At 52.0% G+C, this 108,296-nt stretch carries 94 protein-coding genes and 1 pseudogene; 39 read left to right on the plus strand and 56 right to left on the minus strand.

The genetic code is table 11. From position 1 onward, the window contains the following. Nucleotides 1-328: 328 nt before the first annotated feature. The 4 genes from glyQ to H6F94_RS29985 all read left to right on the plus strand — a co-directional run bounded on the left by glyQ (nt 329) and on the right by H6F94_RS29985 (nt 3,395). Nucleotides 329-1,222: a glycine--tRNA ligase subunit alpha gene (gene glyQ / locus H6F94_RS29970; RefSeq protein ID WP_190805968.1), complete on the plus strand. Its 894-nt coding sequence runs from the start codon at nt 329-331 to the stop codon at nt 1,220-1,222. Between the two features lie 120 nt (nt 1,223-1,342). Further along, the gene (gene labA, locus H6F94_RS29975; RefSeq protein WP_190805969.1) at nt 1,343-1,861 is read left to right on the plus strand and encodes a low amplitude/bright protein LabA; all 519 of its coding nucleotides are present in this window, start codon (nt 1,343-1,345) and stop codon (nt 1,859-1,861) included. A gap of 5 nt (nt 1,862-1,866) precedes the next feature. After that, the gene (locus H6F94_RS29980; protein WP_190805970.1) at nt 1,867-2,814 is read left to right on the plus strand and encodes a serine hydrolase; all 948 of its coding nucleotides are present in this window, start codon (nt 1,867-1,869) and stop codon (nt 2,812-2,814) included. Beyond that, nucleotides 2,811-3,395 (plus strand): 2'-5' RNA ligase family protein, encoded by a 585-nt coding sequence (locus tag H6F94_RS29985; RefSeq protein ID WP_190805971.1) that lies wholly within the window; start codon nt 2,811-2,813, stop codon nt 3,393-3,395. Before H6F94_RS29980 ends, H6F94_RS29985 begins: the two co-directional genes overlap by 4 nt. 6 nt (nt 3,396-3,401) lie before the next feature. On the opposite strand, the gene H6F94_RS29990 is transcribed toward H6F94_RS29985, so the two are convergent. Continuing rightward, the gene (locus H6F94_RS29990) at nt 3,402-4,844 is read right to left on the minus strand and encodes a BCD family MFS transporter (protein WP_199320755.1); all 1,443 of its coding nucleotides are present in this window, start codon (nt 4,842-4,844) and stop codon (nt 3,402-3,404) included. Between the two features lie 43 nt (nt 4,845-4,887). Between H6F94_RS29990 and rsmD the strand changes: the two genes are divergently transcribed. After that, nucleotides 4,888-5,439 carry a 16S rRNA (guanine(966)-N(2))-methyltransferase RsmD gene (gene rsmD / locus H6F94_RS29995; RefSeq protein WP_190805972.1) on the plus strand — a complete coding sequence of 184 codons (552 nt, stop codon included), beginning with the start codon at nt 4,888-4,890 and terminating at the stop codon, nt 5,437-5,439. A 271-nt stretch (nt 5,440-5,710) separates the two neighbouring features. After that, nucleotides 5,711-6,085 (plus strand): hypothetical protein, encoded by a 375-nt coding sequence (locus H6F94_RS30000; RefSeq protein ID WP_190805973.1) that lies wholly within the window; start codon nt 5,711-5,713, stop codon nt 6,083-6,085. 58 nt (nt 6,086-6,143) lie between these two features. Here the strand turns inward: H6F94_RS30000 and H6F94_RS30005 are convergent, their stop codons facing one another. Continuing rightward, the gene (locus H6F94_RS30005; RefSeq protein WP_190805974.1) at nt 6,144-6,623 is read right to left on the minus strand and encodes a protein-tyrosine phosphatase family protein; all 480 of its coding nucleotides are present in this window, start codon (nt 6,621-6,623) and stop codon (nt 6,144-6,146) included. Between the two features lie 265 nt (nt 6,624-6,888). Then, nucleotides 6,889-7,653 (minus strand): hypothetical protein, encoded by a 765-nt coding sequence (locus tag H6F94_RS30010; RefSeq protein WP_190805975.1) that lies wholly within the window; start codon nt 7,651-7,653, stop codon nt 6,889-6,891. Between the two features lie 188 nt (nt 7,654-7,841). On the opposite strand from H6F94_RS30010, the gene psb27 reads away from it, so the two are divergent. After that, nucleotides 7,842-8,240, plus strand: a complete 399-nt coding sequence (gene psb27 / locus H6F94_RS30015; protein ID WP_190805976.1) for a photosystem II protein Psb27 — start codon at nt 7,842-7,844, stop codon at nt 8,238-8,240. Between the two features lie 7 nt (nt 8,241-8,247). Here psb27 and cbiB read toward each other — a convergent pair whose 3' ends face one another. Together cbiB and nblR are read right to left on the minus strand one after the other, a co-directional pair. Beyond that, complete coding sequence (gene cbiB / locus H6F94_RS30020) at nt 8,248-9,228, minus strand: adenosylcobinamide-phosphate synthase CbiB (protein WP_190805977.1); 981 nt, start codon at nt 9,226-9,228, stop codon at nt 8,248-8,250. Nucleotides 9,229-9,246: 18 nt separating this feature from the next. Further along, nucleotides 9,247-9,966, minus strand: coding sequence for a response regulator transcription factor NblR (gene nblR, locus H6F94_RS30025; protein ID WP_190805978.1), 720 nt, complete (start codon nt 9,964-9,966; stop codon nt 9,247-9,249). 166 nt (nt 9,967-10,132) lie between these two features. On the opposite strand from nblR, the gene H6F94_RS30030 reads away from it, so the two are divergent. After that, the gene (locus tag H6F94_RS30030; RefSeq protein ID WP_190805979.1) at nt 10,133-13,240 is read left to right on the plus strand and encodes a DEAD/DEAH box helicase; all 3,108 of its coding nucleotides are present in this window, start codon (nt 10,133-10,135) and stop codon (nt 13,238-13,240) included. Continuing rightward, the gene (locus tag H6F94_RS30035) at nt 13,240-14,004 is read left to right on the plus strand and encodes an SWIM zinc finger family protein (protein ID WP_190805980.1); all 765 of its coding nucleotides are present in this window, start codon (nt 13,240-13,242) and stop codon (nt 14,002-14,004) included. The genes H6F94_RS30030 and H6F94_RS30035 overlap by 1 nt, the downstream gene beginning before the upstream one ends. A gap of 31 nt (nt 14,005-14,035) precedes the next feature. Here the strand turns inward: H6F94_RS30035 and H6F94_RS30040 are convergent, their stop codons facing one another. The 5 genes from H6F94_RS30040 to H6F94_RS30060 form a co-directional block, all read right to left on the minus strand. Beyond that, nucleotides 14,036-14,800, minus strand: coding sequence for a class I SAM-dependent methyltransferase (locus H6F94_RS30040; RefSeq protein ID WP_190805981.1), 765 nt, complete (start codon nt 14,798-14,800; stop codon nt 14,036-14,038). Nucleotides 14,801-14,939: 139 nt separating this feature from the next. Further along, the gene (locus H6F94_RS30045) at nt 14,940-15,653 is read right to left on the minus strand and encodes an ABC transporter ATP-binding protein (RefSeq protein ID WP_190805982.1); all 714 of its coding nucleotides are present in this window, start codon (nt 15,651-15,653) and stop codon (nt 14,940-14,942) included. 8 nt (nt 15,654-15,661) lie between these two features. Then, the gene (mcdB, locus tag H6F94_RS30050; RefSeq protein WP_190805983.1) at nt 15,662-16,096 is read right to left on the minus strand and encodes a carboxysome distribution maintenance protein McdB; all 435 of its coding nucleotides are present in this window, start codon (nt 16,094-16,096) and stop codon (nt 15,662-15,664) included. A gap of 19 nt (nt 16,097-16,115) precedes the next feature. After that, nucleotides 16,116-16,871, minus strand: a complete 756-nt coding sequence (mcdA, locus tag H6F94_RS30055; protein ID WP_190805984.1) for a carboxysome distribution maintenance ATPase McdA — start codon at nt 16,869-16,871, stop codon at nt 16,116-16,118. A 113-nt stretch (nt 16,872-16,984) separates the two neighbouring features. Further along, nucleotides 16,985-17,146 carry a hypothetical protein gene (locus H6F94_RS30060; RefSeq protein WP_190805985.1) on the minus strand — a complete coding sequence of 54 codons (162 nt, stop codon included), beginning with the start codon at nt 17,144-17,146 and terminating at the stop codon, nt 16,985-16,987. A 533-nt stretch (nt 17,147-17,679) separates the two neighbouring features. On the opposite strand from H6F94_RS30060, the gene H6F94_RS30065 reads away from it, so the two are divergent. After that, on the plus strand, nt 17,680-19,905 hold the full coding sequence (locus tag H6F94_RS30065; protein WP_190805986.1) for a sensor histidine kinase: 2,226 nt from the start codon (nt 17,680-17,682) through the stop codon (nt 19,903-19,905). Here the strand turns inward: H6F94_RS30065 and H6F94_RS30070 are convergent. Beyond that, nucleotides 19,902-20,714 (minus strand): alpha/beta fold hydrolase, encoded by an 813-nt coding sequence (locus H6F94_RS30070; protein WP_190805987.1) that lies wholly within the window; start codon nt 20,712-20,714, stop codon nt 19,902-19,904. The genes H6F94_RS30065 and H6F94_RS30070 overlap by 4 nt on opposite strands. A 328-nt stretch (nt 20,715-21,042) precedes the next feature. Here H6F94_RS30070 and H6F94_RS30075 point away from each other — a divergent pair, with 328 nt between their 5' ends. Continuing rightward, entirely contained in the window at nt 21,043-21,588 is a 546-nt protein-coding gene (locus tag H6F94_RS30075; RefSeq protein ID WP_199320756.1) for a hypothetical protein, read from the plus strand. Here H6F94_RS30075 and H6F94_RS30080 read toward each other — a convergent pair. Further along, the gene (locus H6F94_RS30080) at nt 21,500-22,291 is read right to left on the minus strand and encodes an ABC transporter ATP-binding protein (RefSeq protein ID WP_190805988.1); all 792 of its coding nucleotides are present in this window, start codon (nt 22,289-22,291) and stop codon (nt 21,500-21,502) included. The genes H6F94_RS30075 and H6F94_RS30080 overlap by 89 nt on opposite strands. Beyond that, a complete protein-coding gene (locus H6F94_RS30085) occupies nt 22,288-23,217 on the minus strand; it encodes a branched-chain amino acid ABC transporter permease (RefSeq protein WP_190805989.1) in 930 nt (309 codons plus the stop codon). Before H6F94_RS30085 ends, H6F94_RS30080 begins: the two co-directional genes overlap by 4 nt. A gap of 167 nt (nt 23,218-23,384) precedes the next feature. On the opposite strand from H6F94_RS30085, the gene H6F94_RS30090 reads away from it, so the two are divergent. The 3 genes from H6F94_RS30090 to H6F94_RS30100 all read left to right on the plus strand — a co-directional run bounded on the left by H6F94_RS30090 (nt 23,385) and on the right by H6F94_RS30100 (nt 28,965). Beyond that, nucleotides 23,385-26,111: an AAA family ATPase gene (locus H6F94_RS30090; protein WP_190805990.1), complete on the plus strand. Its 2,727-nt coding sequence runs from the start codon at nt 23,385-23,387 to the stop codon at nt 26,109-26,111. A 234-nt stretch (nt 26,112-26,345) separates the two neighbouring features. Then, nucleotides 26,346-28,448, plus strand: coding sequence for a WD40 repeat domain-containing serine/threonine-protein kinase (locus H6F94_RS30095; protein ID WP_190805991.1), 2,103 nt, complete (start codon nt 26,346-26,348; stop codon nt 28,446-28,448). A gap of 220 nt (nt 28,449-28,668) precedes the next feature. After that, on the plus strand, nt 28,669-28,965 hold the full coding sequence (locus H6F94_RS30100; protein WP_190805992.1) for a hypothetical protein: 297 nt from the start codon (nt 28,669-28,671) through the stop codon (nt 28,963-28,965). Nucleotides 28,966-29,115: 150 nt separating this feature from the next. Here H6F94_RS30100 and H6F94_RS30105 read toward each other — a convergent pair whose 3' ends face one another. Further along, the gene (locus H6F94_RS30105) at nt 29,116-31,611 is read right to left on the minus strand and encodes an ATP-dependent Clp protease ATP-binding subunit (RefSeq protein WP_190805993.1); all 2,496 of its coding nucleotides are present in this window, start codon (nt 31,609-31,611) and stop codon (nt 29,116-29,118) included. A 168-nt stretch (nt 31,612-31,779) separates the two neighbouring features. After that, on the minus strand, nt 31,780-32,349 hold the full coding sequence (gene rimI / locus H6F94_RS30110) for a ribosomal protein S18-alanine N-acetyltransferase (RefSeq protein WP_190805994.1): 570 nt from the start codon (nt 32,347-32,349) through the stop codon (nt 31,780-31,782). 176 nt (nt 32,350-32,525) lie between these two features. Here rimI and lysA point away from each other — a divergent pair, with 176 nt between their 5' ends. The 4 genes and pseudogenes from lysA to H6F94_RS30130 all read left to right on the plus strand — a co-directional run. Further along, nucleotides 32,526-33,887, plus strand: coding sequence for a diaminopimelate decarboxylase (lysA, locus tag H6F94_RS30115; protein ID WP_190805995.1), 1,362 nt, complete (start codon nt 32,526-32,528; stop codon nt 33,885-33,887). Nucleotides 33,888-33,974: 87 nt separating this feature from the next. Beyond that, complete coding sequence (gene cdaA, locus H6F94_RS30120; RefSeq protein ID WP_190805996.1) at nt 33,975-34,907, plus strand: diadenylate cyclase CdaA; 933 nt, start codon at nt 33,975-33,977, stop codon at nt 34,905-34,907. Nucleotides 34,908-34,924: 17 nt separating this feature from the next. After that, the gene (gene uppS / locus H6F94_RS30125) at nt 34,925-35,680 is read left to right on the plus strand and encodes a polyprenyl diphosphate synthase (protein WP_313949406.1); all 756 of its coding nucleotides are present in this window, start codon (nt 34,925-34,927) and stop codon (nt 35,678-35,680) included. A 70-nt stretch (nt 35,681-35,750) separates the two neighbouring features. Continuing rightward, nucleotides 35,751-37,706: pseudogene (locus H6F94_RS30130) on the plus strand (cation:proton antiporter domain-containing protein); the annotation flags it as partial. 40 nt (nt 37,707-37,746) lie between these two features. Here H6F94_RS30130 and aroQ read toward each other — a convergent pair. The 16 genes from aroQ to H6F94_RS30205 all read right to left on the minus strand — a co-directional run bounded on the left by aroQ (nt 37,747) and on the right by H6F94_RS30205 (nt 51,778). After that, nucleotides 37,747-38,247 carry a type II 3-dehydroquinate dehydratase gene (aroQ, locus tag H6F94_RS32700; protein WP_190805998.1) on the minus strand — a complete coding sequence of 167 codons (501 nt, stop codon included), beginning with the start codon at nt 38,245-38,247 and terminating at the stop codon, nt 37,747-37,749. A 5-nt stretch (nt 38,248-38,252) separates the two neighbouring features. Further along, complete coding sequence (locus H6F94_RS33160; RefSeq protein WP_277878196.1) at nt 38,253-38,387, minus strand: hypothetical protein; 135 nt, start codon at nt 38,385-38,387, stop codon at nt 38,253-38,255. A gap of 103 nt (nt 38,388-38,490) precedes the next feature. Then, a complete protein-coding gene (locus H6F94_RS30140; RefSeq protein ID WP_190805999.1) occupies nt 38,491-39,768 on the minus strand; it encodes a competence/damage-inducible protein A in 1,278 nt (425 codons plus the stop codon). Nucleotides 39,769-39,792: 24 nt separating this feature from the next. Next, nucleotides 39,793-40,836 (minus strand): glycosyltransferase family 4 protein, encoded by a 1,044-nt coding sequence (locus H6F94_RS30145; protein WP_190806000.1) that lies wholly within the window; start codon nt 40,834-40,836, stop codon nt 39,793-39,795. Between the two features lie 46 nt (nt 40,837-40,882). Beyond that, a complete protein-coding gene (gene glyA, locus H6F94_RS30150; RefSeq protein WP_190806001.1) occupies nt 40,883-42,166 on the minus strand; it encodes a serine hydroxymethyltransferase in 1,284 nt (427 codons plus the stop codon). Nucleotides 42,167-42,311: 145 nt separating this feature from the next. Continuing rightward, nucleotides 42,312-42,824 carry a tRNA (adenosine(37)-N6)-threonylcarbamoyltransferase complex ATPase subunit type 1 TsaE gene (gene tsaE, locus H6F94_RS30155; RefSeq protein WP_190806002.1) on the minus strand — a complete coding sequence of 171 codons (513 nt, stop codon included), beginning with the start codon at nt 42,822-42,824 and terminating at the stop codon, nt 42,312-42,314. Between the two features lie 19 nt (nt 42,825-42,843). Continuing rightward, complete coding sequence (locus tag H6F94_RS30160; RefSeq protein ID WP_190806003.1) at nt 42,844-44,229, minus strand: gluconeogenesis factor YvcK family protein; 1,386 nt, start codon at nt 44,227-44,229, stop codon at nt 42,844-42,846. 32 nt (nt 44,230-44,261) lie between these two features. Next, nucleotides 44,262-44,843 carry a 5-formyltetrahydrofolate cyclo-ligase gene (locus H6F94_RS30165; protein WP_190806004.1) on the minus strand — a complete coding sequence of 194 codons (582 nt, stop codon included), beginning with the start codon at nt 44,841-44,843 and terminating at the stop codon, nt 44,262-44,264. A gap of 15 nt (nt 44,844-44,858) precedes the next feature. After that, nucleotides 44,859-45,809, minus strand: a complete 951-nt coding sequence (locus tag H6F94_RS30170) for a GDP-L-fucose synthase family protein (RefSeq protein ID WP_190806005.1) — start codon at nt 45,807-45,809, stop codon at nt 44,859-44,861. 36 nt (nt 45,810-45,845) lie between these two features. After that, complete coding sequence (gene gmd / locus H6F94_RS30175; RefSeq protein ID WP_190806006.1) at nt 45,846-46,919, minus strand: GDP-mannose 4,6-dehydratase; 1,074 nt, start codon at nt 46,917-46,919, stop codon at nt 45,846-45,848. A gap of 210 nt (nt 46,920-47,129) precedes the next feature. Further along, nucleotides 47,130-47,807: an undecaprenyl-phosphate galactose phosphotransferase family protein gene (locus H6F94_RS30180; RefSeq protein ID WP_190806007.1), complete on the minus strand. Its 678-nt coding sequence runs from the start codon at nt 47,805-47,807 to the stop codon at nt 47,130-47,132. Between the two features lie 83 nt (nt 47,808-47,890). After that, on the minus strand, nt 47,891-49,036 hold the full coding sequence (locus H6F94_RS30185; protein WP_190806008.1) for a glycosyltransferase: 1,146 nt from the start codon (nt 49,034-49,036) through the stop codon (nt 47,891-47,893). A gap of 122 nt (nt 49,037-49,158) precedes the next feature. Further along, nucleotides 49,159-49,296: a photosystem II reaction center protein K gene (locus H6F94_RS30190; protein WP_190806009.1), complete on the minus strand. Its 138-nt coding sequence runs from the start codon at nt 49,294-49,296 to the stop codon at nt 49,159-49,161. A 48-nt stretch (nt 49,297-49,344) separates the two neighbouring features. After that, on the minus strand, nt 49,345-50,451 hold the full coding sequence (gene tgt / locus H6F94_RS30195) for a tRNA guanosine(34) transglycosylase Tgt (protein WP_190806010.1): 1,107 nt from the start codon (nt 50,449-50,451) through the stop codon (nt 49,345-49,347). Between the two features lie 12 nt (nt 50,452-50,463). Further along, complete coding sequence (locus tag H6F94_RS30200) at nt 50,464-50,925, minus strand: hypothetical protein (RefSeq protein WP_190806011.1); 462 nt, start codon at nt 50,923-50,925, stop codon at nt 50,464-50,466. Between the two features lie 262 nt (nt 50,926-51,187). Beyond that, nucleotides 51,188-51,778, minus strand: a complete 591-nt coding sequence (locus H6F94_RS30205; RefSeq protein ID WP_190806012.1) for a hypothetical protein — start codon at nt 51,776-51,778, stop codon at nt 51,188-51,190. A gap of 55 nt (nt 51,779-51,833) precedes the next feature. Here H6F94_RS30205 and cobS point away from each other — a divergent pair, with 55 nt between their 5' ends. The 3 genes from cobS to glsA all read left to right on the plus strand — a co-directional run bounded on the left by cobS (nt 51,834) and on the right by glsA (nt 54,386). Beyond that, nucleotides 51,834-52,613, plus strand: coding sequence for an adenosylcobinamide-GDP ribazoletransferase (cobS, locus tag H6F94_RS30210; RefSeq protein WP_190806013.1), 780 nt, complete (start codon nt 51,834-51,836; stop codon nt 52,611-52,613). Nucleotides 52,614-52,698: 85 nt separating this feature from the next. After that, the gene (locus tag H6F94_RS30215) at nt 52,699-53,466 is read left to right on the plus strand and encodes a hypothetical protein (protein ID WP_190806014.1); all 768 of its coding nucleotides are present in this window, start codon (nt 52,699-52,701) and stop codon (nt 53,464-53,466) included. Continuing rightward, nucleotides 53,460-54,386 (plus strand): glutaminase A, encoded by a 927-nt coding sequence (gene glsA, locus H6F94_RS30220; RefSeq protein ID WP_190806052.1) that lies wholly within the window; start codon nt 53,460-53,462, stop codon nt 54,384-54,386. The genes H6F94_RS30215 and glsA overlap by 7 nt, the downstream gene beginning before the upstream one ends. 18 nt (nt 54,387-54,404) lie before the next feature. Here glsA and H6F94_RS30225 read toward each other — a convergent pair whose 3' ends face one another. The 8 genes from H6F94_RS30225 to grpE form a co-directional block, all read right to left on the minus strand. Further along, complete coding sequence (locus tag H6F94_RS30225; protein ID WP_190806015.1) at nt 54,405-55,469, minus strand: LOG family protein; 1,065 nt, start codon at nt 55,467-55,469, stop codon at nt 54,405-54,407. 145 nt (nt 55,470-55,614) lie between these two features. Then, a complete protein-coding gene (trxA, locus tag H6F94_RS30230; RefSeq protein ID WP_190806016.1) occupies nt 55,615-55,938 on the minus strand; it encodes a thioredoxin in 324 nt (107 codons plus the stop codon). 275 nt (nt 55,939-56,213) lie between these two features. After that, the gene (locus tag H6F94_RS30235; protein ID WP_190806017.1) at nt 56,214-57,377 is read right to left on the minus strand and encodes a GuaB3 family IMP dehydrogenase-related protein; all 1,164 of its coding nucleotides are present in this window, start codon (nt 57,375-57,377) and stop codon (nt 56,214-56,216) included. 98 nt (nt 57,378-57,475) lie between these two features. Further along, nucleotides 57,476-58,534, minus strand: a complete 1,059-nt coding sequence (gene rsgA, locus H6F94_RS30240) for a small ribosomal subunit biogenesis GTPase RsgA (RefSeq protein ID WP_190806018.1) — start codon at nt 58,532-58,534, stop codon at nt 57,476-57,478. Next, a complete protein-coding gene (locus H6F94_RS30245; RefSeq protein WP_190806019.1) occupies nt 58,531-58,785 on the minus strand; it encodes a sulfurtransferase TusA family protein in 255 nt (84 codons plus the stop codon). The genes rsgA and H6F94_RS30245 overlap by 4 nt, the downstream gene beginning before the upstream one ends. A 2-nt stretch (nt 58,786-58,787) precedes the next feature. After that, nucleotides 58,788-59,930, minus strand: coding sequence for a molecular chaperone DnaJ (gene dnaJ / locus H6F94_RS30250; RefSeq protein WP_190806020.1), 1,143 nt, complete (start codon nt 59,928-59,930; stop codon nt 58,788-58,790). Nucleotides 59,931-60,002: 72 nt separating this feature from the next. After that, on the minus strand, nt 60,003-61,943 hold the full coding sequence (gene dnaK, locus H6F94_RS30255) for a molecular chaperone DnaK (RefSeq protein WP_190806021.1): 1,941 nt from the start codon (nt 61,941-61,943) through the stop codon (nt 60,003-60,005). 165 nt (nt 61,944-62,108) lie between these two features. Beyond that, nucleotides 62,109-62,819: a nucleotide exchange factor GrpE gene (grpE, locus tag H6F94_RS30260; protein WP_199320758.1), complete on the minus strand. Its 711-nt coding sequence runs from the start codon at nt 62,817-62,819 to the stop codon at nt 62,109-62,111. 318 nt (nt 62,820-63,137) lie between these two features. On the opposite strand from grpE, the gene H6F94_RS30265 reads away from it, so the two are divergent. The 4 genes from H6F94_RS30265 (at nt 63,138) to H6F94_RS30280 (ending at nt 69,494) form a co-directional block, all read left to right on the plus strand. Next, nucleotides 63,138-65,150 (plus strand): GspE/PulE family protein, encoded by a 2,013-nt coding sequence (locus tag H6F94_RS30265; protein WP_190806023.1) that lies wholly within the window; start codon nt 63,138-63,140, stop codon nt 65,148-65,150. A 92-nt stretch (nt 65,151-65,242) separates the two neighbouring features. Beyond that, nucleotides 65,243-66,379, plus strand: coding sequence for a type IV pilus twitching motility protein PilT (locus H6F94_RS30270; RefSeq protein ID WP_524537858.1), 1,137 nt, complete (start codon nt 65,243-65,245; stop codon nt 66,377-66,379). A 144-nt stretch (nt 66,380-66,523) separates the two neighbouring features. Continuing rightward, nucleotides 66,524-67,753 (plus strand): type II secretion system F family protein, encoded by a 1,230-nt coding sequence (locus tag H6F94_RS30275; RefSeq protein WP_190806024.1) that lies wholly within the window; start codon nt 66,524-66,526, stop codon nt 67,751-67,753. 67 nt (nt 67,754-67,820) lie between these two features. Then, on the plus strand, nt 67,821-69,494 hold the full coding sequence (locus H6F94_RS30280; protein ID WP_190806025.1) for a DUF3685 domain-containing protein: 1,674 nt from the start codon (nt 67,821-67,823) through the stop codon (nt 69,492-69,494). Between the two features lie 26 nt (nt 69,495-69,520). Here the strand turns inward: H6F94_RS30280 and H6F94_RS30285 are convergent, their stop codons facing one another. From H6F94_RS30285 to H6F94_RS30330, 10 genes are all read right to left on the minus strand, one after another. Then, nucleotides 69,521-69,847 carry a hypothetical protein gene (locus H6F94_RS30285; RefSeq protein WP_190806026.1) on the minus strand — a complete coding sequence of 109 codons (327 nt, stop codon included), beginning with the start codon at nt 69,845-69,847 and terminating at the stop codon, nt 69,521-69,523. A 401-nt stretch (nt 69,848-70,248) separates the two neighbouring features. Continuing rightward, nucleotides 70,249-70,584 carry a DUF565 domain-containing protein gene (locus H6F94_RS33385; RefSeq protein ID WP_190806027.1) on the minus strand — a complete coding sequence of 112 codons (336 nt, stop codon included), beginning with the start codon at nt 70,582-70,584 and terminating at the stop codon, nt 70,249-70,251. A 6-nt stretch (nt 70,585-70,590) separates the two neighbouring features. Next, nucleotides 70,591-70,980 carry a RidA family protein gene (locus tag H6F94_RS30295; RefSeq protein ID WP_190806028.1) on the minus strand — a complete coding sequence of 130 codons (390 nt, stop codon included), beginning with the start codon at nt 70,978-70,980 and terminating at the stop codon, nt 70,591-70,593. A 13-nt stretch (nt 70,981-70,993) separates the two neighbouring features. After that, nucleotides 70,994-71,185 (minus strand): NAD(P)H dehydrogenase subunit NdhS, encoded by a 192-nt coding sequence (locus H6F94_RS30300; RefSeq protein ID WP_242041515.1) that lies wholly within the window; start codon nt 71,183-71,185, stop codon nt 70,994-70,996. A gap of 88 nt (nt 71,186-71,273) precedes the next feature. After that, nucleotides 71,274-72,134, minus strand: a complete 861-nt coding sequence (locus tag H6F94_RS30305) for a shikimate dehydrogenase (protein WP_190806030.1) — start codon at nt 72,132-72,134, stop codon at nt 71,274-71,276. 9 nt (nt 72,135-72,143) lie between these two features. Next, nucleotides 72,144-74,642 (minus strand): glycosyltransferase family 39 protein, encoded by a 2,499-nt coding sequence (locus H6F94_RS30310; RefSeq protein ID WP_190806031.1) that lies wholly within the window; start codon nt 74,640-74,642, stop codon nt 72,144-72,146. 105 nt (nt 74,643-74,747) lie between these two features. After that, complete coding sequence (locus H6F94_RS30315; protein WP_242041516.1) at nt 74,748-75,542, minus strand: peptidylprolyl isomerase; 795 nt, start codon at nt 75,540-75,542, stop codon at nt 74,748-74,750. Between the two features lie 262 nt (nt 75,543-75,804). After that, nucleotides 75,805-77,334 (minus strand): beta-barrel domain-containing protein, encoded by a 1,530-nt coding sequence (locus tag H6F94_RS30320; protein WP_242041517.1) that lies wholly within the window; start codon nt 77,332-77,334, stop codon nt 75,805-75,807. A 42-nt stretch (nt 77,335-77,376) separates the two neighbouring features. Further along, complete coding sequence (locus tag H6F94_RS30325) at nt 77,377-80,355, minus strand: peptidase domain-containing ABC transporter (protein WP_190806032.1); 2,979 nt, start codon at nt 80,353-80,355, stop codon at nt 77,377-77,379. Nucleotides 80,356-80,377: 22 nt separating this feature from the next. Beyond that, the gene (locus tag H6F94_RS30330) at nt 80,378-81,103 is read right to left on the minus strand and encodes a peptidylprolyl isomerase (RefSeq protein WP_190806033.1); all 726 of its coding nucleotides are present in this window, start codon (nt 81,101-81,103) and stop codon (nt 80,378-80,380) included. A gap of 262 nt (nt 81,104-81,365) precedes the next feature. On the opposite strand from H6F94_RS30330, the gene H6F94_RS30335 reads away from it, so the two are divergent. Further along, nucleotides 81,366-81,557 (plus strand): hypothetical protein, encoded by a 192-nt coding sequence (locus H6F94_RS30335; protein ID WP_190806034.1) that lies wholly within the window; start codon nt 81,366-81,368, stop codon nt 81,555-81,557. A 427-nt stretch (nt 81,558-81,984) separates the two neighbouring features. Further along, nucleotides 81,985-85,605 carry a beta strand repeat-containing protein gene (locus tag H6F94_RS33165; protein ID WP_199320760.1) on the plus strand — a complete coding sequence of 1,207 codons (3,621 nt, stop codon included), beginning with the start codon at nt 81,985-81,987 and terminating at the stop codon, nt 85,603-85,605. Nucleotides 85,606-85,713: 108 nt separating this feature from the next. Here H6F94_RS33165 and H6F94_RS32730 read toward each other — a convergent pair whose 3' ends face one another. Then, on the minus strand, nt 85,714-88,776 hold the full coding sequence (locus H6F94_RS32730) for an ExeM/NucH family extracellular endonuclease (RefSeq protein ID WP_277878197.1): 3,063 nt from the start codon (nt 88,774-88,776) through the stop codon (nt 85,714-85,716). 634 nt (nt 88,777-89,410) lie between these two features. On the opposite strand from H6F94_RS32730, the gene H6F94_RS30380 reads away from it, so the two are divergent. From H6F94_RS30380 to mltA, 3 genes are all read left to right on the plus strand, one after another. Beyond that, on the plus strand, nt 89,411-90,178 hold the full coding sequence (locus H6F94_RS30380; protein WP_190806035.1) for a hypothetical protein: 768 nt from the start codon (nt 89,411-89,413) through the stop codon (nt 90,176-90,178). Between the two features lie 74 nt (nt 90,179-90,252). Then, complete coding sequence (locus tag H6F94_RS30385) at nt 90,253-90,531, plus strand: hypothetical protein (protein ID WP_190806036.1); 279 nt, start codon at nt 90,253-90,255, stop codon at nt 90,529-90,531. A 125-nt stretch (nt 90,532-90,656) separates the two neighbouring features. Then, complete coding sequence (gene mltA / locus H6F94_RS30390) at nt 90,657-91,760, plus strand: murein transglycosylase A (RefSeq protein ID WP_242041518.1); 1,104 nt, start codon at nt 90,657-90,659, stop codon at nt 91,758-91,760. A 35-nt stretch (nt 91,761-91,795) separates the two neighbouring features. On the opposite strand, the gene H6F94_RS30395 is transcribed toward mltA, so the two are convergent. Continuing rightward, entirely contained in the window at nt 91,796-92,236 is a 441-nt protein-coding gene (locus tag H6F94_RS30395; RefSeq protein WP_190806038.1) for a MarR family winged helix-turn-helix transcriptional regulator, read from the minus strand. A gap of 118 nt (nt 92,237-92,354) precedes the next feature. Here H6F94_RS30395 and H6F94_RS30400 point away from each other — a divergent pair, with 118 nt between their 5' ends. Continuing rightward, nucleotides 92,355-92,720: a rhodanese-like domain-containing protein gene (locus tag H6F94_RS30400; RefSeq protein WP_190806039.1), complete on the plus strand. Its 366-nt coding sequence runs from the start codon at nt 92,355-92,357 to the stop codon at nt 92,718-92,720. A gap of 104 nt (nt 92,721-92,824) precedes the next feature. After that, on the plus strand, nt 92,825-93,139 hold the full coding sequence (locus H6F94_RS30405) for a 2-phosphosulfolactate phosphatase (RefSeq protein WP_190806040.1): 315 nt from the start codon (nt 92,825-92,827) through the stop codon (nt 93,137-93,139). An 8-nt stretch (nt 93,140-93,147) separates the two neighbouring features. On the opposite strand, the gene hppD is transcribed toward H6F94_RS30405, so the two are convergent. The 4 genes from hppD to H6F94_RS30425 form a co-directional block, all read right to left on the minus strand. After that, nucleotides 93,148-94,287 carry a 4-hydroxyphenylpyruvate dioxygenase gene (gene hppD, locus H6F94_RS30410; RefSeq protein WP_199320761.1) on the minus strand — a complete coding sequence of 380 codons (1,140 nt, stop codon included), beginning with the start codon at nt 94,285-94,287 and terminating at the stop codon, nt 93,148-93,150. Nucleotides 94,288-94,416: 129 nt separating this feature from the next. Continuing rightward, the gene (locus H6F94_RS30415) at nt 94,417-94,806 is read right to left on the minus strand and encodes a hypothetical protein (protein WP_190806041.1); all 390 of its coding nucleotides are present in this window, start codon (nt 94,804-94,806) and stop codon (nt 94,417-94,419) included. 629 nt (nt 94,807-95,435) lie between these two features. After that, nucleotides 95,436-97,526 (minus strand): DUF8459 domain-containing protein, encoded by a 2,091-nt coding sequence (locus tag H6F94_RS30420; protein WP_190806042.1) that lies wholly within the window; start codon nt 97,524-97,526, stop codon nt 95,436-95,438. Further along, nucleotides 97,519-98,118 (minus strand): FHA domain-containing protein, encoded by a 600-nt coding sequence (locus H6F94_RS30425; protein ID WP_190806043.1) that lies wholly within the window; start codon nt 98,116-98,118, stop codon nt 97,519-97,521. The genes H6F94_RS30420 and H6F94_RS30425 overlap by 8 nt, the downstream gene beginning before the upstream one ends. Before the next feature lie 695 nt (nt 98,119-98,813). Here H6F94_RS30425 and H6F94_RS30430 point away from each other — a divergent pair. Then, the gene (locus H6F94_RS30430) at nt 98,814-99,347 is read left to right on the plus strand and encodes an FHA domain-containing protein (RefSeq protein ID WP_190806044.1); all 534 of its coding nucleotides are present in this window, start codon (nt 98,814-98,816) and stop codon (nt 99,345-99,347) included. A 354-nt stretch (nt 99,348-99,701) separates the two neighbouring features. Here the strand turns inward: H6F94_RS30430 and H6F94_RS30435 are convergent, their stop codons facing one another. Next, on the minus strand, nt 99,702-100,322 hold the full coding sequence (locus H6F94_RS30435; RefSeq protein WP_190806045.1) for a GGDEF domain-containing protein: 621 nt from the start codon (nt 100,320-100,322) through the stop codon (nt 99,702-99,704). 357 nt (nt 100,323-100,679) lie between these two features. On the opposite strand from H6F94_RS30435, the gene H6F94_RS30440 reads away from it, so the two are divergent. The 6 genes from H6F94_RS30440 to H6F94_RS30465 all read left to right on the plus strand — a co-directional run. Beyond that, the gene (locus H6F94_RS30440) at nt 100,680-102,545 is read left to right on the plus strand and encodes a DUF5942 domain-containing protein (RefSeq protein ID WP_190806046.1); all 1,866 of its coding nucleotides are present in this window, start codon (nt 100,680-100,682) and stop codon (nt 102,543-102,545) included. Between the two features lie 77 nt (nt 102,546-102,622). Beyond that, entirely contained in the window at nt 102,623-102,844 is a 222-nt protein-coding gene (locus H6F94_RS30445; RefSeq protein ID WP_190806047.1) for a hypothetical protein, read from the plus strand. 48 nt (nt 102,845-102,892) lie between these two features. Further along, nucleotides 102,893-104,104: a DNA double-strand break repair nuclease NurA gene (locus tag H6F94_RS30450; protein WP_190806048.1), complete on the plus strand. Its 1,212-nt coding sequence runs from the start codon at nt 102,893-102,895 to the stop codon at nt 104,102-104,104. Between the two features lie 48 nt (nt 104,105-104,152). Beyond that, entirely contained in the window at nt 104,153-104,395 is a 243-nt protein-coding gene (locus H6F94_RS30455; protein WP_190806049.1) for a hypothetical protein, read from the plus strand. A 561-nt stretch (nt 104,396-104,956) separates the two neighbouring features. Next, complete coding sequence (locus tag H6F94_RS30460) at nt 104,957-106,000, plus strand: WD40 repeat domain-containing protein (RefSeq protein WP_199320762.1); 1,044 nt, start codon at nt 104,957-104,959, stop codon at nt 105,998-106,000. A gap of 276 nt (nt 106,001-106,276) precedes the next feature. After that, nucleotides 106,277-108,296 (plus strand): TIR domain-containing protein (locus H6F94_RS30465; protein WP_190806050.1); only part of this gene is annotated, 2,020 nt, incomplete at its 3' end.

The following is a 108,296-nucleotide window of genomic DNA, read 5'->3' on the forward strand; positions in this document are numbered from 1 at the left end:
GGCTTCTGTTGCACCAGAAGTGCCTCAGAAACCAGTTCGGCCTTGAAGACCCTTAGGTCCTCTCCGCCTCACTTTTCTTTTCCTTGACGAGGTTCTTGTGTGCTCGTTGGCTTCTAAACTATTCTATTATCCAGGTCCGGAGCGGTTAGTTCGGGAGGTGGGGGTCGCTTGCGCTTGCCTTTCCCGACCGCTTGACCAATATAGCTACCTCCACTCCCTTAAGTCAACCCCCAAAACACGAGATTTTCTAAACTGGCTGAAACGCTTGTCAGTAAAGGCTCTGAGGCTCATGGTAGGGTGGTTTTTGATGAGCGAATGGGGAGGAGTCATGAATTTTCAAGCGATTATCAGCACGCTGCATAGGTTCTGGGCTGAGCAGGGATGTTTGATTGCGCAGCCCTATGACACAGAGAAGGGGGCTGGGACGATGAACCCTCATACATTTCTACGAGCGATTGGACCAGAACCCTGGAGTGTTGCTTACGTAGAGCCCTCACGCAGACCAACGGACGGGCGTTACGGTGAGAATCCAAACCGGTATCAGCACTACTACCAGTACCAGGTTCTGATTAAGCCATCGCCCAACAATATTCAGGAGGTCTACTTAGAGTCTCTGCGGGGCTTAGGGATTAAGCCGGAAGATCACGACATTCGATTTGTTGAGGATAACTGGGAGGCTCCGACTTTAGGAGCCTGGGGGGTGGGCTGGGAAGTCTGGCTAGACGGAATGGAGATCACCCAGTTCACTTATTTTCAACAATGCGGCGGAATTGATTGTCGGCCCGTACCGATCGAAATCACCTACGGCTTAGAGCGGTTGGCGATGTATTTGCAGGGGGTTAATGACATCAAGGACATCCAGTGGACCGAAGGAGTGACCTACGGAGATGTGCATTTACAGGGTGAGGTCGAAGAATCAACCTACAACTTTAAGACGTCAAATCCTGACATGTTGCTAACGTTGTTTGGTCTATACGAGCAAGAGGCCAGCGCACAGATTGAGGCAAAGTTAGTGCTGCCAGCGTTTAACTATGTATTGAAGTGCTCTCACACTTTTAATCTGTTGGATGCACGCGGCGTGATTTCAGTAACGGAGAGAGCCCGTTACATTGGGCGAATCCGGAACTTGGCTCGACGGGTAGCACAACTTTACCTAGCGCAACGACAGGAAATGGGCTTTCCACTTGGCAACGCGAGCCTGCTCCAGAATGCAGTAGCCTGAGCGCACGGGCGCGGGAAATTGACGAAAATTGCTAAGATTCGGTATCTCTGCAAGTAAGCCATAGGTCAAGCCATACTCATAGGATTTAGCCTCATTGATTAGGATTAGGACTTAGTTTCTATGCATTATCTGCCTAGCCGTCTGTCAATTTTTGTAGACGGCAATAATATGTTCTATGCACAGCAAAAAAATGGTTGGTTTTTTGACCCTCGACGGGTACTAGAGCACTTTACTGCACGACCAGGGGTTTCCTTAGTCAATGCCTTTTGGTACACAGGCCTGAAGGACCCACAAGATCAGCGAGGCTTTAGAGACGCTCTGATTAGTCTGGGCTATACAGTACGCACTAAATTGTTGAAGGAATATTACGACGATAACTCAGGGCGCTACTCGCAAAAGGCAAATTTAGATATTGAAATTGTTGTAGATATGTTTAACACAGTCGATCAGTACGATCAAGTGGTGCTGTTTAGTGGAGATGGTGATTTTGAACGGGCAGTAGAGTTACTTCGGGGTCGAAAAACACATATTACTGTGGTTTCGACGGAGGGAATGATTGCCCGGGAGCTGCGTAATGCAACAGATCGATACATTGATCTGAATGATATTCGCAAACATATTGAAAAGGCTGACTACTGACTCCCATGCCCTTTTTCTCATTAGATGAACGGTTAACCGCTTTGGGCAATCGAGTTCTGGAGCAGACTTGGGAAACCTTTTCGCACCGCGGCTTAGCTCGTAATCAATTGGCTCTGACTTGGTTGGTTTACGATACACCTGTCTTTGTTAATACTGGAGGGGCGCTCTCAGCTGAGGAGTTTTGGAAGCAGTCTGTGCGCGGCTTCAGCTACCGAGGTGTGGAGCGTCTCTACCCGGCTAGTGTGGTGAAATTGTTTTACCTCGTCGCGGTGCATGAGTGGTTGCAATCTCAGATGATCGCAACCTCGCCTGAGTTAGATCGGGCTGTGCGTGACATGATCGTTGATTCCAGTAACGATGCGACAGGTCTGGTCGTGGATTCACTAACCGGGACGACCAGTGGACCAGAACTACCGGCTGGTCCTTTTGAAACTTGGCAATCGCAGCGCAACATTGTGAACCGCTACTACCAATCTTTAGGCTGGGTAGAGTTGGAAAGCATCAACGTCAATCAGAAAACTTGGTGCGATGGACCCTATGGGCGTGAGCGCGCCTTTTTGGGGGAAATGCTGGAAAACCGCAACATGTTGACCACTGATGCAACAGCCCGTTTGTTACACAGTATTGTTGGGGGTGTGACAGTGAGCGCAGCTCGTTCTCAGGAGATGATGGGCTTATTGCGGCGCAGTCTAGACCCCACAGAACTGGCTGCTCATCCGGAGAACCAAGTTACTGGTTTTTTAGGAGCGGGGCTACCAGCAACAGCTCGGCTCTGGTCCAAAGCAGGCTTCACCAGCACGGTCCGCCATGACGCCGCTTACATTGAACTTCCTGACCGGGCACCTTACCTGTTGGTAGTTTTTGCAGAAGGCCGCCATCAAAGCCAAAATGAGGAATTGCTGCCCTTGATCTCGGAGCTGGTCGCTGAGGCAATGAAGGAAGCTGTAGCGTGACGGCTGAGAAATCAGGCTTATTCTTTATTGCCTTGGTGCCGCCGCAGGAGATTCAAGCACAGGTCGAGACAGTTCGCGATCTTTTTGTGGAACGCTACGGAAGCGCTCACGCTAAAAAGTCGCCTCCCCACATTACGCTGAAAGCACCGTTTCATTGGCCTAAAGACCTGCCTGAGCCTCGGCCAGAAGCAGAGCTGCATCAGTTTTTGAGACAGTTTAGCCAAGACCAAGCTCCCTTTGCAGTGGCGCTGGATGGCTTCAGTAGCTTTCCGCCACGGGTGATCTATCTACGAGTAGAAAACAGTACGGCCTTGAACCAGATTCAAAAGACTGTGGTTCAAGGCCTAAAGTCTAGCTTCGGTCTGGCTGCGGGAGGGCATGAGAACCGATTTGTACCCCATATGACTGTGGCTTTTAAGGATTTGACACCCCGTAACTATCACTTAGCTTGGGCTGAGTTTGCCTCTCAGCCTTTACGCCTAGACTTCATGGCGACAGACCTAGTGTTGCTAGCCCACAACGGACAGCGGTGGCAAGTGGAGGAGCGTTATCCGTTTTTGCAAACCACTTCTAGGCACTAATACCGCTCAGTCGAGTTCCCCAGCCAGAATTTGCGAAACCGCCCCTTTCATATCGGTTCGGAACTCGGTGATATTCACGCGGCTCAACAACCAAACCGCCAAAATCATGCCGATGGCCTGGACGGTAAAAACGAGGCCGTAGGCCATTACAGGTGACGTGAACAGTTGGCGACCCAAGTCTAGGATTGCACCACCCGTTACTGTGGCTAAAGCTCGCGCCATTGCTTGAGCCAGTCCCCAAGCGCCAATAAACGTACCCGCTGTTTCTGCAGCGGTGAGATCTAACATCAGGCTGACAGCACCAGTAGTAGTGACTCCCGAAGCCAAGCCGAATACAAAGAGAACAGCTTGTAGCAGCTTTTGATTGGCCGTGAAGCCAGATAGAAGTAATAGGCCAAAGCAAGCTGCAACTAATAAGCAGCCTAGCCGTGCCGTATTTTGCTTACCCAAGCGAGGGGCTAGCAGAAAGCCGGTTGCGCTTAAGCCGATGAGAGTTCCCATCCCCCAGAAAGCGTTAAGCTTGGTTGTCTCGGCAATCGCCATCGCGAATACTTCGCCACCATAGGGCTCCAAAACAGCATCCTGCATAAACAGGCTGATGGTCATTACCAATAGAAAGGTAAAAAAGATTCCAGTTTGACGGCTAGCGGTTAATACTTTTAAGGCTTTGCCTAAAGTAATGCCGTCTTCTCGGTCAACCAAGCTGGAACGGGAAGTGTAACGCGAATAGCGCCTCTCAATGCCAACCGTTGCAAGCAGGGCCAAGCCGAAAACGATCGCTGGCACAATTGCAAATAGACGATTGATTGAGGCTTGTAGAACTGCTAGGGGGGCATCTAAAGCTAACTGCTTGAGTAAACTGCTACCCATAATGGCGCCAACAACGATGCCAACCATGAGCATTGACCAAACAACCCCTACTAACTTGGACCGATTTTCTTCATCGGAGACATCAACTAATAGGGCAGCGAACGGGGTCGAGCTGCAACTGAGCGCCAAACCATAGAGAGCAAAAGCCAGGGCTAATAGAGCCGCCCAACCATAGGTCGCTAGCGTCCAGCCCTGATTTTGTAGACTGTCGCCTAAGCGCCACATGACCTGCACAGCCAGAAACACGGCTATTGAAAACAGAGCTGCCCCGAGCCAGACGTAGCCGGTTCGATGGTAGCCTCGAATCGGCTTAGCGTCGGACATCTGACCAAACCAGAGCCGAGCGGGGGAAACAAACTGGTGCATGGCAATTGCACCGGCAGCAATCCAGGCAGTAACTTTAAGTTCCCCAATCAGGACTCGGTTCAATACCCCCAGAGCAAGCACCGACATGATGCCTAACCCCATCTGAAACAGACCCAGCCGGAACATGGTAAAAACATTTACTTTAGGTAGAGCAGTTGCGACTGGGGCATTCAACGCTCCTCCAGTTCCGGAGTCATGATTGCTACTCGTCATATCGGTTTGTGTAATACGTTTTCAACATATACCAGTTAAAGAGATGGCACTGCGAGTCTACGGAAATCGACGCTTACGTACCCTGGAAGGATTGGCAACACGGCCAACGCCAGGGCGCGTACGGGAGGCCCTATTTAATATTTGGCGGGACAAAATTGAGGGTTGTCACTGGCTTGATCTGTGCACTGGCATTGGTAGTTTAGGCGCTGAAGCCCTACTGCGGGGAGCCCAATCGGTAGTAGGGATTGAGCTAGCTGGAGCTGCTGTCCGAGTGATCGAAGAAAACTGGCAACGCTGTGCCCAGGAGGGCCAAAGTTTTGAAATCATTCGAGGCGACGTGGTCCAGGGAATCCACCGTTTACGTCAGAAGGAGTTAACCTTTGACTGCATTTACTTTGACCCACCTTATCAGAGTGACCTCTATGAGCCAGTACTCAATAGCATTGCTCCTTTACTAAAGCCACAGGGGGAATTAGTAGCTGAACACCTACCTAGACGACGCCTACCTGAGATCATCGGAGGACTAAGTCAAGTTGAACAGCGAGTATATGGACACACCAGTCTCAGTTTCTACCAACTGCGCGATGTTGACTAGAAAATTTTGCAGAATTTGCCCGAGCTGAATCAGTTCTAGATCTGGTGCCCCAGCATCTCAAACGCCGCTATTGATAGTACTGCTCAGCTTCTGCTTCTTTAAAATATCAACTTCAACCGTGCAATATCAATCGAATATTGACTGGGAAAACTAAATTTTTTGGACTGGCAAAGGATTGCAAGAGTGTTATTGTGACTCTTACACAGGCAAATTGACATTCTCATCCATTTTTGTTCACTATTTCCTGTAGCTTATGGATCTTTGGGAGCAGATGAGCCGTCAGCGGGTCCAGCACATCGTTGATAGCTATGAGCTAAGCGGTAAAGAACCGCTTGAGTTTCAACGGCAGCTTGAGACCCTGTTACAAACTTGGGACATTGCTCGCGTAGAACTAGCATTGTGTGAAGTCCTAGTGCAATCTTGGCTACGTGTGCCACTGCCTAGAGGAACCGCTTTTTTGCAATTGACGGCTGCCCTCCTACAAGCTTGGGAAACAGGTCTTGCTGAGCCTAGTTTGACACCTATCCAATTTCAGCGCATTACTGGTCTTGAGAGTTCATTTAAGGCAACAGAATCGGCTTTAGAAGCAGAGCAAGAGCTGCCAGCGATGGTGCGTGAGCGTCCTTCCAAGCCACTGCCATCCTGAGTCTTTACAAGTCTCTATAACTTCTGCAAGAACTGCAGAAGTCCATTAATTTGACAGGTCAACTTTTCAGCCGAGTTTGTAGAAACTGGCTGAGTACCATTAGTTGGCGGGCATCTGGACTGGCAATCGGGCGAGCGTACTGAATTTGCTGCATGGCCTCCGATAGAGAATAAGACTCAAACACGATCAGGTAGGCTGCGCACACTAAGGGTGAGCGTCCAACCCCAGCCATGCAATGTACATAGGTGTGATGTCCCTCAGTTCGCCACTGGCCTAGGACTTCCATACACTGGCTCAACTGCGTCACCTTAGGCACTCCCCCTAGGAGGCCATCTGGGATCGGTACCCGCGTCCAAGTAAATTGGCTTTTGAGCCGAATGGGCAGGCTGCCCTCATGAATCTCGTTCAGGGTCAAGACGGCCGTAATGCCCTGTACACGCAGGCGTTCCAGATCTTGAGCTTGGGGAAATGGCCCTAGCGCGAGATAGTTTGGAATAACCCAGGCAGGTTCTCTCCAGTTGTATGGCTGATCTGCCATGGACAGGCTAGGGCGAGAGTAAGAGTTCGAGACGTGGCCGGGGGAGTGGAGGCAACTGCAATAGCAGCCGCCCAAAAGCGAAAACTGGGCAAGAGGGCAGAACACGAGGACCTAGCCCAGTAATACTCTAGTGCCCTTAGCTCACCTCGCCTATCCTTCACACCATGGCACCATCACTAATAGCAAGGAGGGCGATCAGATGGAACTGCCATCTAACCGCCCTCCTTGCCTGATCAGCTGAAATAGAAGCCTGTTTCAGCGAGGCCTAGCTCGCATCGGGATCTCTTTCAACTGACTTCTTCACTTTGCCTTCCAGCAGATCTTCGAAATTGCGCTCAACGGTGCGGGTGCTCTCGACCGAGCTATCGGGTGGATTTGTTGCCTTTCCCGCGTTGGCACCAAAGCCACTGTCTCTATCCGTTACTGACCGTGAGGTTTTCTCTACGGCTCCCTTGACTGAATCACCAGCATTTCTAGCGCGGTTACCTGTGTCGCTGACGGCGCCCTTAATCGTGTTCTGGATTTTGTCGCTGGCTTGCTCAACGCCATTTTTAGCATCTTGGCGCAAAGCTGTGGTGCGTCGCTGCGTGCTGCCTAGTGACTCGTCTAAAGCGCTGCTTACGTTATTCGTAGCGCTTTTAGTTACGCCTTTGACCTTCTCCCGAGCCGTGCCAACAGCGTTGTTTGTCCCTTCCTGGACCTTCTGAGCACCCTGTAGGGCTCGCTCAGCGTTGGTCTGAGTCTGGTTGGCACGCTTATTCATCTCTTGAACACCGCGGTCTAAGTTGCTCTCAGCATTGCGCTCAAAACGCTTGACCTTGGCATCAGCAGTGGGATTATTTGTACGCTCAGCTGCCCGCTCCATTGTAGTTTTGGAGCGTAGTTCCCCATCATTATTCACTCGTTCGGTAGCATTACTAGAACGCAGGTCGCCGCTGTACGTCCGAGTATCTGGGGTTGAGCAAGCAGTGGTGACGGCTAAAACCAACCCAAGCAACACAACACCCAATAGGGTTTTAAATCTTTTCATCCTGTACATATCTCCCAAAACAATCACCCTCACCATAGGGATCAGAGGATCGCCCTAGCCTCTGGCCGCAGAGGGATCCTCTAGGTGAGTCTCTGCTAGCACGATTTCGTTATGGTCGGTACTGTCCTATTCTGGGTGGGTTGGCTGTTTACTGCGCCTACCCACTTACCCCGGTTCAAAGACGATCTATGAAACGCATGATCTCTCGCCTATTTGCTTTGGTTCTAGTCGCCGTAGTCGGCTTGATGGGTTGCACTGCTGATCCAGGAGGCATGACCGGGGACTATCGCCAGGACACTCTTTCTCTAGTGGGTAGTTTGCGCAACGCCGTCGAAACTCCTGAGGACAGTCCCAATAAAAAAGAACTTCAGAAGGAAGCGCGGGTTCAGATCAATGCCTTCGCTGCTCGCTACGGTCGCGATTCTGGCAAATCTACGCTGACCTCATTTACAACCATGCGCACTGCGCTCAACTCGCTGGCTGGTCACTACAGCACTTACCCCAACCGGCCCGTACCTGAGAAGTTGAAGAAGCGTTTGCTTCAAGAACTTCAGCAGGTTGAAGTTTCGTTGGAAAGGGGTCGTTAGCCACAGCTCAATTCGCTAGAGCTTGTGAGTTGAGGCTGAGTAACAGCACAGCGATCCCCACCCAGATCCAGCACATCCATCTTGTTAACCGCAGGGCCTGCTCAACAGCTCCTGCGGTTATGGTTTGTTTGGAATCGCCTAGCAGCGGTTTAACCTTCAGTACCCCTCGATAGGTATTGGCTCCCCCCAGTTGCACCTCTAAAGCAGCCGCATAGGCGCACTCGCTCCAGCCAGCATTGGGACTAGGGTCAGCAGAGGCATCCCGTTGACACAGACGCAGGACTTGAGCCGGACGACCCGAAAGCAAGGCAATACTCAACACGCCTAAACGACAAGGCAGCCAGGTAGCAGCATCCTCTGTCCGGGCACTACACCAACCGAGATCGGTGTATGGAGCTTCTCGATAACCCACCATTGAGTCCAGCGTGCTGAGGGCTTTGTAAGCCATGGCGACAGGAGGGGCACCCAGCGGCGTAAAGCTGCCCACAATGGCATAGAACAGAGGGGCTAGCACCCCATCAATTGCATTTTCGCTGACCGTTTCGAGAGTGGCTCTCAGAATCTCAAGCTGACTCAAGTTCTCGGTATCGCGACCTACGTAGCGGCTGAGCCGGAGTCGTGCTTGCTCAAGGGAGGGCGCTGCCAAGACCTCATGGGCGGCATCTCGCAAACTGCGTTCTGCGAAACAAGAGGCCAATAGGATGCTAGCGGTGCCTAAACCGAACCAGGGGTGAATTTGCTGGGCTACAGCAATCAGCAACCAAGTTAAGCTGCCACTGCCCAGCACTAGGATCAGCATGAGTACCACGCCTGCTAGCTTTTGGAGAACAGGTGAGGATAGCCGTTTCCAAACTAAATCTCTGTATTGAGCAATGACCCAACCCATGACACTAACCGGGTGAGGCCAGCTCCAGGGATCTCCCAGCAACCAATCTAGACCCGTTGCTAAAATTAGAATGAGAGCCGTTTCTGGTACTTTCCCAGGCATTAGAGCTGGCACTAGCGCTCAAGACTCGCGTAGAACGTAGCCAACGCCGCGCACGGTTTGAATTAGGCGCTTCTCTCCTTCTTCTTCAATTTTGAGGCGCAAATAGCGGATATAGACCTCAATCACGTTGGATTCACCCATGAAGTCATAGCCCCAGACATTTTCTAAGATCTGTTCACGGGTAAGCACTTCGCGTGGGTGTTCCATCAAATAGCGCAGCAACTCAAATTCTTTGGCCGTCAGTTCGATCGATCGTCCACCACGGGAAGCCTCATGGCTAACCGAATCTAGCAACAGGTCTTGAAAGCGGAGTTGATGCGGGGGTGTAGGGTGATGAGTGCTGCGCAGATAGAGACGAACTAGCTTCAGGAATTCGTCACTACGGTAAGGTTTAAGAATATAATCGTCAGCACCGGACTCTAAGCAGGCCACCCGGTCGTCAACCTCATCGCGGCCCATTAGCAGCAGCAAGGGAATTTGCAAGCCCAGCGCCCGCAGATGACGACACAGCCACAGTCCTGATTCACCTCCAAGGAAGCGATCAACCACCACCAGATCCGGCTGGAGGCGCTGAGCTTGCTGGAGACCTGCAGGGGCATCATGGGCAATAGTTGCCTCATAACCTGCTTCACACAGATCCAGGCTAAGGTGCTCGGCTAGGGGGACATCTGCCTCCACAATTAACACCCGTGGAGCCGTCTGGGGGGAAGGGGATTGAGCTGCAACGTCAGTACTCATGGCGCAACTCCTCGTTTTAAGATGTCCACCTCTTCAACCTACCTTACTAAAAGTGGACTTGTAGCCTATCGATTTGCAAGAGAATGCTGAGTCTATCAAGATAAACAGCTTGGATTTTAGTAAAAGCCTTATCCTAAGGAGTTACCAGATATTGCCCCCGGCTTCCATGCTGCTTTTACACGGCACTTGGCTTCTGGAGTCTAACCAGTCTCCAGGCTTTTTCATCTGGGCGGAGGGTGAAACCTGGCGCGGCAGTGCTCAAGAGGTTCATCCTTTTCAAGCAGCCCATCGCGACCTGCTCCTAGCCCTGTTCACCTTAGCGGATGAATTGGCAGAGTTGGTGGAATCTCCGCCTGGCCCTGTAAACCACACTCTGATCTTGCCTTCCACTAAGGCAGGCCCTTTACCCTCACCGCAATGGCGAGGGCATATTAACCTACGCCCTAATTTAGAAAAGCCTCAGTTACGAGCTTGGCAGGTTACTGGGTTAATGCTGACGCCAGCTCAAATTCTGGAGATGCTGCCTGTTGTGCCAGATCCAGAAGTACAGACACCTGAGGAATTAGAACAAGAAGGCGTATTATATGGCGTTGACTTACGTTACTGGCGAGAAGTAACGCTGCTTGCGCAACAGTTGCTCATCCACCAGCAGTACGTGCCTGCCCTCTCAGGTGATCGCCAAATTAGCCGTTCGCGTTGGCTGCCGGTGTTTGAGACGAATTGGTCGCAGGTAGCTCTGTACCGGCTAGGGGCTTCGATGCCAGGCATTTGTCGCGCCCTCAAAGCCTCGGGTCCACTACGAGAACCCGCTCCCGACTCACCAGCTCTGTTGAGGCAGGTCTTGGAATTGCTGGTTAACACTGGGGCGCGGCGGGTGCTCAGTCGTACTGGCTGTCCTGAGGGTCTAGACCCCAATAATCCCAACGCCATTAATGCCTGGCTCGCCAGCCTGCACACTTATAACGACCAGTTCCGCTGCCCAGCACCGATTGTGGCGCTCTTGCGCGAGTGCATTCAAGGCTGGCTGAAGCCGGTACTGACTAATTGGGAAGAGAATTTCGCGGTGTCTTTACGTCTGGCACCACCGGAAGACGGGAAGCGTTGGCTGCTGGAATTAGGCGTTCAATCCCGTGAGGACTCAACGGTGCGGATCAGGGCTGCTGATCTCTGGCGGCCTGACGAGACAACAATCGTGGCAACAGGGGGTCAAGTCAATGCGGTGCGCAACAAACTGCGCGACGGCTTGGCAATAGCGGCACACATTTTTCCGCCTCTTGCTCGTTTGGTTCGTTCAGCAACGCCGAGTTTGCGCTACCTGAGTACAGAGGAAGCCTATAACTTCCTGCGCGATGCTGCTACTGCCCTAGAAGCTCAAGGGCTAGCGGTGCAGGTTCCCAACTGGTGGAAACAAAAATCATCGAAGTTGGGAGTCAGCCTGGAGGTCCGCCAGACGGAAGGAGCCAGCCAGATGGGGCTCGACCAGGTCTTGCAGTACAACTGGAAATTAGCCTTGGGGGGTCAAAGTCTGACCTTTGAGGAGTTTCAGGCTTTGGCGGCGCAGAAGGTACCCTTGGTCAACGTACGTGGGCAATGGGTCAATCTGGACCCGAACGAAGTGGAAAAAGCAATTGCCTTCTGGGAACGCCAGCAAGGCTCCGGTGAAATGCGCGCTGGTGAGTTTCTACGCCGCAGCTTGGCGCAAGACAAGGGCAGTTTGGGTGGCCTCGAAATCCAAAACTTCGACGCCCAGGGCATGCTGGGAGACTTTCTCAGTCGTCTCAAGTCCGGCGATCAAGTCGAGCTCCTAGGCGCACCTCCAGGCTTAGAAGGGCAGTTACGCCCCTATCAAGAACGGGGAGTATCCTGGCTGGGCTTCTTGCATAAATGGGGTTTAGGCGCTTGCTTAGCTGACGATATGGGCCTGGGAAAAACTATTGAGTACATTTCCCATTTGCTTTGGCTCAAGAAAGAGAACCCCAAAAAGTCACTTAAGGTTCTGCTGATTTGTCCAACCTCTGTAATTAGTAACTGGAGCCGGGAAGTGCAGAAATTTGCGCCTAGCCTCAGTGTGCTCATTCAGCACGGCTCTAATCGCTTGAAAGGCCAGGAGTTTATCAAGTCAGCTTCAAAGCATGATCTAACTCTGACCAGTTATGCCCTTGCCCTGCGTGACCTCAAAGATCTCAAAAAAGTAGAATGGAGCGGGGTTGCACTGGACGAAGCCCAGAATATTAAGAATCCAGATGCCAAACAAACTAGAGCGATTAAGCAGCTTGCCCAAGGCTCTCGCGTGGCATTAACCGGTACCCCAGTCGAGAACCGCCTGGGCGAACTGTGGTCAATTATGGATTTTCTAAATCCTGGCTATCTAGGCAATTCGGAGCGCTTTAAGGAGGAGTTTGCCCTACCCATTGAGCGACACCAAAGCGAAGAAGCTGCGGGTCAATTGCGTGCGTTAGTGCAGCCTTTTATTCTGCGTCGGCTGAAAACAGACCCTACGATTATTCAGGACTTACCCGAAAAACAAGAAAGCAAGGTCTACTGCAACCTCAGCAAAGAACAGGCCAGTCTGTATCAGGCAGTGGTGCAGGATACGATGAAGAAGCTAGAGGGAGCTGAAGGTATTGCCCGTCGCGGTATCATCTTGGCAACCTTGACCAAACTCAAACAGGTCTGCAATCACCCCGCTCAGTTTCTCAAGGAAGGCGGTATTCTGGCCGGACGCTCCGGTAAGTTAAACCGCTTGAGTGAATTGATTGAAGAAATTGTAGATGAAGCTGAGAACGATAAAGTGCTTATCTTCACGCAGTTTGCGGAGATGGGCAAAATGCTGCAAAAGCATTTGAAGTCGCAATTTCAGCAGGAAGTTCCATTCCTCTATGGCTCCGTTTCTAAGCAGAAGCGAGATGAAATGGTCAACGAATTTCAGCAGGAAACAGGCGGGCCTCAATTTTTCATTCTCTCGATTAAAGCCGGCGGTGTGGGTTTGAATCTTACTCGGGCCAATCATGTGTTCCACTTCGATCGTTGGTGGAATCCAGCTGTAGAAAACCAGGCCACTGACCGCGCTTTCCGGATTGGTCAGAAAAAGAATGTGCAGGTTCATAAGTTTGTCTGTGTGGGGACGCTAGAGGAGCGGATTGACCAATTGATTGAAAGTAAAAAAGCGCTGGCAGAACAAGTTGTTGGCGCTGATGAAAACTGGCTCACCGAGCTCTCAACCGACCAATTGCGTGACCTCTTCTCACTCAGCCAAGAGGCGCTGGAGGACTGATGGCAGATACTTCTTTCACGAAACCAGTGGCAAATAATCGACAGGGACGTTTTGCCACTAGCCTCTGGGGTGAGCGTTTTGAAAGGTTGGTTGAAACTGCTAATGACCAGAATCGTCTGCTGCGAGGTCGCACCTATGCCCGTCAGGGCCGTATTGTCGATCTCAAGGTAGAAACAGGTCGCTTTGAGGCGACAGTTCAGGGTTCCTATAGCAAGTACAAGCTTTCCTTCAACTTACCCACTTTGGATGCTGCCATCTGGGATAAGTTGGCCGGTCTGATTCGAGCTCAGCCAGGCTTGCGGTTACAAGTATTGGCAGGACAGTGGCCGCCCACAATCGTAAATTTGCTGGATCAGGTGCGGCGCAACTGGTTACCGCTTAGCATTCGCAAACTTTCAATGACCTGTAGTTGCTATGACTACGGCAACCCCTGCAAACACATCGCCGCCGTTTGCTATTTTCTGGTAGAGCAAATCGACCGAGATCCAACGCTTCTACTGGTGCTTTTAGGAGCTGATCTCAAAGAGCTTCAAGCGTTGGTTCAGTCTCATTCGGGTGCGGCCGTTGCTGCCCTCGATCTAGCGAATTTCTGGGCAGAGCCAGAGTTCTATGTCTCAGAGGACAATTTCCTACCGCCCAAACAGAATTTCATGCTCTTACAAAAGCTGGGTGCTTTTGGATCGGCTCGCGATACTGAATTAGTTCAGAAAACCCTAGAGGTAATCTATCAAAAAGTTACCGAACAGGTGGTTGCTGAAGGGTAAGTTAAAGCAGCTTGTCTCAAGTCAATTACTTTTAGCTTCGCTGCGCGATGACTCGTAACCTACGGTAGTCTGCAAACCAGGTTTCATCCCGATACAAAACTGGACGCAGTTGATTCTCAATCACCTGGAGAATTGAAGGCTGTTGCTCTTCAGGAATACCTTGAAAAAAGCGGCTAGCAAACATTTTGAGCCAGTTTTGGATACCTGCCTTATGATCCTTGAGCGGCGTTGGCCGATCAAATAAGCTAGCGTAGCTTACCTCAAAACCCTGCTTCTCTAGCAATGTTGTATATTCGCCGATACTGGGGAAATACCAAGGATTTAATGTGGCATTCTCGACATAGCCTGTAGCGGTTAAGACGTCAGTTAGCGCAGTTGTAATCGCTTTCACGTTGCCCAAACCGCCGAACTCTGCAACAAAACGCCCACCCGGTTTGAGTGCTTGCCAAATGCAGCGGATTACTTTTTCGGGTTCTTGAATCCAGTGCAACACAGCATTGGAAAAGACAGCATCGAAGGGCTCAGCCAGACTGAAGTCTGTAGCATCTGCAACCGCAAACTTGAGTTGAGGATAATTAGCTTGGGCCTTCTCAACCATTGTAGGTGCGTGATCAATGCCAACAACCTTAGCTCCCAAAGCAGCAATCTCAGCAGTTAGCTGACCTGTGCCACAGCCAAGGTCGAGAATGTGCTCGCCCAATTGCGGTGCTAACAGCTCAATTAAATTACCGCCATACTGCCAAACGAAAGCATGATCGCTTTCATACAAGCTGGCATTCCATTGTTGTTCTGACATAGTTTCGGAGAATTAATCAAATATTGGCTGGCTTATCTCAACGCTTGACTTCAGGCTTGACTTAAGGCCCTACATTTAGAAATTCTAGGAAGAGAGCTTAGAAGTATTAGAGATCTTAGAAATATTAGAAAGTAGAAGGCTATGGATGTGGACTGTGGCCTAGATAGGCTTTTACTATCTCTGGATCCTGCCGCAACTCTAGCGCGGAACCGGACCGCACAATTTGCCCATTGACCAGCACGTAAGCCACGTCAGCAACGGCAAGCGCCTTGTGCGCATTTTGCTCAACCAGTAGCAGCGTGGTGCCCTTCGCTTTCAGATCAGCAATGATTTCGAAAACTGCTCGCACGATCAGCGGCGCCAGCCCCAGTGAAGGCTCATCCAGCATCAATAAACGAGGACGCGCCATCAGAGCACGCCCAATCGCCAGCATTTGCTGCTCGCCTCCAGACGATAAACCTGCTCGCTGTTGACGGCGTTCTGCTAAGCGGGGAAAGCGTTCGTAGATACTGGCCAAATCCTGCTGTACAGCGCGATCTCGTCGCCGGTAAGCGCCTAACAGCAGGTTTTCCTCAATGGTTAGTGGGGCCAGAATTTGACGGCCTTCCGGGACCTGAACAACCCCTAATGCAGTGACCCGGTCAGCTCGCCAACCAGAAATCTCACGGCCATCGAAGCGAACACTGCCCGATCGAGGCTGCAGCAAGCCGCTAATCGTGTTGAGGGTGGTAGATTTGCCTGCGCCATTGGCTCCAATCAGCGCCACCACGCTCCCTTCATCAAGCTGCAAATTGATACCTCGTAGGGCAGCAATCGCTCCGTAAGACGTGTGGAGGTTGGTAAGTGTCAGCATCCCGCGGCTCAGTCTAACCAGGTCAGGGTTGCTCTCTCAACCTTGGCTGAGTTAGCCGCAGTTTCTTGTTTGGTCGTCTGCCGTTCCTCGCGTTGCAATGCCAGTTGGTTGACTGCTTGCAGCGCTTCTGGATGTTGAACTAGATAGAGGTAAGCGGCCTCTAGCCAAGCGGCCTCTGTTGTGCCAGTTGCTTGCCAGAGTTGCCGCAGCGCTAGATTGACAGCGGCTCCATCCCAATCCAACAGAGAGGCACCTAGCTCAGGCAAACTAGCAGCACTTTGTGGCAGCGCTGGAGGAAGTTCAGGCGTCTCTGCTTTGGGTGCTGTCAGGGGGGCTGCTAAGGGTTCACTGCCTCCTGCGCTTGGGCGGGACCGAGCACTGGGGCGCTTGCGTTGCATCAACCTTTCTAAGGCATCGTCAGGCATTAAGGCATCGTCAGACATATGGATCGCAGGTTCAGGTTTAAGTCAGGAGCGTCAGAATCTTTCTGAATGGAGTCTCAAGGTCCGCAGCTCCTAGCTCGGATAGCAATTGACCTTGTCGGATCGCTTGCTTATAGCGTTCGCTCTCCAAAATTGAGGGCAGAACTTGAGTATCCCCAACAATTTGTCGCATCGCCTCAATCGCTTCGCGACTGTCTCGGGCTTGATTCAGCCCAATCCACTTGTCTCTAAAGGGAATGACACCCAACACTGTGCCCATGAAAGCATTAACGTCACGCAGTTCTTCAATTAGCTCTAGGGACCGCAAGAGAGAGTTGACCCCTTTAGTTGATGCTTCAGCAGGCACTAGGAGCAAGTTAGAGGCTCCTACGACCGTCATACAAATCTGCGAGCGTTGGGGTGGTGAATCGATAATGCAATAGTCAAAAGCAGCTGCGATCGGCTCCAATCGTCGCTTTAGGACTACAGCTCCCATGCCACTCGTTGACAGGTGCTCTTGAGCTTTGTTCAAGCCATCGTCAGCCGGAATGAGAGATAGCCGTTCATAGCGAGATGGATAAATGCTGTCTTGGGCGGCGACCTGACGAGTCAGTACCTCAAACAGGGTAGGGGAATTCGCTGTAGCTTCGTGCCCCAAATAAAAGGTCAGATTCGCCTGCGGATCGGCGTCAATCATCAGCACTCTGGATTGCTGAGCTAGCAGCCGCCCCAAGAGCAGAGCCGTCGTGGTTTTTCCCTGGCCTCCTGATAGAGAGATGCAGGCAAGTGTTTGCACAGTGATCTGGTCTCTGACTCAATTTGGTTCAGAGTGTACCTCTGTCCTGGATCGCTTGGTGCGATATGCCCTCAGATCTGGCGCGTTTTCTTATCAGGGCCATGTCAGGTTTACTACCACTCGACTGGCAGACTGTTGATTCCCCAGCTCGTCAGGGTAGTCGCCAAACTGGCTAGAGACTCCAGCGCATGTCGGGTTCCCCGCTCGGTGAGCCGAGTCTGCCAGATTAAGCGGCAGATTTCTTCGAGCTCGCTGACAGTGACAGGGGTAGACATAGCCGCAGGTCCCAGTGGGTTACAGCACAGATAATACATCTGTGCGTGGTGGGTGAGGGGTATGACCCCTCACTAATTTGTCTGGATTTTCTGACATTTCACAAAGACTCGCCTTGGACTGGGTTCTATGGGTTCCTGGACCGCTGAGAATTTCTTTCAGCCCAGCAGCCGGTTTTGCAGAACCGAGACTATCTGTTTGTAAACAAAAGTTAAGGGCGACTGTATAGAACCTGCGTTAAAGCCAGAGATAACCTGCCTGACGATAGATGCTCAAGCTTGAGTAGACAGCAAAAGATAGGATGGCCAAATCTGCCTGTTAGCTTATTGGTTCTCACTTCTGTTTTTTGTTGTCTTATGCACAATCCGCTTCGCTGGTTAAAGACTATAACTAGTGGTAAGCGAAGAGGAGTAAGCTACTACCTTTTGCATTGTGTTCTTAATAACAATGGCTACTTAACTTGTGTTAAGCCAAGCGTGTATCTACGGTCACTTAAGGAGCAAGCCTACGAAGTGCAGTGTGGAGCTGCTGCATCATGACTCTACGCCAGAAAACACTTCTACTGCTTGCGATAACGCTGACCGGTTTGCTTGGAGCTCTCTCCGTTACTACCTCATCTGCGCTCTTAGATAGCTTTGGTGCGATAGAAGCCCAGTCTATTCGTCGGGATGTAGAGCGAGCCCAAGATGCCTTAGCTTATGAATTAGCTGACTTAAATAAAGTTGCGACTGATTGGTCTATCTGGGACGACACTTACAGCTTCATCCGAACTCGTAGTGACCGATATATCCAACTCAATCTTAAGAATTCAACTTTGGCTAATCTTAAGCTGAATTTTATGCTGTTTCTCGATTCAAGAGGACAGGTAGTCTTTAGCAAAGCCTTTGGTTTAGAACAGCGAGAAGATTTTATTAACCAAGAGTTTCAGCAGAGCCTCGCTGCCGCGAATATCCATCTACAAAATCCCGAGCAGCAGCTTTCGGGCATTATGCTTTTACCGGATGGACCCGCTCTAGTCGCTGCGCAACCGATCTTGACCAGTGAGGGAAACGGTCCAAGCCGAGGCACGTTAATTTTAGGCCGCAATCTCGATCCCCAAAAGATCCAGCAACTGGCCCAATTGACCCATCTTTCGCTTAACCTGCGCCGAATTGTTGATGCCAACTTACCCTTCGACTTTCAAACCGCACAGGCAACTTTATTTGAGCAGACGGAAATTCCGGTGCAAGTTTTGGCACAAGACTCAGTTGCCGGTTATGCTCTGCTTCGAGACATTTATGGAAAACCTGCGTTGCTCTTACGCGTAGAGAGCCCAAGAGACATTTATCAGCAGGGAGCAACCAGCCTCCGCTATTTCTTCTTGGCACTACTCTTAACCGGTTTTGGATTAGGGAGCGTGGCTCTGTTGCTCTTGGATCAACTGGTGTTGGCTCGCCTAGCTCAACTAAATACTGGCATTAGTAGAGTCCGGATGAGCGGCGACTTAAACCTACGGATCCGAATACCTGGACGGGATGAACTGGCAAGATTAGCTCATACAATCAACGGCATGCTGGAGGGCCTAGCCTGCGCTGAACAAGATTTACGCGACAGCGAAAGAGAATACCGCTGCCTGGTTGAAAGCCTTAAAGAGGTGATTTTTCAAACGGATACAACCGGTCTCTGGCGATTTCTCAATCCTTCCTGGGAGGCAATGACAGGATTTTCGGTTCAAGAGAGTTTAGGCAGACCTATCCTCAACTTTATTCATCCCGATGATCGTCAGCACCATTTGGAAGAATTTTTAGCTTTAATTAAGCGAAGAAAAGAGTCTACCTGCTACGAAGTTCGTTATGTCACTAAAGAAGGGGTTCAGCGTTGGCTAGAAATTCAGACATACTCCAGACTCGATTTTGCTAATAACCTGATAGGCACCTCCGGCACCTTGAATGATATTACCGAGCGCAAGCAAGTTGAGGCCGAACGCTTGAGGGCTGAAGTTGCTGAGTTAGCTAGGTGCAGCTTAGAGCAAGAAATCACGGAGCGAAAGCGGATTGAACACCTACTGTTTGCAGCCAATCAAGTCAAATCGCAATTTCTAGCGACCATGTCGCATGAGTTACGAACTCCCATGAATGCGGTACTGGGTTTTGCTCAATTGCTATTGCGCAACCAGCTATCGCCATATCAAATCGATATGGTAGGGCGCATCTTTCGCAATGGCAAACAATTGCTATCGCTCATCGAAGAGATCCTTGATTTCTCCAAGCTCGAAGCGGGTAGCCTTGAGTTGGAGCTACAGGAGTTTGATTTAGAGCAACTAGTGTTAGCGACTTGCGAAGAGATGCGTGTGTCGGCTCAACAGAAGTCTCTATATTTGCAAGTTTATTTTAAATTGGACAACGCCAAGATTGTGAATGATTATGCTCGCTTGCGGCAAGTTTTAATCAATCTGCTAGCCAATGCCATTAAGTTTACAGAAGTGGGCGGGGTAGAGCTAGAAGTTTGTGAGCCAACTCCAGAGCGAGTAACTCTGACGGTTAGAGACACAGGCATTGGCATCGCATCAGCAGACCTCGAATCTATTTTTGACGAGTTTCACCGGGTGAATCAAGTTTGGACCCACCTTTCTGATGGCACAGGCTTGGGTCTGGCAATCGTCAAGCATTTGGTTCAGAAGATGCAGGGTACGGTCACGGTTGAAAGTGAACTAGCGCAGGGCAGTATCTTTCAAGTTGAGATTCCACGTCGAGTCAGTGTTAGATCCTACTTGCTGGCTTAGACCACTGAGAGATTTTGATTACTAGAGTTCTCTATTTTGGCGAGGAATTTGAGCACAATAGGTGTAAATTTCTCTGCTAAAGCTAAACTGAGTTCGTGATAGGCACCTGCAACCACAGCTAGCTCAACCTCTGGAATATTTTGGTAAAACTGTTGCCCAGACTTAAGCGGCGTGGTGAGATCGTTTTCACCCCAAACCAGCAAAGTCGGTGCTGTAATTTTGCCTAACAGTGGTCTTAAGTCGGTTTCTAAAGCCAGCCACAGAGCATAGGCTACATTAGGAGCCCTAAAGAGCAGATTTTGAAAGAAAGCTTGTGGGACATCAACAAAGTATTGGACTTTGGGTCCGGTCGTCAAAATCTGCGCCGGCATCTCAACTAGAATTCTCCACAGCAAAGTTTGAATAAAGGAATCGGTAGGAACACCGGTACTGTCAGTCAATACCAAACTGCTGATCCTAGAAGGCTCAGAAACCGCTAAAGTAACAGCAATGCCACCGCCTAGGGAGTGACCAATAACATGGCTTCTCTCAAGCCCTAATTGGTTCAGAAAGCGAGTGAACAGGCGCGCATAATCTGCATAGGTCAAGTCAGCATGGGTTGAGCCAGAATCACCAAATCCTGGTAAATCAGGCGCGATCACCCGATAAGATTGCGATAAGCTCTCTAAGGTTTCTCGATAAGGCTCCGCAGTAACTCCCCAACCATGCAGAAATAAGATCGGATCTGCCTCTCGCGGCGACCCTCCGTCCCAGTAGAAGATTTCGCATCCTTCTACATGAACCTGTTTTCGAAGTAATCGTTTTTCCACAAGGTCATCCTTTTAAGAGCAAGAAGCAGCTTCAGTTTCCTGTTAGCTATCTAACAATTCCTTGCAATACTTCTTAATGTATCAACGATCAACTATTAACAAAGCTGGCCTCTCTCAGACTCTATCTACAGAAAGAGAAGGCAGTTTGCCTAAGCGATAACCCACTTAAGTCTTAAATTTTATATCTCTATTTAGAGGGGGTTAGAGGGGTATTTGAGTTGTCAGCAATCAATACGAAGGGGTCCGTTCAGAACTACCTCTGTGAGATCCAATACGTCGCCGACCGTCAAAATCCTCTAAGTTTCAAAGTGGTTATTTGCCCACGGCTATGGCACAGAACACCTCCACGATTCGGTTTCTCTTCGCATTTGCTGCTGGCTTTCTGGCGGTTCTCCTGTTTCATCAGCCTCTATTGGGCCTGCTCCACGCGATTGCCCTCAGCCCCCGTGCTCCCTACCCCATACAGCCAACAGCCCCATTTGGCGTGCCGCAGATCTGGTCTCTGGCATTTTGGGGAGGCATTTGGGGTATTGTCTTTGCCGCCCTTGCGCCTCGATTTGCTCAGGGCAACCGCTACTGGCTAGCTGCCCTAATCTTTGGAGCATATTGCGCCAACCCTGGTCGCTTGGTTTGTCGTAGCACCGCTCAAGGGTCAGCCAATTGCGGGCGGGGGTCAGCCCGCAGCACTCCTGACAGGCTTGCTAATCAACGGGGTTTGGGGCATGGGAACAGCCCTGTTGCTGCGAGGGCTAGCGAAGCTTCGTGGCAACCGTCGCAACAACACTTCATTCACTTAAGCCGTTTTCATCGCCTAGATAAGCAGTTACAACTGCTGGATCGGCGCGCACCACATCTGGAGGACCGTCAGCAATAACCTGCCCAAAGTTGAGGACCACCACCTGATCACTAATTCGCATGATCAGGTCCATATCGTGTTCGATGACCAAGAGGGTCAGCCCCGAAGCCCGCAACTTTTGCAAAAAGTGAGCCAACTGAGCCGTTTCTGCTGCGTTCATGCCAGCTGCTGGTTCATCGAGCAGCAGCAGACGCGGCTCTAGCGCCAAGGCCCGAGCAATTTCTACCCGGCGCTGCTCGCCATAGGCCAGTGCGCCAGCTTCGCTATCTGCCAGGTCTGCCATGCCTAGTTGCTCTAGCAAAGCCTGGGCTTGCGCTCGTGACTGACGCTCAATCTGAGATCTTCCCGGCAACAGCCAGCTCAGTCCCTCGCGCTGGTGCAGATGCCGCCCCAGAACTACATTCTCCAAAACGCTGAGTTCTTCAAATAGGCGAATATTTTGGAAGGTCCGTCCGACCCCCAAGGCAGCAACCTGATGGGGAGCACAGTGATTCAGGCTTTGACCGGCTAGAGCTACCGCGCCGCTGCTGGCTGCCAGTTGGCCGCCGATGATATTCAGCAGCGTGGTTTTACCCGCACCGTTAGGGCCAATTAGACCCGCAATCTGCCCTACCCCAACTTCAAACGAAACCTCGTTAAGTGCCAGTAGCCCCCCAAACCGTCGCGTGATCTGCTTGACGGAGAGCAGGTTAACTGAGCCTATCGCACTCAAGCCACTCATGGATGCTGTTCCCTCTTTTTAGGCAAGCGCCAAAGCTGCTGCCAGAAGCGCGGATCAGCTAGTCCCCGGGGCAAGTAAATAATCGCCAGCATCAAGATCAAACCGTTGACAACATCTCGCTGCTCCTTGAGAAAGCGCAGCAGCTCAGGCAAGCTGGTCAGCAAGCCTGCGCCAACTAACGGCCCTGCCCAGTGGGTTGTCCCTCCTAACACGGCCCAAGCCAGGATATTCACCGCTTGCGAGAAACTGTAGTTAGCCGGCTCGATCACGCGCACCACCGGTACGCTCAAGGCACCGGCCCCTGCAGCAATCGCCGCTCCTAGGACAAAGGCCAGTAATTTATACCGTACAACTGCAATACCAAGGGCAGCGGCAGCAGCTTCATCTTGACGGATTGAAGCCAAAATCCGTCCCAATTGTGAGCGCTGCAAGCGCATGAAAAAATAGAGCAATACGCATAGATAAGCCAGCAATTCCCAAGTCGTTTTGGGCAATCCCAGCCAGACCGGGTCAAGCTGAAACGGTAGCGTAATTCCCTCAGCCCCATTGAACAGAACAACCGGTTCAGAACCAGGTTGAGAAGGCTTCACCAAATTGATCAGCTTATCGCCGTTCAACAGCAACAGGCGCACAATCTCGCCAAACCCCAGCGTGGCGATTGCCAGATACACCCCCTGCAAGCGCAGAACCGGCAACCCTAGCAACAGAGCTACCAGGACTGCAATGCTAATCGAGAGACCGAAGGCTGCTCCCAAAGGAAGCGTTGTACCAGTCAACAACAGCACGGTGACGTAGGCACCAATCGCCATAAACCCTGCATTTGCCAGGGAGAGCAAGCCCGTGAACAGGGTTAGATAGATGCTCAAAGCCAGCATCATGTTGATCAAGATGGCATCGAAGACTGGGACCGTTAGCCAGCTCAACATAGCGGATGCGCAACAACTGGTGAAACACAGAACAAAGCTTACAGGTCAACGGTTCTCTCTACGCTCGGAGACTGTATCGACCAAGGATTAAATTTGCTTGCCGACCTTGGTCTCTGTGCGACAATGGCGAGCACGGATCAGCCCCAGCAGGCCATTGTGGCAGACCTATGGAAATTTTGTCGGTTAGCCTCAAAAATTTTAAGTCCCATACTGAGCGACAGTTCAAATTTGAACCGGGCATCAATGCGATCAGTGGCGAAAATGGGGCAGGCAAAACCAGCATTTTAGAAGCAATTGCCTGGGTTCTCTTCGACCATACTCCCTACAAAATCGAGGAGATGGTCCGTAATGGCGCCAATAGTGGTCAGGCAATTGTCACCTTTATTTCCAAGCGCGATGGCCGCACTTATGAAGTCCACCGTTGCACGAGTCAGGGCTACAAGATTCTCGACCCCCAACTCAAAGTTCGGTTAGAGCATGAGCGCAAAGTTGATGTGCTCAGATGGCTGAATGAACATTTAGCGGTACCGGCGGGTACGAAGCTGGATGAACTGTTCGCCAATACGATCGGTGTGCCTCAAGGAACACTTACAGCCGACTTTCTCAAAACTGCTGAGCCCCGCAAAAAAGTTTTTGATTCAATTCTCAAAGTCGAAGAATACAAAGAGGTTTATACCAAGCTCAAACCACTCGAAGATTACGCCAAAGCTCAGGTTGAAGAAGTAGAGCGGCAAATCCAGGGGCAAGAGGAGCAGTTGGCCCAATGGGAACCCTTGCAAACGGAACAGCAAGCCAGCCTGGCCGAATTGACCAAACTTCAGACGGAGCTAGCTCAAGCTCTGCAAGCCCTTGAGCGCCTGCAAGCGGAAAAAGCCACTTTAGAGGCTACCGAGCAAACCCTACAAGCCCTGCGCGAACAGGCTCAAGCCCTCAAAGGCCAACAAACGGCTCAAGACCAACTCTGCATGCGTTTACGGCAGGATGTGCAGACAGCAACTCAAGCCGCTCAAGTTTGTGAACAAAATCAGCCTAGTTATCAAGCTTATCTAGCAGCAGAAAAGGTCCTCCAACAGCTAGAACAGGCCCGCAACCAGCGCCAAACCTTACTGGAGCAACGCAATCAGCAGCAGGCTCACATCACGAACCAGCAACGCACCCTCGACCGTTTACAGGCTCAACTCGAACAACTAGCGAAATACGCCCGTGAACGGCAAGATCTGTTGCCGGCAGTGCAGCAACAGGTCGGGTTAGAAACGGCCCAGCAACAATTGAGCGAACAACTGCGCCACTGTCAGACGTTGCGCCTAGAGCTGCAAGCCCAAGCCAAACGAACTTCCCAGTTAGCAACACGGCGGCAAGAGATCGAAACTCGCAGGCAAAAACTCGAAGCGTTGCGCGCCAGCGTTGAAAAGATTCCGGTGCTAGAGCAACACCAGCAGCGTCTGCAACAGAAGCTCAGCCGTGTAGAAGCGGCTAAAGAGTTTGAGGCTGATTTGCGTCAAATCGCAGACACAGGCTGGGAGAAAATTCAGACCCAACAGCCTCAGTGGCAACAGGCTTGCCAGCGTCTGGCACATTCCGATTGCAGCCCAATTCTGCCAGTATTTGAGGCAGCCACAAGTTTGAGTGCAGAAGTGCTCAACGAGCTAGAAGGCATTTTGGATGACCTGGCAACCCAAACAACGCCTGGGGTTCTCCAGCAACAACTGAATGACTTAGCAAGCCAACTGAAACAGGCTCGCACGGCTCAAGCCCAATGGCTTGGCATGGAAAGCCTAGAAGCAGAGCTTGAGCAGTTGGACACGGAGCAACAGGAATTACAGCACACAATCGAGACACTCAAGGCCAAACTGGCCGTCGAGCCCGAGCTTCAGCAACAGGCAACCGCTTTGGCAACCCAACTGCGCGATTTGCAGGACCCGCGTAGTCGCGTGCAACTCTTAAATCAAGAACTCCAACAACAGGCCAGCCGGGAACAAGAGATCGCAGCCCTTCAACTAAAACTTCAACCGCTCCACAATCAACTCGCGCAACTTGATACCCAACTGGCAACCTTTGGCGATTTAGAAGCTCAAGTCTTGACCCACCAGCAGATTCGAGACCAGTCCCGGGCCGGTTACCAAACGGTGCTTGAGCAACAGACCTGGGCACGTAGCTTACCTTCTAAACAACAGGAACTGCAAGCTGCAAGTCAACTCTTGGCCCAGGTGCAGCAGGAATACGACCAGATCGTCGAGCAGGGTAAGGCTTTGCGGGCAACTCACAATCCTGAGCGTCTGCAAGAGGTCAAAGCCGCTTACGATACCGCCAACGAGCAACAGATCCGTCTGTCAGAGAAGATTCCCAGGCAGCAGCAACGGTTAGCTGAGCTGGAAGCTAGCTTAGCCATGCTCCAAAGCCTGCGCCTTGAGCGCGATCAGGCTGTACTGCGCTTGAAAGAGCGCAAGCGTCTCAGCCGGTTCATTGCTTTTGTGCGCAAGGTCTACCGTGCGGCGGGACCTCGCATCACCGAGCGCTATCTCCAAGCCATCTCTCACGAAGCCGATCGGTTGTTCCGAGATTTGCTCAACCGCCAAGATGTCGCCCTGCAATGGACCCGTGACTATGACGTTGTGGTTCAGGAAGGGGCTCACAGCCGCCGTTTTATCAATCTTTCCGGTGGTGAGCAAATGTGTGCAGCCCTAGCTGTACGCTTAGCCCTGCTCAAGGTTCTAGCAGATATTGATGTGGCGTTCTTTGACGAGCCCACCACTAACATGGACACCCAACGCCGCGAACGGTTAGCAGAGGCGATTATGGGGATTCGCAACTTTCGTCAGCTATTTGTGATTAGCCATGACGACACTTTTGAAAAGGTTACCGAGAACGTGATTTTAGTGGAACGGGAGCGTTAAAACGCTGATTTTGCCCAAGTTCTGCTCGCAATTTTATTTTTAAGTTTTAGTTACAAATTTAAGCCATTTACAGTACCAAAGCTTTACGGTCCGTTCGCTGTGACTATGAATAACTCAATACAGCCGTAGAATAGTTTAGCTGGCTGGGGTTTAGCTGGCTCAACTTGGTGCATCTCAGCTGACCTGGATCGGAAGCGCGACTTGGAATAGATAACCTCATCAGCAAGGGCCATCATGCTAGGCAAGATACTGGACGGGCGCTATGAAGTTGTCCGAGTCCTGGGTATGGGAGGATTCAGCCAGACTTATATCGCTCGCGACATGCGTCGCCCTGGGCAGCCAACCTGTGTGGTCAAGCACCTTAAACCTGTTCTGGGTAATCCTAGCCAGCTGCAGGCCGCCAAACGGCGATTCATCAGTGAGGCTGAAACTTTAGAAAAACTAGGTTATCACAACCAGATTCCTCGGCTCCTAGCTCATTTTGAGCAAGATCAAGAATTTTATTTGGTTCAAGAGTTCATTGAGGGCCATCCGCTCGGTGCTGAGTTACGAGCTGGTGAGCGCTGGAGTGAACGGCAAGTTGTACAGCTTCTACACGAGATTTTGAGCATTCTAGAGTTTGTACATAGCTATAAGGTCATCCATCGGGACATCAAACCAAGCAATATTATTAGACGCCAGCAAGATAAACACTTAGTTCTAATTGATTTTGGCGCAGTCAAGCAGTTAAGGGCTCAACCTCTCACAGGGCAAGAATTACCGAGCGCCACGATTGCCATTGGTACCTTAGGCTACATGCCGACTGAGCAAGGACAGGGCAAGCCACGTCCCAGTAGTGACCTCTATGCTTTAGGTGTCATTGCAATTCAAGCACTAACCGGTTTGGCCCCCAGCCAATTTCAAGAAGATGCCGAAACAGGAGAGCTTGTCTGGGAGCCGCACGCCCAGGTAAGCCCAGAGCTAGCTCATATTCTTAGTCGGATGGTGCGATACCATTTCAAAGAGCGTTATCCGTCAGCAACTGCAACCTTACAAGCCCTTCAACCTCTTATTAAGCTGCTGGGAGCAGAGCTGCTCTTGCCTAGCCTCGCTTTTCCTTCAAGACAACTAGAGACTTTAGCTGAACTCGCGCCTACCGGACAAGATGAACTGCGGAAACCGGTTACAGTCACTCAGGCCAAGCACTCAGCTCCGACGCAGACTACAATCCCAGTTGCTCCAGCACAGGCAATACAAGCATCTCAGGTCTATCCCCGTCATAAGCGGCTAGCTCTATTTCTGGGTTTAGGAACCGGTATTGCTACGGCTATTGGTATTAGCATTTACTATGCCGTGCAGCTTAAGCCTGAAATCAATGCCCAAGAGAATGCCATTAGCTCTCCAACCTCCACGGCTTCTCTCACAGCCCTCAAACCAAGCCAACAATTTTTGGGGCATAATGATGCGGTTTGGTCAGTGTTGATCACACCGGATGGCCAGAGCTTAATCAGCGGGGGCGAAGACCGTCAAATCAAGCTGTGGAACTTAAGTACTGGCCAGTTATTGCGCACCCTTAGCGGCCATACTAGCGCTATCAAATCTTTAGCACTCAGTCCCGATGGACAGACTTTAGTCAGTGGCAGTTATAAGAATATCAATCTCTGGGATTTAAAGACGGGTCAGCAATTAGCTAGCTTAGCAGAACACACTGACACTGTCTGGGCACTTGCGATTAGTTCTGACGGAAAAACTCTTGCTAGTGGTAGCGCAGATAGAAGTATTAAACTCTGGGATTTGCCCAGTGGCAAATTACGACGTAGCTGGTTCGGACACGCAGACTGGATTTTTGCCCTTGCTATCAGCCCCGATGGTAATACTTTAGCCAGTGGCAGTCGAGATAATACGATTAAGCTTTGGGACTTGCGTACAGGCCAGGCTCGACGGACCTTGTCGGGGCATTTAGGAACAATCCGCTGCTTAGCTATTAGTCCAAACGGGCAAGTTTTAGCCAGTAGCAGTTGGGATAAAACGATCAGGGTTTGGGACCTCAACACAGGGAAACCACTAAACACTTTGGCAGGTCACACTGGCCAAGTGGTCACAATTGCCATTAGTCCAGACGGCAAAACCTTAGCTAGCGGCAGTATTGACAACACGATTAAGCTTTGGGATTTGTCTACGGGAAAACTACTTCATACTCTCTCTGGCCATACTAATTGGGTGTTATCTGTCGCCTTTAGTCCTGATGGCAAACTACTCGCTAGTAGCAGTAAGGATAAAACCGTCCAGCTTTGGCCTCTGAATCAAGTTAATCTTAACTCGCCAGATACTGGAGAAAATGAGCCTAGGACTAACTAGAGCAAAAACTAGCTAACCAAGATTCAGATTCACTTAGTATAAGTTTGCCAAATTTAGCGGTACTGTCAAAGTAGGGCTTTCTTTATATAGCCATCTCTGTCTTTTGGCTGAAAGCTGCACTCGATAGGGCCAAGCATAGACAATGCCTTACTCTTGGTAGAGTCTTTCAATATAGCCAACACGGTACATTAACCTCGCTAAGGCATAGGAGAGAGTACCCGTGAGCGATATACCAAAACCAAAAGATGTCCAGCCCGGTAAAGGTGCTGCTGGTGATCAGTGGGCTGTGCAAATGGCCCAGACAACTGCAGTCAATCCAGTCGACGAGCGCATCCCTTCAGGCGTGGACGTCGAGCACAACGAAGAACAGGTTGAAGCAGCAGTCGAGAGCGAAGAAGATAGTGGTATCAAAACCACAGATGGCTACGTGATTGACGAGTCTGGCCGTTTGGACAACTACGCAGTTGAGCCACAGATGTATGTTGAAGAGCCTGGTGACCTAGGCGACGAGCACTAAACCTGGATAACAAACTCGTTTAGACCCATCCATTCAATCAAAAGAAACAACACAACAGATACAAGAAAGAGCGCCGACTAAGATTAGGTCGGCGCTCTTTTCAAGCTTTATTTTAAGCGAGGCTGCTTAGCAGCCTCGCCAAACTTTGCTTTAGGTGGAGGGCAATAGCTGGCGTTGGTCATCTGAACCCGCGATAGCCGGAGCTTCGCCAGGGGTGCAGACTACCTTGCCTTCCTCATCTACATCCACTAGGACACTAGCTCCTTCGCGGACACGACCAGAAAGGATCTCCTCCGCCAAGCTGTCCTCTAGCAGGCGCATGATGGCGCGCCGTAAAGGACGAGCACCATAGCTGGGGTTGTAGCCCTCTTCAACCAAGCGATCCTTAAAGCGCTCAGTTACAGCCAGGTTAATGTTCTGCTCTTTGAGGCGATTGACGACTTCCTTCAACAGGATATCGGCAATTTCCTTGACTTCGATCTTGCTGAGCTGGCGGAAGACAATGATCTCATCCAAGCGGTTTAGGAACTCAGGACGGAAGTACTGCTTGAGTTCTTCGTTCACTAGAGACCGGATCCGTGTGTACTGAGAGTCTTCTTGGCTTTCAGCGAAGTCGAAGCCGAGACCGCCGCCGCCCTTCTCGATCACCTTCGAACCAATGTTCGAGGTCATGATCAGCAACGTGTTCTTGAAGTCAACCGTGCGACCCTTGGCGTCGGTCAGACGACCGTCTTCCAAGATCTGCAAGAGCATGTTGAAGACGTCAGGGTGCGCTTTTTCAATTTCGTCAAACAGCACTACTGTGTAGGGCCGACGACGCACGGCCTCAGTTAGCTGGCCGCCCTCGTTATAACCGACATAGCCAGGAGGCGAACCAATTAACTTAGAAACCGTGTGCCGCTCCATGAACTCCGACATATCCAGTCGGATCATGGCATCCTCAGAACCGAAGAAGTAGGCAGCCAATGACTTCGCCAACTCGGTCTTACCTACACCCGTAGGACCAGAGAAGATAAAGCTAGCGATTGGGCGGTTGGGGTTCTTGAGACCGACTCTAGCCCGACGAATGGCGCGAGAAATTGCTTTCACCGCTTCGTCTTGACCAACTAAGCGTTGATGCAGCGTGTCTTCCATGTGCATCAGCTTCTCGGACTCGGATTCAGTCAGCTTGCTGACAGGAACACCAGTCCAGGAGGAGACAATGTGAGCGATGTCTTCTTCAGACACCACTGGCATCTCACCATCACCGTTAGTGCTGACCTCAGTCTTCTTAGCCTGAGCAATGGCGCGGATCTCAGCCTTGATCTCCATTTCCCGATCGCGCAGTTCGCCTGCCCGGTCGAAGTCCTGAGAGCGAACGGCATCGTCCTTGTCTTTGAGAACCTGGCGCAGCTCTTTATCCAATTCCTTGGCAGCCGGAGGCAGCTGAGAATTGATTAGACGAACCCGCGAACCTGCTTCATCAACCAGGTCAATCGCCTTATCTGGCAAGAAGCGATCCGAGATGTAGCGATCCGAGAGTTTGGCCGCAGCGAAAAGGGCCTCATCAGAGATCTTCAGCTTGTGGTGCTGCTCGTAGCGATCGCGCAGACCAAAAAGGATCTCAATAGTCTCATCAACCGTGGGTTCACCAACCATCACTGGCTGGAAGCGCCGCTCTAGAGCAGCATCCCGTTCAATGTGCTTGCGGTACTCATCCAGGGTGGTGGCCCCAATGCACTGCAATTCACCCCGAGCCAGAGCTGGCTTGAGGATGTTAGCAGCATCAATAGCACCTTCGGCAGCACCAGCCCCAATCAGAGTGTGCACCTCGTCAATCACCAGGATCACGTTCGCGGCTGAACGGATCTCATCCATGATCTTCTTGAGGCGCTCTTCAAATTCACCGCGATACTTCGTACCTGCAACTAGCAAGCCGATGTCAAGGGTGACTACACGCTTCTCTTGGAGAATGTCGGGGACATCACCATTAGCGATGCGTTGAGCTAAACCTTCAGCGATTGCTGTCTTACCAACGCCCGGTTCGCCGATCAATACCGGGTTGTTCTTGGTACGACGGCCAAGGATTTGAATGACCCGTTCGATTTCTCTCTGACGGCCCACAACGGGATCGAGCTTGCCCTCACCAGCCATCTGGGTAAGGTTAGAACCAAACTCATCCAGGGTCGGCGTCTTGGTACGTCCCTGCGAGCCACCCGAGGTGACTTCTGCAGTTTCACCCAACATCCGAATCACCTGAGTGCGAACCTTAGAAAGATCAACACCTAGGTTTTCCAATACTCGAGCAGCAACGCCCTCACCTTCACGAATGAGGCCTAGAAGCAAGTGCTCGGTGCCAATGTAGTTGTGACCTAATTGACGCGCTTCTTCGAGAGAAAGCTCTAGAACACGCTTGGCACGGGGGGTGAACGGGATCTCTACGGCAACAAAGCCTGAGCCCCGACCAATGATTTTTTCGACTTCAATCCTGGCGTCTTTCAGATTGACGCCCATGGATTTCAGCACTTTGGCGGCGACGCCGGTCCCTTCTCCAATAAGCCCTAGTAAAATTTGCTCGGTGCCAACGAAGTTGTGACCCAGGCGACGTGCTTCCTCCTGGGCCAGCATGATCACCTTGATGGCTTTCTCGGTAAAGCGTTCAAACATGGCGCGTTAACACTCACCTGCTGCGTGCTGGTAATGGCAATCCTAACACAGGGTTACAGTTCGCTATCGCAGCCTAAAGCGACTGTCTTGCCCTGTAGGGATCAACGCCGATTGCGCAGGGGCTAACGTCTGCCCGAAGATGGATTTGCAACTAATGCAATTAAAGTACTAATCAGACCGAAGAATTGTGACCAAGCCAGGCTCAGCTTGCAAAGTCCAACCTTGAACTTTCAAGTTGATTTCACATCGCCGCCATTGACCATTGAGCGAGTCAACAAATTCTGGTTGATTTAGTCCCGAACGCCAGAGTACCAGACCGTCCTCCCCCGTGTCAGGATAATATCCTCGTCGTCGCCCCACTTCCTTAAAACCGTACTGGCCATAGAGATTCAGGGCAGGCGTGTTAGAAACGCGGACTTCTAAGGTTGCCCACGCTAAACCTAAGCCTCTAGCCTGATTGAGTAAGCTCCACAGCAGCAGCGAACCCAGACCGCGTCGTCGCTGGTCTGGATGAACAGCCAATAGAGTAATGTGAGCTTCTTCGACAATGCTCCACAGGCAACCCATCGCCACAAGGTTTGCCTGTGCAAAAACACCTAGTAAAATGCTGCGGTCGCTGGCCAATTCTCTTTGGTAAGCCGCTGGGGCCCAAAACCCCCCTAGGCAAACTTGGTCCAAGGCAATAATTTGAGGCAGGCAGGCCTCAGTCAGGGGCGTAAGCGTCAGAGTAGAAAGCACCGAAGCAGTTTTAGAAAGCAGCTAGTGTGAAGTTGAGATGAGACGGTGCTTACACAACACCGGGTGCCGGTCCATTCTGGTAAGGCACAGTTGTACTCTAATGCTAGAGTAGTTAGCTTTGTTGCCGCTCCCCCACTCTTTCAGCACAACCCACCGCCGGAGAATTCGAGAAGATTATGGTGCTGCCGACTGCTAGTCAAGTCACTGCCGAAGCCATTTCCCCTAACCAGCAACTTCTGCCTCTGACTGCCCATATCAACGACAGCAACCACTTAGAGGTAGGGGGATGCGACGTGGTTGACCTGGTAGAGCAGTTTGGCTCACCGCTCTACATTCTTGATGAAACAACCCTACGCACTGCCGCTGCCCAATATCGAGATAGCTTCCGCACCTACTATCCAGGACCATCTCAAGTCATTTACGCTTCCAAAGCCTGGAGTTGCTTGGCGGTTTGCGCGCTGGTTAACAGTGAGGGTTTGGGCATTGATGTAGTTTCAGCAGGGGAACTTTATACTGCGCTGGAGGCAGGCGTCAGCCCGGAGGTCATCTACTTCCACGGCAACAACAAATCTCAAAGCGAACTGGAGTACGCGCTGCAGGTCGGTTGTGTTGTGGTCGTCGACAACCAATTGGAGTTGGAAACGCTAGCAGCCCTCGCTCAAGGCCAGGAGCAAAGACCGCGGGTGATGATCCGAGTAACTCCAGGCATCGAGTGTCACACTCACGAGTACATTCGCACCGGCCACTTAGATAGCAAGTTTGGCTTTGATCCCAACCAACTTTTGAGTGTCTTTGAGTATCTGAGCCAAGCTCCTCAACTCCAGTTTTTGGGTCTGCATGCCCACATTGGTTCGCAAATCTTTGAACTGGAACCACATCAAGACTTAGGCCGTGTGTTGACTGAGTGGTTAGCGAAAGCAGCCAGCTATGGCTTAGAAGTCAGCGAGCTGAATATCGGCGGTGGTTTGGGGATTCGTTATGTTGAGTCCGATGACCCCCCTAGCATTGCTCAGTGGGTACAGATAGTAAGCGCTGGTGTTGTCGCTGGCTGCGAAGCAGCAGGTGTTGCCTTACCCAAGTTGCTGAGCGAACCAGGCCGTTCGCTGGTAGGCCCTGCCTGTATTACGGCTTATCGCGTTGGGAGTCGTAAAACAGTCCCCGGTATTCGCACCTACATTGCTGTAGATGGGGGTATGTCTGATAACCCTCGCCCAATTACTTATCAATCTCGATATCAAGCTCTGCTAGCTAACCGTATGCGTGGGACTGCATCGACTACGGTTACAATCGCGGGCAAGCATTGCGAGTCAGGTGATATTCTGATCCGGGACATTGAGCTGAGCGACCCACAAAGCGGCGACGTCCTCGTCGTGCCGGGGACTGGAGCCTACAATTACAGCATGGCTTCTAACTACAATCGCGTTCCTCGTCCAGCAGCAGTCTTAGTGAATGCTGGTGAGGCTAGTCTGATTTTGAGGCGAGAAACTCAAGCAGACCTACTGCGTCAGGATGTCTTACCAGAACGGTTGCGCGGTTGATCGTCGCCAGTGGCAATTTGGCTTAACCAGACTTTACAGAATCTGTAAACGGTTCAGACTGATTCGAGCAGACTCAATTGAAAGCAGGTGTGGGAGCGTTGGCTGGCTAGCATCAACATTGACTGGGCAGCGTCCCTGCGCAGCGTCATTGATGTTGGAGCTGTTCTAGCTCTAACTTACGTGGTGCTGTTGGTGATTGGTGAACGGCGCACCCTCTGGATGGTGCGGGGATTTATTCTGCTCATGTTGGCCTCTGCGCTGACGGCACCAAATCCTCCCTGGCTCGGCTTACCCTTGCTCCATTTCATGCTGGACAAGCTTCTAATTGGTGCAGCTGTGGCTATGGCTGTCAGCCTCCAGTCAGAGCTACGCCGCTTCCTAGAACTGCTCGGGCAAGGGGAATTTACAAAGCTGTTTCAGCCCAATCGTGGTCTCTCATTAACCTCCAACAGTGTTGTTGATGAGATTGTTGATGCGGTCAAAGAACTTTCACAGAACCGAATTGGAGCATTGATTATTCTGGAGACTGGCTATCCGATTGATGAGCGGGATTTCTCAGTGCCAGGGGTGCGCATCAATGCCGACCTGTCTAAGGAACTGTTGCAAAGCATTTTTCAGACCACAACTCTGCTGCATGATGGGGCTGTGTTGCTGCGAGATTCTCGAATTGTGGCAGCAGGCGTAATTCTGCCTATCTCTGAACGCACAGCCTCACGGCAATTGGGAACCCGCCACCGGGCGGCTATGGGTATTACCGAGCGAGTGGAAAACTGTATATGCATCGTGGTCTCAGAGGAGACAGGTTCGATTTCCCTAGCAGAGATGGGATCGCTGAACCGACCTTTAACCAGCGCCAAGTTGAAAGAACTACTGGAAAAGCATTTTGTCCGCAGCACGGAGCGAGAGGCAGTCACTACTGGACTGCGCGGTTTGAAGCGCGAGATCTGGAGCTTGGGTAAACTAATTGCTCGTTCGCTCAAGTCCCGTTTGTCAGCGTCTGAGGAGGCCCGGAAGAAATGATAGGAAAAGAGGTCAGGGTGGAGTCAACTCGGCTGCGCGACCGGCCCACAGACCTGGACCCTCTGCGCTTACCTGCCCATGTGGCAGTGATCATGGATGGTAACGGCCGATGGGCCAAAGGCCGGGGCCAGCCCCGAATCTTTGGTCACCGTCGGGGTGTGGATATCCTCAAGGATCTGCTGCGCTGCTGTAAGGATTGGGGTATTGGCACGCTCACTGCTTACGCCTTCTCCACTGAGAACTGGGGGCGTCCTATTGAAGAAGTTGACTTTCTAATGCTGTTGTTCGAGCGCGTTCTGCGACGAGAACTGCGTGAGATGATGCTGGAAGGGGTCAAAATCTCTTTTGTTGGCGATTTGCAGGCTTTGCCCCGTTCACTCCAGAGTGAAATCGAGCAGGCTATGACTCAAACCAAGGACAACACGGCGGTTGAGTTTGTAGTGGCAACGAACTACGGCGGCCGTCAAGAAATCCTACAAGCTTGTCGTCAGCTAGCCGCTCAAGCCCAGCGAGGCGAGTTGGATCCCGCTCAGATCAATGATGCCCTGTTTGAGAAGCACCTCTATACTGCTGGCACCCAAGACCCGGACTTACTGATTCGCACCAGCGGTGAGATGCGACTTTCAAACTTTTTATTGTGGCAGATGGCCTACACGGAGTTGTATGTCACCGACACGCTGTGGCCAGACTTTGACCGTGCTGAATTTCATCAGGCGCTGCTAGCCTACCAAGCCCGCGAGCGTCGCTTTGGCCGTGTCGAGACTAAGAAGTAGGCTTTAGGGGGGATATCAGACGCCCGACTTGTTTTTAGGCTTCTCTTGGCCCCATGCCGGAGAATGCCAAGTGCACGTTGAGCCTGTTGTAACATTTGCAGTCCTGCTAGCCGTCATTCTAGTAGTTCCGCCACTAGTAGAAAAGCTGCGCCTGCCGGGATTAGTTGGGCTCATTGCAGCTGGAGTGCTGTTGGGCCCTCAAGGCATCGGAGTTCTTCAGGATAAAGACCCTGCCCTCGACCTGCTCTCAACTGTGGGGCTGGTCTATCTAATGTTTGTGGCAGGGCTGGAAGTTGAGATGGAACAGTTCCGGCGGATCAAGCACCGCTCGGCTCTGTTTGGTCTGTTCACTTTTACTGTTCCTCTGATTATGGGAACAGTTGTTGGAAGGCTGTTTGGCTTCGACTGGGTAGCCTCCATTCTGATTGGCTCTCTATTTGCCTCCCACACGCTGCTCGCCTATCCCATTGTCAGCCGCTTGGGTGTGGTCAATAACGAGGCCGTCATGGTCACGATTGGGGGCACCATTTTTACTGATATTGGCGCCCTGCTAGTTCTGGCCATTTGCGTCGGCGTCCATAAGGGTGACTTTACAGCTGCGTCCCTGGTCCAGCTCTTAGTGCTTTTGGCACTCTATACTGCTCTGCTGTTATTTGGACTGAACTGGGGTGGCAAACAGTTCTTCCGCCGAACAGGCAACGATGAGGGCAACCAATTCCTATTCGTGTTAGTCGCAGTCTTTCTAGCAGCAGTAGGGGCTGAATTAATCGGGGTTGAAAAAATTGTTGGAGCTTTTTTAGCTGGTCTGGCAGTCAATGAAGTAGTTGGGGAGGGGCCAGTCAAAGAGAAGGTCATTTTCATGGGAACTGTGCTGTTCATTCCCATCTTCTTTATTGACTTGGGCCTGCTGGTTAACATTCCTGCGTTTGTGCAAAGCCTTGGGGCGCTGGCTCTAACCATAACGGTTGTAGTTGGCCTGATCAGCAGCAAGTTTTTAGCAGCACTCCTAACTCAGTGGGTCTACAAGTACAGCCGAGCCGAAATGCTGACGATGTGGTCCTTGTCCTTGCCTCAGGTGGCAGCTACCTTGGCGGCTACCCTCGTGGGAGTCCGAGTGGGACTGCTCAATGACGCCGTGCTCAACAGCGTGATCGTACTGATGCTGGTCACCTCAACCTTAGGTCCTCTGATCACACGTCAGGCCGGTGCACAACTGGTCTTGCCAGAGGATGAACTCAGCTCAGAATCAACCCCCTTTCGCTCTACTGCTGATGTTCAGGCCGGACAACCGCTGACTGTTCTAGTACCAATTTCCAACCCTCAGACCGAGCACTCTTTACTGGAATTGGCGGCCCTCCTGGCAAAGCACGAGGATGGCCGCCTGATCGCACTCTCGATCGCAGTCCCTCGTGACTATTTGGATTCTCAAAGTGTGACTCTAGACCTTCAGAGCAGTCAGAATTTGTTGGATAAAGCAGAGGCGTTAGGAAGCGAGTTAGGGATTCACACCGAGCCGTTGCTGCGCATTGATGATTCGGTCTCCCAGGGGATCTGTCGTGCTAGCCGCGAACAAAAGGCTCACCTAATCTTGATGGGTTGGGCAAGCCGCCAGGGACTACGGGCGCGTCTGTTCGGCGGCGTCATCGACAATGTAATGTGGTTGGCCCATTGCCCCGTCGCTGTTACCCGGTTGCAACAACCGCCTAGAGAGTTGAAACGGATCTTAGTACCTGTGGATACTTTGACTGCGGAGTCAGCTAGAGCGATTCACTTTGCCAAGGTATTAGCTAATAGCAATAGTGGTCAAGTTGTTCTGCAGCATGTCTGTCCTGCCAGTACCCCACCTGCGATCCGAGAGAAGCTGCAAAAGCGCTTCCTAAACCTGGCGCTAGCTCAATCTCCCCAGGCAGAAGTTACAGTTGAGATTACTGCCAGCAACAACTTAGTCGGCGCTATTCTCAAGGCCTCTCGCCAAGCGGATTTAGTTGTGCTGCGCTCCGTTCGTCGAAGGGTCCGGGTAGGAGAAGTGGCAATTGCCGACCTGCCAGCGAAGCTCGCTCGGCAGATTACTTGCTCTTTGGTGATGCTGGGTGAACCCCACCACCTGCATCTAGAGGAGACAAGAGCGGCTGTGCCCGTAGATGAGCAACCAATGCCCATAGGCCCAGACGGTAGCTCTCGGCGCCGAAGCCGCTGATCTGTCCAACAGCTACAGGCGCGATGTAGGAGTGATGGCGGAAAGCCTCCCGACGGTAAACATTACTGAGATGGACTTCTACCGTCGGCAGAGCAACCGCAGCAATCGCGTCGCGCAGAGCCACACTAGTGTGGGTATAGGCAGCAGGATTAATTAGAATTCCTTGACACTGACCCAAAGCAGTGTGAATAGCATCAACCAGGGTTCCCTCTGAATTCGACTGAAAACACTGAAGCCTAACCCCTAAGCTCTTGGCCTCTGCTTCTAGCAGAGCGTCAATTTGCGCCAGGGTCAGGCTTCCATAGTGCTCAGGCTCACGCTTACCCAACAGGTTGAGGTTGGGACCGTGCAAAACCAGGATCTGTAACAAGGACGTTAGCGACGATCGCGATTACGCACTGGCACGGGAATCGGCTCCGCTTCAGGTTGCCCAGTGGGCCCCAGCAAGATCTCAATCAGGCGCTCAACCCACTCGCGAATCTTTTCCAGTACCTTTTCAACCTGCTCCATCTCAACCAAAGGCTCCTTCTCTAACGTTTAACCCTTGCTTCAAACGTGTTACAGAAATTTTTAGCGGATATTTATCGGTAAACCTGAGATCCACTTCCCTAGCTTAACCTGGATCCGGATTTGCGCGAACATTTAATAATTTTCTTCTCAGAAGGTCGAGGGCAGAGCAGGCACCAACCTGGCGAATCCAGCTTCGTTCTCGACTGCTACCGAATTGATACTCCTGCGTTTGAACACTGCCATCCGGCGCTGCAAGACCTATATATACCAAGCCAACTGGTTTAGCTGGAGTGCCGCCGCCAGGTCCAGCAATCCCTGTGATCCCCAACCCCCAATCTGAACCTGTACAAGCGCGCGCCCCTTGGGCCATTTGAGCAGCAACAGGGGCGCTTACAGCACCGTGAGATTCTAAATCTGCCGAGCTTACGTTCAGCAATTCAGCCTTGATCTGGTTGTCATAGGAGATCACGCCACCTCTAAAGTAAGCTGAACTTCCAGGAACATCGGTGAGCATTTGCCCTAGCAGCCCTCCCGTACAAGATTCAGCTACCCCCAAAGTTTGGCCTAGATTTGATAGCTGATTGCCAACTACCGAAGCCAGGGAATCGTCATCAACTCCATAGCAATAGTCTCCGGTACGGGCACGGATCTGCTGCTCTATCGGTTCCAACAGTTGCTGAGCAACGATTTGATCCGGCGCACGGGCACTGAGACGTAAGCGGGCCTCGCCGAGATTGGCATAGGGAGCAACACTAGGATTTGCAGATTTCAGTAAGTCCTCTAGCCGTTCTGCTAAGGCAGACTCACCAATGCCCCAAAAGCGTAGTACACGGGAGTAAATAATTTCCTGGCCCCAGCCTTGAGTACGCAGGTAGGCAATCGCTGTCTCCTGCCACATGGCATATAGCTCAGAGGGGACCCCTGGAAACGTCAAAATGGTTAACCCTGTGCGTGGCTGCCAGATCATACCTGGAGCATTACCAACTGGATTGGGCAAAATCTCGGCCCCAACTGGCAATAAGGCTTGCTTGCGATTGCTGGGAGAAGGCACGATCCCCCGCAATTGAAACTTTTGGTTAATGTCTTCCCAAACCTCAAGTCGCTCGGCCAACGGAGCTTCGAAAAAATCCGATAGGGTTTCAGTCGTCAGATCATCAGGGGTAGGCCCCAAACCGCCAGTGGTAATAATCAGCTGCGAACGTTCACAAGCAATGGCTAAGGCTTTTTTGAGGCGAATGGGATTGTCACCCACCACAGTTTGGTAGTAGTGGGGAATGCCTAAGTTCGCTAATTGTTGCGCTAGGTACTGCGCATTGGTATTGACAATCTCACCCAGCAGTAACTCAGTACCAATACACAAGATCTCTGCGCTTAGGCTCATCAACACCTCTAAATTGGCAGCAGCTTAAGGAGAATGGGCCTTCTTCCAGGCCTCCCAGGCAATGTATCCCAGCAAAAGCGTTGCAACCGCAGCATAGGTGCCTCCAGCCGGAAAGTACGAGATTGCTAGCGCTAAGCTACCTACCCAGAGGGTCAGAGCGTAGATCAGCAGCACAATCAGGCGGTGGGAGAGACCTGCTTGGAGCAAGCGGTGGTGCAAATGGCGGTTATCAGCTTTAAAGGGCGACTTGCCCCGCCGTAGCCGATCCACTATGACCGTAGCCACATCCAGGATGGGGACCGCCAGGATCAAGTAGGGCAGCAGCACAGCAACTGTAGTCACCGCTTTAACTAGACCAATTACACCGACACCAGCCAAGGTAAAGCCGAGGTAGTAAGCACCACCATCCCCCATAAAAATCTTGGCTGGGCTGAAGTTGTAGCGCAAGAAACCAAGACAGCCGCCTGCCAATGCAGCGGCAATCAGTGCAGCTCCTGGCTGATCCATGAACAGGCTAACTACCAACATTACTACCGCGGCAATGCCTGATACACCTGCGGCTAGGCCATCCAGACCATCGATCATATTGATGGCATTGGTTATGCCCACTAGCCAAAGCACCGTGACCGGTAGACTTAGCCAGCCAATCTGCACGAGTCCCATAAAGGGAACTGTTAAAAAGTCAATTCGCACGCCAACAGCCCAAGCCATAGCTGCCACCCCGCACTCCAGCACTAGACGGGTGAACGCAGACAGGCTTATCAGATCGTCAGCCAGGCCAATTAGGAAGAATAATAGCCCCCCAATCGTGACCCCCCAGATTTCATATTCGTTGGGCTGGGACATTACGCCAAAGCCCCCCAGCACCCAAACTAATAACAGAGCTGCTAAACAGCTTAGGAAGATAGAAACACCTCCTAAGCGGACCATTGGGCGCTGGTGCAGTTTGCGAGGGTCCCCTGGCAGATCTACGATGCCATAGTGTCGGGCAACGGCATTGACAATTGGTGTGGTCAGAACCACAACCGCCATAGCCGTCATGAATGCAACCAGGTGAAAGGGGGGCATTGGGCTAATACAGCGTTCGCCAAGGAGTGATAAAGGACAACAGCACCTAGACGGAGACTGGCATCGAAACCTTCAGGTGCGGGTAGAGCGGGAAGCGGTCACACAGACTAGCAACCCGACGTCGGCATTGAAGGGCCACAGCCTCGTCACTGGGGCTAAGCAACCGATCCGCGATGATGTCAGCAATCTCAGTAAACTCTGTTTCGCCCAGACCCCGCGTCGTCATTGCTGGGGATCCTAGGCGTAATCCACTAGTCACAAACGGAGATTCAGGGTCAAAGGGTACTGTGTTTTTGTTAGCAGTGATATTGACACCACTGACTAACTGGTCAGCCTGCTTACCCGTCAGACCAATAGAGCGCAGGTCAAGCAGAATCAAATGGTTGTCTGTGCCGTTAGAAACCAACTTGATGCCTCGTGTCTGGAACTGCACTGCCATCGCCCGAGCATTGGCAATGACTTGACCAGAGTAGGTTTTGAACTCAGGCTTAAGGGCTTCACCAAAGGCTACAGCTTTACCGGCAATCACATGTTCCAGAGGTCCCCCCTGGCTACCCGGAAAAACAGCTTTATCCAACTTTTTGCCCAGTTCAGCATCGCGGGTCAGGATCAAGCCGCCTCGGGGTCCCCGCAGAGTTTTATGGGTTGTAGTTGTTACAACATCACAGTAGGGCAGGGGGCTTGGATGGTGCCCACTGGCAACTAAACCTGCAATGTGAGCAACATCAGCTAACAAGTAAGCGCCAACTTCATCAGCGATGGCTCGGAATTGCTCGAAAGGAATGACGCGAGGATAGGCTGAGTAACCACAAATGATTAACTTGGGCTTGTGCTCTAACGCTAAGGACCGGATCTGGTCAAAGTCCAGCACTTCAGTCTCAGGATTAACCCCATACTGAATAACTTTGAACCACTTACCTGAAACATTGACAGACGAGCCGTGCGTTAGATGGCCACCGTGGGACAAATCCATGCCCAGGATGGTATCCCCCGGTGTCAATAGACTCAGGAAAACTGCAAAGTTAGCTTGAGCACCCGAGTGGGGCTGGACATTGGCATGGGCTGCTCCAAAAAGCTGTTTTGCCCGCTCGATTGCCAGTTGCTCAACCCCATCAACAAATTCGCAGCCACCGTAGTAGCGTTTACCCGGTAGACCCTCAGCGTACTTGTTCGTCAGTACCGAGCCCTGAGCTGCCATAACGGCTGGAGAGGTAAAGTTTTCGCTAGCAATCAGCTCTAGATGATCACGCTGTCTTTGCAGCTCTTGGGTGATCAATTCTGCGATTGCCGGATCTGTATCTGCGATGCGTTCCAGGTCTGTTTTACTCACGTCTGTATCCAAAGCACTTGCAGGTTTTACGGATCAATTCTGACCAGACCTAGATCTTAATCAACAGCGCCACTCACAACCCGAGGTTGGCTCAGGCTTCTATAACCTGTTGAATCCTACAACGATTGCTTGACTCATGACAGAGTTACAGGACTTCCGATGCAAAACCAGAGCAGAATTCAGGTAATTCGGTTTGTAGAGTGTCGAGAATTGTTTGCAATGTTGGAGTCTTAGTGCTTACTAGCACTCGACGCTGTGTCTCATCCACTTCCAACCAACGAAAATCAAGCGTTGCTGGGGGAGGAGCCACTAATCGCTCAGCCCACTCAACCGCAACGATACCGGGTTCGACTTGCTGAGCCTCCCAGTAGTCCTCTAGATGCAAGTCCTCCACCTCTCTAGGCTCTAAACGATACAAATCCATATGGTACAAAGGCAGGCGCCCATCCAAATACTCTTCAATCAAGGTGAAAGTAGGACTTAGCACAAGTTCTGGGATTGCTAAGCCTTGACCAATACCTTGTACCAATGTCGTTTTGCCACCGCCCAAGCCACTATTCAGCAGTAGCACGCTGCCTGCCTCAAGCGTGCGACCCAAGAACTGCCCCAAAGTCAAGGTTGCCTCAGCAGAAGGTAGGCTCAATTCCAGAGTCACCATTGGCCCCACAATTTTGGCCTCATAGTTGCAGAGGCGGTTTGCCAGATGACATCTGAGCCTCTTGCACCGAATGCGTTGAGTGAAAAGAGATACGGACCCGACTGTACCAGCGCAGCAAAACATTAGCCAGTCGCTCTGGATCGTGGCGGATTAAGCCTGATTCACTTTCCTCCATGATGTTGGCTAGTAAAATCCGACAGCCTAGGCGAGCTAATTTTTCTCGATCTAGGATGACAGGATGGGCACCTATTTCTCGATAGTTGCGAATAGTTTGCTCAGAAGGAGGTGTCTTCTGAACCAAAACGGCATCAAATAAGCGGGCTCCTGCCGCCCGATCGATTGCGCGGACGTGATCGGAAACGGTATATCCCTGAGTTTCGCCCGGCTGGCTCATGATGTTACAGACGTAGATACGAGGAACACGGCGCTCACGCAAAGTCTCCACCATGCCACTCACCAGAAGATTGGGAATCACACTGGTATACAAGCTGCCTGGCCCCAGAATAATGTAGTCTGCGTCTTTTAAAGCAGCGATAGCCCGAGGCAGAGCTGGAGGATGTTCTGGAACGCAGCCAATCCGTAGGATTGAGCCCCCAGCCTCAGTAATATTTGACTCGCCTTCGATGCGACGCCCGTCTGCAAGTTCGGCCCACAACGAGACATTGGTCAAGGTAGCAGGAAGTACTCGCCCCCGCACCGCCAAAACCCGCGAGCTAGCAGCAATGGCCTGCTCCAAATCACCGGTGATATCGCTTAACGCTGTCAGAAACAGGTTGCCGAAGCTGTGACCGATCAACCCATCCCCAGCTTTGAAGCGGTACTGGAACAGCTCGGTAATCAGCTTTTCCTCATCAGCCAGGGCTGCCAGGCAGTTACGGATGTCCCCAGGCGGCAGAACACCGATTTCTCGGCGCAGGCGCCCGGATGATCCACCATCGTCAGCAACTGTCACGATTGCTGTGATATTGGCACTGTAGCTTTTAAGACCACGTAGGAGAGCAGAGAGGCCAGTCCCACCACCAATTGCGACGATTTTAGGCCCACGATTTAGACGTTGGTGGTTGCGAAGCAAATCAACCAGTTCTGCATCGCCTTCGGGCATTAGCACTTGAGTCAGGGTCCCTAAGGTCCGTTTCTGCCCCCACCAGATCAACCCAACTCCTAGCAAAATCGCGATCGGACCACTAACGGTATTCGGAAATACCTGCACCAGGGTCTCGACGACATTGCTCAGAAAGCGCGTGACATAAAAAATCGGCGTCAGGCGAAATAGAATTGCCAAGCCTATGCTCGTCAGTAAAACCCCAACAGCGCTTAGTGCTAACCACCGTTTAACCGACAATCCCGGCGATAGCCACAGGTACCAACGGCCTTTAGTGGCAACCGTAGAGCGAAATCGAACCATTCTCAGCGCTCACTTCCAGGCAGCAACAGGCATTACACCGCAAACACACCAACATCTGTACAGATCGTTTGAAGAGGACGATCCCAAACAGCAATGGGCAGAGTATCCACCCAAGCCTCGTGAAAAACAATACCAGCCGTCAACAATCCTGTCAGGTCTAGTTGCATTAATAAGCGATCATAAAAGCCGCCCCCGTAACCTAGGCGATAACCTCTGTGGTCGCAAGCTAAAGCTGGAATTAACAATAAATCCGCCTCTCTCAGATCTAAGGAGGGCCAGCTTGAAGTCGGCTCCCAAATTCCGTACTGTCCTCTCTCGAAAAGGGCTCCAGGAAGGAGCTGATGCCAGCTTAGACTCTTGCCAACACAACGGGGAAAAGCCCAAGTCTTTTCAGTAGATTGTTGCCACAGACTACTCAGGTCAGGCTCGCGCCGGAAGCTAGTGTACGCCAGCACAGTTCGAGCGTTTTGAAAGCAAGGCCAGGCCCGTAACCGCTCACACACAGAGGCTGTTCTTGCGTCCCAAATTTCTGCACTTAGCGCTAGCCGCGCCGTCAGAAACTGACGGCGCAGGCTAGCTTTGTTAGTAATAACGCTAGATGGTGGCTGAGCCAAAGTAAAGTAGAGTGCTCAGGCAACAGGTACAGGCTGATGGTGCTCCTGGTACCAGTGAATTGTCTTGCGCAATCCCTCAGTGAGCCCTACTTGAGCCTGAAAGCCAAAGAGCTTTTGGGCGCGTTGAGTATCAAGGCAACGACGGGGCTGACCATTAGGTTGGTCAGTTTCCCACAGAATCTCGCCCTGAAACTCCATCAATTCACTAATTTGTTGAACCAGCTCACGAATAGGTACCTCTGAGCCTGTCCCTAAGTTAACGGGCTCGGAGCCGTCGTAATGCTGAGCCCCCATAACAATGCCCCGAGCAGCATCGTCGACATAGAGAAATTCCCGCGTGGGGCTACCATCTCCCCAAACCGGTAGAACCTGCTCTTTGCGCTCCTTGGCTTCATAGACCTTGCGAACCAACGCCGGAATAACGTGGGAACTACGAGGGTCGAAGTTATCACCAGGACCATACAGGTTAACCGGTAATAGATAGATGCCATTAAAGCCATACTGGTCCCGGTAGGCCTGCAGCTGAACCAGCAAAGCTTTCTTGGCAACTCCGTAAGGGGCATTGGTTTCCTCTGGGTAGCCATTCCAGAGGTCATCTTCCTTAAAGGGAACCGGTGTGAACTTGGGATAAGCGCAGATCGTCCCTACACAAACGAACTTCTCAACGTCTGCTAAGTACGCCTCGTGAATCAGCTGAGTGCCCATCATCAGGTTGTCGTAGAACAACTCAGCAGGCTTCTCGCGGTTAAGGCCAATACCACCAACATGCGCAGCTAGATGAACGATCAAGTCCTGGCCTGCCGCCGCTCTACGACAAGCATCCCGTTCGCGTAAATCAACGTCCCGCGAGCGAGGAACTGTGATTTTGTCGGGGTTAGCACCAGCTGCGATCAGCTGTGCAACAACTTGTCGGCCTAGAAAGCCAGAGCCACCGGTTACCAGGATCCGCTTGTCTTGGAGGTTCATTGCAAGGTACTTAATTTAGCCAGGGAAGAAAGAACTTCAGGAGACGAAACTGGTCATATTTGCACGGATCATGGCATGGTCGAGCGGGCCACCATTGCCATTCTGACAGGGCTGACCTATGGCTTCCAAATCCGCATCAACCATCAGCTCTACCAACTGTTTAAAGGTGACTGAAGGCTCCCAGTTTAGCTTTGTCTTAGCCTTGGTTGGATCTCCCAACAGTAGTTCCACCTCTGCGGGACGGAAGTAACGAGGGTCAATCTCGACGTAATCCTGCCAGTTTAAATTCACTCGAGTGAAGGCAATGTCAAGAAACTCACGAATCGAGTGAGTTTCTCCCGTGGCAACCACGTAGTCCTCGGGTTCTGACTGTTGAAGCATTAGCCACATTGCTCGGACATAATCCTTGGCATAGCCCCAATCCCGTCTGGCATCCAGATTTCCCAGATAAAGCTTTTTCTGCTTACCGGCAACAATGCGGGCCACAGCCCGTGTAACTTTTCGCGTTACGAAAGTTTCACCACGGCGGGGCGATTCGTGATTGAACAGGATGCCGTTGCAAGCGAACAAATTGTAGGATTCGCGGTAGTTGATGGTTTGCCAGTGAGCGTAGACCTTTGCACAAGCGTAGGGGCTTCTGGGGTAGAAGGGAGTGTTTTCCTTCTGAGGTACTTCTTGTACTAAACCGAACATCTCCGAGGAGCCAGCTTGATAGAAGCGCACTTCCTCACCGGTTCGCTGCTGGTAATCCCGAAGCGCCTCTAGGAGACGCAAAGTACCCATGCCTACACTATCAACGGTGTATTCAGGCGAGTCGAAACTGACCCGAACGTGGGATTGAGCGCCAAGGTTGTAAATCTCTTGAGGGCAAACCTCCTCTAGGATTCGTCGCAACGTTGTACCATCGGTCAGGTCACCATAGTGGAGAAACAGCCGAGCATCAGAGCTGTGAGGGTCTTCGTAGATGTGATCAATCCGATCAGTATTGAAGGTGGAGGTGCGGCGCATAATGCCGTGGATCTCGTACCCCTTCTCTAACAAGAACTCCGATAGGTAAGACCCGTCCTGACCAGTAATGCCGGTTAGTAACGCTCGTTTTCTCTGTGTCATCCGTCTGTTTCCTAACCTCGATACAATAACTGAACGCCCACCAGGTCCAGAGCCTACGCGGGCAGTTAAACCTTTGCAGGCTTCGACTACCCACCCTAACCCATGAAAATTGTTGAGAGTATGTAGCCCCTATGTGCTCTCATGAAGACTCTGTCGAGAATTCTGTTTCAAAAATAGGTACACACAAAGGCTACCCGTACCCGGATACACTCAGTAAGCGCCGTTGTCCTTAGGGAACAAAACGACGCGGAGTGTCCGTAGGATCAGCCACAGGTCGAGCAGGAAGTTATGGCTCCGCACATAGAGCAGATCCATCTGGATCCGCCGGTCATATGGGATATCATTACGCCCTGACACTTGCCACAGCCCGGTTATGCCTGGTCGAATAGTCAGGACCTTGTCGATGCTAGTACCGTAGCGAGGCAGTTCAGCCTCCACCAAAGGTCGAGGACCCACTACGCTCATATGGCCCATTAGCACGTTCCAGAACTGGGGGAACTCATCCAGACTGGTAATGCGTAGTAGCCGACCGATCCAGGTGATCCGAGGATCATGCTTGAGCTTGAAATTCTCTTCAAACTCATAACGAAGATGCGGAGAGGACAGCATCAGGTCCATTAGCATCTCGTCTGCATTGTTGACCATCGTTCTAAACTTCAGGCAGCCAAAGGGCATTCGGTCACGGCCAATCCGCTTCTGGACGTAGAAAACTGGACCCGGTGAACTCAAAGCAATGAGCAGGGCCAACGTCAGGTAAACAGGCGAGAACACAACTAGCACCATTGCACTGAACAGGATATCGAAGAGACGCTTCGCAAAGTCCTTGTCCAGGGCACTCAGCGCGGTCGTAACCAGCTTACCGGAGATAAATGGACTCTCGGCGGTCATTTTGTTTGTCGACTCACACCACACACGCCATGATCATAAGCCCACTGATGAGGGAATGGGTGAAAGTGCTCCCTACCCTCGTCTTAAGGCAGAAAAAATTCTTGGGTTTTAGCCGCCACGAACGATTGATATCGCTGAATGAAACGCTCTCGCGCAAACTTCTGAGCGTGCTGGTAGATAAAGGTAGGGTTCAGTTGCTCTGCATGTTGCTCAAACTCCTCAACGGCAGCGATCAAATCTGTCTCGCATTGACGATCAAACAGCAGGCCAGTTCCACTGCCTAAGTGCTGTCGGAAGTCACGGACTGTTTCTCGAGCCCCGCCTTTGCCGTAAGCAATCACTGGAGTACCGCAGCCTTGAGCCTCTACCAAGGCAATTCCAAAGTCCTCCTGGGCTGCATAAATGAAGGCCTTAGCTCCTCTTAAGTAATCCGCTACAACTGCGTCTGATTGAAAGCCCAACACTTGCACATTAGCTCTAGCGAGTTTACGTATTTGAGCTAACTCTGGCCCCTCACCAATGATTACGAGAGGACGACCCAATTGATTGAAGGCACGCACAATCAGCGAAATTTGTTTGTAGCCAACTAGTCTAGAAACGGTGACATAGTATTCACCTTTTTGCTCTTGGAGCTTGAAGCGATCAAGATCAACCGGAGGGTAGATTACAACAGCCTCGCGACGGTAACTGCGCCAAATCCGTCGAGCTGTATTCTGTGAGTTAGCAATGAAGTAGTCTACTCGATTAGCGGAGATAACATCCCACTGCCGCAGGCGATGCAAAAGATATCGAGTTAGAGCTCCTCGTATACCTCGGCTGAGCTTGCTCTGGCGTAGGTAGTCAAAGGTGAGATCCCAGATGTAGCGCATCGGCGAGTGACAGTAACAGATATGCAGTTGGTCAGCCCTAGTCAACACCCCTTTAGCAACAGCATGGGAAGAGGACAAAATAACGTCGTACTCACGCAGATCAAGCTGCTCAATTGCCAAAGGAAGCAGGGGTAGATACTTCTGCACGCCTCGCCTTGCGCCAGGTAAGTGCTGCAAAAAAGTAGGGGTAACCTTGCGCTTATAGAAAAAGCTTTCAGGCTGTTGCGATTCGAAGTCAATTAATGAGAATACATCTGCGTTGTAGCAACGCAGAATTGCTTGGACGACCAACTCAGAACCGCCTGTAGCCTCAGGAGTTAGCCACTCATGAACCAGCGCGTACTTCACATCCCACACCATTTCAGCTTGCCAGACCAGGCTGTAAAACAGCCTGGAAAACCTAAAAGCTGGGCTCCTGATGGACCCAGCTTCTGTGCAAAACACTCAGACAGACCCACTGGGAGCCTGAGGATGATCAACTTTTATTTGAAGCCCACAGCAGCCTGCCACACAAAGGCTAGCAGGAAGAAGAACACCGGAATTAGTGGTAGTACATCCACTAGGGGATCAAAAATTGAGTAAGCTTCCGGCAGCTTTGCCAATAGCAACATTATTTCCATCGATTAACCCACCTTGCCAACACGCACATTTCAGAATTGTCAGGGATCTTAACATGAGTCACCCTGCAAAAAATCTTCTAAGAACCGGCCAGCAAAAATGCTTGCTCGCATCCTTGTTGTGAAGCGCACCAACTCCGTGATGTTGTGGATCGAGAGAAGCGTAAAGCCTAAGAGTTCACGCGATCGCAAAAGATGTGATAGGTAGGCTCGACTAAAGCGAGTACAGGTCATGCAGGGACAAGTTGAATCTAAAGCAGTGAAATCTTCGCGAAACTTAGCATTTTTTAAGTTCCAGCGTTCTCCCTGGACCAATGCGCTACCATGACGAGCTAAGCGAGTTGGGATAACGCAGTCAAACAAATCAACACCAGCAGCTACAGCCTGAACCATTTCCCGGTACGTTCCTACTCCCATCAGGTAACGGGGTTTGTGCTCCGGTAGCAAGGGAGTGACGGCACGCACAATCGGTTCAATCAACTCTGGAGGTTCCCCTACACTAACCCCACCAATAGCGTAACCGGGCAAGTCGAAGGTCACTAATTCTTGAGCTGAAAGCGACCGCAAATCTGAGTAGACTCCCCCCTGCACAATCCCGAATAGGGCTTGATCAGAGCGTTTGTGGGCTTTAGCACAACGTTCCAGCCAGCGGGTGGTGCGTTTAACCGCTTGGGCCACTTCTTCTCGAGTTGCAGGATAGGAAGGGCACTCATCAAAGGCCATGATGACGTCCGCAGCTAGAGCGTTCTGAATTTCGATGGAACGTTCTGGGGTCAGCTCAATCGTCTGACCATCACGAGGCGAACGAAACGTAACCCCCTGGTCTGAGATGACACGCATCTCACTCAAGCTAAAGACCTGAAACCCCCCAGAGTCAGTTAGGATCGGCCCCTGCCAATCCATGAAACGGTGCAGCCCTCCAGCCGCAGCGACGATTTCTTCGCCAGGCTGAAGATGCAGGTGATAGGTATTGGCCAGGATCATCTGAGCTGCTGTTGCCCGTACCTGGTCTGGGGTTAGAGTCTTGACATTGGCGAGCGTACCTACCGGCATAAACCGGGGTGTTTCTACCGGACCGTGAGGGGTCGTAAAACAGGCCGCACGGGCGTGAGTTCGATCACATTGAGCCTGGATTTGAAAAGAAAAGGAAGAAGTCAATCTATCAGACGCTCAGAATGAGAAGTGCTCCTCATCGTCTATCTGAACATCCCAGCCAGCTGAGAGTACTTCAGCAACTACAGCTTCCAGAGTCGCCGAGTTGATAGTACGACTGCCTTGATCCTGAAGAGGATTGGAGAGAGGGATCAACCGTAAACATCGTTGATCTTGGATCAGATCAAAAAAGGTACAAGCCTCACTGGAGTGAGGATTTTGGCCCAGACTCAGCTCAAGGTAGTCAAAGCTGTAGACATTCAGGTAGAGGGCGTGATTAGCAACAATAGTTGAAAGCTGAGGGTCAGCGTAAACCTCCAGGACATACCCTTCACCCTCACTTAGAACCTGGCCATCCTGGTGATGACAGTAACGGACGCGACCCAAATCGACTAGCAGACGCTGCATGTCCTGCTTCTTGACCACGATGCCGGTGTCAACAATACAGGGAGCAGGATAGAAAGGTTGCTCTTGGCTCATAGTGTCATCGATGGATCCTCCGAACTGGGCTCCGTGAGCAACAGTGGGGACTCAGAAATGAGAACCTGGGGTGTCGCATGATTCTAGCTTATGGATCTTCTTAATCCCTGGCGAGATCTACGGAAACCACCAGGATACTGTCTAGGCTTTAGTATCTGCAACAGCCTCCAGTAAACAGGACTACACGTAGGCGTTCACCCTGTCCGGTTACTTTTGGCGAAGCTCCCCAGGAGGGACAGGATAACCTACACGGTAGCACAGCTTAAGTCATGGTGCCGCCGGAAGGGTCAGATTCCACCTCATGCCAAATCTTCTCTAGCTGGCGCTGCCAGACTGCCATAACCTGTTCTCGGGAGTCAGAAGATTGCGTCAATTCCCCCATCAATCCCTCTTGATAAAAACGGTCTAGAGTCTGAAGGGTTGTTTCTAGCGACTGGCCTTGACGCTTTGCTGCTTGAACGATTTGGCGAATTCGCTTTTCAACAAACTGGTTAAAACTCTGGGACAACCCCTGCTGATGCAGAGTCAACAGCCTTGCTACAGCGTTTGAGAAATCCTCGATAGTCAGATCATGCAAGCTGTGCTGAAACACTCCCCACAGGACTTCTTGGTGTAAGGCGTAGCGAGCCTCTTGGGTAACGTCAAAGTTAGCCTCTAACAACTGCTCTAGAAAAGGGCGGGCTTCTTGAGCTGACGCAATGGGTACGAGCGCTCTGAGCCAAGAGTGATCATCAGAGAGCAACACAAGCAGCCTGAAGCTATGAGTCTCAATTTGCCAGGAGTTGGCAGCTAGCTCCTGAGCAGCTGAACCAAACAGCTCGGTCAGGGTAGTTCTAAGGTCCTCAGAGTTCATAGGTTTTTTGAGTATGATCTCACGGTTCCAGCTGCTGAAACAAAGCTGAGTCACTATGCGGAAACTCTTAGCAGCCCTAGTGTTCTATACAGTGCTGCCCCTCACCCATCCAACTCTGTGGTGTGGGCGAACACCTGACTTGAACTTTGAAGGAATCGTGCATTTAGCGCCTCTGGTGGGCCTGCTACTAGGAACCCTACTGGGAGCCCTGAACGAGGGGTTCAGGCTGCTCGAAGTGCCAGATCTATTGCGTGGGACGCTCGTCGTTGTGATTTGGTTATGGCTGACAGGTGGGCTGCATTTAGATGGAGCGATGGATACAGCAGACGGTCTAGCTGTAATGGAACCAGAGCGACGCTTGCAGGTGATGGCTGATAGTGTGACTGGTGCCTATGGCGTGATGGTCGCCGGTGCAATTCTGCTACTCAAGGTTTCAGCGCTGACGAGTTTGAGCCAGATTGGTTGGTTTGCTCTTGTCAGTGCTGCAGCTTGGGGCCGATGGGGACAACTGGTTGCGGCAGCATCTTATCCTTACCTCAGAACAACTGGGAAAGGCAAAATTCATCACAGGAGTCCGAAAACAACCCGGACAGCAGTCATTTCAGCAGTCGGTCTGGGTGGGTTAAGCATCCTACTGAGTTGGGCTGACCCAATATGGGGGCTAGTGACAATTTTGGCGGGTAGCAGTTTGGCCCTGTTGAGCGGCTTTTACTTCTATCGCGCCCTGGGTGGACATACAGGCGATACCTATGGTGCCGTGGTGGAATGGACAGAAGCCCTGCTGCTATGCGTTTTAGTTCTGACTAATCCACTGTTTGGGACGACAGTTCAATAATTTTTAGCTGTTGAGCGTAAATTCAGGCAGATTATGGAGAAGCAAAGGTGTTGTACCTACTTGCTTGTACCTACTTGGAGGCGATATGAGGAGTTTTGTTTTGTGTTCTACCCGTCGACTGCTATATGTCACGGCCTGTGCCATGTGTATCCCCCTAATAGCCCTTGCGATTTCAGCCCAAAAGGTTGGAGCAGAGCCCACGCCAATTCAAAATTCTCAAGTCCCTGACCTGGATGCGACTTACCAGCCTATTCAAGTTCCGCAAGCACAGGCCAATTTCTACACTCGCACCTACACGCCCACAGACTTCGGAGCTAATCCAGATCAGCGAGTACAGCGGATGAGTCTAGCTATAACCCCAGACCTGCGAGCTGGTGTATTCAACGACCTCGGCTTTCGGTTAGCTTCAGTTTTTCGGGTCAATGGGGTAGAAACGCCTCTCTACCGGACCCAGGGTCGCTGTCAACCGTACATCCGTTATGGCACTACAAACCAGGTTCAATATCAGTGCGTCGGCAGCTTTGATCCAGTGAGGCGGCCAGATATTACCCATTTCACCCTAACTACAGGGGCTCAAAATGGCCAACCGGGTCTTTTCCTGAAAGCAGAACGCGTACTCTTATTTACGCCTGCTCCCTCCATTGCTGATCCTTTGAGCCCAACCTACGGCTTTGGACGCATGAGTGATCCGGATTGGACACCAACCAGCTACGTCTACTTTCTGCCATTTGCAACTACAGGGCCTCTCTCGGCTTTAGATGAGCGTGCTGCCGCTGCGCCTGTCACCACATCATTTCAGCCCAGTGCATTTCAGCCGTCTGCATCGTCTCGTCCGGTTCGCTCCCTCTGGTAGGGCCAAACGGCCTTGCAGCTCTCACCCAGACCCAGTTAGATCACTGGGTCGATCAAGCGCGAGCTTACATCCAACCGCCACATCAGCTACCAAACCACATTCCTTTGCTAGCTCAAGCTAATCCGGCTTGGCTAGCAATTCAGGTTCAGACGTTGCAGGGTGAGAGCTTCAAAGCAGGCAAGGTCGACCCAGCCTTCGCCTTGATGAGTGTAGTCAAGCCATTGGTGCTGTTGTTCCTGCTGGAATATTTGGGAGCGGACACCGTTTTTCAGCATGTAGGCATGGACCCATCGGACCGAGCCTTCAATTGTTTAACTCAATTGGAGCTTGACCTAGGTTGGCCTCGCAATCCCCTAATCAACAGTGGCGCCATTGTCTTGGCCTCGCTGCTGCCTGGGCAAGATGCTCAATCTCGCTGTGCGGCTCTGTGTCACTGGCTGTGTCAACAGTCAGGCCAGCAACTGTTCTTGAATGAGACGTTACTAGCCTCTGTTCGTCTAGCAGGGGGACATGCCAACAGAGCCTTAGCCAGGACTTTGGTACAGCATGGAAAGCTAGGCGAACCAGAGCTGGCACTAAACACCTACAACCATCTCTGCTGTCTATCGGGAACTGTAGCTAACCTGGCAGGCATTGGCCTGCTACTGGCTAAACCTGGTCACTCACCCCGTGTAGAGCACCGCCGTATTGTTAATGCCCTAATGTCAACCTGTGGGCTGTATGAAGCCTCAGGACGGTTTGCGGCCCGCGTGGGTTTACCAACGAAGTCCGGCGTTAGCGGTGCTCTTTTATCAGTAGTGCCAAGTCAAGGGGCTATTGCCTGCTACAGTCCCGCGTTAGATCTGAATGGCAATTCCTTAGCTGGATGCTATCTACTGGAGCAAATGGCTCAAGCCTTGAACCTGAGCCTTTTCAGTTAAGGCTAACTTAAAGCAGTGTCACTTACGCTCTGGATGAGCCGCTTCTGGCGGTGGCCCCATTTCGTTAATTGCTGCAATCATCTGATAGAGACGGCCCTGGTCCCGTTGATTGAAGTACAACAATAGCCGAGGCAAGTCCAAAGTCTCATCTTTGCCTTCCTCAGGCAAAGCCCGACTCTTGATGATTTGCCCCTTGACCAGAATGTCACTGAATAGAGCATTGAGTTGCTCAACTTCAAGATCGGAGAGTTCAAAGTTGAGCCTGAGCACTAGTTTCGGACCGACATAACGGCAGGAGTGATAAACCCGGTAGAAGCTGGCAATCGCCTCACAAGCGACATCAACCCGGTCTGTAAGCGTATACAAGCTGCGATCATCCGGACTAATTAATCCGCGTTTCAGCAGGTGCTTCTGAATGTACGCATCCCATTCCAACCAGTAGTCTCCCCCTGGCTTGTCAACCAGAACCAGTGGTAGGGGCTGCGATTTGCCAGTTTGGCAAAGGGTTAGGCATTCAAACGCTTCATCATGGGTGCCAAAACCACCGGGAAACAGAGCGAGGGCGTCACTCTCTTTGAGAAAGAACAATTTGCGAGTAAAGAAGTATTTAAAGTCGATCAGCTTAGGGTCGCCTTGAATGTACGGGTTAGCTCCCTGCTCAAACGGCAAGCGGATATTGAGGCCGAAAGAGCGCTCAGTCCCCGCTCCTTCATTAGCACCCTGCATGATGCCCCCGCCAGCTCCCGTTATCACCATGAAGCCTTGCGCTGTTACACAACGGGCAAAGTCTGCTGCAAGTTGGTACTCTGGGCTATCCGGTTGAATTCTAGCGGAGCCAAAAATACTAATCTTGCGGGTATGGCGATAGGGATAAAAGACTTGGAAGCCTCCAGCCATATCTTGCAGAGCAGCACTAAGGATCTTCCAATCGAGACGGTCAATTTCACCGTTGGCTAGGTGCAGGGTCGAGGCTAGCACCTGTTGAATCAGCGCACCATTCTTAAGATCAGGCAACTGGTCCAACAAATGATTAAGCTGGTTGCGCAGAGCGGATGAGGGGTCATTGGAAGGCAATGAAGTCATGGGGGAAGGCACCAATGGGCCACTATTCTACTGGCTTGCAGCCCTCCGCTACCTGCTCAGGCTGTTACTCCTCAAGTTAAACGAACAAACAAACGCCCTAGCCCAATGGCTAGAGCGTTTGGAAATGTCAATAGGTCAGCCTGGATTACAGATGCTTCTCAAGGGTGTTGGCCAAAGTGGTTTTAGGCACCGCACCAACTACCATGTCCACTTTCTGCCCAGCTTTAAAGACCATTAATGTTGGAATACTACGAATCCCATACTGGCTAGCGATACCGGGGTTCTCATCGGTATTTACTTTAACGACTTTGACCTTGCCGTCGTACTGCTGAGCGATTTCATCAACCACTGGAGCTACCATGCGGCAGGGACCGCACCAAGGAGCCCAAAAGTCCACCAGAACCGGAACATCGCTTTCCAGAACTTCTTGCTTAAAGCTGGTGTCCGTGACGGAAACGGCTGATGACATGCCTGCAAAAATCCTTTAAATCAGGGCTATCTGTATTGAATTTATCATAGGTGCTTTTTGGTAAGTCTGAACGAAAACAATTTCAGTCAGATTTTCAGCCCAAAAGGAACCGCCCGAACCGAAGTCCAGGCGGAGTGTGGTGTGAGGAGTGAACGGAAACATGCGTCTCCGCTCACTTTATTGTAAGCGAGTCTCCCCAATTTTGCAGAGGATACAACTGGTGTAAGCCTCTAGACAGATAAATTGTAGCTGTTAGAGACCCTGTAAACTTTTGTTCAGCGTCCCATGCCAAGCTGCTGTGCCTTTTGGTAGACCTTACCCTCGGTTAGCAGGGAGGGTGCGATTACAACTTCAACTTGTTGCATCTGTCGAAGATTTTTAGCTCCTAGGGTTCCCATACTTGTTTGAAGGGCGCCTAGCAAGTTGTGAGTACCATCATCAAGACCAGCGGGTCCTTTTAGGATTTGCTCTAGGCTCCCAGTTGTGCCAACTCGGATTCGGGTACCCCGTGGAAGCAACGGACTTGGGGTTGCCATACCCCAGTGATAGCCTCTGCCTGGTGCTTCTGCTGCTCGCGCAAAGGGGGACCCGATCATGACACCATCTGCACCGCAGGCAATACATTTACAAATATCACCACCAGTAATCAAGCCACCATCAGCAATAATCGGCACATAGCGTCCGCTCTCCTGGGCATAATCATCCCGAGCCGCAGCGCAGTCGGAAATTGCTGTAGCTTGTGGGACTCCCACTCCCAACACGCCTCGGGAAGTACAAGCAGCGCCCGGTCCGATGCCTACCAGAACTCCAGCGGCCCCTGCTTTTAGAAGGTCTAAGGTCACATCGTAGGTTACACAATTACCTAGGATGACCGGAATAGGCATTTCTCGACAAAAGGTAACTAGGTCCAGAGGAGTGACACCTCCAGGAGCTAGGTGAGCAGTTGAAACAACCGTCGCCTGTACAAAGAATAAATCTGCTCCTGCCTCTGCTACAACCTGCCCGTACTTAGCAGCTCCTGCAGGCGTGGCACTGGCAGCTGCGATGCCTCCCTGCGCTTTGATTTCTTGAATGCGCTGTTTGATCAGGTCCGGCTGAATCGGTGCAGCATACAGCTCTTGCATGAGCTGAACAAACTCACCAGGACCAACGCTAGCTATTCGCTCCAAAATGGGCGTTGGATCTTCATAGCGGGTCTGAATGCCCTCCAAGTTGATCACTCCCAAAGCTCCAAGTTGGGACAGAAGAACTGCCATTTTTACGTCGACAACTCCGTCCATGGCACTAGCAATGATTGGAATCTGTCGCTCAATATTTCCTAAAGTCCAACGAGTATCTACCAGTGCAGGATCAAGGGTGCTACGCCCAGGAACCAGTGCGATTTCATCAATGCCGTAAGCTCTGCGAGCTGTTTTAGCCCGTCCCAATTGAATATCCACGCGCTCTGCCCCAAAAAGTGTATTGGCTAGCCTATCGAAATTTAGATTGGGGCTGCAATCCGTCTCGGCTCTCTTAAGCCTGCGCTGCAGCCGTAGCTTTACTCCTCTGCATCAGAATCTAGTTCTCCGACATCTTGATAAATAGCTTCAAGGGCTTGACGCTGTGTGCGTCGCGACGGCCTTCGATAACGTTTGGCCTCTAGCCGAGGCTCATCCTGGGTAGCGCCTAAAGCGCGAAATTTAGTCTTTAAAGCAGCATCAGGGTCTGTGACTTGAGCCATTTTTGCCTGCCAGACCAAAACTTCCTCTAAAAAGCTTTGATAGTGGGGGTAACGCTCCCAGTCTCCTCGGACAACACAGCCTGGCTCTTCCTGATGTATACAGTCAGTGAATTGACACCTAGCTTCCCTTTGTCGAGCCCGAATCTCGGGGAAGCAGGCTGCCAGCTTCCTAGCAGTCATAGTTAGAGCTGGCTGGTTAAACCCAGGTGTATCTGCCAGTAGGCCCCCTTCCGGTAACTCAAACAGCTCCACATGGCGGGTGGTATGCCGCCCTCGTCCTAAATATTCTGATAGAGCACCAACTCTTAGCTCTCGATCAGGGATCAGGATGTTAATTAGGCTAGACTTACCAACCCCAGAAGGACCAGCGAGAACGCTCGTGTTGTCTCTTAAGGCGGTTCCAAGCTCTCTTAAGCCTGTCTGGGCTTGAACACTAACCAACACCGGGCTGTAACCCCAGTCGTTTAGATGTGATCGCCAGTGTTGTTGATCAACCTCACTGACTAGATCTGCTTTGTTCAGACATAACAGCACCCTCAATCCACTGACCTCAGCCGTAACCAGAAAGCGACTCAGCTGAATCGGATCTAGGGGTGGGCTTGCCAGAGCGAACACCAATAACACTTGGTCAGCATTGGCAATAGGCGGACGATCAAGTTCACTACGTCGCGCCAATACCTCTGCAATTGCACCCCGCTGTCCTTGCCAGTCGGGTTCAACTACTACAACCCGATCACCCACCAGCACTCGCGTCCCAATCTTTTTCAACCGTGTACGACGCGTACACAGCAAATCAGTTCCTTGATCAAGGTGGACTTGGTAATAGTTAGCCTGGGCAGCCAGAACCGTTCCTTGCCAGGCATCGCCCTGAGTCATGGGGCGGCAACAGAACTGCCTCGACAGACTTGCAGAATAAAGAAGCTGCCTTGGTCTTGAACGGTGATAATCTCGTGCCCTTCTTGACTGAGACTCCCAGGCACTTGCTCAAGCGGCTCCCCCGCATCAAGCCAAATCTCTAACATTTGGCCTGCTTGCATGCGGTCTAGCTGCAGCTTTGCTCTGACAAAATTGATTGGGCAGGGAGTTCCCCGCAGGTCCAGCTTCTCAACCTGAGTTGTATCTGGCATGATTAGTTACGGAAAAATCCGCCTAGAAAGCCATCAACATTGCTGCCCTTGGCTCGATCACCCTTTAACCGAGCTAGCTTCTCCAGCAATTCTCGCTCCTCAGCATTGAGCCGAGTTGGGATTTCTACCTGAATAGTCAAGCGGTGATCACCACGACTAACTGGATTACCCAAGCGAGGCACGCCACGGTTTTCGAGGGTCAATACCGTGCCAGGTTGCGTCCCTGCTGGGATTAGGATTTCTTCCTTACCATCCACAGTATCAATACGCACACGCGCTCCTAAAATCGCATTCAGGTAGCTGATCTTGACTTCGGAGACAATATCAATGCCATCCCGCTGAAACTCAGAGTCAGCCTGTACAAACAGATAAACGTACAGGTCACCTGGCGGTCCCCCTCGCTCACCCGCATCCCCTTCTCCTGAAACGCGGAGCCGGGTGCCGCTATCAACGCCTGCAGGAATCGTGATTTTGAGTTTTTTTGTGATTTGAGTCTGACCCGAGCCACCACAGGTATCACACTTGTCCTCAATTACCTGTCCAGAACCATTACAGGTAGGGCAAACTGAAACCTGAGTAAAACTACCAAACGGCGTCCGAGTAGCTCGCCGCACTTGCCCAGATCCTGTACAGGTTGTACAGGTACGAGGACGAGTTCCAGATTTAGCACCCGAGCCACTACAAGTTGTACAGGTTTCTAAATGGCTAATGCGAATCTGCTTTTCACCACCGAAGACTGCCTCGCGGAAATCTAGCTTCAAATCAAAGCGGAGATCATCTCCTCGCGCAGGACCACTACGCCGCCTTGCTGTACTTGCCCCAGTTGGTCCACCACCAGAAAAGCCACTGAAGAAGCTTTCGAAGATATCAGCAAAGCCGCCGATATCACTAAAATCTTGAAAGCCGCCAGCCCCTGCTGCCGCACCACCCAGGCCAGCCTCGCCAAAGCGATCATAGCGGCTACGGGTCTCTGGTTCCGAGAGAACTTCGTAAGCGCGATTGATCTCTTTGAAGCGTTCTTCTGCTCCAGACTCCTTGTTGACGTCAGGATGATATTTGCGAGCTAGACGACGATAGGCTCGTTTGATCTCTTCTTTGTCAGCGTCTCGCGCGACGCCCAGGATCTCATAGTAATCACGGGCCATAGAGCAGTGGCAGATTGGGGCTAGGTTGACGGTGAACTTCTCGGCTCTTCTCTAGTTTACGCCGCGCCTTCTCTAGTCTACGGCTTCGTAATCAGCAGTCAAAGTGTCTTCGTCATCGTAGTCGCTGCTGTAATCCCCTTCTCCAGGTGCAGTACCAGGGCCTCCGTTAGTGGCGGGACCACCGTTACCTAAACCACTTGAGCTAGAACGCTGATATACTTCTGCGCCAATTGCAAACAGCGCTTGCTGCAGAGCATCCAGCTTGCCCTTAACTTCTTCAAGGCTGGAACTCCGGTTGTTCAAAGCTACCTTCAGATCTGCCGCCTTTTGATCAGCCTCATATTTACGAGCGTCCGTGATCAGATCTCCGTTCTCCCGAATTGTAGATTCATAGCTGTAGAACAGAGCATCCGCCTGATTTTTTAGCTCAACTAGTTGCTTGCGTTTACGGTCATCATCGGCAAAGGCTTCGGCCTCTCGCCGCATCCGTTCTACCTCATCAGGTGAGAGACCACCGGTGTTACTAATGCGGATACGCTGCTCTCGACCTGTACCTTTATCTTGGGCAGAAACGTTGAGAATCCCGTTGGCATCAATATCAAAAGACACTTCAATCTGAGGAACACCTCGGGGTGCTGGAGGAATCCCAGAAAGCTGGAACTTGCCCAAGGTTTTGTTGTCTTGGGCCATCGTCCGTTCGCCCTGTAGGACGTGGATCTCTACAACGCTCTGGCCGTCAGTTGCTGTTGAGAAGATCTGTGACTTGCTAGTTGGGATCGTGGTGTTGCGATCAATAATTCGGGTAAAGACCTCGCCTAGAGTTTCGATCCCCAGCGATAAGGGAGTGACATCTAGCAGCAGTAAATCTTTGACCTCGCCACCCAAAACCCCAGCCTGAATGGCCGCACCAAGGGCAACGGCTTCATCAGGGTTCACTGATTTATCTGGAGCCCTACCCCCAAAGAACTTGCGAATTGCATCCTGAACTCCTGGCATTCGAGTCGAACCACCTACTAAGATGATTCGATTGATATCATCAGGTTGCAATTCAGCATCTTTAAGAGCTTGAGCCGTAGGCTCCAAAGTGCCCTCAATCAGATGGTTCACCAACTCCTCAAACTTGGCGCGGGTTAACTCCGTCTCCAGATGCTTTGGCCCAGAATCATCCGCTGTAATGAAGGGCAAATTAATCGAGGTTGCCAGGGTGCTAGAAAGTTCGATCTTGGCCTTCTCTGCCGCCTCTTTTAGGCGTTGAATAGCCATTTTGTCTTGACTAAGATCGATGCCGTTACCTTGCTGAAAGTTCTCAATCATCCAGCGTACTAAGCAGTCATCGAAATCATCGCCCCCCAAGTGGTTATTACCTGAAGTAGCTTTGACCTCGAAAACTCCTTCGCCTAGCTCCAAAATTGACACATCAAAGGTTCCACCCCCCAAGTCGAAGACTAGTACCTTCTGGTCAATCTTCTGCTTATCCAATCCGTAGGACAGAGCTGCAGCTGTAGGCTCATTGATGATGCGCAGCACCTCGAGTCCTGCAATTGTGCCGGCATCTTTAGTGGCTTGACGCTGTGCATCGCTAAAGTAAGCGGGAACCGTAATTACAGCTTGAGTAACAGGCTCACCTAGATAGCTCTCCGCATCCTGCTTGAGCTTTTGCAGAATCATGGCAGAGATCTCCTGAGGCGTGTATTCACGGCTGCGGATCTCTACATTGACAGTCTCATCGCGACCTCGCACTGCCTTGTAAGGGACTCGAGCCCGCTCCACTTCCGTATCCTGCCACCGTCGCCCAATGAAGCGCTTGATGCTGAATACAGTATTCTCTGCATTAGTTACAGCCTGTCGCTTAGCAAGCTGACCTATCAACCGGTCGCCGCTGCGAGTGAAGCCAACCATGCTTGGAGTCGTTCGTCCACCTTCCGAGTTGGAAATGACGACAGGCTGACCGCCTTCAAGCACTGCTACACAGCTGTTTGTGGTTCCTAGGTCGATCCCGATGACTTTACCCATATCCAGCGACCGGTGAGCGCCTCAAGTGAGCGACGTTTTGGTTCAGTCAGTCCTCAATGGCTTTCACCCTCTACACTCGTCCATCTACAACCTGTAGAGTAGGGACAAATTTAGGGGCTACTCGTGCAATAGCCTAGAGGAATTACTGAGTGGAGCGAGTTCAGCTTACCCTTCCGCAGCGCTTTCGCCTTCACCCGAGGTTATCACGGGCTCTGGAGGAGCAGCAACTTTGACCAAGGCATGGCGAAGCACCCGCTCTCCTAATAGGTATCCCCGTTGGAACTCGTCAATCACTACATCTTCTGGATATTGATCGGTTGCCTCTCGCATGACGGCTTCGTGCAGGTTAGGGTCGAAGACTTCACCAACAGGGCGCATTGGGGCAACACCAATGCGCTTGAGGCAATCAACTAGCTGTTTATATACGCTTTGGTAGCTAGTGTGGATGGTCTTCTCGCCATCTGTTTTGGGCTTAATTTGAGAACGAGCACGGTCAAAATTATCAACAACAGGTAGGAGCTCTAGGATGGTATCGCCCTTGATCTTTTGCTCCTGTTCTTCTTTCTCTCGTTGAGTGCGCTTACGAAAGTTCTCGAAATCAGCAGCTAAGCGGGTCCGCTGCTCTGTTGCATCCTTGAGTTGAGCTTGCAGCGTCTCAATCTGCTGACTAAGTTCGGTAATCAGCGCTGCCGCCTCTGCTGCGCCTTGCCCATCTGCTTCACTGTCTTCTGGGAGGTCTTCTAACAACGTCCCTAGCCCCTCGATAGGGTCATCAGCCGCATTATCAGGAATAGACTCTACCCCCACTGTTTGCTCGGTTGGCGAATCAGCTGGCTTGACATCAGTGTCTGGGCTACCTGGTTCAAATTCACTCATGGCCTCACTTCCGTGCTCTCTGGCCCCATGTTGGCTCGATTGTGGGAACTGATCCTCTTCCTCAATCATCGTAAGTTCGCAGATCTAAATTCTGATAGTTTCTGGAAAGCTCTGCTTTAGTCCACACTCCCCGCAGTTTAGGGGCGTTTTCAACCTTCAGTGGGTTAAGTCAGGTTAACACACCCCCTGGTCTGGGGCACATGACAAAGCCAGCTGAGCATGAAGGTTATCATCTTCTCCAGAACCTTCACAGGTTCAGTAGGTGCATCAGAGTCACGTTGATTGGGAATAATTGGGACAAACTCTCTTGCGCTGGCCATGACGAATCCTTCATCCAAGCCCCGCACCGCTCTAATTGTCCAGCAGAGCTTCTCGCCCTTCGGCAATAAGCTGGTTCAATCTGGTTACATCGACAATGATCGGATGCGCCAGGCTCTCATGGAAAGCCGCAGGAGCAAACGCCCTCTGCTGGATGTACTTGAAAGCATTACAGGCCAGCAGTTGCCTCCAGATCTACTGCGGCAATACAAGCGTCAGCAGCTCTTCGAGCTCAAGATCCTCTACGGCGTTGATTCTCTTGATCCGGAAATTGATCAAGCTAAAATGTCCGGCAGCCAGGTCAGCGCGCTCATTAGCACGCCGGACAATCCTCAAGGGTTAATCCCCATCGATTTCTGTCGTTTACACCAGCTTGTGCCGCTCTCTAGGACGGAGAGCAATGCGTTGGTAGCGATGGTAGATCCAGATAACCTCGGTGCCCTTGATGAGTTAAATCGTCTACTGCGAACCCAGAGCTTGACTCTGCAACGCATGGTGGTCACGGTTGAAGATTTCCAGCAGATTTTTGACCGTTACTTAGACGAGCAAGCTCAGAAGCAGAAGCAAATCGAAGTTAAAACCGATGACTTAGACTTCGATACGCTGGAAGAAGGGTCTGATGGCTCACTTGATGAACCTGAATCGTTAGAGGCTGCGCTTAACGATGCTGAAGCTGCCCCGATCATCGCTTTGGTTAACAAAATTTTGGCTAAAGCCCTAAGCGAGGACGTCTCAGACATTCACATTGAGCCACAGGAAGAATCACTACGCATCCGCTACCGCAAAGATGGGGTGCTCCGTGAGGCCTTTGATGCTCTGCCTAAGAAGATTATTCCAGCGGTTACCTCTCGCTTCAAAATCATCTCCAACTTAGACATTGCCGAGCGTCGTCAACCTCAGGACGGCCGCATCCAACGAGTCTTTCAAAGCCGTAAAGTTGACTTTCGAGTCAGTACCCTACCTTCTCGCTACGGTGAGAAGATTGTGTTGCGGATTCTAGATAACTCTGCAACTCAACTCGGTCTTCAAAACCTGATCTCCGATCCGGAGAGTCTGGAGACTGTGCAGCAGATGGTGAGCCGACCCTTCGGTTTGATCCTGGTGACAGGACCCACTGGATCTGGTAAAACCACCACTTTGTACTCCGCGCTACAGGAGCGCAATGACCCTGGTGTCAACATCAGCACTGCTGAGGATCCCATCGAGTACACTCTGCCCGGTCTAACCCAGGTACAGGTGCTGCGTGAGAAGGGTATGGATTTTGCCAAAATCCTGCGAGCTTTTCTGCGGCAAGATCCAGATGTGATTTTGGTGGGTGAAACCCGAGACCGGGAGACGGCCAAGACAGCCATTGAAGCTGCACTAACAGGTCACTTAGTGCTTACGACGCTGCACACAAACGACGCAGCTAGTGCCATTGCTCGTCTTGAGGAGATGGGCGTCGAGTCTTTCATGGTATCTAGTTCGCTGATTGGGGTACTAGCGCAGCGGCTAGTACGTCGAGTTTGTGGGGAGTGTCGCATCCCATATACTCCATCAATCGATGAGTTGGGCCGCTTTGGTCTGTCTGCCTCACGTCATGCTGAGTTGACCTTCTACAAAGCTAATACTCTACTGCCAGAGGCTGTGCAGGAAGTAAAAGCCCGAGGAGGCACCATCTGCACCAAATGTGGTGGTAGTGGCTACAAAGGCCGTTGTGGGGTGTATGAGGTCATGCGAGTGACTGAGGATTTGCAAGCCCTGATCACTGAAGGGGCACCCACTGAACGCATTAAGGAAGTTGCGGTTGAGCAGGGCATGAAAACGCTGCTATCCTACAGCCTCGATTTAGTTCGTCAGGGGCTAACGACACTAGATGAAGTTGAGCGGGTAACCTTCACAGATACGGGACTAGAAGCTGAACTGAAGGCTAAACGCAAGAGTTCGTTGACCTGCCGTTGTTGTGGAGCAGAATCTAAGCCGGAGTGGCTCGATTGCCCCTACTGCACCACACCTCGCTTTGCAGATAACTAAGCCTGGTTAGGTGCACCACTGGTCGCACCCCTACCTGATTACTACCCAAGCTTTCGGCAGATTTTCTACCTATCACACGGAGCGCTAAGCCCATGGCTATGGACTACATGATCGAAGACCTGATGGAAGAATGCGTCGAGAAGGGCGGCTCTGACATTCACATTTCCACCAGTCTTCCCCCCTATATCCGTATCAGTGGTCATCTAACCCCAACGGACCGGGATCCGCTGACGGCTGAGGAATGCCAACGGCTGATCTTCTCGATGCTCAACAACACTCAGCGCAAGAACTTAGAGCAGAACTGGGAGTTGGATTGTTCCTATGGGGTGCGTGGCTTAGCTCGCTTCCGGGTGAATGTTTACAAGGACCGGGGCACCTATGCTGCCTGTTTGCGAGCGCTATCTTCCAAGATTCCAGATATGGAATTGCTGGGGATGCCAGATGTAGTACGCGAGATGTCAGAGAAGCCTAGAGGTTTGATCCTGGTGACCGGACCCACCGGTTCAGGTAAGTCAACAACGCTGGCGTCGATGCTCAATAACATCAATAAAACTCGGGCCGAGCACATTCTGACCATTGAAGACCCGATCGAATTCGTGTACGAACCGATCAAGAGTCTGGTCCACCAACGTCAGGTCGGAGAGGACACTAAGAGTTTTGCCAACGCTCTACGCGCCGCCTTACGGGAAGACCCAGATGTCATTCTGGTTGGCGAAATGCGGGATTTGGAAACCATTCAGTTAGCTATTTCAGCAGCAGAAACGGGTCACTTGGTTTTCGGTACCTTGCACACCAGTTCTGCGGCGCAAACGGTTGACCGTATGGTGGACGTTTTTCCGCCAGAGCAACAGATGCAGGTGCGTGTACAGTTGTCCAACTCGCTGGTGGCAGTGTTTTCCCAGACTCTGGTTCCCAGGCTGAACCCCAAACCCGGAGAATACGGTCGGATTATGGCCCAGGAAATCATGATTGTGACCCCTGCAATCTCAAACCTGATTCGGGAGGGTAAGACCTCGCAGATGTACTCCATGATTCAGACTGGCGCTAAGCTGGGCATGCAAACCCTGGAAAAGGTGCTGGCAGACCTTTACAAAGCCAAGAAGATTTCGTTTGACTCAGCCATGTCCAAGACTTCTCGGCCTGACGAACTACAACGGATGCTGGGCGGTGCAATGCCGACTGATTCGAAGGCTGGGCAGGGTACCTCCAAGCCACCCGTACGAGCTTAGGCTCAGGAATTGTATTGCGTTGCTTAGCCAGTCTGAGCGCTGGCTAACCCCTAATTTCTCCGCTAGCTATGGTATCAGCGGTCCTCTGTAGGACGTACACCTTGATTAGTTCTTCTCTATCCACCGAAACTCGGGTTGTGACCTATGCCCACCTATGTCGCTCGTGCCCGCGATTCTCAGGGCAACTCTACCAAGCAACGCGTCGTCGCTGAGTCTGCCAGTGAAGCACGCAGCGTATTACGTGAGCGGGGCCTTTATGTGTTGGACCTTAAGCAAGCACAGGCTTTTGACCCCAGCACTTTTGACTTGGCTCAGATCGGTACAGCGATGGCCAAGATCACGGTCAAAGACAAGGCCGTTTTCTCCCGTCAGTTTGCTGCGCTGGTGAATGCAGGCGTTTCCATGGTGCGGGGGCTTGGCGTTCTAGCAGAGCAGTGTGAGAACCCCAAGCTTAAAGGCTGCCTAGTCGAGATTCGTTCGGATGTAGAGCAGGGCAGTAATCTCTCAGACTCAATGCGCAAGCATCCGGAGGCGTTTGATGGTTTGTACTGCAGCATGGTTCAAGCAGGCGAGGTCGGCGGTGTACTAGATGAAGTGCTCAACCGTCTGTCTAAGCTTTTAGAAGACCAAGCCCGCTTGCAGAACCAGATCAAGTCAGCCATGGCTTACCCAACCACTGTGGGTACACTGGCGGTTCTAATTTTTATTGGAATGGTGGTATTCATTCTGCCAACCTTTGCTGGTGTGTTTAAGCAGTTGGGCGGCGAACTGCCAGCGTTTACCCAATTCATGATGAACATCAGCGTATTCTTAAGAACGCCACAGTATTCTGTGGGGCTGATTCTCGTCCTGTTCGGTCTGAGCATCGTTTACAGGCGTTACTACAATACGCGCGTAGGCCGGGAAACCATTGACCGTTTGACCCTTAAGCTACCTCTGTTTGGTGACTTAATTCAAAAAACGGCTGTGGCTCGCTTCTGCCGTACCTTTGGCGCCCTATCGGGCGCAGGGGTACCGATTCTGACGGCCCTTGAGATTGTGCGCGACACCTCAGGCAACCAAGTGATCGCCAACGCAATCGATGAAGCCCGTCGCTCAATCAAGGAAGGCGGCATGATCAGCCTTGCTATTCAGAAAGAGCAGGTCTTTCCGGTCATGGCAGTACAAATGATCAACATCGGTGAGGAAACAGGCGAACTGGACAAGATGCTTTTGAAGGTAGCTGATTTCTACGATGATGAAATTGAGCAAACAGTGAAAGCTCTCACCAGCATTATGGAACCAATAATGATTGCCGTACTGGGCGGTATGGTCGGCTCCATTCTGGTAGCAATGTACTTACCGATGTTCAAGATCTTCGACTTGATGGGCTAAGCGAAGTGGAAGTGGGGTTGGGGCGCATACAATCTAGGGCGGTGAGAGTGAACCTGCTGCCCTAACTGTGACCGATTTCTCTCCTGGTGAGACCGTACGTTTGGTGTTGATCGAGAGTGATGCGATCTTCCTCTTAGGTCTACGCACTCTCTTTAATCAAGTCGCTGGTTTCGAGGTAATTGCCGAAACCAGCGACTTGGCGCTTTTACCGCCTTTAGGCGAACTGGTTGCCGATCTGGCAATTCTGGGAGCAGGCGACCAAGCAGTTCTGACCTGTGAAGAGTTGCGCAGCCGCTATCCTGATTTGCCCATTTTGCTTTTGAGTGACGCTCCAACTCAGCCGCGTGTACGTCAGTTAGTTCAGGGCCAATGCTCTAAGGGAACTGACCCTGGCAGACTGCTTAGAGTGGCGCAACAAGTTGCACGAGGACAAACTTGGTGGGATCTGCCCCTATCTGTTTCAGAACTCGCACCTGCGTCAAGCCAGCGGAAAGGTGGTTGGTTAGCCACAACAGTTCAATCTTGGCGGTCTGGTTTGCTGACTAGCAGCAGTTTGACTCAGTTACAGGCTGAGTTGGATCGCTTGGAAGCCAAGCTACGCTCTACGAATTTATCAGTGCCGCAGCGCTTATTTTTGCAGGGTCGTATGCGAGAATTGCGAGCTTCTCGACGGTTGATTCAATCTATTTTAGGCACGCTCAGCCCTGCTGCGAAGCCTCCCACCCTGCCTTCGTCTCCATCCACGCCCTTGGTCATCCAGCCGCCAGCAAGCCTGCAAGTTGCTACTCCGGTGTCGCTGTTTGAGCGCGTATTTCTACGCTTTCAAAGGAGTAACCTCACAAATTGCACTGGAACACCATTAGAGCTGGATATTCTGCGCGAGGATAAACAGCGAGAATTGCTCTTAACTGTTCTAGGAACTCTAGAAAACACTGTCCGTGAACTTCCAGCCAACCTAAGATTGACTGACTTAGAACAGAAACGCTCACGGCTACTATTAGCAGTTTGGCGCGAGTCAACCCGCAACTTCTTTGGGCGGTACTATAGCCTACCGCGTCAGGAACTGAATTATGAAGTCACGGAAACACTGCTGCTATCAGCAGAGCGAGTCGAGCGAGAGAACCTCAACCAGATACCATTAGTGCCAGAGCTGTTAGCCCACTTAGTTCTGCGAACTGGTTTCAACATTGATAACCGAGCTTACGCTTACAACGAGCCAATTGCTCAGCAGCGGGCAGAAGTACTATTACAAAATTTGGTACTGCACTTGGCTTGTGCAGTAATTGCTCCTTTGTTGAACCAGTTCGCTCATGAGCCAGAGATCAAACGAGAATTCTACGGACGACAGCTAGTCACGACTCGTGACATTGAGCGCTTTCGCAATCGCTTGACTTGGCGCTATCGTCTTGAAAAGTATTTTGTAGAACCGCGTAATCTGTTTGAGAGCAGTCTGCCGTTATTAGTAGTTGAACCAATTGGTATCGAGTGCTTTAAGATTTATTCGCCTCGTGACCAGGAGCTTAATCAACTCTCTGGATTGGGGGCTACAGTTACGCTTGCGCTAGAAACCTGGGATGCTGTGGGACCTGGTGTACGGGCTGTTATAACCTTCGTTGGCAATGGCGTGATTTATGTGCTCACGATTCTCGGTAAAGGCTTGGGTTTAGTCGGCAAAGGCATTCTTCAAGGCATCGGCGACTCTTTACGTAATTCAGAATCTAACTCACGCAAAAATAGCTAATCCTAGTAGAGGGCTTAAGCCTTCAATTAGGCTCTGCTGCCAAGGGCGACGGGTTGACGCTCAGGTTTCGCTGCATTTTCTAGACTAGATCTACGCTCTAATGACTGCAGTTGAGCAGCCAAATGCATATCTGCCCATACTCGGTATTGAGAGGATGATACCGTAATCATCACTTGGCCGCCTTGATGCGCCAACTTACAGCCTAGATTGTAAGCCCCGGCTCGTTTCTGCATCTCGAACGAGCAGACAAGCCAATACAGCTGGTTACCATGAGACATTCCCCCCTGCATTTTGCCCTCATGATAGAAGCTAAATGGACGGACTAGTTGCTCAGGGATAACGGTTGGCAGCATGTTCGACTCGCGAGAGATTAGAGAACCAAATTAAGCCTTGATTACTCAAAGCCATGGTAATTTTGCTGGTCAATTAGAAGTGGTGGCTCCAGACCACTACTAGTCGTCTACTAACAACTTATCAGGGCAAACTACGGTTCGGCTCCGTAGGGTTGCTATTTTTGCTGCCCTCAGTACCCAGAACACCTGCGGAAAATACAGGTTCATCCATTGTTGAAAGTTCTTTTACAATTCCTTTAAAAACTCGAACTAGGTGAATTTGCTAATCCCCGCTCTATTTTTTTTGAAGCAATTACAAGAGCAAGCAGTTCCCACAGCTTAAAGCCGGTGAGAATGCGGAGAGAAACACAAGAAATTCAGCTCCCAAGTTCAGAGGTCCGCAAGCTAGCCCAATTGATGTGCTAACTTCCCAGCTTACAGGCTTCAACTGCTAGGGCAAACTCTAAGCCCAATTTCAAGGCGTTGAGGGCAGACGAGAGAAAGGTGTTTCTCAAGCCTAGAAAGTTCGCATGGACAATCCAGTTAATCAACTCAGTAGAGATTACGATTCCCAAAGCAACGAACTCATCCAAAAAAGAGCGTGCCCCAGTCAGCGCGGGTATGTTGTGCCCTAAAAAAGCTCCCAACAACAGCGACAGCAGCAGCACCAGTAGACGCCGCCAAGGATTGCGAAAGATGCCCTCCAAATAATCTAGGAGAGCATCAACAAGCGTGCTGAGACGGGTGTCTTGGGTCACGGGATCCTAAGAGCGCATGGCGATGCACTCAATCTCTACCGCCACATCCTTGGGCAAACGGGCAACCTGAACGCAGGAGCGAGCTGGGGCCGTTTCCTCAGGAAAATACTGCTTATAGACCCCGTTCATTGCATTGAATTGCTCCATGTCGGCCAGAAAAACCGTCGTCTTCACCACGTCTGCTAATGAAGCACCCGCAGCACTCAAGACCGCCTTGAGATTGTCCAGCACTCGAGTGGTTTGAGTGGTGATGTCACCATTGACTAACTGCCCAGTCGCTGGGTCAAGCGGGATCTGACCCGATAGAAACAGCATTCTACCGGTTGCCTCAATGGCTTGGCTATAAGGCCCAACTGGAGCAGGGGCATTGGCAGTAAAGACGACTTCGCGAGACATACACACTCAGGATCTACTTTTTCTTTTTCCGCCCAGCAGTCGCATCTACCGTCTCTAGCTCTGAGAGTCGGAAGCTGATCATTTTGGTCCAGTTACCGCCGCCGAAGATAACGGCAGCGTGACCATCAGTAACGCGCTGCACTAGCCCTTCGAAGCCGTAGTAGGTGTCACCCAGGTTGGTGACCCGAACAGCGGAGCCGGGCATGATTATTTTCCCATCCATGATCGTCATTCTCGTTTCTTTGCCTATTGTGTAGCCTACTCCCAAAAATCCAGCTGGGTTCAGTTCGAGTTCAATCTGCATCCAGCCACCTCAAAGCAGCCTGTCGCATAGTTGCTGTAGGTGCAGTTCGCTCTGTCCACCAGGTTAACGCTGCCGCTCCCTGCTGAACTAGCATCTCCAATCCATCCTGGATCGACAGGCCACGCTGCTGAGCCTGGTGTAGCAACTGAGTTGGGCGCGGCGTGTAGATCAGGTCATAGACTAGGGCCGTCTGAGTTTGGTCTAACTCTGAGGCAGTCAGCGGCGTAGCGTCAGTGTGTGGGTGCATGCCGATTGGCGTCGTATTCACTAGCAAACTGGCTTGAGGCAACAGCGATTTTAAATCTGCCCAGACACAAGTTCTCAAAGTTTTGGGGGGCAAGGTCTTGGAGCCAGACCAGCTCGCTGCAAACTGGCTGAGCTTGCCAGCATCACGGCCCACCACCCAAATTTCGTCAAAACCCAGCTCCCCGCAGCCAGCAACCACGGCCCGTGCTGCACCGCCGTTGCCTAAAATCACAGCTACCGCTCCCAACCAACTCTGCTGTCGCAACGGAGCAATGAAGCCTTCAACATCTGTATTGGTGCCGCTCCAGCCTGCCGAGGTGCGCTTAACTGTGTTGACTGCCCCCACAGCCTGAGCTAGGGGTGAAATCTCGCTCAAGTAGGACAAAATTGCTTGCTTGTGAGGAATGGTTACATTGAAGCCGCGTAGGCCTATGGCTTCAAAACCTTCAACAGCCTTCTTTAAGTGCTCGGGTGCAACAGGGAAAGGCACGTACGCCCAATTCAATCCCAATTCCGTTAGGGCAGCATTGTGCATGGCGGGCGACAGCGAGTGCTCTACGGGATGACCCACAATGCCTAACAGTGCAGTTTTGCCAGTGATCATGAGGTTACTTTAGGAAGTTGAGTGGAAATATGACCAGGCTCGGTTGAAATTACCCTGCATAAGAGCTGCCACGCCCGACAGCGTACGAACCTCTGGCAGTTGGGGAGACAAGTTGCGGGCTATGACCAACGCGCGTTCGGCAGCTCTGGGATGAAAGTCATAGAGGTTTACAAATGCCAAATAGGTATAGGCATAGGGATTGCGGGGTGAGAGCCGGACAACCCGCTCGAATGCCTTGATTGCCTCAGGGGCCCGACGTTGCAACACACGAGCCAGGGCCAATTGATAGGCCAAAGCCAAGTTTTGAGGCTCTTGCTGCAATCGATAGGCGGCAGCAAGGGCTGCTTGATTCACGTAATCCTGGTTCGGGTCGTATTGGCTGATGCGAGCGATTGCCGTAAAAATAGGCTCTAACCTTCCTCTAGGTAACTGGGCAGCCAGAGCGCGAAATTGAGTGACTAGATCAGGGGCTGGCGAGTTGGCAACAGCGGGCGCAGTAGCATCCACACGGATTTGAATAGGAGGTAACTTCAGACGTTCAAGCCAAGTTCCTTGTCGGTTCAGGTAGGTTGCACTCAGGGTATAATTGCCAGCCGCTAAGCGTTTCGGAACCTGTAGGCCAAGCGTTTCTTGAATCTCGTAGCTACCCCGGCGCTCACCATATAGTCGCCCTAGCCCAAGGCTATGATCCTGAAGCAAACGGGCCTGGTTAGCACCCTGCCACTCCAGTAGCATTAGACCTGACTTTAAATCTGACCAAGGTCCTCGCCAACGATAAGTCACAGGCACGATACTGCCGGGCGGCACGCGATCAGGCAGCACAACGTCAACCAGTTGAACAGAGCTAACAGCCTGAGGCAGAGGCATTACCCGCACAGTTGGCTGTTTACGTTGAAAAAGCTTGAGCTGGCTCTGGTCGGGCAGAGACCAGGTTTGCATGACCCGGAAAGCTGGGTCAGCCTCTAATGTTTTGACCACGAGCGGGTAGGCGTCGCGGACAGAACCTGGATCCCCTGTTTTGGTGACTAACCAGTCAAGAGCTTTCAGATCCGGTTGAATATAAGCAGCTTGAACCCCCACTTGGCGTCCGTAAACCTGAAAATCAGCAAGCGCGCCATAGTAGCTAACATTGCCCTGATTGAGACCGGGCAGGCTGGGTAAAACACCAATATTGGCACTGAGATAGGGCTCTGCCTGAGCCACCGCTGCAACCACTGACGCTGGAGGCCAGCCACCTTTAAGGTCAGGCCAATGTCGTGCGCCAGGACTTAAGACTCCAGCTAACCAGCCTCCCCCAATTGGAAACAGATTAGTGAGCATTAACCAGCTTGCTAACGCCAAGGTTCCCCAACGAGCAATTCGCCCGAGAAGAGCCCGGGGCCACAAGCTCAGACCATAGGCCAGCAACACGATTAGCAGCGGCAGATAGGGCAGAATGTAGCGACTGTCCTTGTTAACCACCACGGAACACAGCAAATACGCGCCAGCCCAACACCCCCCTAACCAGGTGAGAGAACGTCTCTGCTGTGAGCTCGGCCAAGCCCGCCAAATATAGAGCAACAGGCCAACTAGAGGGACCAGCAGTAGCGGCCAGGACAGGGCCCGGGGCAAATTAGCTGCGTAGTAGGTCCAGGCGGCCAGCGCGTTCAGAGGTGGATCACCCTCTAAAGCGGCAGACTCTATAACGGCGCGATTGCTAGAAGTCAAAATCAGCAACCAGTTGGTGCGATACCAAGGCCACAAGACTAAGCCCACGGTGCATAAGCTGATCAACCATTGCCCAAACCGTCCCCAAGCACGTTGGGTCAGTGACTCTAAGCCTAACCACAACAGCGGTACCAGCAAAAATAGCAAAGCGGTTTGCTTACAGAGCAAGGCTAGACCGATACTGATCCCACTCGCCAAGGTCCAGTCCCAACGCTGAGCCAGTTTATGGGTATCACGCCAGCGAGTCAGGTAATACAGGGCCAGAGTGACTAGCGCTGTCGTCGGATAGTCCAGCAGAAATTCGGTTCGAGCAGTGTACAGATGTGGGGTTAGCCAGACCAGAACCGCAGCCCACAGTCCAACTGTTGAGCTGAACAGATGCTGACCCAGACTGTACACTGCCCACATCAAGATGAGCCCAAACAGCAGGTTTACAAGCGTTGCCTGGTCAATACCGGTGCCAAATAGGGCATAGAACGGAGCGGTCAGAATATACAGCAGAGGCGGATACTTGGGCGAGGCCATCCAGAACTCGCGCCACCAGGCTCCAGAGGTGATTTCAGCTCGCCCCAGTAGGCTCCAATAAGTCATGGAGCCATTAAAGTGCTCAGATGGATCCCAGGATGGTACTGACTGATCCAACCAGAACCATAGACGTTCGGTCAGCATCCCGAGCAAGCCAATGCCAAGCAGCAGCCAAAAGTCCCGCTTTGCTTGAGGAATCTGCTTCCAAGTTGGCCAGTGTTTACTCTGGTCTTTGTACCTGCGGCGGCCAACAAACAGGTGATCAAGCCACTGCATTACTCCATCCCCCACAGCACACACTCAAAAGCTGCTCACTTCCTGCACATTCTAGGACTGTGAGAGGCAGAGTCCGCTAGAGGATAGGAACGAGGCCAAGGGGCATCAGGCAGTAGGGGTTAACAAGGAATTCTGAAGCCGCCCTGAACTCACTTGGGCAAGTCGCTCCTGCAACCAGGTTTCGTATAGCTCATTCAGTAGACGCTGACCCATGCTCGCATCCAATTGGGCAGGCAGCAGTTTTTCTAGGCGCACCAGCACGAACCACTCCCCCAATCGGGTTGGTGGCCAGAGCTGTCCCGGTTGGCCAGAGCTGAGCATTTGCGCCAGGGACGGGTGAGGTGTGCTGAGTTCGGCAGGACCGATGAGCCCTCCGGTTTGAGCTTCTGGTCCCTGCGAATATTCGCGTGCCAGATCCGCGAAGGCCTGTTCCCTTTCTTGAATACGGAAGTACAATTCCTGAGCGATGCCCAGATCCTTAACCCGAAGTAAGGAGTAGATAACTCGGTCAAGCTGAGGCTTCCGGTGCACAAAGTAGGACTCTAGCTTGGTTCCCCAAATTGCCTGTTTGAACTTCTCGATCCGCAAGCTCCGAATAGCCAAGGCTTCTAGCTGGCTTGGCGTCATGCCATAGCGTTTCAGCCAAACTTCACGGCTCGCCTCTGAAGTGATTTGGTTCTGCTCAGCAAACTGTTGGCAAGCCAAAGCTGTCTCTTCAGGTGTGCAAGAGAAAGGCTCGATGGCCTGATCGATCACGATTTCTCTTAGCAGGCGAGGCAACATCTGGTAGCTCGCCAGCAATGGCACAATCTCTTCAGCAGTAACGGTACGGCTATTGACTTGTAGGACAGGGGTCATTGCTAAGGGATGGACGGGGACGGGCACGGGAGTTGCGAACATCACTCAGCACCCTGAGTTCCCAAACCTGGGGTTACTCTAAGGGCCACTAAGCTGAGACTAGCAAATTAGCAGCTAGGCAGCTATGGGAGAACTGCCTAGTTCTATAAAGTTTTCCCTTGGTTTCAGCTGGGTTTCAGCTAGGTTTCCTTTTGGTTATACCCAGGTTTCTACCTCAGTAGCTAAGCTGCTAGCCACCTATGAACTGGCAAACAGATTAAAGCTACAGTTGCCTCAGCCGGTCAGTCCCACATCTGCACACAAATCAGCGCACAAATTTGAAGCTATCAGTCTGGCGCGAGAACAGATCAGTGAAGATGCTTAGTACAGTACGCTTACGCAAACGGATGTTAGCACTCACCGACATCCCTGATTGCAGGGAGACATCGCGCCCATTGATCGAGAGTGACTGCTTCTCTAACTGAACTTTGGCAGGGAAGCTGTAAAAATTACGAATCTGATCTGGAGGCAGGGCATCGGAACCAATCCAGACTAATTTCCCTTTAACATCTCCAAACTCGCTGAAGGGGAAAGAGTCAATGCGAACATCAGCATCCATACCCTCATGCACAAAACCAATGTCTCGATTGGTAATGTAGACCTTTGCTGTCAGCGCGTCGGCAGGCACAATCTTAAGAACCGGCTCACTGGAATTGGTAACAAAGCCAGGGGTATGGGCTTTGAGATCGAAGACAGTGCCATCAACTGGAGCGCGCAATTCTTGATAACGCAGGGTCAATTGGGCCTGGCTGAGTTGGCTATCAATTTCAGCAATCCGTTTATCGTTCTCAACAATTGCTTTGGTTAATTGACTATCAATTTCGGCGAGGCGTTTTTCGTTGTCGGAGATTTTAGTCAGCAGATCCTTCGTAGAGAGGGCTGTGGTATTAGTTCGCTTTTCCTTCGCTCCAGCTAGAGCGAACTGGAGGCGTTGTTGTTCGTCGGTGAGGCGGTCCACCTCTGCTTGGCGAGTCCGCACTTCCTGTTGCTGCCGCACATACTGAACCCGTGAAATACCGCCTTGCTCCACCAGAGGCTCAAGGTCTGTCAAGATCTTTTGATTCATTTTCAAAACATCTCGAGCGCTGTTGAGCTGTCCCCGGTTCTGAATTAATTGGCTCTGGGCTTGACTGACTTCTGATTCAGCTGAAGCGACCCGAGAGTTTGATTCAGCTTGACTGGATTGCAGGAAGGCCTGTTGCTCAGGCGTAAAATCACTGCCCTTGGAAGAGCCAGCTAGTTGGGCTCGGTACAGCCGATTCTCGGCATTCAAAGCGACCCGGCTTTTCGTCAATGACACTAGCTCAGGGGGCAGCTTGAGCCGTCGCGCTTCCTGCTCAGCCATCGCCAGAGAGCCTGAGCCCCCCATCTGTGACCGATAATAGGCATTCTCTTGAGTTAAGGCGTTGCGAATTTTGTTAGAGGATGACTGCTGCGCCTCGGCAACTGTGGGATCTAGAGTGAGCAACAAATCCCCTTTCTTCACTTTCTGGCCATCTTCAACCAGGATGCCTGAGACAACACCCCCGACAGGTGCTTGTATCTCTTTGACTGCACCTGTCGGCTCAAGCTTGCCTGCAGCCGGAACCGCTTCTTCAATCTGGGCAACGCTCGCCCAGATCAGCACAGAGGCTGTAACACCCATCAGTACCCAGGCGATACCCCGAGACCAATTGGGTGATTGCTGCAAAATTACAGTTCGGTCGAAACTCGGAGGAGCTTTTTTCGCCGGTTTAGCAGTCCCATTAGGGGTAAGGACTTGCTTAGAGTTGGAGCCGTTTTGCTGATCCATCATCTTAGAGAAATTGGCTAAAGGAATCTGCTGACCAGGAATTAATCAAAGTTGTGCTTCTTGCTGCTGGTAGAGACAGTAATAGCGCCCTCTAAGTGCCATTAATTCTTCATGGGAGCCCTGCTCTACCACAGCTCCCTGATCCATCATCAGAATCACATCGGCATTTTTGATTGTGGTTAACCGGTGCGTAATGAAAAATACGGTGCGGTCACGGGAGGCTTCAGCTAAGTTCAGACAAACTTGCCGTTCAGCATGGTAGTCCAACGCGCTAGTCGCCTCGTCTAGAACCAGCAGACGGGGGTTCTGTAGAACGGTTCGAGCAATTGCAATCCGCTGCCTTTGTCCCCCCGATAGCGCTGAGCCACGCTCACCCACACGAGTGTTGTAACCATTGGGCAAGGACATGATGAAATCGTGAGCGAAAGCAATTCTTGCTGCTTCGATAATCTCTTCTGAGGTGGCGTCAGGATTGGTCAGGGCAATGTTGTCCTGAATCGTGCCATCAAATAGCAGAGTGTCCTGCAAAACCATGCCGACTTGGCGACGCAGTGAGTAGAGTTCTACCTTACTAATATCGTAGCCATCGATTAGAATGCGGCCCGAGTTCGGCTCATAAAGCCTCTGCAAAAGCTTCATTAACGTGCTCTTACCAGATCCACTTTGGCCAACAATGCCAACGAAAACCCCGGCAGGAAACTCAACGTTGATGTTAATCAGTTGTGGGGCGCCAGTATTGTTAAAGCGGAAGGAAACATCCTCGTACTTAACCGCCCCCTGAATTGAGGGCATGGGAATGTTGCGTCGGTCTAATTCATCCGCCTCTTGGGGCGTGTCGATAATGTCGCTCAGACGCTCTAGAGACAGCGCAGTTTCCTGGAAGTTTTGCCACAGTTGAACCAATCGCAGCAGGGGACTGGTGGTGTAACCGGCGATAATGCGGAAGGCAATGAGCTGGCCCAGGGTCAGCTTGCCATCTAGCACCAAATAAGCGCCGACCCACAACAGCAGTAGGCCAGACAGTTTATTGAGAAAACCGCTAATTGAACTCGCTGTTGTAGAGGTCAAAACTGTTTGGAAACCGGCGCTAACGTAACGGGCATAGCGCTCCTGCCATTGCCAGCGCGAGCGTAGCTCAATATTTTGCGCTTTGACAGTTTGGATGCCAGACAGAACTTCTACTAAGTAAGACTGCGTTTCGGCATTACGCTCTGCTTTAGAGCGAAGTTGCTGACGCACAATGGGAGCCACCACCGCCGTCAACAGGGCGAATAGCGGCACCGTTGCTAAGGCCACAATCGTCAGCAACCAGCTGTAAATCACCATAACCACGATGTAGATCACCGAAAAAATGGCGTCTAGTACGACAGTCAACGCAGTACCGGTGAGAAACTGGCGGATGTTTTCTAGCTCGTTGATTCGGGTGCCCAATTCACCCACTGGTCGCCGTTCAAAGTAGCGCAGTGGCAGACGCAATAAGTGATCGATAATTTCCGAGCCCAAGGCTAGGTCAATACGGTTCGTTGTGTCTACAAACAAATAAGTTCGTAAAGCAGTCAGAACCGCCTCGAAAACTGCCATGAGTACCAGAATGACGCCCAATACATTCAGAGTACCTACGCTGTTCTGCACCAGAACCTTATCAATGATGATTTGCGTCATCAAAGGGTTAGCAAGGCCGAACAGTTGCACAAAGAAAGAGGCCAAAAGAACTTCCGACAGAACCCGACGATAGCGGTATAGAGACGGTAGAAACCAGCTCAAGCTAAAGCGCTTCTTCGGGGTGCTCTCGGTGACTTTGAGCAGCAGGACTTCGCCTTCCTCACCCCAGTTGCGCAAAAACTCCGCCGTTTTAGGTCGTCGCAACCCTGTTTCCGGCGAGGCTAGCACGACTTCTTTTTCACTGACTTCGTAGAGAATCGCAAAGCTATCCTGCCAGCGAACTAGGGCTGGAGTTTGCAGACGACTAATGGCCGAGGCAGGCACATTAGCTAGTTGAGCATTCAAGCCAATTAGCTCAGCGACACCGCCGCAAAGTTGTAGGGAAACGCTGCCCGATCGCTCCATCTGGTTGACAACAACCTTGCGGATCATATCCCGGCGGAAAGGCAAACCCAGGTGCAGACAGAGCATCTGAAAGCAAGCCAGAGTCGCGTCTAGAGGTCCCCGACCATGAATGTATGGGTACTTGGCTGGCTTACCAGAAGCTTCGATTTCTGGCTCCGGTGGTCGATCTGGAGCGAAGGGAATATCTGTATCCGCATCTAAAACCAGGCCATTGCCACTACTGGAATAGCCTTGGGAATTAGACGGAGGGCTAGGATTCAGGAACTGATTAGGCTCTTGGAAGCCAATGAGCCGAACCGGACCAGAGGTGTGGTCTCTGAGAGACTGAAACGCATCAGGAGCTACGCGGCTACCGACTGGATACTGAGTCAGATTGCTACTGCTGACTAACCACAAGCGATCGGGATCCAACTGCCTGAGTGATCCCTGTTCAGCTGTCAGGTTTAGCGTGAGAGCTTCTGGAAAGATCCGCAGGGTCAGAGCTTTGAGATCGGCAGTGCCATCAGCACGCCGCTGCAACTCTGCTCCTAACAGATCAAAGACCTCAACCAGGCCGCAGTGCTCACAGAAGGCTTTAGCGAGCAGCGGCTCTTCAGACAGCAATGCTAGAAAATCTGCTGCGGGTAGCGTGAGACAAACCGTTTCTGTTGAGGCAATGGCCGTCTCGCAAGGGACCCCTCGTACTAACCCAACCCAGCCCAATACTTCGCCAGGCCCCAATAATTTCAAGGTGCTGGGAGCCTGAAGCCGAGGGTCATAGCCCAAGAGCCGCGCCTGCCCTTGATAAAGGATTGAAACTTGAGTGGGCATCTTTTCCCGCACCAGGATCGCCTGACCCATGCGGTAGCGCAGTAATTGAAAGCGTTCTGATAAGCGGTTCAGAACCGCAGAGGGCAGTTGACCAAAGGTCGGCAGTTCTGCCAGAAATTCTTGAACTGTGGTTGGAGTGTAGGTCATTGGGGGCGCAATGCCTCAGATGTCAGAGATGTACAGAATTTAGCCGATCGAGCTCAGCTTGCAGCCAAGACTCAAACAGTTCGTTAAGAAGACGTTGTTTCATCGCCGGGTCAAGACGGGCAGGCACGAATTTTTCCAGGCGAACAATCACTAGCCATTCGCCCAGACGTGTAGGAGGCCACAATTGACCGGGCTGACTGACACAGAGCATACGTGCCAAGGCCGGATTCGGGGTGCTCAGTTCTGCTGGACCAATGAGCCCGCCAGTCTGAGCTTCTGGACCTTGTGAGTGTTCTCGGGCTAGATCCCCAAAGGACTGTTCTCCTTCGCGAATCCGGAAATATAGCTCTTGGGCGGTTCCAGGATCCTGGGTGCGGATCAGAGAATAGATGACCTTATCTAGCTGAGTTTTACGCTGAAGGAAATAGGGCTCTAGTTTGTTACCCCAGGTTGCCTGCTTAAACTTTTCCAGGCGCAAATTACGGGTAGTCATGGCTGCTACCTGCTCGGTAGACAGACCTGCCTGCACTTGCCAAGCTGAGCGGGCAGCCTCAGAGTTGAGTTGCTTGTGCTCATAAAACTGCTGACAAGCTCTGTCGCTTTCTTCGGGAGTGCATTGAATCGCGGCAACCGCCTGGTCGATAATAATCTCCCGCAACAGCTGAGGTAACATCTGGTAACCAGCCAGCAGAGGAATAATCTCCTCAGCCGTGATTGCACGGTTATCAACTTGCAGAACTGTAGTCATGTGATGCTAACGCGGCTGACTCCGAGGTAGGGGCTTGTCCTATTCTTTCAATACTTTCACAACCTCAAGACGAGAAGGGGTTATGAAAGGATTAAATCCGGTGAGGCATCCCTATCTATTTACCTCTGGTCAGTGCCCCAGCCAATCAACCCGTTGCACTAAGGCGGTTGCACAGCACAGAATTTCATGGACCAACCTGTGAACTTAAGCACTTTTAAGCTGAGCCTAGGCCCTTGCCGACGGTAGGTTTAGAAATGTAACAATGTCAGAAACCGTAGAACGGGCAGTAGCTGGCACTAACATTCACATGCCTCAAACCCAGAGTGCCCTAATCTCTACCAGCCTAACGAGTATTCCAGATCAGCGACAACCCGCGTCACAGACCTTTGCTAAATTCCAGGCTGGGTCAACCGCAATCCTACAGCAAGCGCTAGAGACGATCTTTGGCTGCTAGCTGAGTTGGTAGAATGAAGAGCTTTAAAGCGCAACGCCAGAGCTTAACAGATGACGAGGTAACAGGGCACAACTCCGTTCAGCTTGTCATCTAAAATTCTTTGGAGATCAGCTTTCAATTTAGCGCGAACTCTCAAAGCGGAATCAACAGATTCTTTGAGCAATTTCTCAATGAGTTCAACCCGTCTTGAGAGACTATATTGGCAGATTTATCTTACTTCTGATTGAACCGTTTTATTCAGCAATGGAATCAGGCTTAGCTTACCAAACCACAGTTCTAAATCTAAAGAAATACTAAGAAACCGGACTATTCAGAACCGCAATTTCAATCTATAAAATTTATAGCTTCTGGACTTGCTCAGTCATCGTTTATAGTATGACGAGCAACCTGCTAGCGCAAAGAATTTTGACTTTGAGGAGTCGATGACATGGCCCGAATCATAGGCACACTTGGCAATGATGCTCTGTCTGGAACTGTAAGAGACGATGTCATTGAGGGCCTGGGTGGAAACGATACTCTTCTGGGATTAGAAGGCAACGACGCTTTATTCGGTGGTGACGGCAATGACCGCCTTGATGGAGGTCCGGGCAATGATGCTCTCAATGGAGAAACAGGCAACGATACGCTGATTAGCGATGCACAAGGTGGTCGTGTCCTTAGGGGTGGTGCTGGCAACGATGTTTACGTCATTAGCAACATCACTGATTTAATTGTTGAAGATGTAGGGGCTGGCATTGATACAGTTCGCTCGCTTCAAAATTTTGAGTTAGAGCCAACCTTAGAGAACTTGGTTTTAACAGGAACGGCGATTCGAGGTCTTGGCAATAACCTTAATAACCGAGTTACAGGTAACCTCCAGGGCAATTTTTTGCTAGGCCGAGCTGGTGATGATGTCATGATCGGCAATGGGGGCAATGACTTCATTAATGGAGGTACTGGCAATGACAACCTCAACGGCAACTTTGATGACGACACTCTGCGCGGTGCGGCGGGGCAAGACACAGTTGAGGGTGGTAGCGGCGATGATCTAATCTTTGGCAATGACGCATCTTTCAATGTAGATGGCAGTGTCAATCTGCTGGTAGACAACGGCGATGCCAGGGACCAGATTAATGGCGGCAACGGCAGTGACGTTATCTTCGGTGGTCTTGGCAATGATTCAATCACAGGGGGCAACGATGATGATGGCATCATTGGTGGCTCGGGGCTTGACACCCTGGTTGGGGGTAATGGCAATGATGAGCTTTTTGGCAGTGGCATTGAGAACAGCTCTGGTAACCTGAATAACTTTGTCGGTAGATTCAGGGGAGCAGGCGGTTTAGTTACTGTCTCCTTTGAGAACGACGGACGGGATGTTCTAATTGGTGGCGAGGGTAATGATCGTTATGTTGTTACTGCCGCTGATGTTATTGATGAAAGCTTTGTCGATAGAAACAGAGATGGTCGCGATGATGATATAGACACTGTTTCCACTGGAGTCGATTGGGAGCTGGGCGAAAACCTGGAGAATCTCTCCTTTCTAATCGGCTCAGATGCGGTTCGAGGCACTGGCAATAGGCTTGCGAATATCATCGAAGGTAATAGCAGAAACAATATCCTCTCTGGTGGCCTGGGTAGCGATCGAATCTTTGGCGATGCCAGTGAAGGAGGTTTCGGCAATGACACGATCAACGGCGATGAAGGGAATGATTTTCTAGTCGGAGATGACTTAGGTTCTGACGATACTACTCTGGGACAAGCCCTCACAGACCCAATAACCTTTTTTACGGGAGACGGCAACGACACGATCAATGGTGGCGATGGCAGAGACACGCTAGTCGGTGCCGGTGGCAGTAATGTTCTAAACGGCGGTGCAAATGACGATTTCTACTTCGTCACCAGTAACAGCGATCTGATCCGAGAGGGCCAAAACGGAGGTCGAGATAGCGTTAACTCTTTTGTTGACTTCACCTTAACTGCAGGTAGTGAGATAGAAGAACTCAGGGTGAGACAACTGGGCATTACCGGCTTTGGGAACGAATTCAATAACGTCATTCGAGTTGATATCGGCAATGTCTTTGTTGGCACTTCTGGCGACAATTTTTTAGTGGGTACTGACACTGAAGATGTCTTTTATGGGGGTGCGGGGAATGACACTCTGTTTGGTTTCGCCGGCGATGACACCTTTATTGCTGGCACGGGCAATGACACAGCGAGCGGTGGCGATGGCAGCGATACCTTTGAGGCTGGCGATGGCAACGACACGATCGATGGCGATGCGGGAAGTGACACGATCAACGGCGATGCGGGCGACGATACATTAAATGGCGGAGGCGATAGTGACCGGCTGAATGGCGGCGTTGGCAATGACATTTTGAGTGGAGGCACGGGGGATGATGTTTATACAGTTGAGAATCCCCTTGATCAAGTCATCGAAGCGATTAATGAGGGCAATGACACAGTTCGCACCAACTTCAACTACAGCTTATTAACCACAGCTGATGTTGAAAACCTGGTCCTAACAGGCGCAATTGCAACCCTAGGAACAGGCAACGAGCTCAACAACACGATTACCGGTAATATCACAGCCAATACGCTGACCGGCAATGGGGGCAATGACACGCTGGGGGGTGGCGGCGGCAACGACACCTTAACGGGTGGCCTTGGAGACGATTCTTTTGCCTTCTTAACCGGCAGCAGCTTCTCTGCGACAGCCTTTGGCATTGATACAATCTCTGACTTTGCTGTTGGTGTTGACAGCATTGTTCTGGGCGAAACGACCTTTTCGGCCCTTCAAAGTGCAATTGACAATGGCTTTAGTGTGGCGACCGAATTTGCAACCGTCACCAGTGATGCAGCAGCGGCCACTAGTGCAGCTTTTATTGTCTACAACACAGCAAACGGCAATTTGTTCTACAACTCAGATGGAGCAACGGTTGGGTTCGGTACTGGAGCACAGTTTGCAGTCCTCACCAATCGTGCCAATATCTCAGCGGCAGACTTTGAAATTAGCGCGAGTACGGGTACAGATGTAGACATTACACAACCTGAAACTATCCCTGTTATAGAGAACAGCAACCTTCTCAATGGCGGCGGCGGTGACGATACGCTCACAGGTGGAGTTGGCAATGACCGGGTGATTGGGGGAGCAGGGAATGACCGTCTGGTTAGCAGTCTGGGCACTGACGTTTTATCCGGGGGAGATGGGGATGACATCTACTTCATCAGTGCACTAACGACAAATGTTGATAACCTGTCGCTCACGACCACTATCTTCGAGCGAGCTAATGCTGGTATTGATACCGTTCGTTCAGCAATTAGCTATGAGCTGGGCAGCAATTTAGAAAGATTATTTCTGCTAGGCAACTCAGAGATTAACGGCGTTGGTAATGACCTAAACAATACGCTGACTGGCAACGCCCAGGCTAATACTCTCGTTGGACGAGGTGGCAATGACACAATTGAGGGTGGTAATGGCAATGACACCGCGATTGGTGATCTTGGCGATGATGTTTTGAGCGGCCAGGGCGGCTTCGATGCGCTGGTCGGCGGTGCTGGCAATGATGCCTTATATGGCGGTGCTGGCAACGATGTTCTGCGAGGTCAAGACAACAATGACACCCTGGTTGGGGCCTTCGGTAACGATAACTTAATCGGGGGCGGGGGCAATGATCAACTCAACAGTGGCGCTGGCGCTGATTCCCATACTTTCCTATCCAATCGTCGCTTCAACACAGCTGATTTTGGTATAGACACGATCGTGGGCTTTGTGAGTGATATCGACAAGATTTCTCTGAACAAGGGCTCTTTCCAAGCTTTGGCCAGCGTGGTGGGCAGTGGCTTCAGCGTGGCCAGTGAATTTGCCAAAGTAGGCAGTGATGCAGCGGCGGCCAGCAGTACAGCACTCATTGTTTACAACACCTCGAACGGCAACTTGTTCTACAACCTCAATCGGGCAGGAGCAGGGTTTGCCAACGTGGCAGGGGAAGGTGGCCAATTTGCCGTCCTAGCCGGTGCCTCTCTGCTCAATGCTTCTGATTTCCAAATTGGCAATTTGGTAGATGCCTAGTGAGTTGATTCTCATTCGTAATCTCATAGCCTAATGAGCAAAAAAGCAGGGCTGCGAAGTTTGCAGCCCTGCTTTTTATTGGTTCACTTTTTGGGTCACTTTGAATTTCTAGCTAAGGCTGAAATCAGCACTGGTAATGATGCTGGCTTGAGTAGTTTTGAGGATGGCTAGCACTTCACTAGTGCCTTGGAGAACCAACAACGTATCTTGTTGGTTGCTGCCGGAGCCTTGGACAATTGCTAGCTGGGCAAACGCTAAACCACCGGACAAAATTAGGCGGTCTTGACCATCGGCAAAGTCTAAGATCGTGTCTGTGCCTGAGTTGGGAGCCAAAACAAACTGGTCACTGCCCCTGCCGCCGGTGAGGGCGTCGGTGCCGAGACCACCTTCAAGCAAGTCATCGCCGTTCCCACCCAGCAGTTGGTCGTTGCCGACTTCGCCCAGAAGGACATCATTGCCATTACCCCCATCAAGACTGTCGCTGCCATTGCCGCCTCTGAGCGTGTCGCTGCCGTTACCACCGCTGATTGCATCTCTACCAGAAGTGCCGTTGAGACTGTCGCTGCCATTGCCGCCATTGAGCACAGTGAGCGTACTGGACAAGCCGAGACCAACGACGACTGGATCATGGTCAGATGAGCGATAGGGCGTTGGAGTATAGAGATCTGGGGACTGGTTAGCACCTTTGAACTCCAGGTTGTAGTCAAGGATCCTGGGCTCGTCAGCATTGATGTGCCATTCGGTTGCTCCAGTTACTTGAGCGCTGAGTTCGGAGGTGGTAAAGGCGTGATCTAAGCGCCCAGACTGCCCGTCAAAGACAAAGGAGTAAGGGTTAGGTATGAAGCGCCCCAATTCATCCACTAGCCCACCAGAGCGCAGCACATCAATGGGATCTTCCTCGCCGTAGGCGTTCAAATCGCCAATGACTAACACGTCATTGTCAGTAGAGGCAGCTTTGACTTCGTTGATGAAGCCAAGTAGCGCTTGCGCTTGCTGCACACGCTGGGCGTTGAAAGCTCCTTGACCGTCCCCCTGGTCAGCATCTGGGCCAGTGCCCTCGCCGCTTTTGGATTTGAAGTGGTTGACAACTGCTGTGAACGTCTCCCCCGTGTCGTTGGAGACAAAGGTCTGCGCGACCGGTAGACGATTGTAGATGGCGTCGGTATCGCTAAGGGACGGACCAACTGGTGTAACCTCACCAGGCTTGTAAATCAGCGCAACTTTGATGGCATCAGTACCAGTGCCAGTGGCCGGATCGCGAATGTAGTCGTAACTGCCTGCACCGGCCGCAGCGTTAAGACGGGAGACTAAGTCAGCAATGGCTGAGTTGGGTCCATCGCCATCGTTTTCGACTTCAATCAGGCCCAAAACATCAGCATCAATCGCCGTGATTGCGCTGACAATTTTGGCGCTCTGACGCTCAAATTCCTGAGGAGTATTGGCACCTCGGGCTGTGGGGAAGCCACCACCCAGGCCATCACCATTGAAATAATTCAAAACGTTAAAGCTAGCAACTTTTACATTGCCGCCAACTGGATCTGGTGCAGCCGTACGCGGATTGGTCTGAGCGAAATCGGGATCAACTGTCGGCTGGAGCCGGTAATTGTTGAAGCCATAGCCCAGAACACCTGTGAGGTTGGTTGTTGTGTCACCCACTCGCAGCGTGTTGTTGGCGTTGAGGAAGGGAATCGTGGTTGGGTTCTGAACACTGCTGCCATCATCGAGCAGGATGCTGCGACGGTCATTGAGGCTCTGCTGGTCTGTGACCGCAGCAACATTGTTCTCGTTGTTCTCAGTTTCAGCGGTTGGGATATCGGTGGGATCAATTGAATTGGTAGGGTTAAACAGCCGTCCTTCTGATGACAGCAGCAGTTCACCGAAGCGAGCCAGGTTAAAGTTTTCAGTGACGGTTAGAGTTTCTGGAAAGGTGACCAGCATCCCCTCGTAACTTTCCAGATCACTGGTTGTTGCAACTGGCAAATCGAGCGTGATAGGTGCAATGGCTCCTGTTCCTAACACATTAGCGTTGCTGCCTGTGATTTGAGTTTGGCCAAAACTTTCAGCAACCGTACCTGTTACCTGTACCAGTTGACCTACTGTGACGTCAGAGCCCGTGAAGGTAACGAAAATGCCATCCGAGGTTGAACTATTGCCATCACCCGTTGCATCTTGAACGAAGAAGCCGCCCAATTGGTTGCTAGCCTGAAAATCGCCTGTAACCACTCCTTGAAACGTGACCGTTTGACCTACAACAGAACTAGCAGCACCACTGCCCTGAATGTTGTAGATCGGGGTGAGCGCAACGTCGTTGTCGGTGATGCTGACGCTGAGATTAGGAATCGGGGTGAGCGTATTGGAATAAGCGGGGTCAACACTGCTGGTGATCGTGTGGCTAATGATGCCCGTATGCGGTGAACCCTCAGGGCTTGTATCATTGACAGCTTTAACCGTAATCGTCTGTGGGTTGGTACTGTCTAGGGTTAAAGTCACTGAGTTAGAGAAACCCAAGCCATTGGAGCTAAGCTGCATTTGTCCATCAGCAGCGATCGTAATTTCGACAGGGCCAGTTGGCGCAGAGTTTAGGGCAATCGTGTAGGTGTCAGTTGTCTCGCCTGCCTCGTTGACAGTGGTACTGCCGCCTGATTCAGCAATCGTTACCCGGGCGGTAGTTCCGCCGCTAAAGTTTTGTCCTGTATTAACCGCACTGTAGGTGCCAGGGGCGGGAGCAGACCAGGTAAAGTCTTCGTAGGTCGTGCCAGTACCACCGAGTTGTAGAGATTGACCCAATGGTTCAGAGCCAACCTCCGTTCTGCCAATATCAGTGCTGGTCAGGCCATTGGCTGGCCCGCCTACTGCCGTGAAGGTGCCTTCATAGCTAAGAAATTGCACCACTGTGTTACTAGAATTAACCAGCGCAATGCCATCTGGCGAACCATTCTGAATGCCATTAGATGGGTAGGCAAAAAAGAGTGTACCGAAGCCGTTTTGTTGGTCAGGAATGACGCCGCTAAGCGCACGAGTGTCATAAACAGCGCCGCCATTGCCGTTGTAGAGAACCAGACTCCAGCCCGAAAGATCGGTGCCTGCTAGACCGGCAATCTCTATGCCTTCATTGGCATCAGTTCCTGTATTGTCGTAGTGAAATTCGTTGATAAAAACACTAGTTGCCATGAAGTTCTCCTGATGGGTTGAGAAAACAAGCTATGGGTTAGCACTAAAAACCGTTGCCCTAGTTCGCAGGGCGTTAGAGGCTGCTTGGTTACTTGCTCAAGCAGCCGCATGCAGCGATAGAATGGTCCTTATTTCAACGGCTCAAACCAATACAAGTTGCTCACTCAAAGTATTCACGAACTGGCCAATCTCTTGAGCAGTTACGAGAGTTTACCGAGCCTTAATCCATGCTTAAAGTAGCCCTGACTCCGCTTCGAAAGATAACACTTAGATCTAGATTTTCTAAAGTGTTTATTGTCAAAAAATCTGTAAAGGCTGGGTAGAGCTCACATAAAGATCCTGTAAAGTGCTCTGCAATACATCGATTAGTCTTGCCTTAAAATCACATCTAAGGAATGCGAAACTGGTGTTTTTGCAACAGTTAAAAACCGATAGCTAACTTGGTTTTTATTGCGGTTCTGCTAATAAGTGACAAATAAATAAATCTCCAAGAAGCAATTTCTTCTGCACAATCAAAGCCTTTGATTGTGCATGGTTTTGAAAAAATACTATTCCGGCTCAAGCTCGGATCTGTTCAACTTCAGGTCCAGCCCCTAGAATAACGGGGTGAATTGGCCTAAGAAGAACTCTGCCGATGGCAATCATTGCACTCAAAGCCTGGTATTTGCGACAGTACGAGCCTCTGCCTGAGTTGGAGAGACGCCCTCACGACTTGCGTTTGAGCAAGCAAAGCCTTCTCAAATCGGGGTTGCGGGCCGATTTTCTAGATGACAGTGCACAGGTGCGGACCTCTGAATGGTTCCAGAGCTACCTACAGGGCGACCTAGTGGAGTTCTATATCGAGGGCAGTGGTGGCTATGTCATCTCCAACATTGACCTGATCAGTCACGAAATTTATTTCACCAAACGGGAAGTTTTGGCCCATCTGGACCCTACCCTTTTCTTTTGCTATCAGACCCAATACCCCGAGGCGAGCGAAACCATTCGCAGTGAACTACAAGACATCCTGGCCAGCATCAACCAGCGCTCCCGTCTGGCCCTGAAGCTTGAGGAATCCCATCGGCTTACAGATGGCCCCACCCGTCTAGAAAGCACGGTGACTCGCAAATTGCGGCGCAGTTTGCTCTTTATCGCGGATGTCACCCCAATCAGTCAGCTCAACGGCGAGCCACCCCTGCTGCTTCCCAGCCCTCAAGTCACGGTCGAGGTGGGCTATGCCCTGGAGTGCAAGCGGCCTGAGCAGATTTTATTGCTGCAACTGAATCGCAAAGATTTACCTGGGCAGTTCCCGTTCGACCTGCCGATCCAGCAGCGCCTGAACTTCGCTAACCCCAAAGAACTGCACAAATTTCTACCCGCCGCGATTGAAACTCAGCTCTCCCGCTTCAACTTGCTCACCTAACTTACAGGCCTAAAGCGCTATTTCTGGGGGTCACGCACCATAATAAGTGTGCTCTAAGCGAGGAGAAGGATGTCATGACGAGCAGCGTAGATCGCACCAAGCGCACCCGTAAGCCCAGCGAGTACCTCATTCACATCATGTTGGAAGGTGGGCATCGGCAAGAGGTGCGCTTCGCGGAGATTCAGGATTTTCAGAAGTGGTACAGCGGGGAGCTGGTTCCCAAGTCCAGTTCCAACGATTTCATCAGCGTGCCCATCAAGAACGTAGAGGGTGAGTTTATGGTGGTTCGGCCCTCGCGCGTGTTAGCTATTCGGGTGGAACCAGTCTTCTCCTCTAGCGTCGAGCGCTATTGAGAAGACGACTCGAACGCCTTAGTCTGTAACTCCTACCCGAAACCCCTGCCTGAAACCCCCGTCCGAAACCCCCGTCCGAAACCCTTAGTTGGATGAAAACATTGCTCCCAGCAGCACTTCTCACTATGGTGCTGTTTTCTGGGGGGCCTACCCTGGCTCAAGTGCCCCCCACTCCCTCCACTCGAGTGTTATCGCCGGTCCCGCCAGCGAAACTCCCGCCCGAATTAGGGCTCGATGAGCAACTCGCCAGCGACCGCACTGCTCTGCTACAGGCGATCGACCATAGCCTGCAATATCTGCGGGCACCCAGTTCCCAGGTTCGCTATCGGGACTTAGCGATTCCGGGTATCACGCATGAGCGTGTGGTACGCAGTCTGGTGCGCTTTCGGCAATTGTTGCTGGACTCACCATCGCCCCATGCCCTACAAACAGCTGTGCGGCGCGAGTTTGAACTCTACCAGTCTGTCGGCTTTGACCGACAGGGAACCGTCGCCTTTACCGGCTATTTTGAGCCGACCTATCGGGCGAGTCGTCAGCCCACCTCTGAGTATCGCTATCCGCTCTATCAACTGCCCCAGAACTTCGCGCAATGGTCTAAACCCAATCCTAGTCGGGCGGAATTAGAAAGCGGCCCACTGTTACGAGGGCTGGAGCTAGTCTGGCTGCGCGACCGCTTGGAAGCATTTCTGGTTCATGTTCAAGGCTCAGCCCGTTTGCAAATGACCGACGGCACGGTGATGAGTATCGGTTATGCGGGCAAAACCGACCAGCCTTATACCGGCCTCGGGCGTGAGTTAGTTCGCGATGGCAAAATTCGTCAGGAAGACCTGAATCTGCCAGTTCTGATCCGCTACTTCCAGCAGAACCCCAGCCAACTGGATATCTACTTACCCCGCAATCGCAGCTTTGTTTTCTTTCGCGAAACCAATGGCGCTCCGGCAACCGGCAGTTTGGGCGTTCCAGTCACGACTTGGCGCTCAATTGCTACAGACCGCAGCCTGATGCCACCCGGCGCTCTAGCCCTGATTCAGAGCACCTTGCCTATCCCCAATGCTAGTGGCCAGCTAGAGCAGGTTTGGGTCAGTCGCTATCTGCTTGACCAAGACACGGGCGGTGCAATCCGAGGTGCCGGTCGGGTAGATGTTTTTATGGGCACTGGCTCTCAAGCGGAAGCACAGGCTGGGCTAACCAATGCCTACGGCAGGCTTTACTATCTGCTGCTGCGCTGATTCTTAATGAGCTGATTATTTCAATTATTTCCGGCCTAGCTAACCAGCATTCGGCTCAGAGCTTCGGTTAAGACCTTGACCTCGGAGTCGTTGAGGTAGCGCGCGAAGTGCTCGGCAATGCCTTGCGCGTACACAGGCCACATTTTTTGCTGCATTGCCAAGCCTTGTTCAGTCAAGACGGCAAATGCACCGCGCCGATCGGTTGGACAGGACTCGCGGCGAACCAAACCAGCAGCTTCTAACCGATCGACTAGCCGAGTCAAGTTACTGCGCGTTAGAAGCACTGCCTGGGCGAGTTCACTCAGGCGGAGCCGCTGATCAGGGGCTTCTTTGAGCGCCAACAACACGTCGTACCACTCCAGAGGCGGCAACCCTGCTTCAGCCAGCTCATGCTCAATGCGACCGAGCAGCTGGGTATGAGCGGTCAAGAACAGCCGCCAGAGTGAACTGCGAGAATTTTCCAGGTTAATGCTCATAACTTCAGTATCACCAAATTTAGTTGCATATGCAACTAAATCAGTGCTATACCCTTACTAATTGCAAGTGCAATTATCTCAAATACAACCAAACTAACTCGCTCAAGAGGATGACAAGATGGCCACCAAAATCACCCGCCAAGAGCTAAAGGCCAAACTGGACGCAGGCAAAGCCCTCAACTTAGTGGAGGCGCTACCTGCGAGCTACTATCAGGAGAAGCACCTGCCCGGTGCATTAAACCTGCCTCTGAACCAAATTGAAGCCTTGGCCTCGACTTTGCTGCCAGACAAATCAGCAGAAGTGATCGTTTACTGTGCTGACGATGTTTGTCAGAATTCCAGCACGGCAGCCAAGCGTTTAGAAGCGCTTGGCTATACCAACGTACGAGATTATCACGAAGGTAAGCAGGACTGGGTCAAAGCAGGCTTGTCGACAGAAAGCGGTGGAGTGCCTGCTCCAGCAACTCTTCCAGCCACTCTGTAACAGATTAGCCAGACTGGAGAGCAAACTCAGTCGGGTTTGCTCTCCATTAGCTATCTACTGGCTGTCTACAAATTTGCACTCAGCGAAGAATAAAGGAAAGCTCAATGAAGCTACTAATTAACGGAGTCTGGCATTCAAATCATGCCGATTCTGGGCAACTGGGAGCAGGTGCAATTCTGAGTGCCCTCAGCGGCAGCTTATCGCCAGAAGCAGAGGCTGCGGTCAGCGTCTTTCAGAGCTTAAAGAACAACCTCAATCGCATCTTGAGCCAAGGCGGTTCGGGTGAAGAATTCAACACACGCGGCTTTGCTGCTGACGTTGAGCTAGCCGCAGCCTTGAATGTCAGTCATTGTGTTCGCCTACTGGCAAACGGGGCTTACAGGCAGCAGACGGTTCAGCCAGAGCAAGCAGAGCCCTAGAACCGCAGCTAACGCAAACTGCCCCGCTTGCGTTGCTCCCGCTCAATCGCCTCAAACAACGCTTGAAAATTGCGCTCCCCAAAACCCGGAGCTTGAGCACGGCGTTGGATGATTTCAAAAAAGAAGGTCGGCTCTTTAAACAGAGGCTGCATAAAGATCTGCAATAGCACCTGTTCAGGACTGTCCTCATGCCAATCCACCAGAATTTGTGCCGCTGCGAGGGCGTTCAGATCTAACCCCCAAGCATCTAAGCAAGCCTTTAAGCGCTTGCCCAGACGTTGTTGCAGCTGCTCATAGTAGCTATCTGGGACAGCTAGAAATTGAACCCCTTGTCGCCGCAAATCGATCACGGCTTGCAGGATGTCGTCGCTGTGTAGGGCAACGTGTTGCACCCCCGGTCCGCGATTGGCATCCAGAAACTCTTGAATCTGCGAGTTTGGGGTCGAGGGTTCATTGAGTGGAATGCGAATCACCCCCTCACCGAACATCATCACCTCACTACGCAGGGCCGAGTGGGGAGTTTGAATCTCAAAGCGGCGGCTGGAGTGAAAGCCAAGCACCTGGCGATACCAGGCCACCAGTTCAGCCATCTCCCCCGCCGCCAAGTTCAGCACCACATGATCCAGTCGCGTAAATCGGCTGGTCCCGCTTTGCACAGACAGGTCTAATTTACAGGGCGCAAAACCATCACCCGCACACACATCCTCTACATGTGGCACTTCAGGGGGTGAACGGTGCTCAATTAAGCTATGGGTCAATGAGCCTCGCAGAGCAATCGCGGCCCAGCGCAAGGAGCCTAAATCCTGAAGGGGCTGTACGATTGTGGCTCCCCGTTGCTTTAAGAGCCGCAGGCTACGTTCCAGGTCATAAACTTGGAGACCAATGCCTGCAACACCTGGAGGGTGGCGACGCAGATAGCGCGCTGCCGATCCTTCGCTGCCGGTCGGAGACGAGAGGACCAAGCGAATCGAACCGTTTTGCACCACCCTAGTACGGGTAAAGGCATCTCGACTACTGCCGACCCAGTCGAAGCCTAGACAACGGCTGAACCAGTCTTGCCAATACTCTGCACAGTCGACATAGAAGTGCAGGTGGTCAATGCCTAAAAGCTCTAGTGTTTCGTCTGTCGAACTCAGACTTGTCGTCAACCCACGCACGATCTGCCCTGTCCTGTGTCCACAGGGCAGCTTACAAGGCTGATTCCGAAAGCGGAAGCCTCAAGGGGAAGATGCTGTTTGCTCAATTTATGCTCTAGTTTTGTGCCCTAGTCCTAGGATCTAGTCTTGATCTTCGAGCTTCTGGTGTCGGTAGACTAACCAACCCAGCGAGAATACCACGCCAGCCGTAGACAGTAAGCCAACGAGCGTCAGCATGGCGATCAAGCGTTGCTGCTGCGGCCATTGGTGCTGCTCTAAAATCCAGTGAAAGCTGAGGCTAGCGAAGGGGGTGGCAACCAACGCGTAGTAGATTCCCGGCATGAGCAACCCACCCACTAAAGATTTGGGAGGTGCGCCCGGACGTAGAGGTGAAATCTGGTGTTGTGCCATGAGGGAATGTTGCTTTTCTCCATCCGATTTGGCCTGGTCAGGAGCAGTCTTTGCTCCTTTAGAAGTAGTCACAGGCACTTTGGGCTTGCCCTTATCTATGTTGGGCTGTTCGGTTGGCATTGAGCACTCTTAGACCAGCTTTGTTACACTTTTTAGCGCTGCGTTACCGCAGGGTTGCGTCCTCGCTCAGTCAGGGTCTACAAAACTTGATGACTTTCGGGCATCAGGTTGAACTCCGGGGAACGGCTGAAGACGGTTAATTGAGCGCGAAAACATGGCATTTCAACTGTATTGACAACTGTTCGAGTCCTCAGCATTTTGGTACAGTCAACTTTCAGATTGACACTATCCCAGAACAGAGAAGCGCTCCTATCGAAATAGGGAAGCGTGAATTTTCACACCAAAGTTTGAGTTCGTCAGCTAGATATTTAGTAAAACCAACTACCCACATTTGGCCGTACAGTCTGCAACTGCCATCACTATGGGGTGTTTGACCAAGGTGCTGGGGAAGTTGCAAATGGGGTCTGCTTTCTGCTTCGGCAGGCATGAACTTTACACTTCTTAAAATCTTGTCTCCAGGTTAACCTGTTTGTTCTAGTCAACGGCTTTCTAGATCTCCTACTGCTTTGGAGATCCCACTATTTGATCGCCGCTTTACACTTACGGGTCTTAACTTTCAGGGTTCCAGGCCCTAATCTCTGCAGGCTGTGATTTCAGGCTGTCAGGGTTGTCACTATATTCATCACTCATCAGCCCTCTTCATCAACGTAGAACCGGTAAAAGACATAGCCGTCTTGGAAGGGCTGATCATCCGAAGCATGGTGGATAATGCCTCGCTCCACCAGAATTTGTCCGATCTGGATTGCTTCTTCCCGAGTCCAGTCTTGGCTCTGCACCAGCCACTCGACAGCCTCTGCACCAATGAAGCAGGCAGGATACAGATTCTGGCGATAGCGGCGGTCCTGGATCTTCACGCCTCCGGTTCCTCGCATCGCAGCCACTAACGCCTTAACGTCCAGGGTTGCCAGTCTCTGGTTGAGAGCACTTGGGGTAACTGGCCTAGAGGCAACTGATGAAAGATTTATTGAAGCTTGTGGAGCTGGCACTGGTTGCACTGGCTGTACCGGTGGTGGAGACGGTATCTCAGTGACTCCGCTGCCATTGGGAAGGTAAAGCTGCTTCTCAATCGGGGACGTCACCTGAGAAGACGGTGCATGCTGCTGAAGCCAGGCCGCAATCAATTCCTCTAGACGAGGCGAGCGCAGATGCAGGTCGCGTTGCGGAAACGGCACTTCAATGTTGTAGCGACGCAGACTCGCCTCGATCCGGTAGTACAGATCGCTTTTGACGCGAAACTGATTCTTGGGATCACCAGTCCAAACCATCAGCTCGAAGTTGAGGCAACTATCGCCAAAGCTCTGAAACCAGACCTGAGGCCGGGGTTTGACCAGCACCTCTGGATGACTCTTGGCCGACTCTAGCAATGCTGCTTGCACCTGGTCGACATCAGAGCCGTAGGCAACCCCAACCGGTAGCCGCAGGCGGGAAACTGGATCCCCATGACTCCAGTTGATCACCTCGCTCTCCAGAAAGCGGGAGTTCGGCACAATAATCGTCACCTGGTCCAGGGTCAGAATCTCGGCGCTACGGGCCCCGACGTGCTTGACCGTACCCATCAAGTCAGCGACCTTGACGAAATCCCCCTCCTGAATCGGTCGCTCTAGTTTGATGATCAAACCGCTGATGAAATTGTTGGTGATGTTCTGGACACCAAAGCCAAGGCCGACCCCCAAAACACTGGCCAGAATCGCTAAGGAGCCTACATCCAAGCCCCAAATTTGCAGCAGTACAATCAGCCCCAGAAAGGTGAGGATGTACTGGGTCAGAATGGCAACGACCTCCTGAGCAGCGGCATCAGCACCGGTCCGGCTCAAGACGTAGGACCTAAACAGACGGGTAAGGCCACTGACTGCAAACCACAGCCCCACGGTGAAGGCCAGGAGCAGTAACAGGGTGAGGGCTGAGTAGTTGCCGCCACCCAGGCTGATCACAGGAGCTGCCAGAAATTTGAACAGCGCATAGCGCCAGCTACGGATCTGGGGGAAGAGATCGCTGAGATAGAAGCCCACAGCGGCCCACAGGCCAAACTTTAAGCCCAGCAGCCCTAGTTGGAGAAATAATTTTGCGGGTTGCTGCCAGGGGTAAAGCGGCTCCGGGGACTGCCCCCACAGCCGTACTAGCAGACGAGACAGCCAGCGCTCTAAAAATCGCAGGCTGAAGTGAACTGCGATTGCCCCAAGCAATACGCCAGCGCTAAATAAACAGGCTTGCCGGTAGTAGACAAGGGTTCGCTCCAGTTGGCCCTGTCGTAACGCAGATTCAATCGAACGCCGCCAGATCAGCGCTTGACTGCCGGGACTCGTTCCTGAAGTGACATCCTCTTCGGTCACTGTTAGGAGCAGGCGCTCATCGGTTCGGTTGCGGATCAGGGTTAGCTGGCTTTCCTGAGCAACTTCCAGATCCACCGTCGCGGATTCTTGCACCAGTTGTTCTAGGGCCGCGTTAATGCTCTCAGCCCGCTCAGCAGCGCTTAGGTTACCAGAACTGTTGACCTGAAACAAAACCCGACCATCCACGACTACCGGAGCCTTGCCAGGAGGAGCGGAGGGAGCTTGCGCCAGACCGGGGGTTGATCCCAGGATCAGGAGCAGCGTGAGCACGCCGAGCAGCACCACTGACCAACGGCGCCACCAACGACGGCACCAACGACGCAAGGGTCTCCCTAATGCTTGCCCTAATCCTCGTCCCACTCCTGGGGACGATCGCTTGCGCTCAGCCATGAGTGGGCTCGGAGAGGCTAAACGCATTAGCTTCACTGACCTTCAGGCCCGATACAGAACCAGTCAGGGCTGAACCTACCGGAACACGGGGACGAGAGCGCTCTAGCAAGGCACTGACCAACAGCCAAGCTCCCAGGCCCATCGACAACAGCACCCCAATCCCCACCAGCCAGATCACCAATGTGTTCTTTGGCAAAACGCTGGCTGGCCGCAGTATACTCACCGGATCACGGACCGTGTGTTCGGTCACATCGTGGTCAGCGCCTTGCATTAAGGTGGCAATCATCTTATAAGGACCCATCCGCAAAGTATCTTTGCTCGCAAAAGGCTGGCTGCCTTTACCAATTGGCCGTCCATTGAGAAAAGTGCCGTTGGCACTGCGGTCAGTGATGTACAGCTGTTGATTGGCCAGTGTAATCAGGGCGTGAAATCGGGAGACCTGCTTATGAGCTAGCTCCAGACGAGAGACAGGTTGCTCCCCCAACTTCTCTGGCATCTGACTAGTATCCCGACCGATTGCAATCGGTGGAGTCAAAATTGGTCGGTGTACCTCGCCAGTGGTTGGGTCTTCCCACATCAGTTGAATGTACATAGGCTCAGACCAGCTCAGACAAAAGTTTTGGGCGTGATGAATTGTACAGACCTGGTTAGATTAGCGGGTAATACAGTCATTGACTGAGTCCAGGTCTAACCTCGCGAGATTGCTAGCTGCCAAGAGTAGCAGAGGACAAACTGACTCATCGGCGCTGGCTGCCACCCTCAAGCCATAACAGTTATACACAGCTCCCCTGTAGGTGAGGAGACTCTCACTCGATGGCAACAGTCATGAAGAAGATAGAGAAAGTGGTTATTGAAAAGCAGTTGTGAGCCGACCAGCCTGTTGGTACATAGTCTGTCCACCGGAGCGGAGGGCTAGCCTACATCAAATCTCAATCCTCAGAAATGGCCACAATCAGACCAAGATCACAAGATTGAAATTAGGTCAACCAGCACTGTTCTAGATCCCTTTAGAACTAGTGGTTCGCCCGGAGAAAACAATTTGAATTACAGGCAAGTACAGATTGATCACGCCTGATTTAAGGTGGCTACCTCAATAGCAACTCGCCGTTTTAGAGAACGGGTTTAGAGGTTGGCAATTGGGAGCAGCAAGTAGCAAATTTTCATTAATCGTTAATCCCGCAAATAATCCTGATTACCAAGCAAAATACTTGTTATATCGGTTTGTTAGGCTATGGCTTGGCTGCAACAGGCGTTCAATTAACCCCACTTCGAGGTTGCACCGTTCCTATGGGATCAGCTTCTGACAGCGCGGCAGTCGCCCAAACTCAACAGCACCTGCTTATTGTTCAGGATGGGCAAGGCAGCCGAACCATTCTTCTTGAAGCAGCCAAGTACAGCTTGGGGCGTGATCCCTTAACCGATATTCCTCTGAACTCCGAGTTTGTCTCACGTCAGCACGCGCTTCTGTTACGTCTGCCAACTGAAGCAGGGCAGTACCGCTACCGAATTTTAGATGGGGATTTAGAAGGTCGGCCCAGCGCCAATGGCCTTAAGGTTAACCAGGAGCAGGTTAGTTCCCACGACCTAGGCCACGGCGACCGCGTTATCCTTGGCCCCAATGTTGAGCTCACTTATTTTGTGCTGAGCGGCGAAAGCAAGCTAGAAGTTTCACGCATCTCCGAGGGCACTGTCGTTGCCTCTACTCACCTAGCGAAACAAGCTCAGGATCAAGCACCCAGCCTGCCAGTTCAAACTGCCTTATCTGCACAGCCTGCCGCCTCGCTCTGGCAACAACTTTGGCAGTGGCTACGACGTAGCTGAGGCAGTTTAAACGCTCAAAGATCGCTTAAAGCTTTGCCCAAAGACCAAAGCATTGCTCAAAGCTCAAAGCTCAAAGCTCAAAGCTCAAAGCACAGATGCCTGTACAACGGGCTTCCGAAGGGAAAAAGCGTATTGGGACAGGCATTGGTTAAAGACAGCTCATCAGGACACCTATATTAAGAATCAAAATTTTCTAGTTAAGGTTTCCTAGGTTAAGAGGCTTAAGCTAGCTAACCGATTAGCTTCTTTCTTTGATAGCTGGAGCGGCGCTTGACCATAATGTTGGGCTAGCTGCACTAGCTGCAATAGCACTGCCTGCAATAGCACTTCAACAGCCAAGCAATAGCCAAGATCTCAGTCTGCACAGCAAACTCGATTTCGGCCTTCCCGTTTGGCTTGATACAGAGCTTGATCCGCTTGCCCTACCAGTGAGGCAAACGAATCAGCCTGATTGGGCACTATGGCCGCGACGCCGAAGCTAGCGGTACAGCCTAGGGCTTCGACTGCTAACCGTAAACCCTCAGCAACCACCCTCGCTCCAGCTAAATCCGTGTTAGGCAGAACGACGGCAAACTCTTCACCACCGTAGCGAAACACAGCATCTCCAGCTCGGTGCAGATGCGTCCGCAGGGTATTGGCGACGCAAGCCAGCAACTCGTCCCCAGACTGGTGTCCATAGGTATCGTTGTGGCGCTTGAAAAAGTCGAGGTCAACCATGACCACTGCCAATGTCGATTGAGTTCGGCAGCCACTGCGCCACTCTCGTTTGATTGCCTGGTCAAAAGCCCGACGGTTGCCCACCTGGGTCAAAGCATCGGTGTAAGCAACTTGCTGCAGCTTACGATTGGTGGTCTTTAGGTGATGGTTTTCGACCTGTAGGACAGCTAGCTGAGCCAGCAAAGCTTGGACAAGGGACAGTTCAGCGCCACTTTGAGAGGGGCTAGCGGCGTTGAGTTGTTGTGAGTATGACTCCACGGTCCGAGCGCTTATTGTCACCATGGCTAAGGCATCCGCTACAGAAATGGACTGACCAGGACAGAACATGAGGCAGATGCAGCACCCTGGAGCAGGAGATCGTGCGACGCTTCGCGGTTTGGAGGTCATCGGCTTACAACTGCGTACAGCCTAAAGCGTGAAACTACGTTTCTACGACTCTTCTTGATGCAAGCTTTCAGACGGTTTTGCGTAAATCCGCTTACGTCTTCGCGCAACAGCCAATCTTTACAAAACAAGCCCGTTTCTTGAACGTTAAGAGAGCTACGCAGGCAGAACCAATCCAAACCGACCCAGCTATGATGAGGCAAATGTGCTGGCGGTCAGAGGGCCTTTGCGATGCGGCGATTCTGGGTTCTGCTTGTTCTTTTAGCAAGCTTCATTGGTATTCCGGCGTTTTTAGGCAGTGCAACATCTAGCACCCCGACGACCTACAGCACGATTGCGGTGAACTTCCGCGATGACCTTGGCCCTACTGATCTTGCCTCCCAAGTCGTGGCGATCAGCCGCCAGTTTGGGGTTTCACTCCGTCCCAACAGTGCTTTTTCTGGGCGAGAGCATCTCTTCACCCTGAGCTTTGACCCTACACAGGTAGACGCACGGCAGTTGCTGCAACAGCTCAATCGTTCCAAGGCCTTTAAAGCCAGCATTGAGTACGCCGAGCCGGTCTACACCTACCATATCCCCGACGGCGAGAGCTTTGAGCGCGTAGCCGTTCCAGATGTCACAGCCGCAGACTTCCCCAACGACCCGCTCTATCAGCAGCAGTGGAACTTCCGCTCAATTAACCAGGGCGATGCCTGGAAATCCTCTAGTGGTGAAGGCGTCACGGTTGCAGTCATTGACACTGGCATTGCTCTGGTTCCTGACTTGAACAAAGACCAGTTTGCTGAAGGCTACGACTTTGTCAGCGATGACTCCGATGCCACCGACGACAACGGCCACGGCACTCATGTTGCGGGCACCATTGCCCAATCCACCAACAACGCTTACGGCGTGGCAGGTATCGCTTACGATGCCAAGCTGATGCCCTTGAAGGTGCTTGACGAGAGTGGCGCCGGTACTACCACCGACATCGCTGAAGCTATTGAATTTGCTGCCGACAACGGTGCTGACATCATCAACCTCAGCCTGGGCGGCATGGGTGACAGCCAGGTTCTGCGCGAAGCCATCGAATATGCCTACAACAAAGGCGTGCTGATTGTGGCAGCGGCAGGCAACAGCAACTCCAGCTCGGTCAGCTACCCTGCACGCTACGAGCATGTTGTGGGGGTTGCGGCCCTGGGCCCAGAAGGTGGCAGAGCCCCTTACTCTAACTTCGGCGCAGGCGTCGATATCTCAGCACCCGGCGGTTCACTGCCAGCCGGTGGCGTTCTGCAAAACACAATTGATGGCGAAGGCGGCACCGTCTTCGCAGCCTACCAGGGCACCAGCATGGCTTCCCCTCACGTGGCAGGCGTCGCTGCGCTGGTCAAAGCCTCTGGTGTTAAAGAGCCGGAAGCAATCTTGGATGTGCTCAAGCGCTCCTCCCACCGGGTCGAGAATGATCCTCTTAATTACTACGGCGCTGGTCGGCTGGATGCAGCGGTGGCCATGCAAGAAGCGCTCCATGGCACGGTCGATTGGCGCGACTTCCTGCGCTGGCTCAGCGAGAACGGCTACATCAACCCCCGCTTCTGGTTTGACGGTGGCGTAACCGCGATTCTGCCCAAGCTGGTGATGATCCTGGTGTCCTACCTGATCGCTCGCCTGCTGCCTCGCATCATTGGGGTGGCAACAGCTTGGTCTGCCCCAATGGCGGGCGGGCTGCTGTTTGGCAGCACGGGTCTGTTCTTGCTGCGCGGTCTGTTTGTCTTTGACGCACCTCAGTGGCCCTTCCGCCTCGCCGGCAGTTCGCTGCCAGAGTTGGGCAACGCCATCCAGGGCAGTGCGCTTCTGAACCCGGTATTTGCCAGTGTGGTGCTGCCCTTCTTGCTGGCGGTGTTCTTGTTGGGCAGTCAGGCTGGCCGCAACTTTGTGACTGGGCTCAGCATCGGCGTTGGCAGTTTCCTACTAGTGACCAGCCTGACCACTGCCCCCATGCTGCTCTGGTTCCCCGACCACGGGCTGATCACCCGAGGCTTTTTGCTGGTCAATGCAGCCCTGTGTGTGGGGCTTGCCGTGTTGACACTGAAAAGCCAACCGGGCACAGCTACTGATGGTTGAGCCAGATGGTTGAGCTAGACCAGTAAGCCAGATCAATAAGCTAGATCATTGAGCGAATTAGCAGCGAGTGAGTCACCATGAGCGACAAATTTAAAGGCACCGTCACCCACGTCAAGATGGGTCCTGGCGCCTGGGCTTTGCAGACCAGTGACGGGCAACAGTATCAACTGCTAAAGCCGCCTGCCGATCTCAAAAAAGAAGGCTTGGAGGTCGAAATCAAAGGCAAGATCCGCGATGATGTGGCGACCGCCGCCATGATCGGCCCTGTCTTGGAAGTCGAATCTTTCAAAGCCCAATAGCTCAATTACCTAGCCCCCCTCACTCAAGCCAGGAGACACCCCGAGCGCATGCTCGACCTGCTCAAACTCGCCCGCCAAATGCAGGGCATGAGTCAGCAACTGCAAAAGGAAGCCGCCGCTACCCGTCAGCGCTTGCTTCAGGCTCAGGAAATTCTGCAAGCGGCAGGCGCTGAGCAACCTCTCTGGCTTGAGCGCTATCAAACCTGGCACGATAAACTGGCCTTCTTAGCGGCTGAGCCAGTGGAAGCGCTGGACACCTGTTTGCCCATCGGGGCAACAGCGGCAACCTATACCGTGGTGGCAACCGATGGCTCGCAGATCGCCCCCAGCCATCACGAAGTCGCCTACTGCTACCTGATCAATATCGGACGCATCGTTCTGCATTACGGCACGGCAACTTCACCCCTGCTGGACAGCCTGCCAGAGGTGTTCTACCGGCCTGAAGATCTCTATCTATCGCGGCAGTGGGGCATTCGCACTGAGGAGTGGATGGGCTTTCGTCGGGCGCAGTCGGAGACAGTCGCCCTGGCTGACTTAGCCTGTGGTTTACCCTCGGTGGGGGTGAACGGCCTTGCTCCCTTACAACGACTGGCAATGGTGGATGGCTCTCTGATCCACTGGTCATTGGAGATGTTGCAGGCTGAAGCCCGGGAACGGATTTTGCCGCCGATGCTGGCAGCCTGGGACCGTCTGCGCTTGTCGCGGATTCCGGTAGTGGGCTATCTCAGTGCCTCACGCAGCAGTGAAGCCCTGAATTTTCTGCGCCTGCCCCTGTGCCCATTTCCGCAGCCAGATTGCGGCACCCATTGTGGCGCTGGCAATACCGAGACAGCCACAGACCAGGCCCCTTGCGCCAAGTTACAGCCCCTACGCGATGCCGTGCTCTGGTCTGCGCTTCTGGAGCCAGGGCAACGGGGACCGCTCTATCGCAGCTCTGCCCGCATTTTGAGCCACTATGGTCCGCACCGGGTCTACTTTTGCTACGTGCATGTAGGCGTTGAGGTGGCGCGAGTGGAAATGCCCGAGTGGGTGGCACTAGACGCAGAGTTGCGCGAGTCAGCGCTGGCGATGGTGATGGAGCAGGTGCGCAAGGGCTACGGTTATCCAGTGGCTCTGGCAGAAGCGCATAACCAGGCGGTGGTGCGAGGCAGCGACCGAGCCCGCTTTTTCGCGCTGCTGGAACAGGAGATGGTGCGCACAGGTTTGCAGAATGTGGGCACCTCCTTCAAGGAAGCCCGCAAGCGCGGCAGCATTGCCTAAGTAGAATTGGCCTCTGTGGGCTCATTCCTTGGGTTATGCCTCTAAAGTGTGCGGCGGGATATTGAGCTGTACGATGCGCTCTATCCGATCTGGTTGGCGCTGAATCAGTTGCAGGCGATGGTGGGCGATACCTATTTGGTGGCGAGCAGTGAGGCTTATGCGGGTTCGCTGCCGATCTACAAATATGCGAAGGCGAGTGGTGATGTGGCAGGGGAGGCGTCGCTAACGGAGTTGAAGCGGCAGTTTGTGCATCGGGGCCGTAAGAAGGGAACAGATAAGAAAGCGCCGTAAGGGTTTAGACCGAAACGGTTGGCCTTCTGTAAGAGGTTACTAGTTCAGGGTTCAGAGGTTGACGGCAAAGCCGGACTTCTGGACCCTGTTTCTTTTGCAGGTTTTTATGAATGAGGCTTCTAGACTTGGAGTTTTAGGAAGCAGGATTGCAGTTCTGCCTCAGGCTTGGGTGATTTAAGGGTGCTTTGCTTAGCTCGGAAGGGTCAGACCCTTAGCTCGGAAGGGTAGGACCCTTAACTGGAAGGGTAGGACCCTTAGCTCGGAAGGGCGGAACCCTTAACTGGAAGGGTCAGACCCTTAGCTCGGAAGGGTCGAACCCTTAAGCGGAAGGGTCAGACCCTTAAGCGGGAAGCATTGGGGGGGTGACCGACAGGCGTTGAGCTATTGAGAGGGGGGTTGAGAAGTATCGCCTCTTGCCCAAACCGCCCCCTAGCCCTCTAATACTGGGGGATTTAGAGGGCCAGTGCAGAATCTGCGAAAGCGCTTAGAGACTAGCGGTTGCTTAGCGGATGTGATAGCAAGGTGCCAAGCCTGCATATCCTTCTGGACTGGGAGCTTTCTGTGAAGACAAACAAGACCTCAGCTGAGACTGCGCAAAAATCAAGGCAGATGATTCGGCTTGGGTCGGGGGTGCTGAAGGTAACGCTCACGGTAGCCGCAGTGGTTGGGGTAGTGACCGTTCAGGGCTTTCGCGCTCCGGAAGAGGCTCGGACAGGTACAAGGCTAGAACGGGAGAGCCTAGCTGCACTTGAAGAATTCCAGCTTCAGCAGTCTGAAGCCTTGGTAGCAGCAATGCGGGCTGGGCAAGCCCTCCAAGCTCTGGCAAAGGATAGGCTACTTGAACAATATTTAAGGGTCCCTCTCCTATTAGTGCTGCCAACCACCCTCAACAGAAGCCAGGAGTACCAAGAACTCAAGGGACATCAGGGCCCTGTCTACAGTGCCAGCTTCAGCCCCGATGGCCGGGCCATTGTCACCGCTTCTGTGGACAAGACTGCTCGTCTCTGGGACCGCTCCGGCAATCAGGTAGCCGAGCTCAAAGGCCATCAGGGCCCTGTCTACAGTGCCAGCTTCAGCCCCGATGGCCGGGCCATTGTCACCGCTTCTGCTGACAACACTGCTCGTCTCTGGGACCGCTCCGGCAATCAGGTAGCCGAACTCAAGGGGCATCAGGGCCGTGTCTACAGTGCCAGCTTCAGCCCGGATGGACAGGCGATTGTCACTGCTTCTTATGACAAGACGGCCCGTCTCTGGGACCGCTCCGGCAATCAGGTAGCCGAACTCAATGGGCATCAGGGCTGGGTCAATAGTGCCAGCTTCAGCCTAGATGGACAAGCCATTGTTACCGCTTCTTTTGACACTGCTCGCCTCTGGGACCGCTCCGGCAAGCTGTTAGCCGAACTCAAAGGGCATCAGGGTCCTGTCTACAGTGCCAGCTTCAGCCCAGATGGACAGGCCATTGTCACCGCTTCTTTTGATGGCACTGCTCGCGTGTGGCCTTTTGGCAACTTGGATAGACTGCTAGCGCGAGGTTGCCAACGGCTTGAAGGCTACTTGATTTCCAACCCCAAAGAGTTAGCAACACTAAAAGCTTGCCAAAAGTAGGCTAATTAGTTGGAGAACTTGCACTCACTAAGCTCTGACAAGATTTAATCGCTGAGTCAACGAGCCCATTACTTAGGAGCCTTCTTGTCCAAGTTGCCCCCCTAGTCCCCCAATTCTTGAGGGAAGCGGAGCAGAAGTCCCTCAGTATTAGGGGATTTAGGGGGCCAGCGCAGAAGATGAACAGGATCTGCAAAAGTGCTCGGAGACTAGCGCTCGCTTAACGGATGTGGTAGCAAGATGCTAAGCCTTGCTATCCTTCTGGACTGGGAGCATTCTGTGACTACCTTAGACGCCCAAGCCCGAAGTGTTGGGACTGACGTTTTTATCTCTTATTCGCGTAGAGATAAGGCGTTTGTTGAGAAGCTCCATGCAGCGCTGACAGATGGCGAGCGGAATACGTGGGTGGACTGGGACAGTATCCCGTTTACAGCGAACTGGCGGAAGGAGATTGAGGCAGGAATTGAGGCGGCTAATACTTTTGTTTTTATTATTAGCCCGGACTCGGTAGCCTCAGAGATTTGCACCTGGGAGATTGATCACTCGGTCAGACACAATAAGCGCCTGGTACCGATTGTGTGGCGGGAGGAATTTGAGCAGGAGAAGCTCCATCCTGAGCTGTCTGCCCACAACTGGCTGCTTTTCCGAGAGCAGGATGACTTTGATCGTGCCTTTCGGGCGCTGATCCAGGCTATTGATACTGACTTGGGGCATGTACGGACGCATACTCGCTTGCTGGTGCGGGCGGTGGAGTGGGATGGCAAGGGCCGCAATGATAGCTATTTGCTGCGGGGAAGTGACTTAGAAGAGGCGGAGCAGTGGGTAGCCCAAGGGAGTCAGAAGCAACCCCAACCCACAGAGCAGCAGCAGAATTACATCGGCAAAAGCCGGGAGGCCGAGGACGCCAATCAGCGCTTGGCTAAGACTGCGCAGAAATCAAGGCGGATGGTTCGCCTTGGCTCTGTGGTGCTAGCGGCGACTTTGGCAGCAGCAGCAGTGGTTTGGGTATGGGCAGGCAGATCTGTCACCCAGGCACAACAGAGCATTAAGGATGCTCATGAACAATTAGAACAAGCACAGACCAAAACTCGGCAAGCCGAGCGGGCTGTTGAGACTGCACAGGCAAGGCTCAGGACAGCGGACCAGAAGGTGCAGCAGTCAAATCAGGAGGTCGTAGCAGCAAAGGCTAACCTAGCTAAGATCGGCCAGGAATCCAAACAACAGATTCAGGCGGCTACAGAGAAGGTAAGGTCTGCAACGGCAAAAGCAAATCAAGCAGAGCAAGTACGGCTAGAAGCCGTAGCTAGCCTCACGCAAGCACAAGTAGAACGGCGACAGGCACGAAAGGATATAGAAGAAGCCCGAATAGGTGCAAGGCTGGAACGGGAGGGCGTAGCTGCACTTCAACAGTTTCGGTTTCAGCAGACAGAAGCATTGGTAACAGCAATGCGAGCTGGGCAAGCCTTAAAAGCCTTGGTTAAAGATGGGCGTCCACTCGAACAATATCCAACAGTCACTCCCCTATTGGCGTTGCAAACTATCCTCAATGACATTCAGGAGCACCAACTTAAAGGGCATCAGGACCAGGTCAACAGTGCCAGCTTCAGCCCCGATGGCCAGACGATTGTTACCGCTTCTAGGGACAACACTGCTCGTCTCTGGGACCGCTCCGGCAACCAGCTCGCTGAACTCAAGCATGAGGGCTGGGTCAGAAGTGCCAGCTTCAGCACAGATGGGCAGACCATTCTCACCGTTTCTAATGACAACACGACCCGCCTCTGGGACCGCTCTGGCAACCAGCTCGCTGAATCCAAGCATCTGGCCGATGTCAACAGTGCCAGCTTCAGCCCAGATGGGCAGACCATTGTTACCGCTTCTGTTGATGGCACTGCCCGCCTCTGGGACCGCTCTGGCAACCAGCTCGCTGAACTCAAGCATCTGGCCGATGTCAACAGTGCCAGCTTTAGCACAGATGGGCAGGCCATTCTCACCGTTTCTTGGGACAAAACGGCCCGCCTCTGGGACCGCTCCGGCAACCAGCTCGCTGAACTCAAGCATCAGGACGATGTCACCAATGCCAGTTTCAGCCCAGATGGGCAGACCATTGTTACCGCTTCTGCTGACCAGACAGCCCGCCTCTGGAACCGCTCCGGCAACCAAATAGCTGAGCTCAAGGGGCATCAGGACACTGTCACCAGTGCCAGTTTCAGCCCAGATGGCCAGACCATTGTTACCGCTTCTTGGGACAAAACGGCCCGCCTCTGGGACCGCTCCGGCAACCAGCTCGCTGAACTCAAGC

Origin of the sequence: Leptolyngbya sp. FACHB-261 (assembly GCF_014696065.1) — a bacterium.
Classification (GTDB): Bacteria; Cyanobacteriota; Cyanobacteriia; order FACHB-261; family FACHB-261; genus FACHB-261.

What these genes read in the sequence shown, in the direction of transcription:
- glyQ (WP_190805968.1), top strand. Translation starts at nt 329, where the DNA reads ATGAATTTTCAAGCGATTATCAGCACGCTGCATAGGTTCTGGGCTGAG.
- labA (WP_190805969.1), top strand. Translation starts at nt 1,343, where the DNA reads ATGCATTATCTGCCTAGCCGTCTGTCAATTTTTGTAGACGGCAATAAT.
- H6F94_RS29980 (WP_190805970.1), top strand. Translation starts at nt 1,867, where the DNA reads ATGCCCTTTTTCTCATTAGATGAACGGTTAACCGCTTTGGGCAATCGA.
- H6F94_RS29990 (WP_199320755.1), bottom strand. Translation starts at nt 4,844, where the DNA reads ATGACGAGTAGCAATCATGACTCCGGAACTGGAGGAGCGTTGAATGCC.
- rsmD (WP_190805972.1), top strand. Translation starts at nt 4,888, where the DNA reads ATGGCACTGCGAGTCTACGGAAATCGACGCTTACGTACCCTGGAAGGA.
- H6F94_RS30000 (WP_190805973.1), top strand. Translation starts at nt 5,711, where the DNA reads ATGAGCCGTCAGCGGGTCCAGCACATCGTTGATAGCTATGAGCTAAGC.
- H6F94_RS30005 (WP_190805974.1), bottom strand. Translation starts at nt 6,623, where the DNA reads ATGGCAGATCAGCCATACAACTGGAGAGAACCTGCCTGGGTTATTCCA.
- H6F94_RS30010 (WP_190805975.1), bottom strand. Translation starts at nt 7,653, where the DNA reads ATGAAAAGATTTAAAACCCTATTGGGTGTTGTGTTGCTTGGGTTGGTT.
- psb27 (WP_190805976.1), top strand. Translation starts at nt 7,842, where the DNA reads ATGAAACGCATGATCTCTCGCCTATTTGCTTTGGTTCTAGTCGCCGTA.
- cbiB (WP_190805977.1), bottom strand. Translation starts at nt 9,228, where the DNA reads ATGCCTGGGAAAGTACCAGAAACGGCTCTCATTCTAATTTTAGCAACG.
- nblR (WP_190805978.1), bottom strand. Translation starts at nt 9,966, where the DNA reads ATGAGTACTGACGTTGCAGCTCAATCCCCTTCCCCCCAGACGGCTCCA.
- H6F94_RS30030 (WP_190805979.1), top strand. Translation starts at nt 10,133, where the DNA reads ATGCTGCTTTTACACGGCACTTGGCTTCTGGAGTCTAACCAGTCTCCA.
- H6F94_RS30035 (WP_190805980.1), top strand. Translation starts at nt 13,240, where the DNA reads ATGGCAGATACTTCTTTCACGAAACCAGTGGCAAATAATCGACAGGGA.
- H6F94_RS30040 (WP_190805981.1), bottom strand. Translation starts at nt 14,800, where the DNA reads ATGTCAGAACAACAATGGAATGCCAGCTTGTATGAAAGCGATCATGCT.
- H6F94_RS30045 (WP_190805982.1), bottom strand. Translation starts at nt 15,653, where the DNA reads ATGCTGACACTTACCAACCTCCACACGTCTTACGGAGCGATTGCTGCC.
- mcdB (WP_190805983.1), bottom strand. Translation starts at nt 16,096, where the DNA reads ATGTCTGACGATGCCTTAATGCCTGACGATGCCTTAGAAAGGTTGATG.
- H6F94_RS30060 (WP_190805985.1), bottom strand. Translation starts at nt 17,146, where the DNA reads ATGTCTACCCCTGTCACTGTCAGCGAGCTCGAAGAAATCTGCCGCTTA.
- H6F94_RS30065 (WP_190805986.1), top strand. Translation starts at nt 17,680, where the DNA reads ATGACTCTACGCCAGAAAACACTTCTACTGCTTGCGATAACGCTGACC.
- H6F94_RS30075 (WP_199320756.1), top strand. Translation starts at nt 21,043, where the DNA reads ATGGCACAGAACACCTCCACGATTCGGTTTCTCTTCGCATTTGCTGCT.
- H6F94_RS30080 (WP_190805988.1), bottom strand. Translation starts at nt 22,291, where the DNA reads ATGAGTGGCTTGAGTGCGATAGGCTCAGTTAACCTGCTCTCCGTCAAG.
- H6F94_RS30085 (WP_190805989.1), bottom strand. Translation starts at nt 23,217, where the DNA reads ATGTTGAGCTGGCTAACGGTCCCAGTCTTCGATGCCATCTTGATCAAC.
- H6F94_RS30090 (WP_190805990.1), top strand. Translation starts at nt 23,385, where the DNA reads ATGGAAATTTTGTCGGTTAGCCTCAAAAATTTTAAGTCCCATACTGAG.
- H6F94_RS30095 (WP_190805991.1), top strand. Translation starts at nt 26,346, where the DNA reads ATGCTAGGCAAGATACTGGACGGGCGCTATGAAGTTGTCCGAGTCCTG.
- H6F94_RS30105 (WP_190805993.1), bottom strand. Translation starts at nt 31,611, where the DNA reads ATGTTTGAACGCTTTACCGAGAAAGCCATCAAGGTGATCATGCTGGCC.
- lysA (WP_190805995.1), top strand. Translation starts at nt 32,526, where the DNA reads ATGGTGCTGCCGACTGCTAGTCAAGTCACTGCCGAAGCCATTTCCCCT.
- H6F94_RS33160 (WP_277878196.1), bottom strand. Translation starts at nt 38,387, where the DNA reads ATGGAGCAGGTTGAAAAGGTACTGGAAAAGATTCGCGAGTGGGTTGAG.
- H6F94_RS30140 (WP_190805999.1), bottom strand. Translation starts at nt 39,768, where the DNA reads ATGAGCCTAAGCGCAGAGATCTTGTGTATTGGTACTGAGTTACTGCTG.
- H6F94_RS30145 (WP_190806000.1), bottom strand. Translation starts at nt 40,836, where the DNA reads ATGCCCCCCTTTCACCTGGTTGCATTCATGACGGCTATGGCGGTTGTG.
- tsaE (WP_190806002.1), bottom strand. Translation starts at nt 42,824, where the DNA reads ATGGTGACTCTGGAATTGAGCCTACCTTCTGCTGAGGCAACCTTGACT.
- H6F94_RS30160 (WP_190806003.1), bottom strand. Translation starts at nt 44,229, where the DNA reads ATGGTTCGATTTCGCTCTACGGTTGCCACTAAAGGCCGTTGGTACCTG.
- H6F94_RS30170 (WP_190806005.1), bottom strand. Translation starts at nt 45,809, where the DNA reads ATGAACCTCCAAGACAAGCGGATCCTGGTAACCGGTGGCTCTGGCTTT.
- gmd (WP_190806006.1), bottom strand. Translation starts at nt 46,919, where the DNA reads ATGACACAGAGAAAACGAGCGTTACTAACCGGCATTACTGGTCAGGAC.
- H6F94_RS30180 (WP_190806007.1), bottom strand. Translation starts at nt 47,807, where the DNA reads ATGACCGCCGAGAGTCCATTTATCTCCGGTAAGCTGGTTACGACCGCG.
- H6F94_RS30185 (WP_190806008.1), bottom strand. Translation starts at nt 49,036, where the DNA reads ATGGTGTGGGATGTGAAGTACGCGCTGGTTCATGAGTGGCTAACTCCT.
- H6F94_RS30190 (WP_190806009.1), bottom strand. Translation starts at nt 49,296, where the DNA reads ATGGAAATAATGTTGCTATTGGCAAAGCTGCCGGAAGCTTACTCAATT.
- H6F94_RS30200 (WP_190806011.1), bottom strand. Translation starts at nt 50,925, where the DNA reads ATGAGCCAAGAGCAACCTTTCTATCCTGCTCCCTGTATTGTTGACACC.
- H6F94_RS30205 (WP_190806012.1), bottom strand. Translation starts at nt 51,778, where the DNA reads ATGAACTCTGAGGACCTTAGAACTACCCTGACCGAGCTGTTTGGTTCA.
- cobS (WP_190806013.1), top strand. Translation starts at nt 51,834, where the DNA reads ATGCGGAAACTCTTAGCAGCCCTAGTGTTCTATACAGTGCTGCCCCTC.
- H6F94_RS30215 (WP_190806014.1), top strand. Translation starts at nt 52,699, where the DNA reads ATGAGGAGTTTTGTTTTGTGTTCTACCCGTCGACTGCTATATGTCACG.
- H6F94_RS30225 (WP_190806015.1), bottom strand. Translation starts at nt 55,469, where the DNA reads ATGACTTCATTGCCTTCCAATGACCCCTCATCCGCTCTGCGCAACCAG.
- trxA (WP_190806016.1), bottom strand. Translation starts at nt 55,938, where the DNA reads ATGTCATCAGCCGTTTCCGTCACGGACACCAGCTTTAAGCAAGAAGTT.
- rsgA (WP_190806018.1), bottom strand. Translation starts at nt 58,534, where the DNA reads ATGACTCAGGGCGATGCCTGGCAAGGAACGGTTCTGGCTGCCCAGGCT.
- H6F94_RS30245 (WP_190806019.1), bottom strand. Translation starts at nt 58,785, where the DNA reads ATGCCAGATACAACTCAGGTTGAGAAGCTGGACCTGCGGGGAACTCCC.
- dnaJ (WP_190806020.1), bottom strand. Translation starts at nt 59,930, where the DNA reads ATGGCCCGTGATTACTATGAGATCCTGGGCGTCGCGCGAGACGCTGAC.
- dnaK (WP_190806021.1), bottom strand. Translation starts at nt 61,943, where the DNA reads ATGGGTAAAGTCATCGGGATCGACCTAGGAACCACAAACAGCTGTGTA.
- grpE (WP_199320758.1), bottom strand. Translation starts at nt 62,819, where the DNA reads ATGAGTGAATTTGAACCAGGTAGCCCAGACACTGATGTCAAGCCAGCT.
- H6F94_RS30265 (WP_190806023.1), top strand. Translation starts at nt 63,138, where the DNA reads ATGACGAATCCTTCATCCAAGCCCCGCACCGCTCTAATTGTCCAGCAG.
- H6F94_RS30270 (WP_524537858.1), top strand. Translation starts at nt 65,243, where the DNA reads ATGGCTATGGACTACATGATCGAAGACCTGATGGAAGAATGCGTCGAG.
- H6F94_RS30275 (WP_190806024.1), top strand. Translation starts at nt 66,524, where the DNA reads ATGCCCACCTATGTCGCTCGTGCCCGCGATTCTCAGGGCAACTCTACC.
- H6F94_RS30285 (WP_190806026.1), bottom strand. Translation starts at nt 69,847, where the DNA reads ATGCTGCCAACCGTTATCCCTGAGCAACTAGTCCGTCCATTTAGCTTC.
- H6F94_RS30295 (WP_190806028.1), bottom strand. Translation starts at nt 70,980, where the DNA reads ATGTCTCGCGAAGTCGTCTTTACTGCCAATGCCCCTGCTCCAGTTGGG.
- H6F94_RS30300 (WP_242041515.1), bottom strand. Translation starts at nt 71,185, where the DNA reads ATGCCCGGCTCCGCTGTTCGGGTCACCAACCTGGGTGACACCTACTAC.
- H6F94_RS30305 (WP_190806030.1), bottom strand. Translation starts at nt 72,134, where the DNA reads ATGATCACTGGCAAAACTGCACTGTTAGGCATTGTGGGTCATCCCGTA.
- H6F94_RS30310 (WP_190806031.1), bottom strand. Translation starts at nt 74,642, where the DNA reads ATGCAGTGGCTTGATCACCTGTTTGTTGGCCGCCGCAGGTACAAAGAC.
- H6F94_RS30315 (WP_242041516.1), bottom strand. Translation starts at nt 75,542, where the DNA reads ATGTTCGCAACTCCCGTGCCCGTCCCCGTCCATCCCTTAGCAATGACC.
- H6F94_RS30320 (WP_242041517.1), bottom strand. Translation starts at nt 77,334, where the DNA reads ATGATGGATCAGCAAAACGGCTCCAACTCTAAGCAAGTCCTTACCCCT.
- H6F94_RS30325 (WP_190806032.1), bottom strand. Translation starts at nt 80,355, where the DNA reads ATGACCTACACTCCAACCACAGTTCAAGAATTTCTGGCAGAACTGCCG.
- H6F94_RS30330 (WP_190806033.1), bottom strand. Translation starts at nt 81,103, where the DNA reads ATGACTACAGTTCTGCAAGTTGATAACCGTGCAATCACGGCTGAGGAG.
- H6F94_RS30335 (WP_190806034.1), top strand. Translation starts at nt 81,366, where the DNA reads ATGTCAGAAACCGTAGAACGGGCAGTAGCTGGCACTAACATTCACATG.
- H6F94_RS33165 (WP_199320760.1), top strand. Translation starts at nt 81,985, where the DNA reads ATGGCCCGAATCATAGGCACACTTGGCAATGATGCTCTGTCTGGAACT.
- H6F94_RS32730 (WP_277878197.1), bottom strand. Translation starts at nt 88,776, where the DNA reads ATGGCAACTAGTGTTTTTATCAACGAATTTCACTACGACAATACAGGA.
- H6F94_RS30380 (WP_190806035.1), top strand. Translation starts at nt 89,411, where the DNA reads ATGGCAATCATTGCACTCAAAGCCTGGTATTTGCGACAGTACGAGCCT.
- H6F94_RS30385 (WP_190806036.1), top strand. Translation starts at nt 90,253, where the DNA reads ATGACGAGCAGCGTAGATCGCACCAAGCGCACCCGTAAGCCCAGCGAG.
- mltA (WP_242041518.1), top strand. Translation starts at nt 90,657, where the DNA reads ATGGTGCTGTTTTCTGGGGGGCCTACCCTGGCTCAAGTGCCCCCCACT.
- H6F94_RS30395 (WP_190806038.1), bottom strand. Translation starts at nt 92,236, where the DNA reads ATGAGCATTAACCTGGAAAATTCTCGCAGTTCACTCTGGCGGCTGTTC.
- H6F94_RS30400 (WP_190806039.1), top strand. Translation starts at nt 92,355, where the DNA reads ATGGCCACCAAAATCACCCGCCAAGAGCTAAAGGCCAAACTGGACGCA.
- H6F94_RS30405 (WP_190806040.1), top strand. Translation starts at nt 92,825, where the DNA reads ATGAAGCTACTAATTAACGGAGTCTGGCATTCAAATCATGCCGATTCT.
- H6F94_RS30415 (WP_190806041.1), bottom strand. Translation starts at nt 94,806, where the DNA reads ATGCCAACCGAACAGCCCAACATAGATAAGGGCAAGCCCAAAGTGCCT.
- H6F94_RS30420 (WP_190806042.1), bottom strand. Translation starts at nt 97,526, where the DNA reads ATGGCTGAGCGCAAGCGATCGTCCCCAGGAGTGGGACGAGGATTAGGG.
- H6F94_RS30425 (WP_190806043.1), bottom strand. Translation starts at nt 98,118, where the DNA reads ATGTACATTCAACTGATGTGGGAAGACCCAACCACTGGCGAGGTACAC.
- H6F94_RS30430 (WP_190806044.1), top strand. Translation starts at nt 98,814, where the DNA reads ATGGGATCAGCTTCTGACAGCGCGGCAGTCGCCCAAACTCAACAGCAC.
- H6F94_RS30440 (WP_190806046.1), top strand. Translation starts at nt 100,680, where the DNA reads ATGCGGCGATTCTGGGTTCTGCTTGTTCTTTTAGCAAGCTTCATTGGT.
- H6F94_RS30445 (WP_190806047.1), top strand. Translation starts at nt 102,623, where the DNA reads ATGAGCGACAAATTTAAAGGCACCGTCACCCACGTCAAGATGGGTCCT.
- H6F94_RS30450 (WP_190806048.1), top strand. Translation starts at nt 102,893, where the DNA reads ATGCTCGACCTGCTCAAACTCGCCCGCCAAATGCAGGGCATGAGTCAG.